Genomic DNA, 115,343 nt, shown 5'->3' with positions numbered 1-115,343 from the left:
ATAGGAGCAAGAAGATTGCATACTGTCTTAGAAAAGATTTTAGAAGATATAAGTTTTGATGCAGATGAACATAATGGTGAAGAGTTTATTATAGACGCTAAATTAGTACATGATAAACTAGACATGGTTGTTGATGATGATGACCTCTCTCGCTACATTTTATAAAATAAAGGTAATCCTATGACAAAAGCTGGTTTCGTATCTCTTATTGGTCGTCCAAATGCTGGAAAAAGCACACTTATGAACTCACTTTTAGGTGAAAATATCGCTATGGTTAGCCAAAAGGCAAATGCAACAAGAAAACGCTCAAACGCTATTGTTATGCATAAAGATACTCAAATCATTTTTGTGGATACCCCTGGACTTCACGAGAGAGAAAAAGTTTTAAATCAATTTATGCTAGATGAAGCACTAAAAGCTATGGGCGATTGTGATTTAATCGTTTATTTGGCTCCTGTTACTGACTCAGTTGAGCATTATGAAAAATTTTTAAAACTAAATAATGATAGAGTGAAACACATAATTGTTATAAGTAAAATTGACCAAGTTTCACAAGAAAAACTTTTTAAAAGAATTGCCTCTTACAATCAGTTTGCACATAATTTCGAAGCTCTTATACCAGTTGCAATTCCTAAAAAAGTTGGACATGAAGATTTGTTAAAAGTAATATCTAAATATCTTCCTGATTCACCTTTTCTTTACGACCCTGAGGATTTAACAAGTGAGCTTGTTCGTGATATTTATGCTGGTTTTGTTAGAGAAGGAATCTTTGAAAATGTAAGTGATGAGATTCCTTATGAATCAGATGTTATCATCGACTCAATCGACGAAGAAAAAGGCATCGACAAGATTTATGCTACAATCATCATTGAAAAAGAGTCCCAAAAAGGGATCATTATAGGTAAAGGTGGAGAATCAATCAAAAGAATTGGTAAATCTGCAAGAGAGAAGATAGAAAGATTAAGTGGGAAAAAAGCCTACTTAAATCTACAGGTCAGCGTAAAAAAAGGCTGGACTAAAGATAAAGCATTTTTAGAGGAGATAGGATACAAATCATGAAGATAATATTCTTTATTTTAATAAGCCTAAGTTTATATGCAAATAATATTTTAACAAACTATAGAATTAATGGTATTAACAGCGTAGAAAAACAGATGGATTTAGAACTAACTAAAAATGAGTACTGGAGTGAATATCTTAAAACTATTGACACTACTTTTGGCTATTTAGAATCAAGTCCAAAAGTCTTAACCTGCAATAAAGACGCCTCTACACTAAATTTATATATAAAAGATACAAATAATACTTACAGTTTTATAAAAACATATAATGCTTTCACAGGAAAAATAAAAGGCGATAAAATAAAAGAAGGCGACCTTATAACTCCAATAGGAATCTATAAAATACTCAAAAAACTCACTCGTGAAAATAAACTTGATTCATTTTATGGACCCTTAGCTTTTGTAACTTCTTATCCAAATACTTATGATACTTTTAGAGGAAAAAATGGACATGGAATCTGGATTCATGGACTTCCAACAGAGCAAACTAGAGATGAATTTACAAAAGGTTGTATAGCCATTGACAATCAAAATATAGAATGCTTAAGCAACAGGATTGATATACAAAATACTATACTAATTATAGATGCAAATAAAATTAAACAAAATATTTCAAAAGAGATTTTAAGTTCTATACTTTCAGAATTATTTGTATGGAGATATGCTTGGTTATATGATGATATAGATGCTTATCTAAGTTTTTATTCTAACAAATTTGTAAGAAATGATGGAATGACAATACAAAGGTTTAAAAAATACAAAACAAGAATCTTTAAAAAACTAGAAAAAAAAACAATTATATTTAACAATATAAATGTAATTCCTTATCCAAATTCTGACGATATTTATCAGATAACTTTCAAGGAATACTATAAATCTGATACTTTTAAGTTCATTGGTGATAAAATTTTAATAGTAAAAGTGGACAAAAACAACAAAAAAATAAAAATAATCACAGAAAAATAAACAATCTAAAGTACTTAAAACATGCTATTTTATAGATAAACAACAACATATTACTAAACTTGTGTGATATCAAAAAATCTTTAAGCTACATTCCGCTAAAATCAAGATAGTTGATAATAAGGAATGACTTTTGCTTTTATATCAACAGTTTATTTCAAATTAGGGTTATGGCAAATGAGTAAAAAAACTGAACATTCTTTTTCAAGTGTTATCTCTGTAAATCCATACAAGGGTTCCTACCTTAGTGGTATCTCTAGTTTTCTTTCAAATACTGAAACTGCTCAGTTTTCAAAAGAACAATATGCAATATCTTACTTAAATACTAAAGACTTTATAAATTCACAAATTTCTATCTCTAAAAATATACCCGAAGAAGATTTACACGATGCGATAAGCAATAAAATATATGATGAATTAGCACTAGACCAAGCTGTAACTTATCAAATACAATTTATAGAAACCTTCAATTCTCTTGATGAAGATAACAGAAATTTTCATGTTTTTATCATAGACCCATTAACTCTTGAAGAAACATTTGTCCCTACCATTGAGAAGATAAAATATATAGATGCTATCATACCTTCTCCTCTACTCCTTAAAACACTATATTCAAAAGAAATAATTGAAACTAGTGGTGTTCACTGTTATATATATTTCCAAGAAAACGATGCCTTTATCACTGTTTACAATGAAAAAGAGTTTCTTTATACTAAATCTATTAACTACTCATTTTTACAGATGCATGAAAGATTTTGTGAACTATATGGCGAAAGAATAGAGTTTGTGGATTTTATAAGTTTTTTAAGCACTCAAAGCTTAAAAGATACAGATAGTGACTATAAAGAATATTTCATAAAACTCTATAAAGAAATTTTTGCCAATATTAACGATATTTTAACTTATGTAAAAAGAGCTTATGAATTAGAAAAAATAGAGCGTGTATTTATTGGTTCACAAATTCAAACACTCACTAAACTAGATGAGATGAGTGAAGTTGAACTTGGAATAAAATCAAGCAACTTCGAATTTGACTATGGCTTTGAAAGTGATGGGATATATATAGACCAACTTCATGCTTTAATGCATGTTTATACAACCCTTCCCTTAGAAGAAAAGTATAGTTGTAATTTTACAACCTACCATCGTCCTCCAAAATTCATTCATAGAGAAAGTGGTAAAATCATATTGCTTATTGCTGCTTCGCTTACTTTAGCCTTTATGTATCCTGTAACTTACTGGGTACTTACTTATGCACAAACACTCCAGTATGATCTTTTAGATGCTGAGTATAAAGAACTTCATGCTCAAAAAACCACAAGACAAGCAACCATTAGAAATAAAAAAGCTGTTAAAACAAAAGTTCAAACACTCTTAGCCCATGAGAAAAAAGAGTACGCAGAAAAAAAATCAACGCTGATAAAAATTCATGATGTAAAAGTAAACTATCCGATGAAAGCTAAACTACTAGCCAACTTAACAAAAGATTTAAATAAGTTCAATATTGGTCTTGATTCTTTATCATATAAAGAAGATGAAAAACTAAAAACATTTACTCTCAACTTAATATCAAAACAAGATAAGTCGATAACAAAGATGCTTGAGTACTTAACTAAAACATATGAAGGTAAATTTGACTTTTCACTCAAACACATAGAGCTTAAAGATAAATCAAAAAAATACTTTAGTGAATTAAAGGTGAATATATTATGAAAATAAATATTGAAGATTACCTACAACGCATAGATGCTTCTTTTAAAGGTAAAAATCAAAAAGATATATATATGACATATATTATGATTTTTGCTCTTATTTTTGCATTTTCATATCTACTTTTTTGGGAAAGTTCACAAAGTGGTTTTGAGAAAAAAAACACACAAATAACTTCTATAAGTTCAAAAATAAATGTAGATAAAATATTTCTTCAACAAAATCCTAAAGTAAAGATAGTTCTACTAGACAGAGATATAAAAAATTTAAATGCAAAACTTGTTCTAAATAAAGCAAATAATGCCTATATTAAAAGTAAAATCGAAACTATCTCATCGTTAATTTATGATGAAAGGGCTTGGGGAGAATATTTACATTCAATCTCAACAAATGCAAAGAAATACAATATTAAAATCATAGATTTCACTAATGAATATGCTAAAAATAATAATTCTTTTGGTCATATATTAGATATTACACTAAACACAACAGGTAATTATAAAAATACTCTTAGATTTATAAACTCTCTTGAACAAAGTGATTTAGTTGTTGATATTCATGCCTTAGATATAAAAGCGAAAAAAACTCTTAGTACAGAGTTATTTATCTCAGTTTGGGGGATTACATACTAATGAAAAAATTCACTTTATTATTAATTACTCTATTTATATCTGCTACATTAAGTTCAAACGAGCTTTCATGGGTTGATACGCAAGTAGAAGCTATAAAACCTCCAAGAAAAGGGATGGAGACTAAAGCTTTAACTGAAATACATAGTCCTTTCATATACTCTAATGGTAAAAAAGCTAAAAGAAGATATACAAAGAAAAAGAGTTCTACTTATAAAAAACCATCTAAAGTATCTACTACTTCAACAAAATCACTTCACACCATGCAAAAACTACCAAAAAATCTAGTTCTTAGTGCTGTTATAAATAAATCAGCCCTCATAAACGGAGAATGGTACAATTTAAATGATTCACTTTATGGCTATAAGCTATCAAGTGTAAAGAGAACAACAATAATCTTATCTAGAGGAGAGAGTAAAGTAACTCTCTCAACACGAGATAAAAAACAAAATTTAAAATTTAAATAAATAGGATAATAGAAATGCAATATTTAAGAAAAATAGTTTACGGGTCACTGATAACACTTCTTTTATCAAGTAGTAGTTATGCGGATTGTTCATATGAACTGTTTACTATAAGCTCTACAAAAAATACAAAAATCATAGATTTTGTAGAACAGCTTAGTGATGAATGTGAATTTAGCATAATTGTAACTGACCCACATGCTGAAAAATTCCTAGAATCAAGACTAAATAAAACTCATCTTAAGAATCTAACAATAGATGAAGTTTTAAATATTATATTAAATGAAAATAACCTTTACTATATACTTGAAAATAATATTTTAAAAATATCTTATTTAAAAACTAAAACATTTGGCATTGACTATATACTATCTCAGAGAAAAGGCACAGGAAGTACAAATGTAACATTAACATCTTCTGGTGTCGGTTCTGCTACAGGGGGAGCAACTGGTGGAACAACTGGTGGGGCTAATGCAGGAGGAGCTGGTGCTTCAAGTGCAGAGTCTGGTATAAAAATAGAAAGCACTGATGAAGTAAAGTTTTGGGAAGATTTAGATAAAGAGCTTCAATCAGTAATAAATAGACCTCACGATGTATACAAAGCAGATGCCCCTATCATAAATAAAAATGCTGGTCTAATAACGATAAGTGCAACTATAAGACAAATGACAAGATTAGAAAAATATCTAAAAAGACTTCAAGAAAAAGTACAACTTCAAGTTTTAATAGATGTGCAACTTCTCTCCGTTACTATGGAAGAAGGAAAGACTACTGGTATTGATTGGCAACAGTTATATGCTTTGCAAAATATAGAGATAAAAGCTGATTATGTAGCAAAGGAAAATGTTCCAACTTGGACAGATGGAAAAATCACTACAGCAGGTTCACAAGCTGTAAATGGTGCAAGTCTTGTAACCATAAAAGCTGGAGGAACTCTAAATCAAGTTATTAAGTTTTTACAAACTCAAGGGGATGTTGTTTCTATATCAAACCCAAAAGTTTTAACTCTAAACAACCAACCTGCACTTATAACAGCAGGAACTGAGTACTTTTACAAAATAAAATCAGAAACAAACCAACAAGGAACAGGTGGTGGAGTAGCTGCTACAACACAAAATGATACTATTCAGTCAGTATTTGCTGGAGTATTACTAGATATTACACCTGAGATATCAGATGACAGAACAATTACACTAAAGATAAATCCTTCAATATCTGAAACAAGAACAGATATATCTCTTGAAAATGCATCTGAAAGAAAAATGCCACCTGACCTTATTCGTCGTCAACTTTCGTCAGTTGTCACAGTTAAAGATGGCAAGAGAATTATTTTAGGTGGTTTAATAAATACTAAAAATGTAAACAAAATGAATAAAGTTCCTCTCTTAGGTGATATTCCAGGGTTAAGTTACTTTTTTAAATATGAAGAAATGACAAAACAAATCCAAGAATTAGTTATTATAATAGAACCTCATATCATAGATAAAGATAACAATGATTTATCTTTAGCAGATTTAGGATATGAAGGGATAACTGATCAAACTGTTATCTTAAATAAAAGTTCAATTTCCCAGCAAGCAGATAATCTTGAAGTAAAAACAGACACTGAAGTTAATGAGAAGAAAGAGGAAGATGAAAGATAGTATCTTCAACAACTCTAAGGATGTTTTCATTGACAATGTAAATGTTCGCGATTATGTTCAGCTTGACAGAGTTTCAACACTCTATCAGTCACTAAAAGACTCTGTAAAAAAGCCTCTTAAAATGATACTTCTTTATGGGAAACCAGGAACTGGTAAAAGTATGTTTTTAACAAAACTACATCATGATTTATCTTCTTCTCAAAAAATTTATTTATATCAAACTCCTATTTTAGATGATAGTGAATTTTTCAAATCACTTGCTCGTGATTTATTTAATGTAAAATATAAGGGAGAATTAAACTTTACTCAATTTATGTTAATAATCAAAAAAAATATCTTAGAAGATGATGAAGTTCCCTTAGTTTTATTAGATGAAGCTCAACTTTACTCTAGCACTCAAATGGAAAAGATAAGACTACTGTCTGATACAAGAACTGTTAAATTTATTATAACACTTCACAAAACAGAAAAAGAAGATTTAATAGCAAAAGAGCATTTTCAAACAAGGATATGGGAAAGTGTAGAGCTTGAAAACGCTTCAAATAATGAACTTAAAATATATATACAAAAAAAGCTCATGAAAGCAAACTGTTTTGATAGTGCCAATATGTTTTCTAAAAAACCAGTAAACTTAATCCATAAAATAACAAAAGGTAATTATAGAGATACTAATAAACTTTTATATACTTTTTTTGATATTTATTCATGGTATTATAACAACAATCCTTCAGCAATAAATACCAATGTTGCATCTACAAAAATAATAGAAATGTCCGCAATTCACACAGGTCTTATAGATGCTTAATATCAATGAACTAGAAAATAGAAGGCGTAAGTATAAGATTAAAACTTATTTACCTTATGGGGTTATCTCTTTAAGTCTTATCGTTATTTCTTCTATTATTTTAATACTTTTTACTTCTGATGAGAATAAAGAGCAAAAAATGATACAAGAACCTAAGCTTAAAAAAGTAGTAATAGAAAAAATTATAGTAAAAAAAGAAGTTTCAAAAATAGTAGAAGAAAAAACTCCAAAAACTAAAATGATTCTTTCCCCATCTCTTAATTTTATGTCAAATATAAAACATAATACTCTTTCTCATTATGAAAATGAAAAACTAACTAGTCTAAATAAACAAAAAAAAGAAAGAAAGAAAGTTGTAAAAAGAAAAAAAAGAAAAGAAAAAGAGTATATTGAAAAAATAAATACTATTTTGATAAAACGACAAAATACTCAAGAAGATATAAAGCATGTTATTAAAAGATTTAAAAAAAATAACAATCCAGCCCTTAGTTTATTTGTAGCTAAAAAATATTATGAATTAGAGCAATATGATAAATCATATAACTATGCTCTTGTAACAAACCAAATCAACGATAACATAGACGCAAGTTGGATAATTTTTTCAAAATCTCTTGTAAAGTTAAATCAAAAAAAAGAAGCTATGAAAATATTAAAAAAATATATCAATTATTCAAAATCACCTCGTGCAAAAATACTTCTCGAAGATATTAAGTCAGGAAAATTCAAATGAAAACATTATTAGTACTATTAATAAGCATAAATTTATATGCGACAATAAAACAAAATATGTTTACTCTCTACCAAAATAAAAAATATGAAAGAGTTTGTGATATAGGTTTTGATAATTTTAAACAAAATAAAAAAGATGAAGAATTTGTATCATTATATGCTTTTTCTTGTCTGAACTCAGACTACCTTGACAGACTAGCTATACCAATAGCACTTTTAAAATTTTCTCCTGAATCTCGTGCTAACTCTGCTTACTTTTCTGTAATATTAATGCAAAAAAAACTTTTATATCATGCTCTTATTGACAATTATGACTTATCATCTTTAGATTTACCTACTACGAATTATGTACTATCAAAAATTTTTGATTTTTATGCAAAACTTGGAAAACACGAACCAAGAGCTTTTTATCTTTTTGAAGATGAAAAAGATAAAAAGCTAACATACAAGTTGTATTTAGAAAAAAATGTAAGAATTAAGAAGATAGTGATTGAAGAGTTTTATGATACAATAACTATAAAACGCCATGTTTACTGGTAAAGCTAGGATAATCTATGGATAGAATAACTACTGATTTACTTGCAAATGGCTCAATTATGCAAGGTCAAGTTAATAGACTTTTAGCAAAAGGTTTAAGTTCTGACCTAATATTAAGAGATATAACACTATCTGGCTTTATGACTATGGACAGACTTGTTCGTTTCATAGTTGAACAAATAAGAAATGGTATCTATGAATTATCTATTATTGAAAACTATGATTATATCGGTGAAAAAGAAGTACTACAAAAACTATCAGCAGGTTTAGATTTATTCTTTTTAGACTTAGATGCTATCGACATGGATTACCAATTAATAAGTAGAATTCCTTTTGCTCAACTAAAAAAATTCACATTTATCCCTATTTCTCAAGATGATATGAGTGTAACAGTCGCTTTTTGTGATCCTCTAAATATTGAGGCAGAAGAAGCTATACAAAGACTCTTCCCTAGAAAAATATTAAAAATTGCTTGCGCAACAAAAAAACAAATCCTCTCTTATTTGTATAAGGTTGAATTACAAAACAGTGTAAAAGATTTAATCAAAAAAATTCGAGATGAGCTAAATTCTATTACTACACTAGAAGAACAGCAAGAAGCTTCATCTATTTTATTGTTAATTGATGTTATTTTAAAAACTTGTATTCGAAGCAGAGCGAGTGATGTTCATATAGAACCAACAGAAAAAAACTGTGTAGTACGAGCTAGAATAGATGGTAAACTTACAGAAGTACAAATATTTGATAAAGACATCTATCCACCTTTAGCATCTAGACTTAAACTTTTAGCTAATCTTGATATTGCTGAAAAAAGGAAACCTCAAGATGGTCGTTTTTCTACTGCTGTTGGAGATAGAGAGTTTGACTTTCGTATATCTACTCTTCCTATTCTTTATGGCGAGTCTATCGTTATGCGTGTACTTGATAAAGAAAAAGCACTTGTTAAACTAGAAGATGCTGGTATGGATACTTTAAGTTACAACAAGCTTTTAAAAGGTTTACAAGAACCATTTGGTATTATCTTAGTTACAGGACCTACTGGTAGTGGTAAAACAACAACTCTTTATGGTGCATTAAATGAACTTAGAAATGTAGAAGATAAAGTTATTACAGTTGAAGACCCTGTTGAGTATAGAATGAATCTTATTCAACAAGTTCAAGTAAATCCAAAAGTTGGTCTTACTTTTGCAGCTGCTCTTCGTTCAATTTTAAGACAAGATCCAGACAAAATTATGATTGGTGAAATTCGGGATCAAGAAACTTTAGAAATAGCTATTAAAGCGGCTCTTACAGGGCATATGGTTATCTCAACTCTTCACACAAATGACTCAATTAGTGCAATTCCTCGTATGGTTGATATGGGAATTGAAAATTATCTCATTAGTGGAGCATTAGTTGCTATTCAAGCACAAAGGCTAGTTAGAAAAATTTGTACCAAATGTAAAGTAATAGAAAAAATTCCATCATCAACACTAGAGGATTTTGAACAATATATTCCAAAAAAAGCAATTTTTTACAAAGGTACAGGATGTAAAGAATGTAACGATACTGGATATATGGGCAGAGAGATGATATGTGAAGTCTTAACTATAACAGAAGCTATGTCATCTCTGATTGCTAAAGGTGCTCCAAAAGATGCTATGCTTGCTCAAGCAGTAGAAGATGGTTTTATTGGAATATTTGAAAATGGTATTCAAAAAGCTCTGGACGGTATAACAAGTTTAGAAGAAGTATTAAGGGTGGCAAAAGTATGAAGTATTATGTTGCAACGATTCTTACAAAAGGTAAAAGAGAAGAAATTCCTCTTTATGCAAAAGATAAAAAAGAAGCAAATGATTATGCAAAGTTAAAATACTCTGGAATAATCATCAAAGTTGTAGAAGGTCAAGAGCCTCTAGAAGCACAACTAAAAAGGTTTCAAGCAAACTTATTTCAAAATATTAAAAAAAGAAAAATCAAACCAGATACACTAATAGCATCTATTAGACAACTTGCCGTTATGACAAATGCTGGTATTTCAATATATGATTCCTTAAGTGAAATAGCCGAATCAACAGATGATCAAGCATTAGAACATGTTTTTGGAAGGCTTGCAGATGACATAAACTCTGGTCATTCATTATCAGCTTCAATGGAAAATTTTCGTTTTGAATTAGGTAACCTTACAATAGCTATGGTTGAGCTTGGAGAAAAAACAGGTAATCTTGATGAGTCATTGTATGCTTTGGCTGATATGCTTGAAGAAATTAGATCTAATTTTATTAAATTTAAAAAAGCTATGGCATACCCAAGAAATGTAATGATTGCGATGGCTATAGCATTTACAATTTTAATATCTTTTGTTGTTCCAAAATTTAAATCAATTTTTGATTCATTGAAGGTTGAACTTCCACTACCTACTCAGATATTACTTACTTTAGAGCATTTATTTAATAATTACGGTCTTTATGTTATTGCTGGGTTATTTTTATCTTTCTCACTTTTTAAATATATGATTAGAAATTACACGCATATAAGATTTGGATGGCATAAGTTTTTACTCAAAGCATACCTTATTAAAAATATTATCAAATTCTCAACTTTAAATCGTTTTACCTTAGTTTTCTCTGAACTTATTCGTGCAGGTATTCCAATAGCTGAGGCATTAGAGACAGCAATTGGAATGATAGACAACTTACCATTAAAACAAAAACTGCTATCTGTTAGAAGAACAGTTGAGAAAGGTGGAACACTCAACAGCGGATTAAAAGATACAAAATTATTTGAAAACATGGTTATACAAATGGTAAGAGCTGGCGAAGATAGTGGTACTCTTGATACTATGATTCAAAAAGTTGCAGAATATTATAAAATGCGTTTTGATGCGATAATAGATGGTCTTTCAGATGCGATAGAGCCTATTATGCTTGTTATAATTGCTGCAATGGTTATTCTTTTAGCATTAGGTATTTTCTTACCAATCTGGGGAATGGGTGCTGCTGTTGGTGGATAAAGCCTAAAACTTCAACTAACAACTTTTACTACTCTTTGTAGTTTTTGCAAAAAGTCTTTCATATCTTCTTCACTTGCTTTAATGCTGTACATCGCTTCTAAGTCAAATACTTTGTCTATTACACAAACATTAAACACTTTACATTCATACTCAACTTTTCTAATATTTGAATATAAAAAGCTAATTTTTACTTCTATCTCTTTTTTATACTCTTTTAGTGTTGCTGTATTTATAACATTATTTACAGCTTCACTATAAGCACGAACAAGTCCTCCTGTTCCCAACTTTGTTCCACCAAAATACCTAACAACAATAACTGCAGAATTTATTAATGAGTTACCTTGTAGCACCATAAGACTTGGCTTACCTGAAGTTCCTTTTGGTTCTCCATCATCCGTGGAGTACTCTATTATTTGCTCAAACTCATTCAAATATCTATACCCAACAACAAAGTGTCTAGCTTTTAGATGCTCTTGTTTTAACTGTTCAAGTGTTATTTTAAAATCATAAAAAGGAGTAAGGTAAGCAATAAACTTAGATTGCTTAATCTCATAAGTATTTGTATATATTTTATCAATAAATTTCATATTACTCTATATTTGTAAAAACCTTTTGAACATCTTCGTCATCTTCAAGTTTTTCTAAAATTTTATCAATCTCAACTTGTTGTTGCTCAGATATAGATATAGGGGCATTTGCCATTCTCTCTAAATTAGCCTTTGTTATCTCTATCTTCATATCTTCAAGAGCTAAATTAAGTGTTCCAAAGCTTGTATAATCTGCTGTCACAAAACATACTCCATCTTCTTCTTCTATCTCTTGTAATCCAGCATCTATCAGTTCTAACTCTAGTTCTTCTATGTCCATTTCATCAGTTAGTTTAAACTCTATTAGTGCTTTTCTATCAAACATAAATTCTAAAGAGCCATTAGTAAGAAGTTCTCCACCTCTTTTTGTAATGATATTTTTAACATTAGCAACTGTTCTAGTATTATTATCAGTCATTGATTCTACAAAAATCAAAACACCATGAGGAGCCTTACATTCATAATTTACTTCAAGCATAGATGCTGTATCTTTTGCAGATGCTCTTTTTATCGCTGCTTCAATATTATCTTTTGGCATATTTTCTGATTTTGCATTTATAATAGCAGTACGAAGCTTTGAATTCATATCTGGGTCACTACTACCCTCTTTTGCCGCCATCGTAATAATCTTTCCTAACTTTGGAAACAACTTTGACATTGCACCCCATCTCTTTAATTTTGATGCTTTTCTGTACTCAAAGGCTCTACCCATAAAATTTTCCTTATTCTTAACATATAATTTCAGTATAATACCATATAGAGATAAGTTACAGACCATAAATAACTTCATTCTCAACAACATTTAAAAGGTTTAGGTTCAAGGCAAACTTTCTTTGGCGATACGAGTATCGTTAAAGTAAGTTTAACGCGGAAGATAAATCTTTTAAATGTTGCCCTTCGGGTGAGAAGAGAAGCTACAATCTACTTCGTTAAAAGCTCTTTAAGCTACTAGTAGCTCATGCGAACTTTCGCCTTGTATCTTATAGCTTCTCTTCTCATTGAGTATGAAGTTATTTATGGTCTGTAACTTAGATTAAGGATTTAAATGCGACTTAGTTTTAGACTAAAACACTATTTTTTTAGTGCTTTTCGTGAATTTTTTGTTCATCATCATGGTTCACTTGAGTTTCGTGCTAAAATATTTGCACTTATTATAGCTTCAAATAATGATTCTACTGTAGAGAGTTATGTAGCCGTAAAAAGTATTGGTTTACAAATATATAAAAATGATGAAGATAGGGTAAATTTACTTATGCTCTCTACAAAAGAGTTAGTAAAAAAGTTAAAGATAATAATGGCTTAGATATCGATACTTTAGTTTCAAGTATTCAAAAAGAGTTAAAAATCATACCAAGATATGCTAAAAAAATAGATGTAGAATCTTTAAAGCCAATCATCGCTTTAACTCATGATAAAGATACTCTGCATTATCAACATAATATTATTGAATTTTTATCCAAAATCAAAGAAGAAACTCTTCAAAATAAAAAAACACAGATTGAAAAAGATGAAGAGAATTTAGACTGTAGGTATTAAAGTGAAAACTTCTCTTTATCAAAAAAACTATCAACTGATATATTTTTAAATGCTGCATTTAGATTAGTGAAAAGTTGAGGGAATTCTTCTTCCATTTTAGCTAACATTTTTTTCATATTAGCACGAGCATGTGGCATCTTTACATCAAAGCGCATAGCAGGACAAGCTTCATCACCAATAGCATTTAGATTATTATCATCTACAAAAGCTTTAAGTTGGCGCTCACGCATCCCGATAAGAGGACGAATAACTATCAAACCATTTTCAGCCTTATATTTTGGAGCAAGACTTCGCATCTGCCCATTATAAATAAAATTCATAAAAAAACTCTCACACGCATCATCCAAGTGATGACCTATAGCTACTTTATTACAGCCTTTATCTTGCGCTGCAGTATATAAATATCCTCTACGCATTCTAGAAAAGAAGCTACAAAATGAAGAGTTTTTTCTTATTTTTTCTTTTGCTAATTCATAAACTTTTGTATCGATTACAATATGCTCAATATCATATTTTTTACAATGTGTACTCAAGTCATCATAATTTTCACCCATGCCATAACTAATAGTCACTGCAATAAAATCAAACTTAAAGGGAGCACGGCGTTGCTGTTCTCTCATAGCATGAATCATAGTAAGTGAATCTTTACCTCCGCTAAGTCCGACTAATATTTTATCGCCCTCTTCTATCAACTCAAACTCAGCATTTGTTTTGCCAAGTTTTGACATTATTTTTTTAGATAATTTAATCGACAAGCTTGTCAACCATTTTCATAATAAACTCTGCTGATATGATAGCACTTGATTCCATAAACTCATCAAAAGAAAAACTTGCATCTGTATCTGCTGTATCGCTTATTGCACGCAAGATAAAAAATGGAACATTTAGAGCATCACAAACAACAGCAACACTCGCACCTTCCATCTCCAACGCATCTGCGTTAAAGTGCTTAACTATATTATCTTTTACTACAGAATCATGTACGAACTGATCTCCAGTAGCTATGACACCTTCTTTAACTGTTTTACCAAGCTCTGAAGCTACTTCTTTTGACAACTCTAGTAGACCTCTATCTGCTTCAACAAATACACAACCACCTGGTACAAATCCCATAGGATGCCCAAAAGCTGTAATATCTAAATCATGTTGTGAAAGTTTAGATGCTACTATCAAATCGCCAATCTTAAGAGCTGAGTTAATTGCACCAGCTACACCAGAAAAAAGTAACTTATCACAATTAAAATGCTGTATCATTGTAGATGCTGTTAAAGTTGAAAATACTTTACCAATTTTTGAATAAGCAACAACAACTTCTACGCCATTATAAGTTGCTTCATAATATTCATTATCTGCATATTTTGTAGTTTTATATGAACCAAGTTTTTCAAGTATTGGTGCTATCTCTTCAGGCATTGCACCCATAATCGCTATCTTCATTTTTTTTCCTTATATTTCAAATGTTTTTATAATTGTTTCATAGTGAGGTAGCTTATGTAATACTTTTGCATTTTTATCTACAATACAACTTCCGCCCCAAAAACCAAGTCCATCTTCAAAACCTACACGATTAACAAAGATCACCTTTGCATCACAATGAAGAGAAGCTGATTTTAGCAAAGCTAACCATTGCTCTTGTATTTCTAAACCATCATCATCAAATCCACGAGCAGGAGAAGCTACAATTGCGATGATATAATCAGGATTTTCGTTAAAAAGTTGTTGATGAACTCCAGCGTGCCATAAATCTTCACAAACTAACATAGATATTTTTCCATGCGCGCTATCAAAACCTTCAAATAAGTTACCAGGACTAAAATAACGAGCTTCTTCAAACATTCCATAGTTTGGCAGATGCACTTTGTTATGCTGAGAAATAAGTTCCCCTTTACAAAAGTATAAAGCGGCATTTCTAAACACTTTATTATCTCTTATTGCTCCACCTATAATTATGTCAATCTCTACACTTAACTTTTTAAGTTCATATAATTCATCAATTTCATAAGCATCTTCAAAAAGTTTATCTTGTAACGAGTATCCATTAAGTGCTAATTCTGGAAATACAATTAAATCACTTTCACTTTTAAACTCGCTTATTATAGAAATAATTTCCAAAAGATTTGAACGGTTAAGCTTTGGAGAAGTCTGAGCTAATGTTACCTTCATTTAACTGCAAACTTCCTCTGTAACTTTTGCTAAAGATGCCATATCTGATATATTTACTGTTTTTAACTCTTTTGCTATTCTACGATTTAAGCCTTTTAAAGTTATACCATTTCCAAATTCTATTGCCATATCAACATCATTACAAATTGCTAAAATTGACTGTTTATATTTTACAGGTTTAACTAACTGATCTTTTAACAATAAAATAGCCTGTGCTTTAGTATTATATTTATTTGTTGTAACATTAGACACTATTGGAGCTTCAAAGCTATCATTTACCATACTTGACATCAACTCAGCCAATGGCTCTTGAGCAGGTGCTAAAAGTTCACAATGAGAAGCTACTGACATATCTAAAAGTATCGCTCTTTTTGCTCCAGCATCTTTAAATATTTGCTCTAAAGATATTAAATCAGACTTCATACCAGCAACAACGAGTTGTCCATCTTGATTATAGTTAGCAGGCCAAACTTTCTTCCCATTATTTTGAGCATCTGAACATACTTTTTCAACAGACTCATCATCAAGTCCCACTAATACCATCATTCCAGCTTCTATTGTTTCACAAGCCGATTGCATAAACTTACCACGATTATGAACTAACTCAATAGCATCTACATAATCAATAGCTCCAGATGCACAAAGAGCAGAAAATTCACCTAGAGAATGACCTAAAAATAGTTCAGCTTTAATATCTGGACACGATTCTTTAAAAAGTTTATATGCTACCATTTGAACAAGTAAAATTGCAGGTTGAGTATATGCTGTTTGACCTAATTTATCATTTTCTTCAAAAATCAATTCTTTAAAATCAACACCAATTCTTTCACCTGCTTTTGCAAACATTTCACGAGCAGTCTGTGAATTTTCATAAAAATCTTTACCCATTCCTACTGCTTGAGAACCTTGTCCTGCGAATATCATTGCTATTTTTTTCATATTTTATCTCCTGTTTATAAATATTTTTTATTATCTGCTATTTTTTTTCTTAATGTATTTCTATTTAAACCCAATTTATCTGATAGTTGAAGTTGTGATTTAAACTTTGCTAAACCAGCTTTAATAAGTGGTGCTTCATAAAGATACAAAAAGTTTCTATAATCACTTTGTGAACCTAATTTATTTATAAGAAAGTTTTCTATTATCTCCATTAGCTCAACATCTTTAATATCACCAAGTAAAGAATGAATCATCACTTGTCTTTTTAACGATTTAGAATTTTGAGATAAATCTGGAGTAAAATTTTTACTATTAAATTTCATACTACTTGAGAAAAGTAAAGAAGCTTCATGGGCAAATTTTTTTACTAACTCATCTACATCTTCACTTCTTTGAGTAAGTGGAGGTATATCAAATTTAACACTAAAAATATCATCAAGATATTCATTTACAAAAGAATTTTTTATCGTTGCTATAACTCTTATTTTATTGGTATTTATTACACTTATAATATTTTTAATATTTGGTGAGTTTTCTAAGTTAAGAATTATAATTTCATTAACACTTTGTAAAGTTGTAAGTATTTCATTATACTCAGATGCTTCAATAACTGGAGCATCTGGAAGAATATACTGTGCTAGAGTTTTTTTCCCAACACCTATTTCTCCAACTATAAGAGCATTTACACTAAGTGTTTTTAAAAGTGTTGCTGTTTTAAATGCTTGCGCAGAAGAGTCACAAGCAGTTATAAAATTAGTTGCATCCACAACCAGTGCCACCACCAGTACCACAACATTCGTCATCTTGCTTATTCTCTTGTGGAACGCCAGTCATAGCTTCTTCGGCAGATGCTTCTCTTACATTATTTACAGTAACTGCAAACATCAATGATTTTCCTGCTAAAGGATGGTTAAAATCAATAATAATATTTTCTTCGCCAATTTCTTTTACGATAACTTGAACCGTACCACCATCTTCACCTTGTCCATAAAGAGTCATACCAACTTCTAAGTCAATTCCAGAAAACTGATCTTTTGGAACTTCTTGTTTAGCTTCTGGTTTTAACTCACCATAAGCATCTTCAGGTTTAACTAAAATATCAGCTTTTTCACCTATATTCATGTCAACTATTCCATTTTCTAAACCTGGAATTATTTGACCTTTTCCAAACATAAACACTAATGGTGCTCCACCTACATTACTATCTACCACTGTTTCACCATCACGAACTTCATATTCTATTGATACTATTTGATTTGCTTCAATTGCCATTTTTATAAGCCTTATATTATTTTTAGAAATTTTATCATAAAGATGCATAATATTACTGAAATATTATGCAACTACTTCATCTTATTAAGTTTATTTTTTGCTGTTGAAGCCTGAGAAGAATCTGGATATTTAGAAATGATACCTTTATAAAAAGATATTGCATTTTTATTATCACCTGTTTTTTGCATCGCTACTGCTGTATGTAACATAAGTAAAGGCATATAAGAAGCTTTAGAGTATGAAGAAGCACTCTTTTTAAAGTATGCAATAGCATCACTATAATTTTTTCTATAGTACTTCATCTCACCGACCATATAATGTGCACGGGCTGGTTTATAATTTTTTTCAATTAAATGAAGATAATACTCCATACTTTTAGTATAGTACTTTTTATCATAAAGTTTTCTTGCTTCTTTTGCTATTTTAGCATTGGACATGCCATCAAATTTAGACTTTGTAGAAGTTGATTTTGTTTTTAGTTCTTTTACCACTAACTCTCTAAATTTATTAAAATCATTTACCAATATATTAAATTTATCTTTAGATACATAGTTTTTGTTTATATCTTTTAATAGGAGAGAGAGCTCATCACTTAGTTCTTGAAGTTTTTGTATATCTTGAGAATTTTTTTGAGATACGACACTCAATCGTTTTTCATACTCATTTACATTTAGTAATTCATCACTATTTTTTTTATCTAGACTCTTTAAATTAAATTTATTTTCCTGAGATTTTTTACTCAAACCTTCAATAATAGTTTGCAATCCATCTATTCTTTCTCTAAGAGAATCAACTCTATTGGCTTGATTATTACTTTTTACAACAACTTTTTTTAGATTTTTTTTATTTTGAAGAATTACTTTTTCACTTGAAGTTAAGCCATAAGGTTTAGAATTATCTAAATCACCTGCACCAAAAGCAGATGGTTCAGCATTAAGAATACTGCATGCAGAAATAGTTGCCAAAAAGGCAACTAAAAAAGATTTATTCATAAATTATGGAAGAAGTTTGAAGTCAACGCGACGATTTTTTGCCCAACAATCTTTTGTTTTATCATTACAAGCAGGATTACTTTCACCATAACTAACCATTGTGATACGACCTGCGTCTACACCCTCAGCAACTAATGCTTTTTTAACGGCAGAAGCTCTTTTAAGTCCTAGTGCAAAGTTGTACTCATCACTACCCCACTCATCACAATTACCTTCTAACTTAACTGTAAAAGCACCAGCAGTACCATTTGCTAAAGTAGCACTATTTGTTACTTTATCTTGCATATCAGCACGAACATTGAATTTATCATAATCAAAATATACTGATAACAATTCTTTTTCTAAATTTGCCATCATCATCTCATTAGAATCTGAGTTTGACATACTATTTTCACCAACTGCTACATCTGTTACAGAAACAGTTTCAGTCTTTACAGAATCAACTTCTTGAGCCTTAACAACTTTTTCTGCTTTTTCATCAACCGCTGGTGTTTTGTCTGAACAACCACTAAAAACTAACATCGCAATAGCAATACTCGATATAACTAAACTTTTCATATTTACTTACCTTCTTTTTAAGTTATATAGATTGTACCAAAATAATAGTAATAAATCAGCATAAAGCAAATTTAAATTATAAATTTAACTCTTTTACCAATCCATCGCTTGCAGTTTTCCATATTTTAATGGAAAAAGATAGTTTTTATTATGATTTAATCTTATAATCCCAATAGAACTTTGATTCTTATAATTTTTTATGAAAAGAATAGCATCTCCATCTTTTGAAAATCTTGGAAATTCATTTACCCCCGTTGCAGTCAATCTTCTAATAAAATCTGTTTTTGTTGAAATGAGGTGTAAATTAAATGTATTTTTTGAAAAAGCATTTGAACTTTCTCTTGATTTATAAACTATATATTCACCGTATGTACTACAAGCCGCATTACTTTTCCCATAATATACCATTTGCTCAACGCTACTATTTCCTATAACTTTAGAAAATACATTTGGATAACCTAACCTTCCAGAAATAAAAACAATTTTTTTATCATTTACAAATTGAGCATTTACATCTATTCCGCCATATCTTGTTATTCTTTTTGTCTTAAAACTTTGAGTGTCGTATAGATAAATATCAGGTTGTCCTTTTGGAGCCATTGTAAGAAGTAATTTTTTTGAATCATTACTTACATCTGAACATATCATCATTCCATCAGATGAAATGATTGCTTTACTTTTTCCTGTTTTTATATCTACATATTTTAGAGTAGGTTTTTTCATATCAAGAGCTGTATAGTAAAATGCAGTTTGTTCCTTGTTTGCCCATTTTGGGAAAATACTAAAACCACCTTTAACCATTGTATGCTGATAAGCAAGTGTATAATCAGCGATTACTATCTCAGTTTTTTTAGGACCAATAACTCTAGAAAAAATAACTCGTCTTTTCATCCATTCAACAGAAGAAGCTTCCATATATTTATTTATATCATAAGCGATAGTATGAGCAATAAAGACATATACATTTTTTCTATTAATTCTATATTTTTTTTGTAAAACTACTTCATTATTTTTAAGAAGCTTTAACTCTACATTTAAGGCACCATCATCATCTTCAGACATTTTATATCTTAAAACAAAATCCATATTCTTATTTTCAACTACTACATCAGTATTATTGTAATGTGTTTGACGATGATACCTATCTACATTAAATAGCGATATAACATTTAAATCTGCTACAAGTGTCTTAAAAAATCGCAATCTAAAGGTATCATCATAGCTAATAGAAGAGTCTTCCACCGCAATCGTTGGAAGTGATTCTACTTTTTTTATAACATCTATTGTTGCATCATTTGCAAAGGACAAAGAAACGATAAATATCCAAGATAATAATATTTTCAAAATTTTTCCTTATTTTCAGGTATTAAATTAATAGTTGCTCTAAAAGATTGATTTTGTATATTAGTAGGAAAAAGTACTACGCGCAATCTTTCTTTTATTTTATCACACTCATCATTTAGGCTACTATTCTCAGAATAAACCAATATTCTAAAATCTATCAATTTACCAAGTGAAGTTAATTCTATTACAGCTTTTACACTGTGTCCTTGTGAATTAGGAGGAGGAATAAAGTTTTGGTAAACTAAGGCTTGAATTTTAGCTAAATATTCGTTAACTTCATCCGCCGTAGATGATTTTTTCAACTCATTGTCTTTAGTGATTTCTATACTCTTTTGGATATTTTTTTCATTAGTAACTTTTATCTTTTTAGATTTTTTACTTATATCAGTTAATCTTTTATTATCCACTTTTTTTTCTACTTTTTTCTTTTTATTTATTTTTTTGGTCCATACATCATTAAAAAGGTCATCAATATTTACATCTTTTGGTTCACTAAGACTTTGTGCCGCTTTGGTTTGAATATCTGGGAGTTCTAACGAGATAGTAATGAAAGTATCTTTTTTTAAAGCAAATATATTTACTTTAGATGTTGATACCATCATAAAAAAAACTATAAAAGAAAAAAAAGAAAATAACGATATAGAGATAAGACCACTAATATAAAAATATGAGTTATTATTAGCCATTTGTAGCTAGAGAAACCTCAGAAAAACCTGCTTGTTTAACCGCAGCTAAGACTGACATCACAACACCATATTCCAACGATTTATCTGCACTTATAAGCACAGTTGCTTTTAAATCTAACTTTTTAGAATAAAGAAAAAAATTATCCATAAATTCATGAAGTGAATAATTGTCTTTATTTATTTTAACATTTAACTCTTTATCTATTGAAATATGAACAGGTGAGATTTTTGATAGTTGTTTGCTCATTGAACCTTGTGGCAGTTTAATATTTTCTTCATATATAATATTTGGAGCAATAACCATTAATATTGCAAGTAAAACTAACATTACATCAACAAGCGGTGTAATGTTTAATTCTGGTTTATCTTCCCAATCATAAATCATAAGTTACGCCTTACGAGCTAATATCGCATCACTTTGCATCTGAAGAGCACCAATAAGTTCAAAAGATTTTCTTTTTAGCATCTGATGATATGTATATGCAAAAATTGCAACAAAAATACCTGCAGCAGTTGCTACAAGAGCATCTGAAACTCCACTAGAGATAATAGACATACTTCCACTACTTTGACCAATATGAGTAAATGTATCTAAGATCGATACAACAGTTCCAAAAAGTCCTATAAAAGGTGTAGTAGACGCAAATATAGAAAGGATAGATAAACCTTTTGTCGCTTCTTTAGTAGCAGCTAACATAGCTAAATCTAAAATTTCTCTTCCTATATTTGTGTTAGTTTTTATAAAATTATTTAAAAAAGAGTCGGCACTAACAGTTGAAGTCCCTAAAAGAAGTGACTCTAAAGAGGCATTTTCTTTTTCAAGCCAACTGTTAATAGAAAAATAACGGTAGAAAAAAACCCAGTTTAAGACTATAAAATATACTGACAAAAGAACCAATACACCCAAAGTAACTGGGTGACTTTTTAAATAAAAGTCAAGAAGACTGTTAATCATATACTATAACAGTCTTTGAGCAGCAGTTTCTATTTTAGCGGAAACAGAAGCTATAGCTGGGTTTGCATCAGCGATGTCGCTGATAAGTTTTTTAGCATCTTCGAGTGCAGTAGCGATGCTACTTTCATTGTCACCACGAATAGCAACAGCACCTTCAACTAAAACAATTATTTTTGCTTCATCAACTTGAACAACACCCCAATTAATTAAAATTGATTCAACTGATTTGTCTTCTTTTTCGATGTCAATCACACCAGCTTCCAACAAAGTTGATAGTGAAGCATGATGTGGTAGTACACCGAACTCTCCTTCTTCGCCAGGAAGAGTTACACTAACAGCTTCACCATTAAAGATTTCGCCATTAGGAGTTAGGATTTCAAGTTTTAACTTATCCATTACAGTCCTTTAATATATTATGAGTTATTTTTGCTTTGCAGCTCTTTCTTTAGCCTCATCGATATTACCAACCATGTAAAATGCATTTTCTGGCATATCATCACAATCTCCATCAAGAATTGCTTTGAAACCTTTAATACTATCTTCAAGAGAAACATATTTACCAGGAGAACCTGTGAATACTTCAGCAACAAAGAATGGTTGTGATAAGAATTTTTCAATTTTACGAGCGCGTTCAACAACATTTTTATCGTCTTCAGAAAGCTCATCCATACCAAGAATTGCAATAATATCTTGAAGGTCTTTATATTTTTGAAGTGTTTGTTGAACACCACGAGCAACATTATAATGTTCTTCACCAATAATTTGTGGATCAAGTAATCTTGAAGTTGAATCCAATGGATCAACTGCAGGATAAATACCTTTTTCCGCAATTTTACGGTTAAGTACTGTGGTTGCATCTAAGTGAGCAAAAACAGAAGCAGGAGCTGGATCTGTTAAATCATCCGCAGGTACATAAACAGCCTGAACTGAAGTAATTGAACCTTTAGAAGTAGATGTAATTCTATCTTGTAAAGCACCCATTTCACGAGCTAGAGTTGGTTGATAACCAACAGCTGAAGGAATACGACCAAGAAGTGCTGACATCTCTGAACCTGATTGTGCAAAACGGAAGATATTATCGATAAACATCAATACATCAAGACCTTTTTCATCTCTAAAGTACTCAGCCATTGTAATACCAGTTAGTGCAATACGGTTACGAGCTCCTGGAGGCTCACTCATTTGACCAAAACAAAGTGCAACTTTATCAAGAACATTAGAGTCTTTCATCTCATGGTAAAGGTCATTTCCTTCACGAGTTCTTTCACCAACACCAGCAAAGATAGAAAGACCATCATGACCCATTGCAACATTATGAATAAGTTCCATAATAATTACTGTTTTACCAACACCCGCACCACCAAATAGTCCAACTTTACCACCCTTAGAATAAGGAGCAAGTAAATCAACAACTTTGATACCTGTTTCAAACATCTCTGTAGTAGTTGACTGCTCAACTAGTGGTGGAGGTGCACGATGGATTGACCATTGTGGTGCATCTGTAATTGCTTCACCACCATCAATAGTTTCTCCGATTACATTAAAGATTCGTCCTAGAACTTTCTCACCAACAGGTACTTTTATAGGTGAACCTGTAGCAGTAGCTTCCATTCCACGAACTAAACCTTCACTCATATCCATTGCAATCGTTCTAACACGACCGTCACCTAAGTGAGCTGCAACTTCTAAAACTAAACGAGTTTCAGTACCTTCTAAATTAATCTTAACTTCAATTGCTTCGTTAATCGTCGGAAGATAACCTTCAAAATCAACATCAACAACCGGTCCAATTACCTGGCTTATTTTACCAATCATATTTTTCTCCATTATTTCATAGACTCCACACCACTTATTATCTCAATAAGTTCTGTAGTAATAGCTGCTTGTCTTGCTTTATTAAACTTAATATTTAACTCTTTAACCATGTCTCGTGCATTATTTGTCGCTGTATCCATTGCTTGCATACGAGAAGCATGTTCAGCAGCAACTGAATCAATAAGTGCATAATATATAGCGTATTCAACATATCTGTTTACTAAAGAATCTAACATATGTTCTTCATCTTGCGCTTCTATTTCAAGCACTGATTTTTTTGCTTGAGCACAATCAAATTGCTCAGTATCTACCGGTAGAATATTACTAACATGTAATTCTTGTGAAATCATATTTTTATATCCATTGTAGATTATATGAAGACCATCGATTTTTCCATCTTTATAGTCTTCAATAGAAATTTTAATAAATTCATCAGCTCTAGCTTTGTCAGGTTTTGAACTCAAATCTATAACTGAGTCAAAAAGTTCAACTTCATTATATTTAAAAAATTCAACACCTTTTTTACCGATTCCGCGTAAGCGTACTTTTACATTTTTGCTTTTGTAATCTTTTATTAGTTTTTTAACAGCTTTAATAGTTTGAATATTAAAACCACCACATAAACCTTTATCAGCAGTAACAAAAATAATGTCAACCATTTTTGGGTTTTCAATCTCTATAAAACAGCGATTGTCAATCCCACCAACTTTATTACATTTTATACGCCCAGCTATTTCGGCAATAACCTGATTCATTTTTCCAGCATAAAGACGAGAGCGTTTAGCAAGCTCTTCTGCACGACGAAGTTTTGCAGTTGATACAAGCTTCATTGCACGAGTAGTCTTTTGAGTATTTGAAACACTCTTTATCTTTCTTTGAATATCTTTCAAGTTTGCCATAAAGTTTTCCTTACGCTACTACAAAAGTAGCTTTGAATTCTTCAAGTGCTTTGATTAACAATGCTCTAGTATCATCATCTAGCTTTAAAGTACTTCTTATATTCTCAAATATTTGAGGATAAGATGCTTCAATAAATGGATACATTTCAGCTTCAAAACGAACAATATTAGAAGGATCAAAATCATCTAAGAAACCTTCATTACCAGCAAAGATAATAGCAACTTGTTTCTCAGCAGAAAGAGGAGAAAAAGGCCCTTGTTTTAAAACTTCAACCATTCTTTGTCCACGCTCTAGTTGCTTACGAGAAGTTTCATCAAGATCAGATGCAAATTGAGCAAATGCTTGAAGTTCACGATACTGAGCAAGGTCAAGTCTTAAAGTACCAGCAACTTGTTTAGTAGCTTTAATCTGAGCTGCACCACCAACACGAGATACTGAAAGACCAACATTAATAGCTGGACGAACACCCGAGTTAAATAGTTCAGTTTCAAGGAAAATTTGACCATCAGTAATTGAGATAACATTAGTTGGAATATATGCCGCAACATCACCAGCTTGAGTTTCAATAATAGGAAGAGCAGTTAAACTACCTGCACCATCTTCATCACAAACTTTTGCAGCTCTTTCAAGTAAACGAGAGTGAATATAAAAAACATCACCAGGATAAGCTTCACGACCTGGAGGACGACGAAGAATAAGAGACATTTCACGATATGCAACTGCATGCTTAGATAAATCATCATAAACGATTAGACCATGTCTAGCATTATCACGGAAATATTCACCCATAGTAACACCAGTATATGGAGCTAAAAATTGAAGTGCAGCAGCTTCAGCAGCTGTTGAAGATACAATAATTGTATATTCCATTGCACCATGTTCTTCTAAGCGACGAATAATTTGGGCAACTGTTGATTCTTTTTGACCTATTGCAACATAAATACAAACAACACCGTTACCTTTTTGATTGATAATAGCATCTATTGCGATTGTTGTTTTACCAGTTTGTCTGTCACCAATGATAAGCTCACGCTGACCACGACCAATTGGAACAAGTGCGTCAATAGCTTTAATACCAGTTGCTAATGGTTCATGAACAGATTTTCTATTCATAATTCCAGGTGCTTTTTCTTCAACGAAACGAGTTTCAGTTGTTTCTATTGGACCTTTACCATCTATTGGCTCACCCAGTGCATTTACAATACGACCTAAAAGTGCATCACCTACAGGGATACGAAGAAGTTTACCAAGTCTTTTAACACTCATACCTTCTTTAAGTTCAAAACCAGGACCTAAGATAACTACACCTACTGCACTTTCTTCAAGGTTCATTACTAAACCTTTAGTTCCTTCTTCAAACTCTACCATCTCTCCAGCCATAACATTGCTAAGTCCATAAACTTGTGCAACGCCATCAGCATAAGAAACAATCTTACCTGTTTCATTAATATCAACACTTAATTCAAAGTTATCGATACGCTCTTTGATTATTGAGCTGATTTCATCAGCTTTAATTTTTGCTACCACTATATTTTCTCCTCTCGTTGAAAGTTAAATTGCTTTTGCAATATGTTCTATGATTTGACTATTAATTCTTGATTTTGAAAAATTAATTTCTATCCCAAGATCTTCTACATTTACCTTGATACCATCAAAATCATCTTTAATAAATTCAAGTGAAATCTTTGAATCAAATTTTTTACTCAAGCCACTACTTAAATCTTTCATAACTTTTGCATCTATATCAGTATCACTATAAACAACACCGCTATAAGTTTTACTTGTATGAGCTGCATCTTTTCTCATTCCTTCCGCTAAAGCTGGAATGATATTAATACGGCTGTTTTCTACAAGTAGTTTAATTAAAGTATTGATACTTTCAGACTTAGCAGGTTTTACTGCCGCTAAAAGAATTTCTAACTTTTGTTCATCACTTACTTCTGCACTATTCATTATTTGAATAAATTTAGTATTTTTAAATGCTTCAGCTAAAGCCTTAAATACAATGGTTATATTTCCCATTGATTTCGTGTCAGTACTTGTTTTTAAAGCTTTTATATATCTTTTTGCAATTAATTCTTCCATACTACGCCACCTTCTTTAAGATAACATTAGCCATTGCTTCTTTATCAAAATCATCATTAGTTTGATTTAAAACTTCTTTTAATACATCTTCAACAACAATTCTAACCATTCTTCTTTGCTCAAATTCCATTAAAGAAATATTTTGCTTACCAATATTTTCTAAATCAAATTCACATTGAACCATTATATTGTCATTAAGAATCTTATTTTCTTTTTTAGAAATAACTATTAATTCTTCTGCAAATTTCTTAGCATCTGAAATTTTAGTTAATGCATCATTTTTAAGTGTTACAGACTCATTTAACTTATCTTGAACTTTTTGCAATTCGTCAGCAATTCCTTGACTTCTTGCAGCAAAAAAACTCTTTGCAGGTTCAGCAACCAAATACCAAACAAGACCAGCAAACAGTAAAAAGTTAACTGTTCTTTGAACTATATCTGTGCCTCCACTTTCTGCCCCACCAGATGCTAATGCATAAGTTGATAATATTGTAATCAATAATAATATTTTACTCACATGACATCCTTTATATTTGACTGAATTTAGCTTTTACAGCTTCTTTGAACAATGGAATTTGTGACATCAAGTCACCCACCAACTGTTCTTTAGACTCAGCAAGTGATTGCTCAAATTCTAAATACTCACTAGCTAATTCAGCACGCTTTGCTTCTAGCTTACTATCTGCCAACTCTTTGGCATCTTCAATAACTTTCTCTCTTAGGGCCGAAGCTTCCAGTTTAGCACTATTAATTATTGATTTGGCTTCTGAATGTAAAGCATTGATTTCATCATCATTGTTTCCTACTTTTTGTAGGTCTTTTTTGATGTCATCATCTCTTTTATTCATAAAACTAAATAATGGATTATAAAGCCAACTGTTCAGAACGGCTATCAGCGAAAGAAACACAACGAATGTAGCTAAAAGTAATATCGGATTTATATCTAACATAGCACCTCCTAAAAGTTGCGTGATTATACAATTAGAAAATTGAAAGAATGGTTAAATTGAAAAAGAATTTTATAATTTAGTCTAATACTTTTATAAACGACTAAGAAAGTCATCAATTTGACTCTCGTTGTCAAATTCAATCGTTATTTTATTTTTGCAAGATTTAGTTTTGTACCCTAGAAAGTCAAATTTCTCTTTTAAATCAGAAAAATCATATGCTGGAATATTAATTTTTTCTATAAAAGGAGATTTTGTTTCTTTCATATTTTTTATAATTGATTCAACTTCTCTTACACTAAGTTTTTGGCCAATAATAGAATTTACTACAAGTTGCTGTTGTTTTTCATCAAGTCCTATTAAAACTTTTGCGTGTCCTGCTGTGATTTTTTTCTCTATTAACGCTTTTTGAGTTTTAAGTGAAAGTTGTAAAAGTCGAATTGTATTTGTGATATGTGTTCTACTTTTATGTATCTTTGTTGCCAACTCTTCTTGAGTTACATCATACATTTTTAAAAGCTCGCTATAAGCCTCTGCAAGTTCTACTGAGTTTAACTCATCTCTTTGAATATTTTCAATTAAAGCGAACTGACGCATTTTTCGTTCATCAGTATTTAACAAAATAGCACGAATTGTCTTTAGTTTTACAAGCTTAGATGCTCGAAGTCTTCTTTCTCCTGCAACCAATACATATCCATCTATATCTTGACTAACTACTATTGGTTGAAGTAAGCCATCATTTTTTATAGACTCACCAAGCTCCAAAAGAGAACTCTCATTAAAATATTTTCTTGGTTGGTATGGATTTGGTCTAATATCTTTAAGAGATAACTCTATTACGCTATCTTTTGATGAACTTTCATTGTCATAAGCTTCATCCATCTCCCCCAAAAGTGCATCTAGTCCACGACCAAGTTTCATTGTTTTCATACAAGCCTCACGATATTATTGTTTGTGCTAAGTTTTGATAAGCGATAGAGCCCATTGATTTAACATCATATAATATAGCCGGTTTTCCAAAAGATGGAGCTTCTGCTAGTTTTACATTTCTTGGAACTACTATATATTTATTTTTTGAATCTTTAAATAGTTTACCTTTAAAGTGTTGAGAAAGGTCAGCAAAAACTTGTTTTGATAAATTGTTTTGAGAACTAAACATAGTTGGTAAAAAACCTTTTATGCTTAATTTTGGGTTTATAGACTTTCTAACTAACTTTACAGTGTTTAAGAGTTGTGCAAGACCTTCAAGCGCAAAAAATTCACATTGGATAGGTATGATAACAGAATTTGAAGCTGAAAGTGCATTTATTGTCATTGGACCAAGTGCTGGAGGAGAATCTATAATAATATAATCATAATCTTTTTTTATATTTGCTATTGCTTTTTTTAAAACTAATTCTCTTCCATCTTTATTATCATTATCATAGTATTCTTTCTCAATTCCTACTAAACCTATATTTGAAGGTGCAAGATGCAAGGTAGGTAAATCTGACTTTAAAATTATATCTTTTAATTTTTTAGTCCCTATAAGAACATGATAAATATTAAATTCATAATCATTTCTATGAAAACCTAAAGATGTTGTCGCATTCGCTTGTGGATCAGCATCTATAAGAAGCACTTTTTTTTCTGCAACAGCAAGTGAAGCCGCTAGATTTACAGCAGTTGTTGTTTTACCAACACCACCTTTTTGATTTGCTATTACTATTACTTCACTCATCTTGTACTATATATCCTTTGCCCATTATGCATTATTGAACCATCCGTTAAAAGTTTTACATCTTCTAAAGATATTCTTAAACTTTTAGTATGCGTATAAAAGTTTTTATTCTTAACAAATTCTAACTTATATTTACTAAAAACTTCCTTCCATGAAAAAGTTTTTTCTATATTTTTAAAGTAATTCTTTAGTAATCGTTCTCTATCAATTTTTATGTCTAACCTAGAAAATCCTTTTGGAGAATTAAGAAGGTTTAGCCCTACCCCACATAACAGCACATTATCTACTATATTTGTAATCATTCCACCTATTTTTTTATCTTTTATATAAAAATCATTAGGCCATTTCAACCAAACTTCTGAATTTAAATAATTAAGTGTATTTTTAAGATATATGCGAAATATATAGACGCTGACTCAAGTTTTAAATCTTTAGGTAAATCTTTTAACTCAATCCCAAAAGATAAGAATAGATTTCCTTCTAAAGAATCCCAATAATTATCTCTGCTTCCTACACCTTGTGTCTGATTATTTGATACAACGGCATATGGAAAACTTACCTTTTTATTTTTTATTAAATTTTTTAGATGTTTTTGAGTAGAGTCAATGGTATCAAGATAAAGTATCTGCAAGATTTAATCTTTTTCCATTAATATATGAAAGTATATCCATCTCTTTTTTAGATGCTGGTTGAACTTTAAAAATACGAATACTTCCCTTTTCGCATCCAACTACAATAGATTTTTTATCAATTAGTAAAATTTTACCTTTTTCATTTACAGAATGAACTTCTAATAGTTCTATATGTTTTAATTTTAAAGCACTTGATAAATAAATTGCTGGCCAAGGAGTAAAGGCTCTATATTTATTATATAAATCACTAGCATTATCAAAACTTATTTCCCCGTCTTTTTTAGTTATTTTTTTACAATGTGTAGCTTTAAGCTCATTTTGTTGTTTTGGAGTATATGATTTATAGTTTTTAAGTACTTCTAGTATTAAGTCAGCTGCACAAATAGTCAGTCTATCAAACAGACTCTCTACCATCTCATCATCATCTATGTCAATTTTTTTTATTTTTAAAATATCACCAGTATCTAAACCGATATCCATAAGCATAGCTGTTACACCTGTTTGCTTATCAGCACTAAGAATACTCTGTTGGATTGGACTTGCACCTCTATATTTTGGCAATATTGAAGCATGAAGATTTATACAAGGGGCATGATCTAATATTTCTTTTGGAAGTATTTGTCCATATGCTGCAACAACAATATAATCACACTCAATATTTAGAAGTTCTTTTACTACTTCCTCATCTCTAAGTCTAATTGGTTGATATACTTTTATCTCATTTTCTTGTGCTAATATTTTGACAACAGGAGCAGTTAGTGTTTTTTTACGACCTACTGGCTTATCAGGTTGAGTATAAACTCCAACTACATTCATTTCATCTGTTTGAATTATTTTTTGCAAAATTTCTTTTGCATAATTTGGAGTACCCATAAAAATAATATTCATGATTTAGTCTTTGTAAAAAGTGTTCCACCTATATGGTTTTTATCAAGTAAATAACTCTTTATATCACTTAAATCAAATCCTGTTGCTAAAAAAGTATCTATATCATTTTGTAAAAGATACGAAGCTGCTTTTAGTTTTGTAACTATTCCACCTGTTGCAAAAGTACCGTGAGGAGTTACATTTTTATCTAAATCTTTTTTATCAATATAATTTACAACTTTAAGTATTTTAGCATCTGAATTTTTTCTCGGGTCTTTATCATAATAAGCATCTATGTCAGATAGTATAATTAAGATATCAGCTTCTATATGTTTAGTTATGTACGCTGATAGTTGATCATTATCTCCAACTTCTAACTCATCAGTCGTAGTTGCATCATTTTCATTTATAATAGGAAGAACACTATTTTTTAAAAGTGTATCAACTGTATTTTTGATTTTACTTATCTCTTGAGCTTTACTAAGATTTGCAGCTGTTAGTAAAACTTGAGAAATAATAATACTATGTTGAGAAAATTTCTCGGCATATGTATGCATTAATATTGGTTGCCCAATAGATGCTAGGGCTTGTTTATTTGTCAAAATACTTCTATCTAGTTGTATTTTTGTATATCCAGCAGCCACAGCACCAGAAGATACTAAAACAACTTCATTATTTTTTCTTAACTTGGCTAAAAAATCAACTAACGCTTGCATTCTTTCTAAAGCGATAGAGTCATTTTCAGCTAAAACTGCACTTCCAACCTTAACAACAATTCGCATTATTATTTTCTATTTGTTTGTACTAAGTTAAATAAAGCATATTTAATTGCTTCAATATTTTTAGAAGTTGCTGAAGATATTGGTGCAACAAGATATGGAAGTTTTTTATCATAACCAAGAGTTTCATCTGCTGAGTCTTGAACAAAATATGGCATCGATGAGTCAAAGTTAAACTCGCAAGAACTATTCGCTTTTAAACCTAGAAGGTCTAAAAAACCACTTACTAGTGAATTTATCTCATCAGGAGGAACGATATCTACTCTTGTTAAAGCTATCGCATAGTTACTATCTCCTAGTTTTTCGCTAAATGAAGATATTTCATCTTTTAAAACTTCTATCTGTTCTTTTAAGTCACGATATGAAGCTAAATCAACCATATACAAAAGAGTCTTAGTTCTCTCAATATGTCGTAAAAATTGGATACCTAAACCTTTACCTTCATGTGCTCCACCAATAATACCTGGAATATCAGCCATTACAAATGACTCAAAATCTCCAATATTTACTTGACCAAGTTTTGGGGTAAGTGTTGTAAACTCATAGTTTGCAATTTCAGGTCTTGCATTTGATACTGTTGAGATAAGAGTAGATTTTCCAACATTTGGAAAACCAACAAGTCCAACATCAGCTATAAGTTTCAGGTCTAACTTAATAGCTCTAGTTTCACCTTTTTCACCAGGTTGAGCATAAGTTGGTCTTTGATTTGTTGGTGATTTAAAGTGAGTATTTCCAAGCCCACCTTTTCCACCCTGTAAAAACTTCTCTTCTTGACCATCTTTAAGCATATCAAAAAGAACTTCACCACTATCAGTATCTATAATTTGTGTTCCAGGAGGGACAATGATTACTTTCTTCTCACCAGACTTTCCTGACATGCGAGAAGCTTCACCTTGTGCTCCACCATTTGCTTTTAAATGCATTCTTCTTTGAAAGTGAGAAAGAGTATGTGTGTTATTATCGCACTTAAACCAAATGTCACCACCTTTTCCACCATCTCCACCATTTGGACCACCATTTAGTACAAATTTTTCTCTACGAAATGCAACACACCCTTGTCCACCTTTACCAGATGAAACTGTTAATTCGACACTATCTGTGAACATTGTCATTCCTTTATATTTTAAAAATTTTTACTAAATTGTGAAAGAGTTTAAAAACTCTGTGAGGAAGAAATATTTGGGCAATGCCCAAATATTGAATAATTATGTAGCAGGTACTACTGAAACTTGTTTGCGTTTTTTATCTTTTCTCTCAAAAGTAACAACGCCTTCAATTAGTGCAAATAAAGTGTGGTCTTTACCCATACCAACATTTCTACCTGGATGAACTTTAGTTCCTCTTTGACGAATGATAATGTTACCAGGGATAACTACTTCACCACCAAACTTCTTAACACCAAGTCTTCTACCAGCTGAGTCACGATTATTCTGTGTACTACCTTGACCTTTCTTATGTGCCATACTATGCTCCTTATTTTAGCTTATGCAGCTATTTTCGTGATGCGAACACGAGTGAAATCTCTTCTGAAACCTCTTTTAACTTTAGAGTCTTTACGACGGCGTTTTTTGAAAATAATAATTTTTCTTTCACGACCTTCATTAATCACTTCTGCAGTAACTACGGCACCATCTACAAATGGAGCTCCGAATTTAAGTTCACCAGCATTAATTGCTAGAACTTCTGTAATTTCGATAGTATCTTTTGGCTCTAATGACATTTTGTCTAATAAAAGAATGTCACCCTCTTGAACTTTATATTGTTTACCACCGTTTTTGATAATTGCGTACATATACAATTCCTTGAATCTTTATAAAAGTTCGCAATTCTACCCAAACAAGCTTTAAGTTTTGTTTAATTAAGTTCTAATTGCATTAAATACATATCTTCACCATCGATAATTTTTATGTCCACACCCTTACAAATAGGGCAACAGTAGTCTAATTTTCCTATTGTTGATTCTTTTTGACAATTATTACATTTTATAACTATATCTTGCATATTAATGATAAACTCTGCTTCTTCACAAATTGTCTTTTCTTTAAATGTATCAAATGCTGTTTGAAGTAAACTTGGTTCTACTCCACTCATAATACCTATTTTAACTACTACTTTTAATACTTTTGTAGAATTATTCTCTCTTGCATTATCTTCACATGAATCCAAAAGTGATTGAACTATACTATACTCGTGCATATGTTATTTCCTTAATTTTATTTCATAAAATAAAGGGAACCCTTTATCTATGATAACGGCATCGGAAGTATACCCTCAAGGGGCACCTAGATTCCGTTACCTACGCTAACGCTAAGTTTTTTTCAGCAGAAAGCCCATCGTACTAGTACGATTTAAATCTATCTGGTGTTTTAATTGGACATGTTTTATGCACAAACTCATGTCTTAGGATATGAAAAGAGCTATCTTTATCCCAAAACTCAGGATGCATTATTTTTAATTCTTCTTCTTTGCATCTATCTATAAAATTTTCATTTTCTTCTAAATAATCTTGTTTGTCATATATATAATCTTCATATTTCTCTTCATCTTCTACTAAAGCACTACAAAAAACTCTTAAACTATCAAAATAATTCTCTTGTGAAAAAACCTCATCAATCATATTTATCTCTTTTGCTTCATCTGCACTTATTGGCAAGCATCTACTTAGAAGTTCTTTTGCTTTAACTTCTCCTACTCTTTTTGGTAAAGAAAACGAATGATACTCACTTCCACTTAAGCCCAAAGTTTTATAGTGAGGGTTTAAAACAGTTTTCTCAGATGCCACTACATAGTCACAAGCCAGAGCTAAAAAAACACCACCTGCCCCTGCATTTTTATGAAGAGATGCTACTGTTATAACTTCATCCCCAAAGATTATAGATTTAACTAAATCATTCATAGCATTTATATTACTCCAGCCATCTTCACCCTGTTTTTGAGAATCTTGCAAAATATTTAGATGGATGCCATTACTAAAAAACTCTTCAGCACCTATAAGCACTATAACTTTTGAACTCTCTTTTAAATACTCAAATGCATACTTAAGTCTTATACACTGTTCTGAGTGCATCGCACCATTATGAAAGTTAAAACATAAGTATGAAACATCGCCATCTTTGTGAGAACCGATTTCATAAAATGTTTTATAACTCATATCAAAGATGAGAGAAAGTCTATGCTCTTTAACGCCTTTAATCTTCTCTTTTAAAACATAAGTAGCTGGAAGTTTAAAACCACCCTCTTTTATAAGATGACTTATCCAAATAGCTCCATCTATTGTTCCTACACAAATTGCACCATCTCTTTTTGCGATAACTTCTTTTGCTTTACCTTTTAAGCGTTCTTCTTTCCAAACACCAAAAAGATAACAACTAACTCCAAAAAACTCATCTTTCACACCAGGATAACTATCACTAAATCTAATTTTTTTTATAATATCTTCACTTGTATCTTTTTCCCAGTTTATAGCTCTATCAACTTGTTTTAAATATTTATGCATAGGAGTTTTTAACTGTGGGATTGGTATAAAACTTTTGTTTTGTAAATTTACAAGAAGTTCTTTTGTTGCTTTTATACTTGCCTCGGCAACTTCATCTCTATATATAGAAGCCTTTGTAGCATCTCGCATAACAAAATTAACTTCGCTGTATATCTCTCCCGCATCAAATTCTTCATTTGCTTTGAGGATTACTACTCCCCACTCTTTTTTCACTTGTAAAAGAGCATGGTCAAGCGAGTTATGTCCTCTATCTCCTCTAATACCTGGATGAAGTATAAACGAAGGAGTATTTATAAATATTTCTTTTGGAATAAATTTTTTTAAAAATGGACAAAAAATAATATCTGGTTTAAATCTTTGGACTGCATCTATCATTACCTCATCACTAATAGCATATTCTATTGAGATGGTGTGATTCATATCTTTAAGAAAACAAAAAACTCTTTGTGTTAAAGAGTTAAAGGCTGAAACAATTAAGAGTATTTTCATTTAACAGATTCTAGGAAGTAACTCACCACTAGGAGTATCTAAAAATCTTGAAGTTCCCCAAGAACTATTTAAAATAACTTTTTGTTTATGTGTATCGGTAACTTTTGCAATAATAGTTGCTCTAGAGCCATTTTCAAATGTTTTAAGTATCTCAACTGCTCTACTAGCATCTTCTTCTTTTATAGCTAAAACAAAAGTACCTTCATTTGCTAAAGCAGTAGCGTCAAACCCAAGCATCTCACAGATGCCATTAACCTCATTACTAATTGGCAATTTTTCTTCTTCAACTTCGATGCAAATATCTGACTGCTTTGCCCATTCATTTAAAACAGCACTAACACCACCTCTTGTAGCATCTCTAAGAGCAGTTATCTGTATGTTAGCATCTATGAGTGCTTTTACTTGTGGGTATAAAGAAGCACAATCACTCTTTAGTGAACTACTCATCTCAATATCTTCACGAGCAACAAAAATGGTAGCACCATGACATCCGATGTCACGATTTACTAAGATTACATCTTCTTTAGTGATATGGTTTGAGCTAATTCCTTTTTTCATTATCTCACCGATTCCAGTAGTGTTTATAAAAATCTTATCAACACTACCTTTTGGAACAACCTTAGTATCTCCACTTACAACAATAGCACCATTTATTTCAAGTTCTTTTTTCATACTGCGAACTATTTTTTCTAAATCTCTTACTGCAAAACCTTCTTCAATTATCACACTACATGTCAGATACTTTGGTTTTGCACCCATCATAGCTAAGTCATTACAAGTTCCACAAACTGCAAGCTTTCCGATATCCGCTCCAGGAAAAAAAAGTGGACTTACCGTAAAACTATCAGTAGAAAAAGCCAACTCTCCATTATGGATAACAGCTGCATCTTCATTTCGTTCAAGTATCTCATTTTTAAATGCTTTATAAAAAACCTTAGTTATAAGTTCATTGTTCTCTTGACCGCCGTTACCTTGTGCTAGTGTAATGTTTTTATTCATATTTTCTTCTTTTAGTCTAGTTTTTCGGATAATCAAACGAAATTAATCTTGCATTTTGTTTACTTATATCTTTCCATTTATTACAGTTAAATTCAATCTCTACTATCCCACATGTTGGAATATTTTCATCTAATCCAACATACTTTTGAGCCATCATATTTAACTCAAAATTATGTCCGCATAAAAATAAAGTTGAGTTTTTATTATCTACTTTTTTTATCATCTTATGAAGAGTACTTAAACTTGCTTCATATATTTTTTTTCTAAACTTAATCTTATTTTTAAATTTTACTTTTTTAGCAATAGCTTTTATAGTTTTTTTTGCTCTTAACGCGTCAGAAGAAAGTATGATGTCAGGCTTTACACCTTTTGTCCTTAATCTATCTCCCATCTTAGAAGCATCTATTTTACCTCTTTTGTTTAAAGGTCTATCAAAATCGACAAAACCAACTTCTTCCCAACTTGACTTTGCATGTCTTATAATATATAGTTTTTTCATTTGTTTTTTACCATTTCAAAATATAATTCTTTTTTTTTTTCAAACTCACTCATTTTGTTCCTTATAATTTTTTATAATCTTTATTAATTTATCTGTATAATCAGTCTTTAGAAAATTTTTACCACCATCATGTCGTAATACATCATGCTTCAAAATACCCAAGTTTATAAATTTTGTTAACACTATTTCTTCAACTTCTGAAAGGTTTGACATATCATAAAAACCATCATCATCTGGACTATCTATTTCCGTTTTTTCAATCGATGATAACACTTTGTAAAACTTTAAATAATCATCACTTGACAAAGAATTTATATTATAAAATAATGATTTTTCATAATAATTTAAATCATTATTATCTTTATATTGTCCAACCAAATGTGCTAAAATATATATCTGAAATTCATCATCTAAATCAATAACTTTATTTATACTTTCTATAAAAAACTTTTTTTCTATTTCATTTAAATTATTAATAAAATCTAAAACAGTTTTAGATTTTTCATTTTCAATATATTTTAAAAATATCTTAATTTTTTTTTCCATAAACGCTGTTTTAAATGTTAAATATGCTTGTCCTATCTTAATTTCATTTTCTAATAATGTAAAAATTCCTTTTGCAATAGGTGTAATAAATTTTTCTATTAACTCATCTCCAGCTTTATCAACAATATCAATGCAATTATCTAGTTTTTTCATTATATCACTTCCCAATATCCACTTCTAGCACTACCGACTCTTTTAATTTTATTTTCTTCTTTTAATTTTTCTAAATCTCTTTTAATAGTCTTCTCATTTACTTCAAATTTTAATGCCAATTCTTTTACTGTTATTTTTGAATTTCCAACTATTAAATTTAATATAGAAACTTCTCTATCTTTAGGGACATTTTCAGGGACATCATTGGGGACATTTTTTATCGCTTTAAAAATCACTTCCAACATAAACTCGATAAAAGGCGTACTTTCTCCCAGTTCACCTGAACCTTCTAAAGCTTTGTAATATCTATCTTGATAGTCTCTCACAATACTTTCAGTGGCAATAGAAGAAAAAATACTTTTGTAGTTATATAAAATTACACTTTGCCAAAGTCTTCCGATGCGACCATTACCATCACCAAAAGGGTGAATAAATTCAAACTCATAGTGAAATACACTACTTTTTATCAGAGGATGATCATCTGAGTTTTTTAGCCACTCAAACAAATCGCTCATCAATTCTGGAACTCTATCATGCGGTGGTGCTACATGACTTACGCCACTTTCACTGCCAACTCCAACATTAACTCTTCTAAAAGTTCCTGCTTTTGTTAAAATGCCATTCATTAGTATTTCGTGTGCTTTAAGTAGGTCATCCAAAGAATCATACTTGTACTCTTCAAATTTCTCATACGCTTTTATAGCTCCATCTACTTCTGCAAGTTCTCGCACAGTACCGAGAACTCTTTTACCATCTAAGATAGCTGTAATTTTTTCTTCACCTAAAAAGTTTCCTTCTATCTCTAAAGTACCAGCAAGTGTTTTTATACGATTTGTTCTTCTCAGATATGGAGTTATTGAAGTCTTTTGAGTGCTCTCTATTTTAGTTAAAGATTCAGTTATCTCACTCACTAGATTTAGCATCTTAGAGGTGATAGTAAAAGGTGGTTGATAACTCATAACTTTATACCTTGCAAATTTCAATGATTTATTATATCAAATTTCCATATTTATAGTAAGCCGAACATGCACCTTCACTACTAACCATACAACTTCCAATAGGAGAAGTTGGTTTACAAGCAGTACCAAATATCGTGCATTCGGGAGGAGATGCCATACCTCTTAGTATATCTCCACAGATGCAAAGCTTATGGTCTTCTATCTCTTCAAGTGGCAACACATCTTTATAAATTACTTCAGCATCATACTCACTAAATTCTGTTTTTAATTTCAATCCGCTCTTAGGTATGTTTCCTAAACCTCGCCATTTAAACAGGTCTGCTTTATCAAAATACTTTTCTATCAGTTTTTGAGCTTTTATATTTCCCTCATGAGTTACAAGTCTTTTATATTCTATTTCAAGCTCGCATCTATCTTCTACGAACTGCTTAACTATCATGCTAATACCTTGCATAACATCAACAGGCTCAAACCCAGTCACAACAACTGGTCTTTTATAATCTCGCGGAAACTCTTCATAGATTTTACTTCCACTTATAACACTTACATGAGATGGTCCTAAAAAGGCATCAATCTTATTATTATAACTATCAACATGAACATCTCTGCTATCGATTAGCTCTTTCATAACCTCAGGAACTGTTACATGATTTATATGAAAGTATATATTTGTTATTTTTTTATTAACTACAGCATTAAGAAGTGCCGCTGTCATTGGAGTAGTAGTTTCAAAACCTATCGCAAAAAATATTACTTTTTTACTTGGGTTATCATTTGCTATTTTTATACAATCTAAGGGAGAGTAAACAAATCTAACATCAGCACCTTTAGCTCTAGCATCTTGAAGACTACCTTTACTTCCTGGTACTTTTATCATATCGCCTAAAGTAACCAAGATAACATCTTCTTGCATACTTAAAACATAAGCATGGTCAATTCTCTCTTTTGGAATAATACAAACAGGGCAACCTGGACCGTGAACAAATTTAATATTTTTAGGTAAGAGTTGAGGAATACCAAACTTCATAATAGTATGAGTATGACCACCACAAACTTCCATAATATTTATAGGTTTTTTTAATTTTTTTGCATCTTCATTTATGATTTTAGCAAAGGCTTTAATGGTATTTCCATCTCTAAAATCATCATAGAGGTTGTTTAATTTTAACTCCATTTAAGCTCCTCTATTTGCACACTCGTCGTCTTCTAGTATTGCCATCTGTCTATCTTCTTCATTCATCGCTTCAATAATTTCTTTATAAAGTTCTAAACTCTCAAGTGCTTCTGTTTCATCAATTTTATTCATTACAAAACCTATATGAAGAAGTACATAATCGCCTATTTTCACATCGCCAACTTCGAGTAAATCTAAACTTGCGGCTCTTTGAACACCCATTGTATCAACTGTTGCAGTATTTGTTTCTTTATCAATTTTAACTACTTTTGAAGGGATTGAAAGACACATTATCTCATCTCCATTTTAAATTTTATCCACTGTGCTACTTTTTTTATACTTTCTTCATCTTTTGTACTAACTTCAAGTATATCAACATTTGGTTTTAACTTTCTTGCATCTGCTTTTTCTTTTTCCATGTCATAATCGAAGTGCGGAAGTAAATCAACCTTGGTAAAAAGCACTAAATCAGCTTTACGAAACATTACAGGATATTTGATAATTTTATCTTCACCTTCAGGAATACTCACTAAAATGATATTTAAATGACTTCCAACATCATAAGATGCTGGACAAACTAAGTTACCAACATTTTCTATAAAACAAACATCCATAGCATCTAAGTCCATATGGTGCAGAGCTTTATGAACCATAAAAGCATCTAAGTGACAAGCTGAACCTGTTTGAATTTGATGAGCCTCTATACCTTTGGCTTTTAATCTATCAGCATCTCTACTTGTTTCTAAATCACCTTCAACAACACCAAATTTAAAATCACATACATCTGCTAGATGCTCTAACAAAGCAGTTTTTCCACTTCCAGGAGAACTCATCAAGTTTATACAAAGTACATTTTTTGAATCAAAATGCTGTCTATTATGCCCTGCTTCATGATCATTTTTATCTAATATTTTTGTAATTATAGATATAGTTTTTGGATCGTTTAACTGTGGGTTATCATGTAGATGCTGATGTGCACCTTGATGTTCTGACGAATTTCCATGAGAGTGTTCGTGTGTGTGAGAATGTCCCACACTATCTGTTATACTACAACCGCAATCTTTACACATAATTTATATTCCTTAATTTCATTTCTATCCGAGTATCATATTGGTTCCGACAACAACTGATACTAAACCTGCTGTTGCAAAAACTCTTTTTAAATTCTTTTTAGAGTTTAACAAATTTTTATTAATATACAATATTACACTACCAAAACCTACAAATATAACCATTACTCCAAGAGCAAAAGCTACAACCATTACTAAATCAACACTTCCTGATTCAAGCATACCAAGAGTTACAAGCATTCCTCTAACTCCACCAACACCCATTAACACACCGATAGTAAATGCTGATGATGTATCACGGTTATCATGTTTATGTTCTTTACCAAACCAAATATGAACATGTTCTTGACCATTATGAATATGTTTTTTCAACTGAATTCTGTCACTATAAACCATAAATAAAAGATAAATTCCCATCATCAATATTACAGATGCCGATATGGTATCTCCATAACCAAGTATTACTTCACTTATATTATAAGTATCTAATATCTTTGCAAAAATAAAAAGTGCTAGTCCATGACCAATAGCAAACATTGTTGTAATAGTCATAGTCTTTTTTTTGCTTTTTCCTATTGAAAAGTCTGCTATTGCAGTTAGGTGATCAGGTCCAAAAGCGTGTAATATTCCATACCAAAAGATGAGTAATAATCCAAAATTTTCCATTAAATTTCCTCTTAAACGAATAAGTATTCATATTTTATATTTTTATAATTAAAAGTAAAGTTAATTATATGCTTTCTTATATAGTTTTAGGACTAAACTATGTTAAAATGTCTTTATGAACTGTATTTACTGCAATAATAAAAAATTATATCACTTAAAATCTGGACAAGTGAAGTGTTCTAGATGCAAAAAGAAGTATTCATTGGAAAAAATAAAAAAAGATTTACTCTTAATAGACGCTTTTTGTGAAGACTTAACAGCCAATGAAACTACAAAAAAAACTAAACTAAATTATATAACTGTAACAAATAGATTTAAGCTTTTTAGAGTGCTAATAGCTAACTTTCTTGAAGATATATATAGAGATAAAAATGTTATAGAATATGATGAATACACTTATTTGCCACAAAGTAAAAAAAGAGTAAAAGAAAATATTTTTGATGCTCATAATTTTATTACTTTTCATTTTGAAAACCAAGTCTTTAATCTACTTATGCCAAGTCTACATGTTTACAAAAAACAGTTTTTAGATGATGCAGCGGAGGAAGCCTACTTTAAAGAGTTTTCAAAATACATGATGTTAAATAAAATCTCAAAAACGCAAAAAAGAGAAAATATCATCACAAAATTTTGGCTTTATTTTGAAGACTCTATACTAAAATACAAAGGCATAGAAAATAAAAACTTTTTTCTTTATTTAAAAGAGATTGAGTTTAAATTTAATTATAAAAAGACTAAACAAAAAGAGATACTTAAAGCTCTTTATTATGCATAGAAAGTACTTATTCTATTGAAATATAAATTTCTATTTCATTTTTCTCTTTATAGTGTTCAAAATCAGTTTTATAAACTCTTTTGTATTGAGAGTTTTCATTTGAAAAATACTTCCAAATTTTACCCCAAGTTTCTATGACTGCTTGTATTCTTGCATTATCATCAGTTTCTTTGAGTGTTTTATGAAACACTAAATATTTACCTTTTTGAATTGTGATTTTGTCTAAATTCTCATTTGAAATCTCATACCCTGCTAGTACATCAAATTCACCATTTGCATCTGACTCAAAGTTATAGTAAATTCCGTAAACTCTTTCACCATCTTTATAATTTACTTCTACTGTACTATAAAATTTTTGCCATATAGCACCTATTTTTGCAGTTTTTGGATCCATTTCATTTGAATTTTTTGTTCTTGTTGAAATACCATATATTAATTTTTCTTCAATCTCTTCTACTCTCATAATTTTCCTTATATGTTTATTTGTTTATTTGTATATTTTTAGTGCTTTTTTATACTTTTTAAGTTTTTTCATTGCCCAATCATAGTGACTTGATGTTGCTGAAATGAGATAAGAGGCTAAGGATGTTGTACCTGTCCATTTATATCTCTTTTTTTCAAACAATTCTTCATCGTTGTATTTATTTATAACTTCTTGAACTTCTAAAAATGATTTTTCAAGCATCTTTAATATTTCATCATATTTGGTTGTTTGATAATTTTTCCAAATTTTTTGATTTAGTGATGCAATAGTTCTAAAAGTATAACCCTTTGCAGGAATATCGGGTTTTTCTCTACTCATTCCAACTTTATGCCAATCTAACATCATCAAGTGCCATTGATGAAGATGTGCTAAGATATCTCTTATATTTTTATCTCTATCTTCAAATGGTATTTTACCGTTTATGATTTCTTCTTCACCAAAAGACTCTATTAATTCAAACATTTTCTTAAAATTACTATTGCTTAGTTCTAAAAGTTCATCTTTATTTTTAGGTCTTGGCATTTTTTATCCTTTAAAGTTTAGTTGAGAAATATTTGAAGTCGTAACTTGTTATGCACCTTTGTCTGACCAAACTGCAAATTCATTACCATTAGGGTCACTAAAATGAAACCTATGACCACCAGGGAACTCAAATATTGGTTTTATTATAGAACCATCAGCATCTATAATTTTTGATTGAGTAGTTTTTAAATCATTACTATAAAAAACGATTAAAGCACTTCCATTTGTTGTTGATGAAGACAGATTAGATTTATAAAATCCTCCATCAAGTCCCTCTTTTGAAAATGCAATATACTCAGAACCATAATCTGCAAATGACCAATCAAATACTTTGGTAAAAAAAGTTTTTGTAGCTTGAAGATCTTTAGCTGGTAATTCAACATAGTTGATTTTTTCATGTACATTCATTTTATTTTCCCTCTTTAAAAGTTTGTTTTCGTTTTTGTGTAAAAGTCCACCATGGTTGTGGTTCTCCACCTTCCATAAAATCTACTACAGACATAAAGACATCTATAACACAATGGTCAACAGGTTCACCTTTTTTTATACAAAGTTCATTGTACAAGTCAAAAGGATTTTTTCCAATTAAATTTTGAGGTTTAGATATACCAATTAATCTTAGGTCTGAACTAATAGCTTTTCCAAGATTTGGTAAGGCTTCTAGTTTTGAAACAGTTTTTCTATTTGGATTTTTCATGTTGTCCTTTTATGTAACGGTCACGCAGGCGAATAACTTGTTGGTACACCTTTAAACTAGTTGGATTTTTAGCTCTTTACCCATTATATGAGCAAAAGCTTGAAGCGTTGATAGTCTAATATCTTGAGCATGATTTTCTATTCTAGAAATTGCAGATTTTTTTGTATGCATTGCTTCCGCTATCTGTTCTTGAGTAAAACCTGTTTCTTTTCTAGCAAGTTTTAACATTTCACCTATTTTAAACTCTTGATATCCATCATCAAAATTTAAAGTAAACTCAGTATCACTTTTTTTTCTTTTTAAAATATATTTTTTTAAATCACTCATGTAATTCTCCTCGTGAAAGATATTCATCTTTTCTTTTTTGAGCTAAAGTAATTTCAAACTTTGGAACTTTTTGGTCTTTACCCTCAAGAGGCACCCCGTCTTTTTGAAGCTATTTGTAAGTACAACAAATATGCCATCATATTCAAAACCTAAAAGTCTAAAATTGTTTTTACCAATTTGAGCTCTTATTTCTATAATTCCATCACAATTACTAAGTCTTTTATAAAATTTAGTAGACACATTGTCCATATCTTCAATTAGACTCAAAACCCATGTAACTTTTTGAGCTTCTTTTGAAGACAATGAATCAAGAAAATCTTCAATAGGACTTTTTCCTGATAATGTTTTATAGAATTTAATTTCTTTCATAAGCTAATGTTAACATAAATGTGAACTTTCATCAAGCTTATCTCTTGTTTCACCTCTCCTGAGGTGTAACTAATTAACCCTTAATTTCATAGGCATTCCATCTTCGGAAAGATGGAACGATAAAAGAACTAAAAAAAGAAATATTAACTGTTAATTGTATATACTATTTAGAATAAAAGGATTGAAATTGAAAAAACTTACGCTTAGTATCTTTACACTTATGTTGTCAATCAACATATATGCTTCTTGCAAAAGAACACCCATATTAGAATATGTTTATGAAACAAAAGAAAACCTAGAAATTCACTATTTATCTAATATCGAGAGGTCTAAACTATCTTTATCTTACGTTCAGAAATTTTTAAATATGAATGCTTTATCTTCAGCTAGGAAAGTTCTTAACGACTCAGATTGCTTCTTATCAAATAATTATAGCATCGCGAAGGTTCTTAAGAAAGACCATAACTATACTGACGATATGATTAAGAACATAGCAAAAAGAAAGGCTGCTGAGAACAATGCTAAAATAGAAGCTGCAAGAAATGCTGAAATAGCAGCTGAAAAAGAAGAATTTGATAAGATAATAGGGAAACTAGCTGAAAAATTTAAAGATATTAAAAAAACACCTGATTCTATGAAGTGCAAAAAGTTTTCCACTAAGTTAAAAGAGAACCCTTCTCATTCTCGTTTTGCAAAAGGATATTTTAAATACTGTAAGTAACTATATAGTGAAAGATATAATCATAGTGGAATGTCCCTATAAACTAGACAATTACTAACCCAGTAAAAACCTACTTTTAGCTTTTCCAAGATTTGGTAAGACTTCTAGTTTTGAAACTGTTTTTCTATTTGGATTTTTCATGTTGTCCTTGCTTATTTTCTTGTTCCACCGCTCCTGAGACTGTGAAATAACTACTATTTCCAGTCTCATTCATATAAACACATCCAATCAAGCAATTTAAAATCAATTTTTCAGTATAATAACACCAAACAAAGCCCTGTATTTAGGCTTTTAAGGCAACTAATGAGTGAACTATATAAACAAGGTTTAAATAGAAATCAGCAATTATTATTTCCACCAAGTATTGATGATTATGTAGATGAAGATAACAATGTAAGAGCAATAGATTCTTATGTAGAATTATTAGACTTAACTAAACTGCAGTTTTCAAATACAAGAAAAAGTGATAGAGCAGATGGACAAAAAGCTTATAGTCCTAAACTACTGTTAAAAATATATATTTATGGTTATCTAAATAAGATAAGAAGTTCAAGAGCATTAGAAAAAGAGTGTAAAAGAAACCTAGAACTAATATGGCTAGCACAAGACTTAAAACCAACATATAGAACTATATCAGAGTTTAGAGCAAGGAATCCAAAAGCACTAAAACAAGTATTTAAAGAGTTTGTAGTTTTATGTAAAAATATAGATTTAATAGGGGATGGATTAAAAGCTGTTGATGGAGCATTTTTAAGAGCGAATGCCTCTAAAAATCAACTAATATTGAAAAAGACACTGGATAAAGATTTAACTAAAATTGAAACTGAAATAGAAGAGTATCTCAAATCACTAGAGTATGCAGATAAAGAGAAACAACCATCAAGTATCATTAATAAACTACCAAAAGATTTAAGAAAACTAAAATATCAACAAGAAGAGTTATCTAAAAACTTAAAACTTTTAGAAGAGATGGGTAAAACTCAATATAATAAAACAGATTCAGATGCTTCTCTTATGAAAAAACCTGCACATAACCTTATGGCATATAATTCACAGATAGTTGTAGATGATTCATTTAAATTCATAGTAGCTACTGATATTTCAACAGTAGGTAGCGATAGAGCACAACTGCATAAGATGGCAAAAGAGACTAAAGAAAATTTAGGAGTAGATAAACTAAAGATAGTAGCTGATACAGGATATTATAGTGCTAAAGAATTTAAAAAATGTAGTGAAGATAATATTAATGCTATTGTTCCTTTAGCAAATATGAGACAAGTTCAAAAAGACAAAGGTAAATTTACAAGAGATGAATTTATTTACAATGATAACAATGATTGCTATATATGTCCTAATAATTATCAACTAAAAAAAAGAATTGCACCACAAATAAAGAATGATAAAGTTAATTTCATTTATACAGGTACAAGTGCAATATGTAAAGCTTGTCCTCTCAAAGATAAATGTATACCTACAAAAGCACCATATAAACAAATATATAGATGGGAACATGAGTATATAACAGAAGCACATAATAAAAAGATGCAAACTGAAGAATCTAAAGTAATAGTCAAAAAAAGAGGTTCAATAGTTGAACATCCATTTGGAACAATTAAAAGAACTTTAGGTTGGGATCATTATCTTGTTCGTGGCAAAGAAAAAGTATCAGGTGAAAATGCACTTATCATGTTTAGCTATAACTTTAAAAGACTTTTAAATTTGATAGGTATAAATCTATTTCAAAAACTGATGATAGCTTTAAAAGATAGAGATATAAGTTCCATAAAAGAAGAAATAGCTCAATATATAGCTAACTCTTTATTATATGTAGTTTGTTTTTTTAGAATTTACTTTATGCTTAAATTTAAAAGTAGAAAAGCTATAATTTTAAGATAAAAAATCATCCCATTGGAGACCGTAAAATAAACTGTTGTTATTTCACAGTCTCTCCTAATGTGTAACTGGTTTAGTTCTTTAATTTTATAGGCATTCCATCTTCGGAAAGATGGAACTAGAAGGCTTCTTTATTATTCATAACTTGATAATAAGCTTGTCCTAAAGCTATTCCACCATCATTTATAGAAGTTTCTTGTTGATAGTAGTATTTTATCTTTTCTTAATACTAAACTTTACCATTGATTCCAGCGTGAGATACCAATTAATATAAAACCGATTATCCATATATAGCTATATATTTTTTCCAAATTTAATATCCAACCTCTAAAGTCTGTTAAATTGAAATTTCTATTATCTGGACTAGCATTAGACTTGATATTAAAAAATCGAATTTGAACTACTGACAAAAATACTATTGCACTGCCAGAAGCCCAAATACGGTTTCCAATCCAAAAGTCATCTAATTTTGAGTAATAAAAACTAAGAATTAAAAGTAAATATAAAATAAATGACATAGAGGAAAAAAAAAGAAAGCTATTTTCACTTGCTATTACTGCATCTTTTGGTATTTTTGGTGTGTATGACATATGATTCCTTCGTATAATACATTAAGCAACTAAATACTATAAAATGAAGGAGTCAATATTTAACCAGTCCCCAAATATTTGCTCCTTCATTTTGTTATGTTTGTAAGTCTTTAAACTTTCAGTACATCTTTTAATTTTATACTCTCATAATAATCCTCAGCTAATGCTGTCATTTTGAAATCAATTTTTATATCAATAATATTATCGACTTCTTCTTTTATCTCACTTAAGCTTACATTGAAAAATTCTTTCCTATGATTAACTGCATTTAATCTTTTATGTGTAAATTTTTCATGTAATTCTCGTTCTAATCTAGGGGCATCATCACTAAAAATCATGGCATGTACATCAAATATAAAAGGTACAGATGCATCACCCAATTCTTTAACCCTATCTAATGGTTCAAGTCGTCTAGTCATACCAATTTTATAAATATTTTTACCGAACGAACCAATGTTTGATATCACATAAACATGTCCTCGTTTTGTTTGTTGTGCCATACTTTTCGCTCGTTCTTCATTAGCTAGTGCTTCTTCTAAATTTAATTCTAAAAATGATATTTTTGCAATAAGTTCATTTTTGGTTACATCATCAACAACATCTAGTTCTTTTCTTGCTTGCTCCAAAGCAAGTCTATACATTTTTTCTTCTTTTTCAGCTTTTGCTAATGCAATTTCATATTCTCTTATAGCTTGATTTTCTTCTCGTATTTGTTCTTTTATAGCTTTTTGTTCCTCTTTTTCATATGCTTGTTTTAATTTAAATTGATATTGTAATGTACATTCATTATATTTTAATTTTACATATTCTTCTGTAAAAGCACAAGATAAAGATAATGCTGACTTTTCTATTTCATTAGCTAGCTTTTCTATCTTTTCTAATGTATTTGCAAAGTTACTAGGCTTTAATAAATTAATTAATAAATCAGTTTCTATATTAAAAGCTTTAAGCATAATCTTTGACTGCCCTTTAATTGCTTTTTTAGCATCTCCTGACTCATCTAAAAAAGCAATTTCTTCAGGTATAGTAATAGCTTGTCCTATTTTAATAAGTTCTTTTTGCTCTTGACGAATTAGAAGTATTTCTTCTTTAAATCGTTGGCTTGTTTCAAAAAGATATATAGGTTCTTCAAAAAATCCAACAGCAATTAAATTATGTACTTGTGAATATAATTGAATGTCTTTTTTAATATCATTTATTTCATTCGTAAGTTCGTTTTTTTTGTTATTAATTTCTAAAATATTATGTTCACATTTTTCTAGTTCATTTTTTAAGATGATAACTGATTCATTTAATGTTTCACTTTCCTTCTCTAATTTAATAAGACTTTGTAATTCTAATTTTTTTTCTTCTAAATCTTTATGATACTGTGAAAGAATTTTTTCTTGTTCTATTTTATCTAATTGATTTTTTTTTTGTAAGTTTTTATATTCATCTTTTAATTTTAATAAATCTTTATTATATTTTATAATCTGCTCTTCGAGTAATAAATTATCTGTTTTGTTACGCGTTAACACTTCATTATATTTTGTAATTTGTTCTTCAAGTGACAACCCATCTGTATTTTTATTTTTGTATTGGATTATCGCATACATAGCTATAATTGTCGATATAATACTAATAACAAATAAAATACCTGTAATAATATTAATTTCCATCTTCCATTCCTATTGTAAAATTTTTCTCATTATTTCTATTCGTATATTTTTTCTTTGTAAAGTTCTATTTTCAAATAATGTTTTATCATTTTCTAAAATATGTTTTATATGTTCTTGTTTAATTTTTTGTTCTTCTTTCCATTCTTTTTCTCTTTCTTTAAATTCTTGCATTTTTTTTCTGTGTTCTTTATTCGCTTTTTTATATTCTTGCTCTGCTATCTTACTTGCTTTTCTACTCTCAGCGAGTTCTGCATTTATTTCACGCATATTTTCTTTATGCTCTCGTCTATCATTAGCAATTTTAGCTTTTTCTTGTCTAACTATTTCTCGTTCTTGAGCTTTTTCTTCTTTTAATATTTTTTTGTTTGCATTATCAATAGTTCTAGCTACTTTCTTTAATAAACTAATACCTGTACCCATTGAAAATCCTAATTTATTTATTTTTGAATATACCGCCAAGGGTCGAGGGACACATCTATCTTCTCCGACATTTTGTTGTTTTCATGCGAAGTGACAAAACAACTATTTATTCAACAAACACTATAACGAAAGTAGACTTAATGTAGAAAAAGAAATCACTTGATATAGTTTTCTAGTTCCACCTTTACTGAGGTGTAACTGGTTTAGTTCTTTATTATTGCATAACTTGATAATAAGCTTGTCCCAAAGCTATTCCACCATCATTTATAGAAGTTTCTTGTTGATAGTAGTATTTTATATTTTCTTTTTTCAGGTCTTTTATTATTAGCTCTAAAAGTGTTTTATTTTGAAAAACACCACCACTTAAGATGACATCTTTTTTCTCTTGTTTTGAGATATCTAAGACAATTTTACATAAGGTATTTATATAGATGCTCACTATTTCTTTATCAAAAACATCAAACTCTATCTCTATAACTCCATCTATGACTTTATACTCAAATACCTTTGTTATCTCAGGTTTATAATTTTGCTCACATATTAGCCCTGCTTCACCTTCATAAGTTTGAAAATGAAGTAGGTTAGAAAAAGAAGCGATAGCATCAAACATTCTACCAACTGAACTACTTTTAGGAGCATTTAGATTTTTACTGTAACTTTGATGAAGAATTTTTACTTCACTCTTTTTAAATGATTTTACAAGTTCTAAGTTTAAACTCAACACTTTATCTAAAGTATATCTATCAAAAAGCATACTCAAAGCGACTCTACGAGGTTCTTTTATAGCCTTTTCTCCACCAAGAAGTTTGATGGATTTAAAAGTGTATTTTCTTTTATCACCTAAAAAAATCTCTCCACCCCAAAGTAAACCATCATCCCCATAACCAGTTCCATCAAAACTAAATCCTAGATAATTTCCATCAAGAGCAAACTCAGCTTTTGTTGCATAGATATGTGCTAAATGATGTTGAACTTCTTTTAACTCTTTATCTTGTTGTTTCGCCCAAGAAGTAGTTTCATAGTTTGGATGTTTATCATAGACTATGATGTCTGGCTCAAAATCATAAAATCTTTTAAAAGTTTCTATCGTTGCTTGGAAAAATTCAAAAGCTTTTAAAGAACCTAAATCTCCGATGTGAGGAGATAAAATAATATTATCATCAATTACAAAAGCTATCGCATTTTTGGCGTTTGCACCAACTGCTAAGATTTTCTTTTTACTCTTAAATGGCAGTTTAATAACCTTTGGTCCAAAACCACGAGATAGTCTTAGCATCTGCACTTTCGCATCTACCACTTGAAGTAAAGAGTCATCAACACCATTTATTATCTCTCTATCAAAATCCAATATAAACTCAACAAAAGACAATTTTTCTTTTATCATATTGGCATCTATGATTATTGGCTCATTTGCCAAATTTGCACTTGTTGCAACTATTGGGTTTTCTAGATGCTCAAAGAGTAAATGATGAAGTGAAGTATAAGGTAAGAAACAAGCTATTCTATCTATATTTGGAGCGATATACTTTGAATATTTGCCACTATTTTTTATATTCTTTTTTAAAATAACGATTGGTGCTTCTTTTGAAGTTAAAAGTTCACTCTCTTTTTCACTCATAGATGCTATTTCTTTAACTTGCTCTTCATCTTTACACATTATGGCAAAAGGTTTAGAAGGTCTATGCTTAAACTCTCTTAACTTTTTTATAACTTCACTATTATTAGCATCACAAATTATATGAAAACCGCCTATTCCTTTTATGGCAACTATTTTTCCACTTTTAATATTATCTGCTGTTTTTTTGATACTCTCATTTAAAGTTGGTCCGCAACTATTACAAGATATTGGCTGTGCGTGGTATCTGCGATTGAGTGGATTTTTATATTCATCTTTACAAGAGTTACACATTGTAAATCTTTTCATAGAAGTGTTTACTCTATCATAAGGAACAGTTTTTATTATGGAGTATCTGGGTCCACAATTTGTACAGTTTGTTGCAAAATAATTTAAGTATTTTTTGGTATTTTTTATATCGTTTAGACACTCTGAACATGTAGCAATATCTGGAGAAATTAGAGCAGTTTTAGAAGTAGCATCTAGAGTATTTGTACTTTGAATAATCTCAAAGGTTGTATAATTTTTCTGTTTTTTTTCTGTTTTTTGAAGTTTATCTATTCTAGCTAAAGGAGGGAGCTCGGAGTGTAAAAGTGTTTCAAATTTAGATATGTTTGCATCTAAGCCTTCTACTTCTAACTCTACACCATTTTGATTATTTTTTACGAAACCCTTAAGAGAGAGTTGTGTAACTAACTTATATATAAACGGACGAAATCCAACACCTTGGACTTGCCCAAATATTTCAAACTTTACTCTTTTAATCTGCAACTAATTCATTTCCACCATATAAGATATTATCACCATCTACCGAGATTTCTTTGTTAAAATAAAGCTCATGATTTATAGACACTTCTTTATCTAATTTACTAAAGAGATGATTGTTTCCAAGAAGTGAACCCGTAACTACTACAACATCTGTACTTAGACTTTCTTTTATATCATCTAATTGTCCTGAAACAAACTCTACAAAACTCTCTATTACTCCATAACAAAGACTAAGTGGGTCTATTCCTGCTAGTCTAAAAGTCATAGCTGTTCTTATAACCATAAGTGGGTCAAGAAAAACTTTTCCCTTTATAGTACTTAGTTTATAATCAATTCTAGGACCTTTTGAACCTAAAAATAATTTTGCATTTTTTTCTAAAGTATTTGCACTTTCATATAAATCTTCATCATCACTCATATCTAAGATAATTGCGATTATTCCCCATAATTTATAAACATTTAAATCTTTATCATCAAAAGTAATTTTAGATATTTTTTCACAATGCTCTGGGTATTTTTCTTTATATGAACTTAGAAGTTTTGAAGCTTTTTCATCACTTGCATCTATCGCCTCAAATATTTGAGCGATTGAACTAAACTCAAACTTAAAAGAAAGATATTCAATCATTCCAAATTTTTTAGAAAAAGCTAAGATATTGTTATGATAATCTTTACTCAAGTTAAGCCCAACAACTGTTTTATCAAAGAGTTTATGTTCTTTTATTACAGAGTTAAAAGCACCAACAAAAGGTACTACTTTCTCTGAAGAAAGATTAAATTTTGGTAGTCCTTTATTTCCACTTAAAATAATAATATTTTTTTCTCCAACTACACACTCAATCGGTTTTAGATTAATTTTTGGCTCAATTAAAAGTAACTCATCTTGGTAATCAATTTTATCTTGAGTCATAAAAACAAAATTAATTCCATTTTTTTGCAATTCTAAAGAGATAAAGTGAAGGATTAAATCATCTGCTAATTTAAATCTTACTAGTTCTTTCTCAACTCCCTCAAAATCAACTTTAAACTTTAGGTTTGTTTTTAACTCTATAAGTGGTTTTTCAATCGCACCTAGAGCAATTATCTCATTTTCTGTTGCACTTGTATAGTTTTGTATTGAGGAAAGGTCGTAACTTAAAATATCAAAAGAAATGTCATTACACTTTTGACTTAATTTACCTAAAAAATATTCACCATAAAAAGTATTTACTTTTACAATATTTCCATCACTAATAGACTTAGCAATTCTTTGAAAGTCTGTTTGATGATTCTTAGCATCTAGATTTACATCATAACCACACACTTCACATTCACAAAATGAGTTATAAAAGTCAGCACTTGACTCATCTAAAACTTTTTTCAGACAACTTGGACAAAAGGATAAAGCAGGTTTTGATTTTTCTTCTAAAACAAACTCTTCTTCGGGAAGAGTATCAACAACATTTACTTCTGTATTATTTAAAAATATTGAATGAGGAAGTTCTAAAGAAAGCTTATTTGCAAACTCTTCTAATTCAACTGAATTCTCAGAACTTACATAAAGTTTTATCGTTTTATCTATTTTAACAAGTTTGCCCTCTAAGTTTGAGTTTTTTAAAACTCTTAAAAGAACTTTTTCATAAACTAAAGATGATGATGAATATTCAAATACAAACTCTAATAACACTCTGTACCTCTCAAATAAGATGTTTTTGCAACTTCTTGAAGATCAACATCTTTATTTTTTATACTTACTTCCATGCCTAACTCTTCCATATATTTAATGATTGAGTCTTCCATCGTTAAACAAGCGTTTAAAACTTCTTTTGTAATTGTAAATGTTGTATCTTCTCCAATAACATAGGGAATCACTCCAACAATTTTTACAGGAGGAAGGTCGCCTAGCATATCAATCATCTGTAAAGTTTGTAGCATCTCTACTTCATGTGCACTACCTTGCCAAGTTATATAATCAGGAACTGCACTAAAATCAAAACTATAAACATCACCTATATTTCCATCTTTTACATTTACACAGTCTATAAGAACAACTCTGTCGTAATCTGTAATGATTGGTATTAAAATTTGAGCAAGTGTACCACCATCAACTAAACTAACACTATGTTCTTCAGATGCAAAACTATATTTTTCATCTAAAAAATTTGTTAAATGAACGCCAATACCTTCATCACCAAACAATACATTACCGATACCTAAAATTAATATTTTCACATTACTCCAATATTACTAAAAAAAAAGTTTCTAATCAATCATTCTAGCAAAAAATGATTGATTAGAAACTTTAATATTTCTTTTGAAAAAAAAGCAAGGAAAACCTTGCTTTAATTTAATCTTTTTTACGCCATTTCAAGCCACTAAATATTGCGTCCATTCCACCCTCTTTACCAAAGACAGCATTATAAACAGCCATATAAACATGACCTAAAACAAATAACATAATACCCCAAGTTAGAATATGGTGAATAGTACGAACTGTTGCAAGTCCACCAATCATAACTTCAATACTTTTCATAGTATCATATAACGCTCCACCAAGACCTTGATGGTATACATGAACATAAAGTATCAACCCTGTAATAATAAGAGCAAATAACATTATATATAAAGTAACATACGCCATAAACTGAATAGGATTATATACCCCTTTTAGTTTTGGATGCTTAGATACTAGTAAATAGTACCCAATTTGCTTACCCCATACTAGAGGATTTAGAACATCCATCAAAGATGATCTTTCTATACTACATTTTTTTGTAAATAAAAACAGATAACTTTTAAATATTACTGCTGATATTAGAACAAATCCAAAAATCACATGCCAAGATCTAATAAGAGCTTGCATGAAATTTGTTGGTTCAGCATTTACTGCTGGTGTTAAAAATGGATCAGCAATATAAAATCCTGTTAGCGTTAGAGCAACAATAGATAATGCTCTTATCCAATGTTGCCATCTATATGGTGACCCGAATTCTTCTTCGCGTACCATTTCAATATTTCCATGAGCTTCATTATTCATCATTTCTCCTTTTATACGCTACATCCGCCATAAAGAGGATCTAATTTATAGACACTCAGCTCGTTACCTTTTGTATCCATAACATGAACAGCACAAGCAATACAAGGGTCATAAGAATGAATAATTCTAATAATCTCTAATGGTTGAGATAAATTTTCAATTTTTAATCCAACTAAATCAGCTTCATAAGGTCCTTTAACACCTTTTGAATCCATAGGACCTGCATTCCAAGTAGATGGAACAACAGCTTGATAATTTTCTACAACACCATTTTTAATTCTTATCCAGTGACTTAACATTCCACGAGGAACATCACCCATACCTCTACCTTTATACTCTTTGTTTTTATCAATAGTATAGGTAGCACAAGTTTCTTGATCAACTTTTAAGTTCTCAATTAGATTGTTAAAAGCTACAAGTGCATTATCTGCAACTAATTTTGCTTGTAACATTCTTGCGGCTGTTCTACCTAGCGTAGTAAACAGTGCTCCAACAGGAAGACCTGTTACTTTTAAGAAGTCGTTAACAAGTTTTTGAATCTTTTTATTACCACTTGCATAACCAACAACTAAACATGCTAGTGGACCAACTTCCATCGGTTTACCATCATATCTAGGTGATTTAATCCAACTATATTTATCTTTTTCATTAATCTGTTTAGACTTAATCATCTTACCATCTGGTCCAACAGTTTCTCCATCTACAAAACCTGTATAGTTTGGATCTGTTTCACCATCATAAGGATGAAGTGGTTTATCATTTTTGTACCATGAGTGAGTTGCTTCTTCAGTAATTAAATCTTCATTTAATTCAAATACTTTAGTTAAATCTCCATTCATAACGATTCCTGTATTGAATAGTTTTTCACCTCTACCAATAACAAAATCTTCGTATGCCATAAAGTTAAGAACACCTATTTGCTTAACAACTGAACCTTCAGTTTTAAACATCTCTCCAGCCATAACGATATCTGGGTAGTAAGCATTATTAATAAAATCAGCAATTTTTTGAAATTTAACCATATATTCACCCATTTTAGCTGGGTTTAATATATCCATAACACAGGTAACTCCACCAACCGCTAAACTTTGTGGATGTGGATTTTTACCACCAAAAATAGCTAATAATTGCGCAGCTACTCTTTGAATTTCTAAAGCGTGTAAATAATGTGAAAGTGCTATTAGATTTTGTTCTGGAGTGAACTTGTAAGTTCCATGTCCCCAATATGCGTTTGCAAATGGCCCAAGTCCTTGAGGATTCTTAGCAAATTTTCCTATTTTTTCTTGAACTCTTATAAGATCATTTTCACCAGTAGCTATTGGGCTTTTTGAATATTTAAACGCCAATTTACTAGCTTTTGCAGGGTCTGCACTAAGTGCTGAAACGATATCAACCCAGTCAACACCATGAAGATGATAAAAGTGAACAACATGATCATGCATAAATAATGCAGCATTCATAAGTGTTCTTACTAGTTCAGCATTTAAAGGAATTGTAATTCCTAATGCATCTTCAATAGCCATTGTACTTTTTAAATAATGAGAATAAGTACATACACCACAAATTCTTTGCATCATTAGTGGTACATTTCTTGGATCTCTTCCTTTTGCTATAACCTCTAAACCTCTCCATAAAGTTGAAGAAACAAAAGCATCTTTTACAATACCATCATCACCAACGATAACTTCAGCTCTTAGATGTCCTTCTATTCTTGTTATTGGATCTACTATTACTCTTTTTGACATATCTATGCTCCTTAATTATTCTTTTGGTGGTTTAACTGCTGATATTGCTGCGTGTGCTGCAATTCCAATAGCTGTAACTGTAAGTAAACCTAAACCAATTTTATCTGCTGTTGCGTCAGAACCAAGTCCACCAAATGCTGTTTGATAAAGTCTGTTCGCAAGTGGTTCTCGTAAATCACCCATAGTATCCCAGAAATCTGGCTCACTACAGCCCATACAGCCGTGTCCAGCTTGAACTGGCCAAGATGTACCTTCATTGAATTTTTGCTTAGAACAGTTGTTAAAAGTATAAGGACCTTTACAGCCTACTTTATATAAACAAAATCCTCTTTTAGCACCTTCATCACCAAATTGCTCTACAAATTCACCTGCATCAAAATGACCGCGTCTTTCACACATATCGTGAATTCTTTCGCCATAAGCCCATTTAGGTCTATTGTAAGCATCTAGTGCAGGAAGAGTTCCATATAGCAAGAAATGCATAAGCGTTCCAACAATATTACTCTCACTTGGTGGACAACCTGGTACATTTATAACAGGTTTATTAATTACATTACTAAGTGAAGTGGCATTTGTAGGATTTGGATAAGCTGCTTGAACTCCACCAAAAGATGAACAAGTTCCAATAGCAAAAATAGCCGCTGCATTTGCAGATACTTCTATTGCTGTGTCTTCTCCTGTTCTACCATGGCCACCAATAGTTAAAAAGTGACTACCATTACCATGAGGAATTCCACCTTCAACCATAAGAACATATCTACCTTTGTATCTTTCGATAGCATGTTCAAGGTTTTGCTCAGCTTGCCAACCTGCTGCTGACATAATAGTTTCTTGATACTCTAAAGATATATGATCAAAAATCAAACTATCAATACTTGGCGATGCTGATCTTAATAAAGACTCAGTACAGCCTGTACACTCTGCCATATGTAACCATACAACAGGAAGTCTGTCCGCAACTTCTGCAGCTTTTGCTACAAGTGGTGTGAAACTAGCAGGAAGTGATAACATCGCTGTAACTGTTCCAGCCCATGCCATAAACTCTCTTCTAGAGAAACCATTTTCTTCCATTAACTCAGGAATTGATTTTTTATCATCAATTCTAGATAACTTAGATAACTCTTCAACTCGAGCTGACAACTTTTTGTATAAACCGTCGTTCACCATAATTCTCTCCTTTTAACTTTGCAATACTCATATATAAATGAATACTCATTCAGAGAAAGTCTATATAAATCTATCTTATACTTAGCTTAATATAATATTACTCCTGTAAAGTAATTTAAAATTGTAACTTTACTTATTTTTAACAACTAAAAAGATATAATCCATCTATTATTCCATCAAAGGACAATTATGAAGATTCGTAAACGCGCACTGACATTTGAAGATGTACTTTTAGTACCACAATATTCTGAAGTATTACCAAAAGAGGTTTGTTTAGAAACTAAACTAACTCGCAACATAAAACTTAAAATCCCTATGGTTTCTGCTGCTATGGATACTGTAACAGAGTACAGAGCAGCGATAGCAATGGCAAGACTTGGTGGTATCGGGATTATTCATAAAAACATGGATATCGAAGCTCAATGCAAACAAGTAACAAAAGTGAAAAAAAGTGAAAGTGGAATCATTATAGACCCTATTTTTGTTCATCCAGATGCCTCACTAGCAGATGCTGAGAAACTTATGAGTGAGTTTAGAATCTCTGGTGTTCCTGTTGTAGATGGTCACAACAAACTTTTAGGAATCCTTACAAATCGTGACATGCGATTTGAAAAAGATATGCGTAAACTGGCATCTGAAGTAATGACAAAAATGCCTCTTATCACAGCATCTAAAGGAATCTCTCTTGATGATGCTGGTGACATCATGCATAAAAATAAAATAGAAAAGCTTCCTATTATAGATAAAGATGGATTTTTAAAAGGTCTTGTAACTATAAAAGATATTAGAAAACGAATCGAATATCCTAACTCAAACAAAGACTCATTTGGAAGACTTGTTGTAGGTGGAGCTATAGGTGTTGGTCAATTTGATAGAGCAAAAGCACTTGTAGATGCGGGGTGTGATGTTTTAGTTCTTGACTCTGCACATGGTCATTCTAAGGGGATTCTTGATACTGTTAGAAAAATCAAAGATACTATGGAAGTTGATGTAATTGCTGGAAATATAGCAACAAAAGAGGCCGTTCTTGCACTTATAGAAGCTGGGGCAGATGCTGTAAAAGTTGGTATCGGACCTGGTTCAATCTGTACTACTAGAATTGTTGCTGGTGTTGGTGTTCCTCAAATCTCTGCTATTGATGAGTGTGCAAAGGCAGCTAGACCTCATGGTGTGCCTGTTATAGCAGATGGAGGGATTAAATACTCTGGAGATATTTCAAAAGCTTTAGCTGTTGGTGCTTCATCTATAATGGCTGGTTCACTTTTAGCTGGAACTGAAGAATCACCAGGCGAAACCATCATGTTTCAAGGTCGTCAATACAAGTCATACCGTGGTATGGGAAGCATTGGGGCTATGCAAAAAGGTTCTAACGACAGATATTTTCAAGAAGGAACTGCTGCTGATAAGCTAGTTCCTGAAGGTATAGAAGGTCGTGTTCCTTTTCGTGGTTCTATCTCTGGGATAGTTCATCAAATGATGGGAGGGCTTCGTGCATCTATGGGATACTGCGGAAGCAAAAATATAGAAATTTTCTGGGATAAAGCAGAATTTGTAGAAATAACAAGTGCTGGACTAAAAGAAAGCCATGTTCACGATGTAATCATAACTCAAGAAGCACCTAACTATCATGTATAATCTAGTTCCCTCTCCCCTGAGACTGTGAAATAACTACTATTTCCAGTCTCATTCATATAAACACATCCAATCAAGCAATTTAAAATCAATTTTTCAGTATAATAACACCAAACAAAGCCCTGTATTTAGGCTTTTAAGGCAACTAATGAGTGAACTATATAAACAAGGTTTAAATAGAAATCAGCAATTATTATTTCCACCAAGTATTGATGATTATGTAGATGAAGATAACAATGTAAGAGCAATAGATTCTTATGTAGAATTATTAGACTTAACTAAACTGCAGTTTTCAAATACAAGAAAAAGTGATAGAGCAGATGGACAAAAAGCTTATAGTCCTAAACTACTGTTAAAAATATATATTTATGGTTATCTAAATAAGATAAGAAGTTCAAGAGCATTAGAAAAAGAGTGTAAAAGAAACCTAGAACTAATATGGCTAGCACAAGACTTAAAACCAACATATAGAACTATATCAGAGTTTAGAGCAAGGAATCCAAAAGCACTAAAACAAGTATTTAAAGAGTTTGTAGTTTTATGTAAAAATATAGATTTAATAGGGGATGGATTAAAAGCTGTTGATGGAGCATTTTTAAGAGCGAATGCCTCTAAAAATCAACTAATATTGAAAAAGACACTGGATAAAGATTTAACTAAAATTGAAACTGAAATAGAAGAGTATCTCAAATCACTAGAGTATGCAGATAAAGAGAAACAACCATCAAGTATCATTAATAAACTACCAAAAGATTTAAGAAAACTAAAATATCAACAAGAAGAGTTATCTAAAAACTTAAAACTTTTAGAAGAGATGGGTAAAACTCAATATAATAAAACAGATTCAGATGCTTCTCTTATGAAAAAACCTGCACATAACCTTATGGCATATAATTCACAGATAGTTGTAGATGATTCATTTAAATTCATAGTAGCTACTGATATTTCAACAGTAGGTAGCGATAGAGCACAACTGCATAAGATGGCGAAAGAGACCAAAGAAAATCTAGGAGTAGATAAACTAAAGATAGTAGCTGATACAGGATATTATAGTGCTAAAGAATTTAAAAAATGTAGTGAAGATAATATTAATGCTATTGTTCCTTTAGCAAATATGAGACAAGTTCAAAAAGACAAAGGTAAATTTACAAGAGATGAATTTATTTACAATGATAACAATGATTGCTATATATGTCCTAATAATTATCAACTAAAAAAAAGAATTGCACCACAAATAAAGAATGATAAAGTTAATTTCATTTATACAGGTACAAGTGCAATATGTAAAGCTTGTCCTCTCAAAGATAAATGTATACCTACAAAAGCACCATATAAACAAATATATAGATGGGAACATGAGTATATAACAGAAGCACATAATAAAAAGATGCAAACTGAAGAATCTAAAGTAATAGTCAAAAAAAGAGGTTCAATAGTTGAACATCCATTTGGAACAATTAAAAGAACTTTAGGTTGGGATCATTATCTTGTTCGTGGCAAAGAAAAAGTATCAGGTGAAAATGCACTTATCATGTTTAGCTATAACTTTAAAAGACTTTTAAATTTGATAGGTATAAATCTATTTCAAAAACTGATGATAGCTTTAAAAGATAGAGATATAAGTTCCATAAAAGAAGAAATAGCTCAATATATAGCTAACTCTTTATTATATGTAGTTTGTTTTTTTAGAATTTACTTTATGCTTAAATTTAAAAGTAGAAAAGCTGTAATTTTAAGATAAAAAATCATCCCATTGGAGACCGTAAAATAAACTGTTGTTATTTCACAGTCTCTACTGAGGTGTAACTATAATATTTAAATTTTCAATATATCTTCACTACTAATAGCTAAGATTCTTCTTTCCATACGATTAATTTCATTAAGAAGATTTTTTGAAATAAATTCTAATTTTGAAAAATATTCTTTTGCAAGTTTTGTAGATTCATCTGTTATTTTCTTCTTTTGTCCAAACAGTTTACTAAAAAAACCTTGAGAATCTTGAGAAAAATATATTTTATAAATATTTAGATACATACTATGTAAAGCGTTATGCAAATTTTCAACTTTTCTCATAGACTCTACTGGGTTATTTTTTAATGCACTTAAATTTTGAGCTTCTCCGTAAAACCAACATCCAAACTTACATGCTCTAGCATCTACTGGAATAAAATTTTCCTCTGTTTCAAAACCTTTTATTAATAATTTTGCCCTTTGCAACCATTGTATATGAGCTGCTTTTGCATTTCGTAGTTCTTTTAAAATTTCTTCTTTTACCATAAGTAAAGACCTCCCTTATAATAAATGCTTGTTTATACTATTTTAACTTTATTTAACTTATTTCTTGTTTTAATAAAAATTATTACTACTATACTTAAAGCTTGTTCTTGATAAAATACAACTAATATATTTCAAGCTCACAAGGAAGTAGATTTGCCATCATTACAAAAAGTTAGATACGCAGGTTTTTGGATTAGATTTATTGCATCTTTTTTAGATACTTTATTTTTAGCCTTGCCTATTGGGATTGTTATCTATTTTCTTAGTGATGGAAATTGGTTTGATTTCGCACAATATCAACAAAACATACAAATGGCAATGAGTGGAAATGTAAATGCACTCAATGCTCAACCTCAGATGTCTATGAAGTGGGAACTTCTTTTTGAAGTGTGCGTTTTACTAATTACTATGATTTTTTGGAAACGATGGAGAGGAGCAACTCCTGGCAAAAAATTTGTTCATATCAAAATAGTAGATGCTAAAACTCTAACAGATATAGATAACAAACAAGCTATTACTCGCTCATTTGGATACATTATCTCTACTTTATCTCTTCTTATTGGTTTTTTTATGGTTGCTTTTAGAAGTGACAAAAGAGGCTTACATGATTTATTAGCTAATACCGCTGTCATTTATGATGAATAAATAAGCACCAAAATTTAAACTTTTTTTCCCTTTATAATTTTTTTAATCTAACTTTAGATACTATTTACAAATAATTATTATTACTAACTATTTTATAAAAGGAGAATTATGCAACCTAAATATTTACCAACAAAAGAGGGACTTTATGACCCAGAATTTGAACATGACGCTTGTGGCGTTGGTTTTGTAGCGCATCTAAAAGGAAAAGCATCTCATGATATTGTAAGCAAAGGTCTTACGCTTTTAGCAAACCTTGAGCATCGTGGAGCTGTTGGTGCTGAGAAAAATTCTGGAGATGGTGCGGGTATTTTAACTCAGATGCCAGATAAGTTTTTACGCAGAGTTTTAAAAGAAAAAAATATTGACTTACCTGAATTTGGTCATTATGCTGTTGGTGTAGTATTTTTACCAAAAGACCCTGAAGCTTATGCAGAGTGTAAAGCAATCGTTGAAGATTGTATAGAAGACCTTGGTCAAGAATTTTTAGGATGGAGGAGAGTTCCAACTGTTAATGAATCTTTAGGCGAAACTGTTAAAGTAATTGAGCCTTACATACATCAAGTCATCATAAAAAGAAACCCTGAGTTAGAAGATGCTGATGCTTTTGAACGCAAACTTTTTGTCATTAGAAAATACACACAGTCAAAGATAACAACTTCTAATGTTCGTGGTACTGAGTATTTTTATATGCCTTCAATGTCTTACAAAACCATTTCTTACAAGGGACAACTCATAACAGAGCAACTTCCTTTATATTTCCCAGACTTAAACGAACCAGATTATGAATCAGCGATAGCACTAGTTCATAGCCGTTTTTCAACAAACACTTTTCCATCTTGGCCTCTTGCTCAGCCATTTAGATATATAGCTCACAATGGAGAGATAAATACTCTTCGTGGAAATATAAACTGGATGAGAGCAAGACAGTCAATGCTAAAATCAAAACTTTTTACTGATGATGAACTTGATAAAATTTACCCTTACCTTATAAATGAAGCAAAAGGTTCAGACTCTTCTGTTTTAGATAATGTTATAGAACTCTTAACTCTCGCTGGTCGTCCACTTGCTCATGTTATGATGATGATGATTCCTGAAGCATGGAGAGATCAAGAGATGGATGAATCTCGTCGTGCTTTTTATGAATACCATGCTACTTTTATGGAGCCTTGGGATGGACCTGCATCTGTTGCTTTTACAGATGGGAAAATCATAGGTGCTACACTAGACAGAAATGGTCTTCGTCCTTCAAGATACTTCCTTACAAAAGATGATATTTTAGTAATGGCTTCTGAACAAGGTGCTTTGGAATTTCCTTCTGAAGATATTGTTTTAAAAGGAAGACTACAACCAGGTAAAATGTTTTTAGCAGACTTAGAGAAAGGTCGTATCATTAGCGATGATGAAATAAAAGCAGAAATAACAACTGCACACAACTATGCAAAGTGGATTGAAAAACAAAAAATAAATCTTGATGATTTAACATTAAACAAAGATGTAAAACAACCAAATCATAAAACGATACTTGTTCGTCAAAAATGTTTTGGTTACACGCAAGAAGATTTAAAAATTCTTTTAGCCCCAATGGCAAATACAGCTTATGAAGCTACTGGTTCTATGGGTAATGATGCTTCACTTTCAGTTTTATCAAATGCTTCTACAAATCTTTACAACTATTTTCATCAGTTATTTGCTCAGGTTACAAACCCCCCTATTGACCCGATTAGAGAAGAGTCTGTTATGTCACTTATCTCATACATAGGACCACAAGGAAATCTTTTTCAAGAAGTTGATGAAGATAGAAAATTTATAAAATTAAAATCTCCAATTTTAACAAATGAACAGTTTGAAAAATTAAGTGGAATAAATGAGTTTAACTTTAGTGCAAAAACTATAAGTATTCTTTTTGATTCAACAAAAAGTGATTCTTTAAAAAGAGCCTTAAATAGTGTTTTAGAACAAGCTAGTGATGCTGTAAAAGCTGGGCATGAAGTTATTATACTCTCAACAAGAGGTACAAACAAAACTAAAGCAGCTATACCTTCTCTTTTAGCGGTAAGTGCTGTTCATCATGCGCTTGTAGATGCAGGTCTTAGAACAAACTGTGGACTTGTTATAGAAACAGGTGAAGCAAGAGAAATACATCACTTTGCTACACTTGTTGGTTATGGTGCAAATGCTATTAATCCTTACTTGGCTTTTGAAACTATCGAAGATATGCGAAAAAGAAAAATGATTGACAAAGGTATCACTCCAAAAATGGCAGAAGCAAACTATATAACTGCTATTGGAAAGGGCATCTACAAGATTATGTCTAAGATGGGAATTTCAACTATTCGTTCATACACAGGTGCGCAAATATTTGAAGCAGTTGGTCTTTCACAAAACTTAGTAGATAACTACTTCAAAGGAACTCCAACAAGACTGGATGGTATAGATATAGACACCATAGAAGAAGAAACACTACTTTGTCATAAAATCGCTTATCCAAAAGAGATTATAGAATCAAATGACTTACCTTATGGTGGGCATTACGCTTACCGTCAAAGAGGAGAAAATCACCTTTTTACTCCCCAAACTATTTTTCTACTTCAAGACTCTACAAAAAACAACAACTATGAAACATATAAAAAATATGCAAAACTTATAAATGACCCTCAAGAAGGTTACATTAGTCTTCGCTCTCTTCTTGACTTTAAACGCTTAAAACCTATTGATATAGATGAAGTAGAATCAGTTGAGTCTATCATCACTCGTTTTGCAACTGGTGCTATGAGTTATGGCTCTATTTCTGAAGAAGCACATACAACTTTAGCTATTGCCATGAACTCTATTGGAGCAAAAAGTAATACAGGAGAAGGTGGAGAAGACGCTTCTAGATTTGGAACTAATAAAAACTCTAAAATAAAACAAATCGCATCTGGGCGTTTTGGAGTAACTTCTAATTATCTTGTTAATGCTGAAGAACTTCAAATCAAACTTGCTCAAGGTGCAAAACCTGGAGAAGGTGGACAACTTCCAGGACATAAAGTTGATGAAATCATAGGTAAAATACGACACTCAACTCCAGGAGTTGGTCTTATTTCCCCACCTCCACATCATGATATTTACTCTATTGAAGATTTAAAACAGTTAATCCATGACCTTAAAAATGCAAATAAACATGCAAGAGTCAATACTAAACTAGTTTCTGAAGTTGGTGTTGGAACTATTGCCGCTGGTGTTGCTAAAGCTCACTCAGATGTTGTTTTGATTTCTGGTTTTGATGGAGGAACAGGTGCCTCACCTCAAACTTCTATAAAACACGCTGGGCTTCCTTGGGAGTTAGGACTTGCTGAAACACATCAGACACTTGTTAAAAATGGTCTTCGCTCAAGAATAGTTCTGCAAACTGATGGACAACTTCGTACTGGTAGAGATATTGCCATAGCAACTCTACTTGGTGCAGAAGAATGGGGAGTAGCAACTGCCGCACTTATAGTTGAAGGCTGTATAATGATGAGAAAATGTCATTTAAATACTTGTCCTGTTGGCATCGCAACTCAAGATAAAGAACTTCGTGCAAAATACACAGGTAAACCTGAACATATCGTAAATTATATAAAATTTATAGCAAGAGAATTGCGTGAAGTCATGGCACAACTTGGGTTTAAAACTATAAATGAAATGGTAGGAAGAACAGATAAACTAAAGGCAAAAGAAGGTGTTACTCACTGGAAAGCAAAACATCTACAACTTGACAAGCTTTTACATCGTGTTCATGTCAGAAGTGACGATACCCCTTACTGTACTAAAAAACAAGAACATGGTTTAGAAAATGCACTTGACAATAAACTAATAGATTTAGCTCAAAATGCTATAAAAAATAAAATACCTATAAAAGAGAATATAAAACTAAGAAATATCCATAGAACTGTTGGCACAATGCTCTCAGCAGAAGTAACTCGTAAATATGGAGAAGCTGGTTTAAGTGATGATACTGTCTACTTTAAAGCAACAGGAAGCGGTGGACAAAGTTTTGGTGCTTTTGTAACTAAAGGGATTACCTTTGAAATAGAAGGTGATGCAAATGATTACTACGGAAAAGGATTGTGTGGTGGTAAACTTATTTTATATCCACCATTAAACGCTATTTATGAAGCAAATGAAAATGTTATTTTAGGAAATGTTGCCTTTTATGGTGCTACAAGTGGAGAGTCATACATATATGGTCTAGCAGGTGAGCGTTTTTGTGTTCGTAACTCTGGAGCAAATGTTGTGGTTGGAGCCATTGGTGACCATGGTTGTGAGTATATGACTGGTGGTAGAGTTGTTATACTTGGTGAAATTGGAAAGAATTTTGCTGCTGGAATGAGCGGTGGTATAGCCTATATATATGATAAGAACAAAACTGCTAAAGGTCGTATAAATAAAGGAAGTGTTGATTTAGACAGTGTAGACAATGATACTGATGAAAAAGAATTAAAAGATATGATAGAGAACTATATAACTTATACAAATTCTAAAGAGGCAAAAGAGATTTTAGCAAACTGGGAAGAGGCAAAAAATGCCTTTATAAAAGTTATGCCAGTTGATTATAAACGAGTTTTAAAAGAACAAGCTCAAAAAATGAGGGAGGTGTAAGATGGGAAAAGTTACAGGATTTAAAGAGTATAAGCGTCAAAATTTTTCTATTGCACCAGTAGAGGAACGCATAAAGCATAACAATGAATTTGTAATTCCTGCGAGTAAAAATGCAATGGAGATTCAAGGTGCTAGATGCATGGACTGTGGTGTTCCTTTTTGTCATAGTAATTATGGTTGTCCAGTCGGTAATAATATACCTCAATTTAATGATCACATATATAAAAACAAATGGGAAAATGCATTTCGTACACTGATGAGTACAAATAATTTTCCAGAATTTACGGGAAGAGTATGCCCTGCTCCATGTGAAACTGCTTGTGTTCTTGGTTTAAATGATGACGCAGTTACAATAAAGGGCATCGAGTATTCAATAATTGAGATGGCTTACAAAAAAGGCTGGATGAAACCACAAGTACCAAAAATCAGAAGTGGCAAAAAAGTTGCAGTTGTTGGTTCTGGTCCAGCTGGTCTTAGTGTTGCAAGTCAGCTTAACAAAGCGGGACATGAAGTTACTATATATGAAAGAGATAAACGCATCGGCGGTTTAGTTCGTTATGGTATTCCAAACTATAAACTTGACAAGAAAAAAGTAGTTCAACGCAGAATTGATATGATGGTTGAAGAAGGCATAAAATTTGTTACAAATGCTCATATTGGTATAGATATACCACTGAAAAAACTTCAAGATGAATATGACTCTGTTGTACTATGTGGTGGAGCGTCTTTACCAAGAGACTTACCAATAGACAATAGAGATGCTAAAGGTATTCATTTTGCAATGGAATTTTTAGCACAGTGTAACTCACGCATAGAGGGTGAAAATATTCTTAAAGAAAAAGAGATTTTAGCCACTGATAAACATATTATAGTTATTGGTGGAGGAGATACAGGAAGTGACTGTGTTGGGAACTCTATAAGACAAGGAGCAGCATCTATCACTCAAATAGAGCTAATGCCAAAAGCTCCATTAGAGAGAACAGATGCTATGCCATGGCCAACATATCCAAGAGTGTTTAAACTATCAACTTCTCAACAAGAGGGTTGTGAGATGGACTTTAACATACTTTCAAAATCATTCATCAAAGATGCTAATGGAAATGTTAAAGGTCTAAACTGTGTAAAAATTGAGTGGGGGAATAAAGGATTTAGTGAAATTAAAGGAACTGAATTTACTTTAAAAGCTGACTTAATTTTCTTAGCAATGGGCTTTATGGGACCTGAGCAAACAGGGATGATAGAAGAGTTAAATCTTGATACAGATGCAAGAAGCAACATCCAAACAAACAACTACAAAACTTCTGTTAAAGGAGTGTTTAGTGCTGGAGATATGAGAAGAGGTCAATCACTTGTAGTCTGGGCAATTTATGAAGGTAGAGAGTGTGCCATAGCAGTTGATGAGTTTTTATCAAACAAAAAAACTATGCTAAATGCTAGGAGTAAATCTTTATACGAAAAATAATTTCTAAAATAAACTTAGGTTACATCTCAAGAAATGTAACCTAAAAATCTAATGGACTAATGGCTTTAGTCTTATTCATTTCACCCATATCAATACCAAGTAACTCTTTATACAATGAATATAGTGTTTAAATCTAATCTTATCTCAAACTAAGTCTAATAATTTTCTTTTAACTTCCATATTACAACCTTTGCCTTAAGTATCATCATGAATGTTATGTAGATTTATGAACAAGTAACAATCATCTTAGTTTTAAGCATAATAGGTAAAATATTCATTATAATGCAAAAGTATGACAAATAGTCATATTTTATAGAAACTTTATTAATTAACAATCATTAACCATGATAGTTAATTATTTATTTTAAGCTTACTCTATATATAATGTTGTTGAATAAAGGAAAACAATGAACTTTAAAAGAGTGATTTTACTAATTAGCACCATGTTAAGTCTATCCCTTGCTCAAGACAATGATTTAGCAAATATTTTTGATAAAAGTAAATTAAACGGGACAATAGTTATATCTGCATTAAATGATGATGTAAAATATATATACAATAATCAAAGAGCTGTTAAAGGGTATATCCCTGCCTCAACATTTAAAATAATAAATACACTCATTGCATTAGAAGAAGAAGTTATAAAAGATGAAAATGAGATTATAAAATGGGATGGGGAAATTCGTTCATACAGCTCTTGGAATAAAGACCAAACTTTACAAAGTGCTATTTCAGTTTCATGTATATGGTGCTATCAAAAATTTGCAAAAGAGATAGGTAATGATAAGTATTTAACTTATCTTAAAAATATAAACTATGGTAATCACAAAACAGGTTCCAAGGTAACAACATTTTGGTTGGATGGTGATATAGAAATATCAGCCATAGAACAAATAGATTTTTTAAAAAAATTATATAAAAATGAACTACCCTTTAAACAACGATATATTGATATCACCAAAAAAATATTAACAGTTAAAAAAACAGAAAATTACATTATTAAAGCAAAAACTGGATTTTCTGGAAAAATTGGTTGGTATGTCGGCTATGTAGAAACAAAGAATGGAGTTTGGTTTTTTGCATTAAATGCAGATGTAACGAAAGATACACTTAAATATAGAAAACAAATTGTAATAGAATCTTTAAAAATTAAAAATATCATATAACAAGTACTAGGAGATAAATAAGTAGCCTAGCGGCGACTTATTTCTCAAGACAGTCGTTATATCCAAATCACCACATTATATGGAGGAAATGGACTCCTTGATGCTTATAAAAAAGCCTTAATGAAAAACTATAAAACTGAATTTATTTTAACTTCATACTCTGAACATTCATGTGGAGATAAAAGTTCTACAAAAGGAATAGCTTACATAGAGATTCAGAATAAAGATGTACTTTCTTGTTTTGGTGTAGGAGCTAATAACGATATACCTATTGCTTCTATCAAAGCTTTATTCTCAGCACTTAATCGTGCCTTTAAATAGTGGTTATCGCCACTATTTAAACAACTAAATCAATCTCTTGAAGTGTTCCAACTTTACCATCTTCTTTTAAGTAAATTGAACTCTCTTTGAGTTGTCCTTGAAGTTCATTATTTGCTCTAAAGTCAAAAGATGTAAGTACACTTCCTAAATATAATGCTCCAATATTTTTATCACTAAGGCTAAATAAATTTTCCTTTCCATTTTCATCTTTTGTCCAAATAAGTAATTGTTCAAACACATCATCATTTTCATCAATCCAACCATTATTATCAGAATCATAAGCACGTAGTTCATTAAAACCATTACCACTTTTAGGTCCAAATAGTTCACTACCATCGTTGATTTTCCCATCTTTATTTTTATCAAGTGCTAAAAATCCACTGCCACTTCCAACGAAAGAAAACTCATCACTTTTACCATCAAGGTCTAAATCAAATTCATGTTTAATATTTGAGATAGTAACATTCCCAGAATCAAAGTTCAATACTAAAGGATCAGTAAGTAGGGCATCGCCTGCTACAATCCTAAGTCTTTCATGCGACTCTGAACTACTTTTCATGCTAAAAGCCATGCTGAAATCTATCTCTCTACCATCCTCTGTTTGTACATTACCAGAAGCTGAAAAGTTTAAATGCTCTTCTCTTATTTCTTTTTTTTCATAACTATAATCAATCCCCCAGCCTACTCTTTGAGAAGTATTTGTTAGAGGAGAAATGTTTATCTTTATTCCCATTAAAGCTTCAAGTGCTAGGACTAGCATTTGAAGCTTTAGATCTATTGATATTTCTTCCATACTGTTAAATTCATCACTTAACTCTAGTCTATCAAACGAAAAAGGCTGTCTTGGATCACGCTCACCTTTAGACCACTCAACTAAACTTTCTTTTTCTAAAACTTCATGCTTTTTATAATGTGTGCTTGAAAATACTACATCTGATTGTGCTATTTTCATAATAAACCCCTCTAAAATATTTATATAGAGTTAAATCGGTATTTATTTGTTTCTTTAAAACAAGAAACAACGAGGAACCAAATTCCAAATAAAAAAATATTATTAATAGTAGTTTCATAAAAGATATTCATGCCATTATGTTTAAAAATGCTTTACATGTAGCATCATAAAAAGATGTACTTTTCAAGTTTATAGATGAGAGTATTTAGAATAGTATGGCTTTAATAAATAGTTGTCCGCTCACTGCATGACCATTATAACCTAACTTACTTGATTTTTTTATCTTTACAAAAAAATGTTTATAATGTATAATATTGTAAAGATAAAGGAATCGTCATGAAACGAGCAGTAAATCTACGATTAGAAGAAAGTGTTATTGTTACACTTAATCAATTATCAGAAGAACTTCATACAACAAAAACAGAAATTATAGAAAAGGCCATAAGCTTTTTTTCGCAACAAAATCATTTAAAGCATAACCAGTTATTGCAGTTTGCAGGTAAACTAAAAGGTAATGAAGCTGACATTATGTTACAAAACATTATAAATGATAAAAATTCTAAAGACTTTAAGTTAGACCTTTAATGAAAAAATATTTAATTGATAGTGACATATTAATTTACTTTTTAAAAGGGAAAAAAGAAGTTGTTGAAAGACTCTCACAAATTCCAATAGATAATTTGTATATTTCAAGAATAAATTATACTGAATTAATTTATGGTGCGTACAACTCTTCTAAAATAACTAAAAATTTAAAAATAATTGAGCCTTTTTTGGATAGTTTCAAAGTATTAGAATTCACTAAAATATCAAGTCTACTTTTTGCAAAAGAGAAAGCACGATTAAAAAAAAATGGTAATATAATTGCTGATATGGACTTAATAATTGCGAGTATTGCTATTGAAAATGATTGCACTTTAATTAGCAATAATATTAAGCACTTTGAAAGAGTACAAAACCTAGAACTTGAACCAAAATTATAACAAGTTCGAGGAACAAATAGTATATCACTTGTTGATTGGGATAAAGTTTTTCAAAAAATATCTAAAAGATTGAATTTATAGATGAAATACTTATTTCATCCAGATGCTGAGCTTGAATTAAATGCTTCAGTTGACTACTATAAGGAATAAAATGAAAATCATATTAATAATCTCCATAATGTTTTTTTGTAATTTGTTTGCAGAAAATAACTATTCTACAAAGTCAAATTGGCTTCTTGAAACAAAAACAAATGAACAAAAATTTAAAAAAATACAAAAACAATTTAGAGGATTTGACTTAGCGATGGTTGAAGTTGGTTATAGATTTAATAGTTTTTACTTTGCCATCAAAGACAAAAATTATGATTTGGCTCACTATCAGTTGGATAAAATCAAAAAAACAATTGAGAATGGAATACAACGAAGACCAAAGCGTAAAAATAATAGCGAAGTCATGTTTTTAAATACACAATATAGAGCCATGTACAAAGCACTATCAACAAAAAATTTGCAACAAATAGAAAAAGAATATATAAATACTAAACAGTTATGTAATGCATGTCATATAGCAGAAAAAGTTCCATTTATACATGTAATAGACCCAATCTATAGATGGCAACCTATTCAATAAATAGACAATAAGTTTACTAGACTAATAGTACAAGTAATACATTAAGTATTATGTGATAAAATCACTAAAATATTTTATAACATTGGAGAAATAATGGATTTACAAACAAAAGCACTTCACGCTGGATATGAAAAAGACTCTCAAGGAACTATGGCAGTTCCTATTTATATGACAACTGCTTATGAGTTTCGTGATGTTGAGCACGCTGCAAACTTATTTGCACTTAAAGAACTAGGTAACATTTACACTCGTTTAAATAATCCTACAACAGATGTTTTTGAAAAAAGATTTGCTGAGTTAGAGGTGGAGAGGCTTCTATTGCCACTGCTAGTGGTATGAGTGCTATTTTTTATGCTATTGCTAACTCTGCTGAGGCTGGTGATAACATAGTATGTGCTAGACAACTTTATGGTGGAAGTCTTACACTTAATTCTCATACTCTTAAACGCTTTGGAATTGAATCAAGATTTTTTGATGTTCAAAACCCAAGTGAGATAGAAGCACTCATAGACGACAAAACAAAAGTTATCTTTTTTGAGTCTTTAACAAACCCTAGTATTGATGTTGCAGACATTGAGGCGATTACTACCATCGCTAACAAACATGGCATACTTACAGTAGTTGATAATACTGTTGCGACTCCTGTTTTATGCCGTCCTTTTGAGTTTGGAGCAGATATATCAGTTCACAGTACTTCTAAATATACAACAGGTCAAGGTCTTGCGATTGGTGGTATTTTAGTTGAGAGAAAAGGTCTTTTAGAAAAACTAAAAGCAAACCCAAGATACCCTCAGTTTAATGAGCCTGACCAATCTTACCATGGTTTAGTTTATGTTGATGTACCTCTTCCTGCTTTTACTTTAAGAACCAGACTTTCACTTCTTAGAGATATTGGTGCAGTGCCATCTCCATTTAACTCTTGGTTATTTATTCAAGGAACAGAGACACTATCTCTTCGCATGAAAGAGCATTCGGCAAATGCTTTAGCTTTAGCAGAATTTTTAGAAGCACATCAAAAAGTAAATAAAGTAAATTACCCTGGACTAAAAAGTAACTCAAACTATGTCAATGCTCAAAAATACTTTGACAATGGAGCTTGTAGTGGACTTTTAAGTTTTGAAGTTGACTCTTTAGAAGTAGCTACTAAAATCGTAGACGCTACTGAACTTTACTCTTTAGTTGTAAATATTGGTGATTCAAAATCAATCATAACGCACCCTGCATCTACAACTCATCAACAGTTAAATGAAGAAGAATTAAAAGCTTGTGGTGTTCCTTCTGGACTTATTAGAATTTCGGCTGGATTAGAATCAATAAAAGATTTAATCGCAGATATTAAACAAGCTTTAGAAGCATAAAAAGTAGTATTAAGTCATTTTCGCTAAAATGTTACTATTATTTTACGGAGAACTACAAACTTGCCTTTAAACTTACAAATACATACAGAGCACTTTACAAACCCTCTCTATTTAGAGAGTGGTCGTATTTTAGAACCTTATGACATTGTTTATGAAACATATGGCGAACTAAATGATGACAAGAGTAATGTAGTTGTAGTTTGTCATGCACTTACAGGTTCTCATCATGCAGCTGGCATCTATGAAGATGAAACTAAAGCTGGTTGGTGGGATGGTTTTATCGGTTCTGGAAAAGCAATAGATACAGATAAATACTTTGTAGTTTGCTCAAATGTTATTGGTAGTTGTTTTGGTTCAACAGGTCCTATGAGTATGCAACACCCTCATCACGAACACTACCGTTATAAGTTTCCTGTTGTAACCATAAAAGATATGGTAAAAGCCCAACGCATACTTTTTGACAGACTTGATATTCACAGAGTTCACGCGGTTGTTGGTGGCTCAATGGGTGGGATGCAAGCTCTCGCTTTTGCAGTTCTATATCCAAATTTCGCAAACAAAATCATCGCCTTGGCAGCAACTCACGCAACACAACCTTGGGCGATTGCATTTAACAAAGTAGCTCAAGAATCTATCTTAAAAGACCCTGATTTTAAGCAAGGCTACTATGACCCTGAGGTTATAAAAGAGCAAGGTTTATCAGGTATGGCTGTTGGTCGTATGGCAGGTCATATTAGTTTTTTATCACCTGAGTCTATGGCAACAAAGTTTGGTCGTGAATACAAAAGGACAGATGGACTTTATGAACTTTTTGGAAAGTTTCAAGTTGAATCTTATTTAGAGTACAATGGTTACAATTTTACAAAATGGTTTGACCCTTTAGCATATCTATATATCACTAAAGCTATCAATATCTTTGATTTAGCAAGAGGTTTTGACTCACTTGAAGAGGCTCTTAAAAAAGTAACTTCAAGTATGCATTTGATTAGCTTTAGAGATGATTTACTTTTTAAAAATATAGAGATGAAAAAAATCGCTGATACACTAAAAGAGATTGGAAATGACAACTATGACTATATTGACATAGATAGCGGTTATGGACATGATGCTTTTTTGGTGGAGTTAGAAAAATTTGAAAAATATGTAAAGGATGCATTAGATGGCTAAAACAGGAAATTTTGAAACAAAACTCACAAGTGCAAAAAAAATATTAGAAGCCTTAATGAAACCAGAAATAACTTTGCAAAACAGTGTTAAAGAGTATGAAAAAGGTATTAAAGAATTAAATGATGCTCAGAAAATACTAGAAGATGCTGTCATAAAAATCAACGAAATTAAGAGTAACTAATGCGTTGTGCGGTACTGCAACTTAGTGCTCAAGGTATGAGCAGTACGAAACTTTACAACTACATAAGAATCGCTCATACAAAAAATGTAAAAGTTCTTCTTCTTGGTGAGTACATATTAAACCCTTTTTTCAAAGAGTTGCAAAATATGTCAATTGCGATGATAAAAGAACAAGCCGAGCACCAGATAAAAATACTAAAAGAATTAGCTTCTACTTACAAGATGGTAATAGTCGCACCTCTTGTAATTGTAAAAAGAAAAAAAGTTTATAAAACAGTAGCTAAATTTGCTCCAGCATCTACTGCATATTATCAACAACAGCTTCTTATAAATTACTCACATTGGAATGAGGAAAAGTTCTTTTCAAACAGTATAGATGCTATTAAATCCCCACTAATTTTTAAAGTTGATGGTTTTAAGTTTGCGATTATTAGCGGGTTTGAGCTTCATTTTGATGAAATATTTGCACAAATATCATCTAAAAATGTAGATGCTGTTTTACTACCAAGTGTATCTACTTTTGACTCTTTTGAGAGATGGAAAACACTTGTACTTTCTCGTGCTTTTACAAACAACTGCTACATTCTCAGAGCAAACCGAATAGGTGAATATACCCAAGAAGAATTTTCATGGAAATTTTATGGAGACTCCATACTAGCATCTCCTAATGGAGAGTTATTATCTCATCTTGGAAACAAGGAAGAACTAATGTTAGTAGAGATGTCTCACAGTGAAGTAGTTCAAACAAGACGGACATGGGGATTCAAAGATATAATAAAAAGGAGAGAATCATGAAAAAAATATTTAAAATTTCACTTATCTTAGTTGTAATACTAGCTACTTATTATGTATATCATGTGCATTTTGACTACCGTTTTGAAGTAATAAGCAAAGATAAGGTTTATAAATCAGGTCTTATAAAACCTGAAAAACTTGAAGACTATCTTGTAAAATATAATATTAAAACTGTTATAGACTTAATGGATCCGGGTGTTCAAGATGCACTTAATCCAGCAAAACAAAAAAATATAGATGAAGAAGATAATGCTATTAATCAAATAAATAAAAAGAACAATCTAAACATAAAACATGTAAATATACCATCAGGACAAGTACCAAATAAAAAGACTCTTACTAAGTTTTTTGAAGTTCTTGATAACAAAAATAACTATCCAATTTTAATACACTGCTACCATGGAACAGGAAGAGCACAAATATATAGTGCCCTTTATAGAGTAGAGTATGAAAATTGGAACACTGAAGATGCAAGACAAAAGACAAGATTTATGGTTGAGGGTTTTGGATATAGAAGTAGCTTCTCAAAAGGTAAAGTAAAAGGTGATTTTCTTATAGAATACAAACCTAGAGAAGAAGGCATATTTAGTACTATTAACACTCTCCAAAAATAGTGCGTTTAATATTTTTGTGCTATAATTTTTTTTAATAAAGGTTTAATCATGATGAAATATTTCCATCGCCAAGTTCAACTTTGGGGCGAAGAAACACAACAAAGTTTACAAACAAAAAAAATAGCCGTTATTGGCTCAGGTGGACTTGGAAGTTCTTTAGCATTTGCACTTGGAGCTAGTGGTATTGGTGAAATTCATATGGTTGATTTTGATGAAGTTTCTTTGCACAATATCCATAGACAAATAGCTTTTAAAGTTGGTGATGAAGGCAAAAATAAAGCTAAAATAAATGCCGAACTTATAGAAGCTAGATGTCCTTATGTAAAAGCTATTGCTCATGAATGTAACTTTGAAGAGTGGAGCAAAAAGAACATAGAAGTTGATTTAATCATAGATGCTACTGACAATCTTCCAACTCGCGGAGATATAAATACCTATGCAAAAAGCATAAATATGCCTTGGTTATATGGAAGTGTTGAGGCTTTTCATGGGCAAGTTTGTTTCATAGATGAGTCTTCTTTTACAGACGCTTTTAAAATCATCAAAAAAACTCCAGCAGGAATCGCAGCACCAATAGTTATGCATATAGCATCTCTACAAGCAAACTTGGCACTTCGATTTTTAGCTGGACTAAGTGTTAAAAAAGATATGCTTTATTACCTCTTTTTTAACGAAGACGGAGAGTTAATAACTCAAAAATTTGGACTTCCTAAAGCTTAGAAATATACTCTCCAAGGGCTTTGATTTGTCCATCATCTAACTTAGATGCTTGACCTTTCATGATGCTCTTCATAGCTCCACCATAAGTTCCATCTTTATATCCATTTAATGAATCAGTAACTTGGACTACACTCCAACCTTGAATCAGCTTTGACTTACCAAGAGCTGGTTTATCTCCATTTGCACCATGACAAGCTGAACAACTTTTATATAATGCCCCAGCATCTATAGATGCCACTACTTCTTTTACCTCAGATTCAGGAGCAGGCTTCATTATTTTTTGAACTAAAACAGCTTGTGGAGTTACAGCAGTTTTTACTTCAGCGATTTTAACTTCAGCAACTTTTTGTACTTCTGCAACTTTAACTTCAGCGACTTTTTGTACTTCAACCTTTTTTACTTCTTTTTTCGCATCTTCACTACAGCCAACTAGCAAAAGTGCTAAGACTACACAAACTGTTATTTTCATATTTAAATCCTTGTATTTTCAACACAGTATATCGTTAAAGTGCTTCTAATGCTTTTAAAGATATAATAACGCGATTATAATAAGGCTTAAACACTATGATATTCCAACCATATCCATTTGAAAAATTAAACGATTTATTAAAAAATATAAAAATAAATAATAACTATGATGCTTCTATTTTAACTATAGGTGAACCGCAATTTGAAACTCCTAAATTTATTCAAAAAGCTCTTAGCGAAAACTCCGATTTACTTAAAAAATATCCAAAAACTTCTGGTGAAACATCACTCAGAACTGCTCAAATAGATTTTTTTCAAAAAAAGGTTTGGTGTTGATTTAAAAGATGAACAAATTATTCCTACTTTTGGAACTCGTGAAGTGCTTTTTAACTTTCCTCAATTTTTACTATTTGACAAAGAAAATTCAACTATCGCTTTTCCAAATCCTTTTTATCAGATTTATGAAGGTGCAGCGATTGCTACAAAATCAAAAACAATTTATCTAAATCTAGATGCTAGTAATAATTTTAAACCAATAATCAAAGAAGATGAGTTAAAACAATGTGATTTAGTCATCTTAAACTTTCCAAATAACCCAACAACATCTACACTTAGTCTTGATGAACTTGGGGAATGGGTTTACTTAAGTTTAAAACATAACTTTGTTTTACTAAACGATGAGTGTTATAGCGAACTGTATACTGGTGAAAAAATCCACTCTTTACTTGAAGCATCGTTGCATGTTGGAAATACAAACTTTAAAAATATTTTAGTCATAAACTCTATCTCAAAACGCTCATCTGCACCAGGTCTTCGTTCAGGCTTTATAGCAGGAGATGAAAACATATTAAAAGAGTATATGAAGTACAGAACTTATATCGGTTGTGCTTCTCCTCTTCCTCTTCAAAGTGCAGCGGCAGTTGCTTGGAGTGATGAAGAACATGTGAAACTATCAAGAGAAATTTATAAAAAGAACTTTGAAATTGCAAAAGAAATACTAAAAATAGAAATTCCAAAAGCAACTTTTTATATCTGGTTAAAAGTTGATAAATCCATAGAATTTACAAAAAAACTTTACCAAAATTACAATGTAAAAGTTCTTCCTGGTGAATTTTTAGCAAGAACAGATGCTAATGGTAAAAATCCAGGAAAAGGTTTTATAAGAATCGCTTTAGTTGAGAATGAAGATAAAACAAGAAATGCTCTAAAAAGAATCAAGGAATGTTTAGATGCCAATTAATACAGACCAATTAAAAAGTAAAATCCTAGAAGCACAAACAAATTCTGATATAGCTTCTCTTTATATTCTTGAAGAAAAAGCATCTGAAATGTTTGATGAAGATACACTTGGTGCTTTTTATACAAATATTTTAGATATGGCACTAGAAAGATTAACAGATGCCCTAGAGGCTCCAAGAAAAATGGATCTAAATGAAGTTCAAGATTTTGCAACGCTAAGAGCTTTATATGAGTATGCGATGGAGTATTATCACGCAAACAACATCAAAGATGCATCTGCTCTTTTTGAAGTTCTTAGTGGTTTATCAAATGATGAAAAATTCTCTTCTGCTTTAAAGTTCCACTGGATAGCGTCTAAAGAAAATCTATCTTTAGACGATTTTATGGATAAGCTTGCAGATATGGATGCAACTCAAAACGCAGGTACATTTTACATAAGTGCTTTTACAAAAGAGGCACAAAAATTGCTTGATAAGTCCCAAATAAAGGGAGAGCAAGTATGAGAATTCATTTTATTGGAATCGGTGGGATTGGTATTTCAGGACTAGCACAATATATGCACTTTAAAGGTCATAATATTAGTGGTTCAGATATTTCAGATACTGTAATTACAAAAAAACTTCGTGATTTAGGTATCGAAGTTACAGTTCCTCATAGCGGGGATGCTATAAACTCTCAAGATTTAGTTATTCACTCAGCTATCATTCGTCCTGACAATCCAGAAATAGTAGCAGCAAAAGCTAAAGGCATAAAAGTTTTAGCTCGTCGCGAGGCATTGCTTCAAATCTTAGACACGGCTAAGGTTTACTCTGTTGCAGGTGCTCACGGTAAAAGCACTACAACAGCTATACTAACCGCTATCATGGACGGCTCAGCTATTATCGGTGCAGAGTCTAAAGCATTTGGCTCAAATGTAAGATATGACGAACTAAGTGATGTGTTGCTATTTGAAGCTGATGAAAGTGATGGAAGTTTTATCAACTCAAATCCTCATTGTGCAATAGTTATCAATGCTGAACCTGAGCATATGGAATATTATGATTATAATTATGAGCGTTTTTATGATTCATACAAAACATTTATAAAATCAGCTCCTTATCGTGTTTTAAATGCAGAAGACCCATTTTTAGCAACCCTAATAGATGATGTTGAAGCAAATTGGCTTTACCCTAGCAAAGATATCACAAATATTGATTTTGTTTTAGTAGATGATGAGCCACATACAAAATTTACCCTAAGAGATTTAGGCTCATTTAAAGTGTGGGGCTTTGGAAAACATATAGCCCTAGATGCGGCTTTAGCAATACTTGCAGCAAAAGAGTCTATGGATATAGAAGTTATAAGAGAAAAACTTTTAACTTTCAAAGGTATTAAAAAACGCTTTGACATAGTTGGAGCAGAAGATGGAAGCGTAATCATTGATGATTATGGACATCACCCAACAGAGATAAAAGCAACTTTTGAGTCTGTAAAAGAGTATGCAAATCTTAAAGGTTTTGATAAGATTACAGCTATTTGGCAACCACATAAATACTCAAGAACTATTGATAATCTTGATGCATTTATCAAATGTTTTGAAGGTGTACAAGAACTTATTATCTTACCTGTTTGGTCTGCTGGAGAAGCAACTAGAGAGATTGACTTTAAAGAAAAATTTAAACAATACAACTTAACAATGGCAGATACTATAAAAAGAGCAAACAATACAATTACAATCATAAAAGACAAAGAAAATTTAAAAACTCTTGACAAAGGTCTTATCATAGGCTTTGGTGCGGGAGATATAACTTATCAAATAAGAGGAACAGGTTAGTATGGCTTATATTGCAGGACTAGTAATAGTAGGGTTTTTCTTTTTAGCCCTACACTATTTTACAGAACTTACAAAAAAACAAAAAATGCTTATTACTATTGTTATTTTAGCAGTTGTTCTAAGTGCTATCTCATTTAACACATATAGCAATTCTCAAAGAGATAAAATGTTAACCGTTGTAATGAAATTTAATCAAAACAAAACCGTAAAATGTAATGGCATCGATGTAGATAACAAAAACTACACTATAAGCATCGGAACATACACTTTCATTGGGAAAGAAAACACTCAAAACTATGGACAGATGATTAGCGCTTCTAGTTGTGAGTAGTTAATTGTCTAAACTAGACTTACTGATAACCCAACTTGACTTAAATGAGCATATAGAACAATTTAAAAGCTTTTTCTCGCGTGATAGTAGCCTTTTTATTGAAGGTGACCAAGAACTTCATTTTCGTTTTATAAAAGCACTTGATAAGGTAGAGTTTAAAGCACCTCCAAAAGTAGCAGATTTTACAAATATTAAAGGGCATCTAAAAAAGCGTGGTGTTTTAAGATTTGAGCAAATATTTGAGATTATTAAAATTGTAAGATATTTTCGTTACTTTAAAAAACGTGAACTAGATGGAATCATCGGAGAGTGGATGAGTAAGTTTGTAGTTGATGCAAAGTTCACAGAAGTGGAAAAATACTTTACAGCAGATGGAAGATTTGAAGAAAATCTTGATGAAACACTTTTTGGATTAAGCAAAAGGATTCAAGAACATAAAAACAACATGAGTGGCTCACTTAAAAGAATGATGTCAAGTCCAAAACTAAGTTCTTACTTAGTAGATACTCAGGTTCACTTAATAAATAATGAAGAGTGTCTTTTAGTGCGTGGAGGGTTCAACCATGTGTTAAAAGGTGCTTTACTTGGAAGAAGTACCGCGGGATTTTTTTATGTTTCACCTGATTCTATCTTAAAGGCAAAAGAACAAATACGCTTTATACAACAAGAAAGAGAAGCGATTTTCTACACTTATGCTAAAGAGTTTTCTACAAAATTAGGTGAATTACAAGCATTTATAAGCTTTATAGATAAAGAGTTTACTAAATTTGACAACTATCAGGCAAGAGTTCTTTTTGCAAGAAGTAAAAACCTTCAACTTATAAAGTCAAAAAAAGATTCTAAAATAGTTTTACACAACTTTATACACCCTGCCCTTCACAAACCAAAACCAGTTATAGTTGACTTTAGTAAAAATATTCTTATGGTTACTGGAGTAAATGCTGGTGGTAAGACTATGCTTTTAAAGTCTATCTTAGCGGCTTCATTTATGGCTAAATATATTATCCCTATGGGTATAAATGAAAATAAATCTCACATCGGCTCATTTAAAAATATCCTTGCAATCATAGACGACCCACAAAATGTTAAAAATGACATCTCTACTTTTGCTGGTAGGATGCAAGAGTTTTCTCGCATCTTTGAGTTTAAATCTGCCCTAGTTGGCATAGATGAAATAGAACTCGGAACAGATAGTGACGAGGCAGCGGCACTATTTAAAGTTATACTTGATGACCTAATAAAAAGAGGTCAAAAGGTTGTAGTCACAACACATCACAAGCGTCTTGCCGCTCTTATGGCAGATAGAGATGATGTAGAACTTATGGCAGCTCTTTATGATGAAGAGTTAAGAGTTCCTACCTATGAGTTTATGCAAGGCATCATCGGTAAAAGTTATGCCTTTGAAACTGCAAGTAGATATGGCATCTCAAACACTCTTGTAAAAGAAGCAAAAAGTGTATATGGTGACAATAGTGAAAAGTTGAATCTTCTTATAGAAAGAGGCTCACAGTTAGAAAGAGAGTTAAAACAAAAGCATAAAAAAGTGGATGATAAACTTGAAAGCATAAGACTTAAAGAGTTAGACCTAAAACAACTAAAAGAAAGTATATTTTTAGAATTAAATGAGCAAAAAAGTACTTTAAAAAACAATTATGCCGTTGCGATAAACGAAGCAAAAATCGCTGCAAAAGCTGGAGATACCAAAGCTATACATCGTGCAATGGACAAAGCAAATAAAAAACTGCCCCAAGAGGACAAAGCAAAAGAGATAAGAGAAATCAACTTTAGAGTAGGTCAAGAAGTAAAATATCACTCTAAAAAAGGCGTCATTATCTCAATGAGAGATAAAAAAGATGCAACTATTGAAATAGAAGGAATGAGAGTTAGAGTTAAAACTCAACACTTAAAACCAACAAAAATCATAAAACAAAAACCAACTACAAACATCAAACTAAATGTAGAAAAAAAAGCTGGTTTAAAATGTGACCTTCATGGACTCAGAGCAGATGAAGCAACAGAAGTTTTAGATAAGTTTCTCTCAGATGCGCTTATATCTGGTTGGGACGAGGTTATAGTTTACCATGGCATAGGAACTGGAAAACTATCTTATGCAGTTAAAAACTTTTTGATTGCTCACCCTAGAGTTAAAAAATTTGATGATGCACCACAACACCTTGGCGGATTTGGAGCTAAAATAATCACTCTTTAAACTACATATTTTAATATATATTGTGTTAATATTACACTATCACATTTTAAAGAGAACGGATGAAAATACTTATAACCTTACTACTATTATTTACTCTAGCAAATGCCGCAAAAAATCGACAAATTTGCTTTAGAAGTTGGCTACTTAAGAGATTATAACGCTGCTTTAAAAATAGCAAAAAAAACAGAATAAGCTCATCATGCTTGTAGTAGTTGGCGATTACTGCCCTTGGTGTAAAAAGTTTGAAAGAAAAGCATTAAAATCTTCTCTCATAAGAAAAAAAGTTAAAAAAGATTTTATTGCTGTTGTTGTTGACAACAAAAGAGATAAGGATAAATTTCCAAAAGAGTTTCACACTAAACTACTTCCAACAGTTTACTTCATAAACCCAAAAACTGAAGAAAAGGTTTTAAGAGTCTTAGGCTATGCAAAAAAAGATACTTTCGCACAGATGATGAATGAAGCAAAAAAAACATATACTTATAAATATAAAAAGAATAAGCTGTGAAATTTTTAGCAACACTTCTTTTTACATTTAGTACACTTTTTAGCGCAACTTACTTTTCACTTGATGATGTCAACTCTTTGCATCTACACATGTCTAATAAAGTAGAGTTTATGGATGAAAAACAAAAAGATACTCTAAAAAAAGATATAATTAGTAAGCTAAAAAAAGCTGGTTTTAAATTTGGAGAAGTTGATTCTGCTGCTTTTATTATTAAAATAAAATCTATTGAAATAGAAGATGGCGAAGTTGTACATATTAGTATCGCTCTTGGAGAAGATGTTTTGGCATCTAGAAAAGATGAGATAGATATCTTTGCTTTTACTTACTATACAGATGATTTAATAGAAGCAGATGAACCTTATGAAGAAACTCTAGATGCTATTAACAGTTTAATTTCAAAATTTATAAATGCTCATAAAGATGATAATGAGTAATAATTAAGGATAATAAACATGAAAATATTTATTTCATTACTTTTAATCTCAACCTTGGCTCTATCTGCTCAAATAGATGAGTTTGCATCTAAAGTTAAATATTCTAGAGATTACAACAGCTCTTTAAAAATAGCAAAAAAACAAAATAAATTAATAATGTTAGTTGTAGTCAGCGACTTTTGTCCTTGGTGTAAAAAGTTTGAGAGGAAAGCTTTAAGTTCTAATTTGATTAAAAATAAAGTAAAAAACAATCTTATTCCAATCATAATCAACAAAAACAAAGACAAAGGGAAGTACCCAGCAAAGTTTTACTCAAAACAGGTTCCAACTATCATATTTATAAATCCAAAAACAAATAAAAGAATTTATGAGGCTTTAGGTTATATGAAAAAAGATGATTTTATCCAAGAGATAGACACAGCTTTAAAAGCTTTTAACAAAGTACAGAAATAATGTTTAAGTTACTTTTTATCTCACTTATCACTTATAGTTCGCTCTTTAGTGCATCTTTTTTCACTCTCGATAATCTTGGTTCTTTAAAAATATATACCTCTTTAAAAGTAGATTATCTAAGTGTTAAACAAAAAGATGAAATAAAAAAGCTTCTTCATGCTAAACTTCAAAAAGCAGGCTTTAGCTTTGATAACACTGACCCAACTACTTTTATGCTTAAAATAGAAGCTATTGAAGTTGATGAATCACAAGTAATTTATGTCCAGATAGCTTTAGGAGAAGATGTGCAAACGCTTCGTAAAGGAAACATAAAAAGTTTTGCTTTTACCTATGTAGCAAATGATTTTATAGATTCGGAGGAACCTTATGTAGATACACTCGAATCTATAAACTTCTTGCTCTCAGAGTTCATAGAAGCTTATAAAGATGACAATGAATAAAAAAGTTGCCATCATAGGTGGTGGAGCATCTGGACTTCTTTGTGCAATCTTTTGTGCGAAAAACTCTTGTGATGTTTCTATCTATGAGCAAAATACCAAATGTGGCAAAAAGATTTTAGTTTCTGGAAATGGTCGCTGTAACATCACAAATAAAAACTTAAACACAAAAGATTATTTTGGAGAAAATCCTTCCTTTACCTTAGATGCTCTAAAGAGTTTTGGTTTTAAAGAATTTAGTGATTTTGCCTCTAGTATCGGTCTTTTACTTGAGGAAAAAGATGATGGTAGATGCTATCCTCTAAGTAACGAATCAAAAAGTGTTCTATCCCTTCTTCTTAAGTCAGCAACTAATCTTGGTGTTAAAATATTTACAGATAAAAAAGTAACCGATATCCAAAAAATATGTAAAGAGTATGACTCTGTTGTCATAGCTACTGGTTCACAAGCAGCCGAGCATCTAGGTGGTAATGATGATGGTTATAAGTTTGCAAAAGAGTTTGGACACAACATTGTTGATACCTATCCATCTTTAGTTCAACTGCATCTAAACTCAGCTATCGCTCACAAAATGAGTGGTGTTAAAACATTTGGCGAAGTTACTTTACTTATAAATAACAAAAAAGATATTTCAACTTCTGGAGATATTTTAATTTACCTCTTATGGTGTTTCTGGTTTTGCAATTTTAGATATTTCTCAAAGAGTAAGTGTAGCTTTGATGGAGTATAATAAGGTTGATATAAGCATAAATCTTCTTCCATCTTTTAATGCTCAAAAATTATCTTCTCACATATTAAAATTAAGTCAAAAGATGCCAAACTTTTTTGTTGTAGATATCTTAGTTGGTTTAGTTCCTCTTAAAATTGCTAAAGGCATACTTCAAAGTTTAAACATCAACATAGATGCCAAAGCAAAACATATCACTACTAAAGAGAGTAAAAAACTGGTAAATGAGATGCTAAACTGGCGTTTTGAAGTAAATGATACTCACGGTTTTCGTCATGCAGAAGTAAGTGGAGGGGGAGTTGATACAAACGAGATCAACCCTAAAACTATGGAATCTTTAAAAAAGAAAAATCTTTACTTTTGTGGAGAAGTTCTTGATGTTCTTGGAAAAAGAGGTGGTTATAACTTTGCCTTTGCTTGGGCTAGTGCTTATGTTTGCGCTAAAGATATAAGTCTAAAACAAAGAAGTAAATGATGAAGATGGAACAATGGTTAAGTTTAAACTATGAAAAGTGAACTAAAACTTTTATACGCAGAAGATGAAAAAATTATAAGAGAAAATTTTGTTGAAATTTTTAAAAGATATTTTAATAATATAGAAGTAGCTGCAAATGGAAAGATTGCCCTCGAACTTTATAAAAAAGGCAAATACGATATAGCTATACTTGATGTTTCCATGCCTCATATGAGTGGTTTAAATGTAGCTTCTACTATCAGACAAACAGATAATAAGCTCGAAATCATTATGCTTTCAGCCTTTGCTGACACAGAGAAACTTTTAAAAGCAATAAACTTACACCTATTTTCATATCTTGCTAAACCTGTAAAAATAGATGAGTTAGATGCAACACTTAAAAAAGTCATAGCAAAATTATCTAAAAATACTAAACTTATATTTAATGATTTTTATTCTTGGAATATAAAAGAAGAAGTCTTATACTATTTACTAGATGAAGTAAAACTATCTAAAAAAGAACACTATTTAGTTAAATTTTTAGTTAAAAATCCATATAAACATCATAGCTCTTGTGAAATCATGGAGGCAATCATGGATAAACCCACTAAATATGATACGAACTGCAATAATGTAACCCAACTCATTTCAAGATTTAAGAAAAAAATGTTAAAATCATACAACAAAGAGTACTTCTTCATAGATAATGTCTATGGATTAGGCTACAAAATAATTTCTTAGGATTCTTTCATGTCAATTCCCTTTATCATATTTTTAGTAATTGCAATAAATGTATTTTTTATGTACAACTCACTTGTTTCAAAGAAAAATCAAGTTCAAAATATCTTTGCAGGTTTAGATGCTGTACTTAAAAAACGCTATGACCTTATCCCAAATTTAGTTGCAACAGTAAGTAAATACATGGAGCATGAAAAATCACTTTTAAGTGAAGTCACAAAACTTCGAGCAGATGCAAATAAGCCAAATGTAAGTGATGAGCAGAAAATAGCATTAGATGCTAAAGTAAGTAGTGCTTTAGGCTCTATCATGGTCGCGGTTGAAAACTATCCTGAGTTAAAAGCAAATGAAAATGTTATGCACTTACAAGGTACTTTAAATGAGATAGAAGAGCAAATCTCAGCTGCTAGAAGAGCTTACAATCAAGCGGTTACTGATTATAACAACAAAATAGAGATGATTCCTTCAAACTTTATAGCTATGGCTATCGGATACAAAAGAAAAGAAGTTTTTAATATCCCAGATGCTCAAAGAGAAAACATTAATGTAAAAGAGCTTTTCAACTAATATATGAAAACAGCAAGTGAACTAACTGATTTTTACTATGAAACTCTATACCCAACACTCCAAGAGTTAGAAAAAGATAGAAAAAACTTAAGATATAGAATTGTTATCGTCGGTGTTGTTTTTTCGCTTATTTGTCTTGTTTTAATTTTTTTATTATCTTCTTTTATACAGCAAAGTCCTGATATTCTTATATTTATTGGTGTTGGTTATATGGGTATTGGCGGTTTTATATATAAGTTTCTCATAAAAGATTATACAAGTGAGTTTAAACAAAAAGTTATAAAACCTCTTATTGGTGCTATTGACTCCAGTTTGTCATATCAAGTAGCATCCATGTTCCACAAAGAATTTTTGAGCGTTCAGATCTGTTTTCACAGCCTGATAGAATAAGTGGAAATGATTATGTAAGAGGTAATATAGATGCAACTAAGATAGAATTTTCCGATATTCATGCAGAAAAAAGACATAAAAATTCAAAAGGACATGAGAGTTGGAGTACTATTTTTCAAGGGCTTTTTATAGTTGCTGAGTTTAACAAACATTTTCATGCTAAAACTATTATACTTCCAGACACAGCACAAAACACCTTTGGAGATTTGATAGGAAACTGGCTTCAATCAAACAATTTTTCAAGAGATGAACTTGTAAAAATGGATGATAATAACTTTGAAAAAGAGTTTGTAGTTTACTCAGACGACCAAATAGAAGCAAGATATATACTTTCGCATTCACTTATGAAAAAACTACTTGATTTTAAACATAAATCAAAATATCCACTATATATATCGTTTGTAGGCACTCATATTCATTTAGCTATTTACTACGATAAAGACCTTTTTGAGCCAACTGTATTTCGTTCACTTTTAAACTATAAAATAGCAATGGAGTATGTAAAAACTCTTCACCTAGCCATAGGCATAGTAGATGAGCTAAAACTAAATCAAAAACTTTGGAGTAAAAGATGATAATACAAAGTGTAAAAGACTTACTAACACCAAAAATGCTTAAATACTCAATAGTACCATTTGTACTTACTTTAGTAGTTATGTATGTTCTATTTTTTATCATTGCTGGGATTGGCGTTGATCAACTAGGAGAAATGTCTATTCACTCAAGTCAAACAACGATGCAAAACGGAATTCCTCATACTGAGAGTTTTGATACTATGATTCAAGGAACTGCAATCATTCAGTTTTTGATGAGTTATGCCATTACTTCATGGATAGCAACCTTTCTCATCTATGCGCTTGGTAGTTTTGCTGTTCTTTATATGTCTATTTTTATAGCCGTTATTGTTATAGGGTTTTTAACACCTTTTGTTTTAAAAGAACTTCAATCAAGACATTATAGAGATATTGAAATGATGGGATATTCAAATATTTTTGAGGCTATATTTTTAGTATTTAAATGGGCAGTTATCATGTTACTTCTTTTTATACTTTTGGTGCCTTTTTATTTTATACCACTTGTTAATCTTGTAGCTTTTAATCTACCACTATACTACTTCTTTCATAAAATGATAACCTATGATATAGCCTCAAATATCTGCACAAAAGAAGAAGATAAACAAATAAAATACTTTCGTGGAAGTAGCATAAAATTTAAAACATTAATTTTATATCTTCTGTCACTGATTCCATTTGTTATATTTTTTGGTGCAATATTTTATGTGATATATTTAGGTCATACATATTTTATTGAAGTTAGAAAAATTCGTCATAATGAACACTAAAAACCTTTCCGCAGGTATATTATCTGCAATTTTAGTTTTAGTAATCGCTTTTATGGCATCACAAGCATACTTTTTTTCTATAAAGTATGACAAAGAGATGGCTTCTCACGCTCAAAACTATAAAATAGAAAATAAAATAGACCACTATATACAAAAAACAAATAATGTAATACAAGATTACTTTTTTGAATATATAAGTGGCGAAACCAAAGAGCAAAAACCACAAGAGTTATCAAAAATAAATAAAGAAAAAACACAACTCTATACAACACTTTATTTTATAGCTTTAGGAGTATTACTACTTACATACTTTTTTTCTTCAAAAGAAATTTTTATAGTATCAATTCTAAGTGCTGCTCTTATTTCTTGGTTTGTTGGTATATTTGCACCAATTATGACAGTTGAAATTTTTAAAGATTTACCAATTTTTGGATTCACTATATTTAAGTACGAGTCAAAAGGGATTTGGAGTACAGTTGAGAAACTATGGATTTTACAAAACTATTTTTTAGCTGTTGTAATTACACTATTTAGTATCGCTATACCTATTATTAAAACTATATCACTTTACTTTAGTGTTCTTATGAAGATAAATATTAAATATATAGATTTTATTACAAAATGGTCAATGGCAGATGTATTTATTGTCTCTTTACTGCTTACAAATCTATCTCTTAGTGTCGATGAATTTACAAATGCAGAAGTTCAAATAGCTATTTACTTTTTTTGTACCTATGTTGTACTTTCTATATTATCGTCATATATAATAATAAAAGAGAGGGAGAAGTAAAACTCACTCTTCTTCCTTGTCTAACTCTTTTAAAACTAAGGCTCTATAAGCTTCATCTTTTGGAACAAGCCCCGCTTCATATAAAAACTGAGATGGCATAAAGTTTATCTTCTTTATTTTGTCATACTTAGCAAAACTAAGATATAAAATATCTTTTGCACGAGTTACAGACACATAAAAAAGTCGCCTTTCTTCATCTAAAGAGCCACCTCTTTGCATAAGTTTTCTGTTTGGAAATCTTCCATCCATCAAGTCAATCACATAAACTTCTTTATACTCTAAGCCCTTAGATGCATGAACACTTAAAAGATTTACACCCTCTCCTTGAGTTAAATCTGAAGAGCCTAAAATCATAGCGTTTAAAAATCTTTCATGTTGTGAGTATGGTTTTGACAACTCTTCTAAAAGCATCATTTTTCTACTTATGCGACTTAGTGACTCTGTCTTTTGCTTCTCATCTATGGAGCCATCTTTTAACTGCGCTCGTTTGTTTGATAAAATCTCAAATATATACTTAAACATCGCAGATGCTGCAATTTTTTTCACTATGGTTCTTGGTTGCTTTATACCTTTTAAGTCTTTATATAAAAGATAAAAATCATGTAAAAAACTTGCACTATCTTTTGTTAGTTTTGGATGTTTTAAGATTGGATTTTTCATAAACTTAGGAGTAAACTCTAATCTTGCAAATTTTCCAACAGCACCAAGCTCTAAAAATTCATCAAAAAGTCCAAGTTGATGATTTAGTTTTCTTTTCTCAAATGGATTTTTAATAGACTCATCAGGAGCAAATAGACCATAGAATATACTACCATGTCCTAATGTTTTAAGTGCTATAAACAACTCTTTTGCCATAGCACTACCGATACCCTTTGCAAACTCAAAAAGATGAATAAATGCCATCATATCTGACTCATTTACTAAAAGAGTGTAAAAATCTAAAACTGCTTTAACCTCTTTTGAGTCAAAAAAACTTGTCCCGCCTTTTCTTTTGCATGGAATGTTTAACTCTCTTAAACCAACTTCAACACCATCTGCTGAGGAATTATTTCTAAAGATAACTGCTATATCTTCATGTGGAGTTTGAGTATCTCGTATCTTTGCCGCAAGTGCATGGTACTGGTCAAAAAGCTCATCAAAAGCCAAAAGAGTTGGAGCTTTTGCAACTTCTGTTCTTGTTACTTCTAACTCTTTTGGATAGATGCGTTCGTTATATTCTATTACTTTTGTTGCAAGAGAAAGTATAGGTAAACTTGAACGATAGTTTTTTGTAAGAGTATGCACTACTGCCTCTGGATATTTGGTAGCAAAAGAGCCAATTATAGAAATATCTGCACCATTAAAAGCATAGATGCTCTGGTCATAATCTCCAACACAAAAGAGTGATGGTGGATTCATAGCATCTATTAGTGTTCCTTGAAGAGCATTTGTATCTTGATACTCATCTACCAAAACTTCTTTATACCCCAAGTCATTATTTTGACAAATTTTTCTAAAATTTATAAGTAAATCATTGAAATTTAAAAAACCATATTCACTCTTTAAAGCTTCAAACTCATCTATAACATCTGCATATATCAAAGCAAAAAGTTCATGTTCAGGGTAAGTTTCTATCATCCAATCTTCAAAATGCAAACTTAGTTCTGTATTTTGATAAAAAGAGTAAATATCATAAAGGTAATTTCCTCCATAAGGAGCTATTTCCGCACCGATATGCTCAAAAGAACGCTTTTCAAAAACACTTCTAAAAAGTGTTTTTAGCTCTCTTTGTTGTTTTAAAATTACTTTTTATTTTGTTTTTTTAACCATCTGTAACTAACTGCATGAAAAGTTCCTGCATCTATCTTAGATGCTACATCTTTTCCAAAAAGTTCTGCCACACGAGATACCATCTCTGCAGCAGCTTTATTTGTAAAAGTAAGAAGTAAAATCTCTTGGGGTTTAATATTTGAGTTTAAAAGATGAGCAATTCGTCCAACAATAGTAGAAGTTTTTCCCGTTCCAGCAGATGCGATTATCAAGTTTTGAGATGATTGTGAAGTTGCTGCTTTGAACTGTTGTTCATTTAGACGAGATAATGGCAAGTAGTATTCTCCTACATAATTTAAGAGTGTGATTATAGCGGTATAGATTTAGAAGTGCCTTTAAAGTGTTATTCAACTAAATTAGAGGATAATTGCAGAACAATTTATATATATGAGAATTACATGAATAATAATGAAACTTTAAAAATTATCTCTAACGAAACAAAAAACTCTATTGATCAACTTAAGATTGTAACGCCTAGCATCTACGCATCTATATTTTCTAAGTTTGCACTTGAGCATAAAGTTGATTTAGATGATGAAAGTAAGTTTGCAAAAGAATTAATGATTATGGAGTGTTCAAACTTAACAAACATGCAAACACAAGCTTCAAAAAATGCTCGTAAATTAAGTGAAAATGCTGACAAAGCCATCAACGCCATAAAAGAAAAAGATGAAGAAATACTAAATGAAGTTCTAAAAGAAGCAAAATCACTTAGGAGGGAAGTTGAAAAACTAAAAGAATCTATTTACAAAGATGAACTGACACATACTTACAACAGAAAGTGGCTTCACGACAACCTCTTAAAAGAAGATTCATCTTCTTTTAAAGAAGCTGGAACTATTGCTATGATTGATTTAAATTATTTTAAAATCATAAATGACACTTATGGACATGTTGTAGGCGATAAAGTTCTTATATATATAGCCAACCAACTCAAAAAAACAAGATATACTGTTATAAGGTTTGGTGGTGATGAATTTATAATAATATATCCAAAAAACATATCTGATTCTAAGGCAACTTCCAATCTAAATAGAATAAGAGAAGATATTATTTCTAAAAAACTAAAATCACATAACTCATCTTTTCATGTAAGCTTTTCACTTGGAGTAACGGAGTTTAAAGTTGATGATGATATAAATGAAATAATCGCAAAAGCAGATAAAGAGATGTATGAAGATAAAAAACAAATCAAAAAAAGAGTTACTGGCATCTAAGTAACTTTTCACTACATTTTAGATATAATCGCGAAATTTTAAATAGACAATTTTAAGGCGATTATATGTCAAGCAACAGCTACGAACCTAGCAAAATAGAGAATAAGTTTTACCAAATATGTGAAGATAGAAACTATTTTGAGATAGATGGTAATAAGGCCATTCAAGAAGATGGAAAAAATTTCTCAATAATGATGCCACCTCCAAATGTTACCGGTCGTTTACACATAGGTCATGCTCTTACATTCACACTACAAGATATTATAACTCGCTTTAAACGAATGGACGGATACAAAACTCTTTGGCAACCTGGAACTGATCACGCAGGAATAGCTACTCAAAATGTTGTAGAAAAACAACTTTTAGCAGAGGGTACAACAAAAGAAGAACTTGGTCGTGAGAAATTTTTAGAACGCGCTTGGGCTTGGAAAGAAGAGTCAGCTGGAATCATGACAGACCAACTTCGTAAAATGGGAGTTACTCCTGCTTGGGAGAGAGAACGATTTACTATGGATGAAGGCTTGCAAAAGTCTGTAAAAGAAGCCTTTGTAAAACTTTACGATGAAGGTCTTATAATTCGCGGAAATTACATGGTAAACTGGTGTACTCATGATGGAGCTTTAAGTGACATTGAAGTAGAGCATGAAGATACTAATGGAAAGTTTTACCATATCAAGTACCCTTTTGCAAATGGAAGTGGACATGTTGAAGTTGCAACTACACGACCAGAAACATACTTTGGTGATACTGCTGTAATGGTTCATCCTAAGGATGAGCGTTACAAAAGCCTTATTGGTAAAAAAATTAAATTACCTCTATTAGACAGAGAAGTAGTTATTATCGCTGATGAGCATGTTGATATGGATTTTGGTACTGGTGTTGTTAAAGTTACTCCTGCACATGATCAAAATGACTACGAAGTTGGAAAACGACATAACTTAGAGTTCATTACAGTTTTTGATGAAAAGGGTATTTTAAATGATTATGCTGCTGAATTTAAAGGTTTAGATAGATTAAAAGCTCGCCAAATCATAGTTGATAGACTTGAAGAAGAAGGCTTTATAGTTAAGATAGAAGACCATAAACATCAAGTTGGGCACTGTTACAGATGTAAAAGTGTTGTTGAGCCTTATATCTCTAAACAATGGTTTTTGAAAAAAGAATTAGCTGATAAATCTATAGTAAAAACAAATGCAGGTGAAGCTACATTTTTTCCTCCTCACTGGATAAACTCTTACAACTCTTGGATGGGTGAACTTCGTGACTGGTGTATTTCTCGTCAGCTTTGGTGGGGACATCAGATTCCTGTTTTTTACTGCGATAATTGTGAGCATGAATTTGCATCTTTAGATGAAAATCCATCATCTTGCCCTAAATGTGCAAGTGAAAATATAACTCAAGACCCTGATGTACTTGACACTTGGTTTTCTTCTGCTTTATGGCCATTTTCTACTCTTGGTTGGGGTCAAGATGAACAAAAAGATATGAAAGATTTTTATCCTAACACTCTTTTAATCACAGGTTTTGATATTCTTTTCTTCTGGGTAGCTAGAATGATGATGATGGGTGAACACTTTAATGCTCAACTTCCATTTAACCATATTTATCTACACGCTCTTGTTCGAGATGAAAAAGGTGACAAGATGAGTAAGTCAAAGGGTAATGTTATTGACCCTCTTGATATGGTAAACAAATACTCTGCTGATATTTTACGCTTTACTCTTGCTATCTCTGCTGCTCAAGGTCGTGATATTCGTATGAGTACAGAAAAATTAGAGCAAAATCGTAACTTTACAAACAAGCTTTATAATGCATCTAAATATTTACAAATGAATGAAAAGACTTTTCCAGACTTAAAAAGCTTTTGCCTTAAAACTGACCTTGGAAAGTATATGGCATCTAGACTAAACTTTGCAACAAAAGAAGTTCGCGCTTATTTAGAAGAGTACAAATTTAACGATGCAGCTTTAGTTATGTATCGCTTTTTATGGAATGAATTTTGTGATTGGGGCATTGAACTTAGTAAAGCAGATAAAGCATCTATCATAGAACTTGGAGCAATCTTTAAAGAAGCTATGAAACTACTTCATCCGTTCATGCCATTTATTACCGAGTATCTTTACCATGAATTATCTGGAACAACTCTAGAAAATAGTGATTCTATTATGATTATGTCTTATCCAACAAAAACAAAAAAACGAAAAGAAGAAAAGACTTTTGAAATTATCATGGATGCTATTGTTTCGATTAGAAGAGCAAAAGTGCTTGTTGATTTAGCAAACCAAAAGATAGCCAAAGCATTTGTTAAAATTGACAATATTTCAGATAAAGAAAAAGAAATGATGCTTCCTTTTATCACAAGACTTGCAAAAGTTGAAGTTTTAGAATTTTCGCAGACTAAAGTAGAAAACTCGGTAAGTGACATCGCTAATTTGTGTGAAACTTTTATACCAACCGATTCAATTGACTTGAGTTCAATCATCGCTAAGTTAACTAAACAAGACGAGAAGTTGCAAAAAGAGATTGGCAAACTAAACGGTATGCTAAATAATGAAAAATTTGTAGCAAATGCTCCTCAAGATGTTTTAGAAAAAAACAGAACTCTGCTATCAGATGCACAATCAAAACAAAAAAAAGTTTTAGAGCAGTTAAGCTCACTAAAGGGTTAAGTAGTTGTTTGATTTAAAAAAATACTCTAACGGTAATATTAAAAATGATATTTTATCTGGTTTAGTTGTTGCTGTTGCTCTTGTTCCTGAAGCTATTGCTTTTAGTTTCATCGCTGGAGTTAGTCCTATTGTTGGACTTTATACTGCTTTCATATTAGGACTTATTACCTCTCTTATTGGTGGTAAAGCGGGAATGGTTTCGGGAGCCACAGGAGCAGTCGCCATTGTTTTTGTAGGACTTGGACTTGAAACAACAGCACTTATGCAAGCTCAAGGCTTAAGTAAAGATGCCATTGCTATGGGTGTTTTAAATCATATTCTTCTTGCCACTGTTGTTGCAGGGCTTATTCAAATTGGCATCGGGGCTTTAAAACTTGGTAAGTTTATTCGCCTCGTTCCAACTCCCGCAATTCATGGTTTTGTTAATGGTCTTGCTATAGTTATTGCAACTGCTCAGTTTAAGTTTTTTGAAGGGCAAGGGTATATGATGTATATTTTAGTTCTCATAACAATGTTTATTATGTATATACTTCCAAGATACACAAAAGTTGTTCCTGCTGGTCTAGTTGCTATAATCTTTGTAACCTTAGGAGTTTACCTTACAAATGCCGATACTTTACTTCTTAGTGGTTTAGATGACATGAGTAAATATGCTGGTCAACTTCCAACTTTTGGTGTTCCTTATTATCTTTTTAGTCTAGATGCTATTATTTTAGTTCTGCCTTTCGCTGTTATAGTTGCACTTGTTGGTATCATAGAATCTCTTCTTACATTATCTGTTTTAGATGAGTTAAGCAATACTCGTGGGTCTGCTAACAAAGAGTGTATAGCTCAAGGAACTGGTAATATTACTTGTGGTTTCTTTGGTGGTATGGCTGGTTGTGCTATGATTGGACAAAGTATCATCAACTACACTTCTGGTGGTATTGGTAGGCTTTCATCTTTTGTTGCTGCCGTAGGTTTAATCATCTTAGTTGTTTCTATGAGTAGCGTGTTAAACACTATCCCTGTTGCTGTTTTAATTGGTATCATGTTTATGGTAAGTATAGGTACTTTTGAATGGTCTAGTTTTTCTCGCATAAGTCGTATGCCAAAAACAGATGCTTTTGTAATGGTAACAGTAACTCTTATAACTGTTGTTGAAGACTTAGCAGTTGCTGTGATTGCAGGTGTGATTATCTCTGCTCTTGCTTTTGCTTGGAAACATGCAAAAATATTCTCACGCGTTCACACAGAAGAAGATGGAACTCGAGTTTATGAGCTTGATGGTCCACTATTTTTTGGTAGTGCTACAACATTTGCAGACAACTTTGATATACCAAATGACCCTCAAAAAGTTGTGATAGACTTTAAAGATGCTAGAGTGATGGATGCTTCTGGTGTTGAAGCCGTAGATGCCATTACTAAAAAATATGAAGATGCTGGGAAAAATTTACTTCTTAGACATTTGTCTGCTGATTGTAAAGTTATACTGAAAAAAGCTGGTCCTCATTGTTCTTACGAAGAAGATGACCCAACTTATAAAGTAGCATACAACTATTAAAAATTTAAGATTTTAAAGATATAATAAATACAATGAAAAATTCGTCTTTTAACTTTAAAATTTTTGTTTTATTTCTCATTCCTCTCATTTCACTCTTATATCTTTTATCATCATCTATTAGCATAAGATATAATAATTTAGATAATAGCACTCTTTATAAAATATCAGCCAATGCAACAAATATATTTGCAAATCTTCTTAACAACCTTCAAATAGAGAGAGGTCTAAGTTCTGCTTACTTAGGTACTCTACATGATAAAAATAGACTTTTAGAGCAATATAAACAAACTGACAAATCTTTAGAGAAATTTATTAGATTTGTAAACTTAAAATCAAAAGATAAAAAACTTTTAGAAAATGCTATTGGTGATAAAAAAAAACCAATAGTTACTAATATTATTAAATATATTAGTGAGCTTGAAAATATAAGAAAAATACTCTTAAATAGATCTATAAGTTTTGATAAACAACTAAACTACTACAACAAAATAAATGCAAAAATAATTCAAGCTATAGAAATACTTACGATGGTAATAAACAAACATAGTAATGACAACAATGCTTTATATGAAATTCAACTCTTAAAAGAAAATGCAGGGATAGAAAGAGCAATTATTTACAATCAACTACTCTCTAATAGTTACAATTATATCTCAAAAATAATATATCTTCAAAAACGACAACAGTATGAAGAAGAAGAGTTTATGTTAAATGCTTCCATGAATTCAATAGTTCTCTATAACTCGTTACTAAAAGAGAAAAATAAAAAAACCATTACAATTTTAAGAGAATCTTTTTTAAATAAATCATTAAAAATAGATAAAGCAAGTAGCTGGTTTAATATATCAACTCTTAGAATAAATATACTTGAAGATATCTCAACAAAGATAGTAGATAGATATATTTCAAATGCTGATAAACAACATTCTAATGAATTATTTACTTTTTATACTACTATTTTACTGTGGGTATTGTCTTTAACATCACTTATTATTTTAGCTTTAATACTGATGAAAAAGATAAAAAAAGAGTCAGAAAATGTAGCAGAGTTAAAGATTTCAGCACATACATTCAACTCTCATCAGGCTATTGCAATCACTGATGAAAATGGAATTATACTTAAAATAAATGATGCATTTTCTAAGATAACAGGTTATTCTCCTAATGAAATAATCGGAAAAAATACAAGTATTTTAAAATCTATGAAACATAAATCAGAATTTTATAACAATATGTGGATAGAACTTAAAAATGATGGTAATTGGCATGGAGATATATATAATAAAAAGAAAAATGGTGAGATATATTTAGAAAGATTATCTATAACAGCTATAAAAAATGATGATGATATCACAACTCACTATCTTGCACAATTTATAAATATTACAGATATAAAAGAAGCACAAGAAGAAGCACAACATCAAGCCGACCATGATTTTTTAACAGGACTTATAAATAGAAAATTTTTAATGCAAAGATTAAATGAAGAGTTTGTTAAAGCCATAAGACACGACTTTTTACATGCCTTTTTATTTATAGACTTAGATGGATTTAAAGCTATTAATGATACTTATGGGCATGATATAGGAGATAAACTACTTATAGAAGTATCAAAAAGACTAAAATCAGTTTTAAGAGAAGAAGATATAGTTTCAAGAATGAGCGGTGATGAATTTGCCATAGTGGTACTAAATATTGATAAAGCAGAAGAAGAAGCAGCAAAAAATGTTAAAGAGATCTGTAAAAAAGTAATCAAACAACTAAATAAGATATTTATCCTAGATGAACAAAAGATAAATATCAGCGCAAGTATTGGCGTAAAACTTTTTCCTGATGGGAAGAGAGGTGTTCCACAAATAGTAGCAAATGCAGATACCGCGATGTACCAAGCAAAAGATCAAGGGAAAAATCAATTTGTCTTTTTTAACAAAACTATTGAGTTTGAACTAAAACGCTTACAACTCCTTGAAGAAGAACTACTCTTTGCATATAACAACCATGAATTTAAGTTTTACTTTCAAGCAAAAGTAGATACAAAAACTAGTGAAATAACTGGTGCGGAAGCACTAATAAGATGGTTGCATCCTAAGCGAGGTCTTTTATATCCTGACTCATTTTTAAAAGTTTTGATAGATATAAATATGCTTCATGATATTAGCATGTTGGCATTATCAAGTGCTTGTAATTTTATAAAAAGAAATACTAAAACTTTTGATGGAGTAATCTCTATAAATATTAGTTCAAATGAACTCTTTAACCCACTTTTTGAACAAGATATTGTTTCAATAGTTGAAAGTTTTGGAGTAAGTCCAACTAAAATAGAGTTTGAAATAACAGAAGATGAACTTATCAAAAATTTTAGCGTTGCTATTATTAAAATAAAATCACTTAGAGAACTAGGATTTAAATTTGCTATCGATGATTTTGGTATAGGGTATTCATCTATCTCCTATCTAAAACAACTACCAGTAAACTCTCTTAAAATAGATAAAAGCTTTTTAGGTAATTTAGATAATAACTCAAATAAAGAAGTTGTTAAGATGCTTATCAATATGGCTAAAACTTTCAATATGCATAGTGTTGTAGAGGGTGTAGAAGATGAAGAACAACTCTCTTTCATACAAGATAGTGGAGCACAGCAGTACCAAGGATATCATTTTTCTAAAGCGATTGATGAAGATAGCTTTCAATCATTAGTAGAAAAAACTACAGCAACTCTAAACTAGGTTCTCCAAAATAGTAACCTTGTGAATACTCAATTCCTAAATCTTTAATCATACTCTGAACACTTGTACTATGCACAAATTCTGCTATTATTTTTATCTTACTTTTTTTACAAATAAGGACTATTGCTTCTACTATTAACTGACTATTTTCATCTTCAACTATATTTTTCACAAAAGCACCATCTATTTTTAAATAGTCTGGTCTAATATTTAAGAGTCTTGAAAAGTTAGAATTCTGAGCACCAAAATCATCTATAGAAATTTTGAAGCAATTTTCTCTTAAAGAATTTAACTGCATCAAGATATCTGATGAATTTAAACTTACTATATCTTCAAGTAATTCTAAAACAACTCTAGATGGGTCAATTTGATACTTATTTACATTTTTTAATAAAAGTGGTTCTAGATAACCTTGCGATAAATCATCACCTGTTATGTTTATAGAAAATTCTAAGCTATTGTTAGAAAACTTTTTAAAACTCTGAGCTATTATATACTTTGTTATAAAAGACAAACTACCAGTTACTTTTGCGGCTTCCAAAAATAAATGTGGTGAAATAATTTCATCATCATCTTTAAGCCTTGCTAAACACTCATATTTCTCAATTTTTCCTGATTCATTATTAAAAATAGGCTGATAATATGCAATTATCTCTTCATTTGCAACAGCTTCTTTTATCTTATGAATCCAATATATATTTTGTTGTCTTTTTTGTACAAACTCTGATGATTGGTCAAAAATTTTAAAGGCGTTTCTTTGTGATTCTCTTATATCTTTTAATGCAATTTCTGATTGAGTTATATTTAAGTTACCCTCTGTCATAGATATACCGATGGTTAAAGAGAGCTTGAATTCAATATCATCATTTATAATTATATCACTATGAGAAAAAATGAAAGTATTGAATTTGCTATATGTTCAATATCTTCTTTACTAAAAGAACTTTCATCTATTAAAACAAATTTATCTGAATTAAATCTATATAAAGTTGAAGTTTTTGGTTTTACCATGTTTATAAAACTTGCAACTTGAAGTAAAGCTTCATCACCAGTTTCATAACCATAAGCATCGTTAATATTTGAAAAATTATCTATATTTAATAAAAAATAATTTACTTTTTCACAAGTTTGAAGTCTTTGAAGTAAAGCATTATAATCGAAAGCTTTGGTTAGCTTGTCATAAGTCTGATTTACTTGTTCATTCATCGCTTTATAGATACAAAACTATCTGGTCTTATTGATTTATATTTTGGCATACTTTGACCAATACTCGCATTGACATAAGTAGGGTCTGCTACAACAAACTTTCTCTGCCCTTCTCTAACGCTATCTCCACTCATTGGAACATAAAGAGCAGTTGCCATATGGTCTTTGTATTTTACTCCAATAACACCCACTCCAAATAACTCTTTAACAAGATATGAAAAAAGAACCGCTCTATCTTCACAATCTGACTTATCAAAGTAAAGTGTTTCTGCAGCAAACATCACTTTTTCTCTTCCAAACTGTGCATTATCTCTTTCATATTTAAAAGATTTTTGAACAAAATGAAGGACAAAGTTCATAGCATCTCCAGCTTTTTTTCCATCTACATATTTTTTTAAATCTTTTACTATGGAAGTGTAAGTTCTACTATCAAGAGGAGCATTAAAGTATGTTTCATAATCTGCTTGTGGATAAGTAGCCATGAAGTTTATAAGATTTTGATTAAACTCAAAAGACACTTTATATTTTTTTCCTAACTCTACAAAACTAAGCGTTTTATTTTCATATCTGACTTAAAATTTGGTAGCGTTTTCAGTGCTAAATCAAGTGGTTTATTTGCCCCAGGATAATTTTGTTTATATGAGTAAAGCTTACCAACATTTCCTTTTGAATAGTTAGATACTACATAAAACTTTTTATTTGAAAAACTATAATTTGGAGTAGAATAAATAGTTTTTTTTAGAATAATGAAGTAAAACTATATGTCTTTGTGCTAATCCTACTTTAACTGCGTAACCAAGCTTATTAAATATAAACCAACTTAAAAGATTTGAGTTATCTTTTGCATGATGAACTTCTGATGAGATTTTTAAAATTAAAAGATAAACACCCCAATCATTAAGATTCATATTTTTAGATACTTTTTTTATATCGTTTATTAAATTATCATAATCACTAGATGCCGCACTATCAAAAAAGTTTGATATTCCTTTTTGGTTTTGAGGGTAAAACTTCGCTTTTTTTATACCAGTTGGAATATCAAAGCCCAAATACGAACCATAAAAATCAAAACTAATATCTTTAGAAACTACAATAGGTTGTACAACTTCTTTTTTGATTTCTTTTTTAGTCTCTTGTTTTTTTATAACAATAACAATTTCTTTTTTTGGTATTTTTTTCTTTGGTGCTTTATATATTATAAATTTTTGTGCAGGTTTTGGTTCTACAAACTTTACTTTTTCAACTTTAATACTAACTTTTGGACCAACGCTTTTTATTGGTTTTGATGGTGCCTTTGCTATGGTTTTTGGTTTTGGTTTTTCATATAAAGGCGTACCTTTAAAAACATTATAAGCCTTCCATTGCTCTTTTAAGTAGCTATTAAAAGCATTGTCTTTTTCATCTTTATACTTTGAAAATGATTTTACTTGTGAATTTTTAAACTCTGAAAAACTTTGCGCAGAAAAAAGTGATGTACTTAAAAAAAGTACAAGACTAAAATGGCCAAACAGCCTGAATAACTTTGGTTCCCCATCCTTGTTTTGTCGCACGGTCAAGATCTCCTTGTGTTTTATAAAGAATCTTAGCATCGCTCATTTGAGCAGAACTAATTTTATTATATTGGTCTATATCGTATGGACGAATAACACCACTTATTTGTATAGTTTGTTTTTGTTCATCAACTAAAATTTCTCTTTTTCCAGAGATAAAATAGTTTCCATTTTGTAAAACTTTTACTATTCTAGCTGAAACAGTAGTTGTAAAAGTTGCATCTTTTGTTGCACTTCCTTGACCTGAATAAGTATTAGAAGATTTTCCAGTATAGCCTATATTTGATAAGCCAGTAAGATTACTTGCATAGGCACTCATTGCTGGGTTTCCACCAGCTGATGCAAAAACTCCACCACCTAAAGCACTCTCATCGGATTCAGCAAGGGCTTTTGTTCCAGTACTTGAGCTTTGAGCTGTTTCAGAAATAACAACTCTTACTATATCATTTACATGCATTGCTTTGTGGTCTGAGAAAAGTGGATTATCTCCTTGACCAAATATGCTTCCTGTAGATATATAATCTTTTTTATCTTCACGAGACGGCATCTGCTCAACATAAGCGGGTGGTTCAAAGTCTATCTCTGGTTCTGTTAAATTAGCAGTACAACCTGTTAAAAATAGTATAACATAAAATGGCATGGAAAATATTAAAATTGTTTTTAGCATCTAATCTCTTTGTAAGTAGTATATCTTTAGTTATAATTCTAGCAAAAATAGTTCCAAGGAAGGGAAATGACATTAAGAGAAATAATCAACCAAGATATCAAAGATGCAATGAAAGCAAAAGAAACAAAAAAAAGAGATGCTCTTCGTCTTTTAACAAGTGCCTTTAAGCAAATAGAAGTTGATGAAAGAAGAGTTTTAAGTGATGATGATATTATAAAAATCATTCAAACACAAGTAAAAAGAAGAAATGATGCTGCTTCTCAGTTTAAAGATGCCTCTCGTGATGATTTAGTAAAAATAGAACTAGATGAAATTGCAATATATACTCCTTATCTACCGGCTCAACTTGATGATGAAGAATTAGCATCTAGCATAGCAAAAATAATCTCGATACTTGGAGCTTCTACTATGAAAGATATGGGTAAAGTAATGGGTAAAGCGTCTAAAGAGTTAGCTGGTAAAGCAGATGGAAAAAGAATAAGTGAGTGTGTTAAAGATTTATTAAAATAATAAACTTCGAATAAATTTGAAGTTCCAAGATTAGCAAAATTTTAGTTTTCTTAGAGCTTCTTCTTCGTTGTTGGTTCTCATTAAAGACTCGCCAACAAGGAAAGCATCTACACCTGCTTTACTTAAATCTTCTAACTGACCGTGTTCATAGATGCCACTCTCAGCAACAATTATTTTTCCATTTGGAATCAAAGGTATCAAGTCATAACATAGATTCATATTCATTTCAAAAGTTTTTAAATTTCTATGATTAATCCCTATGATATCACTACCAGCATAAATAGCTTTTATTAAATCTGGTTTATCATGTACTTCTACTAAAGCTTCCATACCTAGATGCCTAGTATAGGCTAAGAGTTCTTTTAACTCTTTTCTTGAAAGTGCCGTAGCTATTAAAAGGATAAAGTCTGCTCCATGAACCATTGCTTCTAAAATCTGATACTTTGAAACTATAAAATCTTTTCTTAAAAGTGGGATGCCTACATAGCGTCTAATTCCACCAAGATAATCTAATGAACCTTGAAAAAAGTGAGGCTCTGTAAGTACAGAGATAGCACTCGCTCCACCTCTCTCATAAGCCTGAGCTATCTCAAGTGGGTCAAAGTCTTCACGAATCACACCCTTTGATGGAGAAGCTTTTTTAACCTCTGCTATTATTCTATATGGGTCTTGCTCTGTCGCTTTTAAATAAGGGAATACATCTCTTGGAACTCTTGCATTAAATGCAAGTGAACGACCTAACCAATCAAGTGAAAATTCTTTTTCTCTTTTTATTAAATCTTCTTTGGTTTTTTCTATAATATCATCTAAAATCATCTTTTCTTTTTACCCTTAGTTTTTTTATTTTTACATTTTTTGATTGCTTTAAAGTGCGCTAATACTTCTGGGTCGTCACCACCTTCTAACTTTATAACTTTTTTTATTACTCTAAGTGCTTTTTTACATTTGCCAAGTTTGTAATAACCCCAAGCTAATGAATCAAGATAAAATGCACTTTGAGGTTCTATGTTCAGAGCTTCGCGCACATAAATCATACCTTTTTTTATATCTATGGAATGGTCTATTAAAAGATATCCCAAATAGTTTAAATAAAGTGCATTTTTATCAATTTTAACTACTTTAGATAATTTTTTTATAACTGATCTTTGCATTTTTTTATTGTTTTTATTTTTAGCATTTTCATATTCAAAAATCGCACTTTGTCCAAGATAGTTTATATCACCTTTTTCTTCATAGAGTTTTTCAGCTAACAGATACGCTTTTTCATAATTTTTGGAATTTATATAAAGTTGAAGCAACAAGTCATCATCACTGCCACTATCTTTTAAAAAAATTAGAAGTTTTAAATGCTCTTTTTTATAAAGATAGATTTGTACAATTTTATTAGCTATTTCACTACTTTTATGCAAACTATACTTTCTCAAGTAAATAGATAAAAGTCCATCAATATTGTTTTCATTTGAGTAAAAACCCAAGAGTCTATCACATACTTTTTTTGAACAACCATGTAGTCTTAAATGTGTTTCTAGTTGTGCAATGGCGTCTTTTTTTCTTTGTAAATTAACATATAGAATGATTGACATTCTATCTAAAATATTTTCATTATACTCTTTTGAGTATGCACTTTCTAAATACTTCAATGCTGTATCAAACTTTTTTTGTTTTACATATATATCACTAACCATGATATAATCAGTTGGTTTTTTTGATATATCTACCAACTTAATAGCTAAAACTCGAGCATCTTCAAATTTCTCTTCTCCTAGAAGTGCAATTATTTTAAGTCTGATTAAAATAAAATCATCTAGTTTAGATTCTATAACTTCGTCAACTTTTTTTACAACTTTTTTATACTCTGTATTTGCTATATCATTTTGAAGTGATTTATAAAGATACTCTCTTTTTTCAGATTTTTCCCAAAGTGTATTAAAAATAATAGATGCATTACCATAATCTTTTAACTGTTCTGCTCTTAGGGCAAAAAGTATATAAGCATCTTCTTCTACAAAAGCCTTTTCATTTGGTTTAACAGGTGAATGAGAACCAGCACAAGCACCTAAGATAAGTGCTAATAGTGTTGTTATAATTATTTTAAAAAACATCATCACCCTTCATTTTAACTCCTGAACATTCTTTTTTCAACTCATCTAACCTTGTTTTATAATAATCCCAAAAAGGAAAAGTCCTACATTGAGATGGTCGTTCATCATAGATGCTACAAGCTTTGATATCTCTATTATAAAATACACATTCATACGAGTCATCATACTTTATCTCTTTTATAGAGTACTTATAGCCTTTTTTATATAGATAATCTTTAACAAAATCTTCTTCTTTAAAATTCAAAAGTTTACTAATATTTTGTATCTCTGCTTTCGTAACATAGATATATCCACTCTCTCCAGTGCAACACCTACCTTCACAATCACTACAAGCACTTACATCAAAACTATAATCAAAGCCTTTCTTTTGCATCACAGCTGACATTTTATACTCTGCGTAGATGCTTTTTTAAAAATTTCTTCTACCTCTTTTGTATAGTTTTTATCTTTCATTGTGATTAGAGGTGATAAAACATTCATAAGTGATTTTGAACTATTTCTTGCATGTATAAGCACTAAAGAGGCCTTTTTATCTAATCTTGAATGAACAAATCTAACATCAACAACTCTTAATTTTACTTTATCTAATTCAGCACACACAAGAAAAAACTGTGAAGCCTCATAGCAAAATATAAAATGACCTTGAGGTTTTAAAAGTCTTGTTATTTTTTTAAAAAATTTATCTATTGGTAAGTTAACATTATACCTTGCATTAAACAATATATTGTTTTTACTTTGTTTACTTCCTTGGTTATAAAAAGGGGGATTGGAAATTATAAAGTCATATTTTTGCTTCTCATCATACTCTAAAATATCTGTTTTTTTTATCTTATACTTTATCTTATTTACTCTTGCATTTATAGTTGCTAATGAAACAAATATATCTTGTTTTTCAACTGCTTCAAGATTTACTTTTTCGTTATCTCGTGCTACTAAAAGTCCTACTATTCCACACCCTGCTCCAACATCTAAAATTTTTCCACGAGGGTTAAAAGAGTTTATAAAGTCATATAAAAAAAGTGAGTCACTGTTGTAACAATAACCATTGTGTGGTTGATAAAGTAGCATAAAGACCTTTTAGATATAATTTTGTAATTATACCAAATAATTAAGGACTTACTATTATGATTATTATTCCTGCACGATTAGCATCTACTAGGTTTCCTCAAAAAGTTTTAGCAGATATTGGTGGTTTACCGATGGTAGTTAGAACAGCAAAAGCAGTTGAGCATCTAGACAGGGTTGTTATAGCAGCTGATGATGAAAAAGTAATAGCAGTCTGTAAGGAGTATGGCATTGAAGCGATGCTAACATCAACAACACATAAAAGCGGAACAGATAGAATCCATGAATGTGCTACTATACTAAATCTTGATGATGATGAGATAATCATAAATGTTCAAGCAGATGAACCATTTATTGAGCCTGAGGTTGTTGAGATGCTAATAAGTAAACTTAAAAATTTGCAAAAAATAGATGAGCCGTTTATCATGGGAAGTTGTTACAACTCTATAAATGCAGACTCAGCAAAAGACCCAAATCTTGTTAAAGTCGTACTAGATAGCGATAACAATGCCATATATTTCTCTCGCTCACTCATTCCATATAACAGAAGTGGAAGAGCAAACTACTTTGGACACATTGGCATCTATGGGTTTTCTAAAAAAAGTTTAAAAGAATTTTGTAATCTAAGTGACGCTCCTATCGAAGATATAGAAGGGTTAGAACAACTAAGAGCTATTTATCATCAAAAAAAGATAACCATGTTAAAAGTCGCTAGTACAGGTTTTGGGATTGATACTAAAGAAGATTTGCGCAGAGCTATAGAAATTTTTCTTTAATTATGCTCTTAGCTTTATAAAAATAGTATAGTCCCCAAATTGCTCACTTAATGCAAATTCATGTTTTTGACAAAAATTGGACTTCATGATGCCTATCATATACTCAGCTTCTTTTTTTGCTTCATCTTTTGTGTCAAATTCTAAGTTTTCACTAAATCCACTTTTTAAAAAACATCTACATGAATTTTGAACTTTTACTTTGTACATTAAAAACTCCTAAAAATCAAAGATATCATCTAAATCTTCTACATTACTAACACTTTCATCAAGTTTTAGCATTGAACCTATAGTCTCGCAATTTACTACAATAGTGTCATTCATAAAATCGATGCTTGGCGCACCTGTGTGAAAAGACATCTGAATCCATCTTAACATATCATTACTAAATGCAGCACACATTCTTCCTAGAATTTCAGAATTTTCTATAAATTTTAACTCATTGTTTGACATATCATAAGACAATTCTTTTAGCGCTTTTGAAATAACAAATACTTCACTATATGAAGACAAGATAGACCCGAGTTTTTCTAAATATGAGTATATTTCTTGAACTTCTTCTGATGTCACATTTCCACTACCAACTATCAACATTAAAGAGTTTAGCTTAGCCGCATACTCTTCTAAATCAACCAAATCTTCACTATCAAGATAATCAAAAACTTCTAATGCTAGTGATTTATACTCAACACTAGATGCTATCTCTTCATCTTTTTCTTCAAGCACAACTGATTGTACATTTGAAGCTTGATTGCTAACTTCTTCTTCATCTTTTATATATACTTTTTCTAACTCAAAAGATATTTTTGATGTTTCTATTTTATATTCACACAAAACGCCATTTTTTATAACAATAAGCTCAATAATTTTTTTAGGAAGTTTATCAATATCTGTTAATGTAAAATATTGTTTTTCTTCTGATTCTTCTATAACAACATTAGCATCTATAGATAATTTTATCTGTGCTTCTGCTATAGAAAAGATAGCACGAACAACATCACTTAGATTATTATTCTTTTTAGTGATATTTAAAAGAAAAAATTCCCAAAATTCAGATATAGAATCTTCAGAATTAATCATAAAATTTGTATATCTTGAAAAAACTTCTGTTGTAAAAAGGTTTACATTATTTGTGTTATTTTTTTTATGTGCTCTTGCTTCAATAAGTGTTACATAATTTTGAATTCTACTTCTAAATACATCTGCATTTACAGGTTTAATTATATAATCTTCTGCACCATTATTTAAAATATCTTTCTTTCTCTCACTATCATCAACTGCTGAAACAGCGATAATCATAATTTTATTGTTTTGCTCTCTTATAAGTTTTGTAGCTTGGATTCCGTCCATATTTGGCATCAGAATATCCATAAGAACTATATCGAAATTATCTTTTTCACATTTGTTAACAGCTTCTTGTCCATCCTTAGCTTCTTGTATTTCAAACTTTGTACCTGTATCTTCTTCATAATCTTCAAGAAGTAGTCTAAGTATTATTCTATTGTTTGCATTATCATCTACTATTAAAACATTCATTATCCAATCCTTTTCATAAGTTCTTCTACACAACGGTTATAATCTTTCATCCCCTTAGACCTTTTTTCATCCAAGATGATTGGAGAACCTGATTCAAACTGTTTTGCAAGTTTTATATCTACTCCTATGGGAGATAATAGTTTCTCCTCGCCAAAAGATGTTTTAACCTTGGCTAATGATTCTTTATGCTCATTTATGTGAGGATTGTACATAACAGGGAGTATAGATATATCTGCTATTTCACGAGAAAAAGTTGAAGCACTTTGATATACAGCACGAAGCATCTGACCAACTGCAACTACACCTAAATGATGAGGGACGAATGGTATAACAACAGCATCTGCGACTTCAAGAGAGTTCTTTAACAAAGCATCAAAGGTTGGTGGGGTATCTATAACGCAGTAGTCAAAAAAATCTGCAATATTCTCTCTTTTAAAACGACTTTTCAAAACACCTCTTAGATCAGAGTACTCATAAACATCAAAGAAGGACAGTGCCGGAGATAGCGTTAAGTTATCATGCACAGTTGGTATAAAACTCTCACTCAGAGTATGTCCTGTAAATATTGAGTGAACTCCAAGCGTTTCACTTGGCTCACAACCAACACCTATACAAGCATGCCCTTGAGTATCAAAATCTAGTAATAAGACAGAACCATGTTTTGCTAAACCACTTGCAATATTTACTGCTGTTGTTGTTTTTGCAGAACCACCTTTTCTATTGCTAATAACAATGGTTTTCACTAGTAACAAATCCTTCTAGAACTTTTTGAAAAAGTTTTTTAGTCTTACCAAACTCATAAGAAATCGGATAGTTTTTTTTATATGCCATTATGATTTGTAAAACAGCTAGATGAACATCTTCACATTCGCTAAACTCAAGTTTTACTTCCTCTGGTGCTTTTTCTTGTAAAAAGTCCCTAAAAGAAATAACCTCATCTTCATATATTACAGATGCAAATATTGCACGATTTTTTTCATATGTTATTGCCATTTTTTTACTCCTTAGATTGGTATATTAATAGTTTTAATTACATTTATCAAAACATCATCTAAATTAAGAACACCTAAAAGTTCTAAAAAATCACTATTATTATCTTCATCATTATTCATAACTTCATTATCTTCTATATGGGCAATATCTTCTATCTTATCTACTTTAACTGCAAAAATATTATTATTACTTTCATAAATGACAAGCTTTTGTAAAGAGTTTGCTACCTTATCAACTTTTGCTATAAATGAGTCTATCTCATTCATAGTTTGGTAAAATATATCATAAATACTTTTGTTAAACTCTTCTATCGCTTTTTCTTTATCATCTTGTAAAGTTTTTAAAATATTTGCACCAGTAATATAAAGATTTTTGTGATTTTCGTATAAACGCTTAAAGGTTTTTCCAATCTCATCATCATAAGAGTTAAAAGCATTTAACCATTTCCCAAGTTCACACTTATTTGGGTCTAATTCTCTCGTAAATTTAGAACCATTTTTTATAGAGATTTCCAACTCATCTACCCATGCTTGATGAGCTTTTTTAAGTTTGTCAAATAGTTGGACAAGTTCTTCATCATAAGTTAATAGTCCGATTATCTTACGAAAGCTAACAACTTTTATAACCTTACCTTCATAAGACATCATTCCATCTATAAACTTATGGGCATTTGGTATCTCACTCATATCAAACACTTGAATAATTCTTTGTATATTTTCAATATCAAGAGCATAACGACTACTCCCAACACTAAAAACTATTAAATCTTTCATTATAAAGCCCTTTTTATGCTACTGCAACATCTTTTTTTAGTTTTTGCGAAATTCCTAAAAGTCCTATTGGATCCATTGCCATTATGATTTGTCCATTTCCAAGAAGTGCAGTTCCACTAAAGAGTGGATGACCTTCCATGATTCCTACTAAAGGCTTTTGAACTACATCTAATTGACCTAAAAAATTATTTACTACTACTGCTAAAAAGTTATCTTTAATATTTAAAACTACGATTGAAAGAGGTTTATCTTTCATCTCTTCTTCATTTAACATTGATTTTATAAATAGTAAGGGAATCACTTCCCCACGAATATAAACAAACGGCTCATTATGAAGGTACTCTATCTCAGAGCGTTCAAGTTTAACCGTTTCATTTACGCTATCCATTGGAAGGCCATAATGAATATCATTCATTTGGATATGAAGCAGAGATGTTACGGCTAAAGACATCGGGATAGATAAGGTTATCACTGTTCCTTGATTTGCTTTTGTTTTTATGTTTATACTTCCACCAAAACCCTCTATGGATTTTCTAACAACATCCATTCCAACACCGCGCCCACTAAACTCAGTAATCTCTTCTGCTGTTGAGAGTCCTGGTAAAAGAACTAACTCAGCCATCTCATTTTCATCAAGATTATCTATCTGTTCAGGTGTCATCAGTCCTTTTTCTAAAACTTTACTAGCAACTCGCTCTACATTTATACCTGCGCCATCATCTATAATTTCTATGATTATTCTATCTGATTGAGTATAGGCTTTTAGAGTAACATTACCCATAGCGCTCTTACCTTTTTGCTCACGCACATCTGGCATCTCTACACCATGGTCTAGTGAATTTCTCATAATATGAATCATTGGGTCTGCCAACATCTCTATCATGTTTTTATCTAGTTTAGTTTCGCCACCTTGCATCTCTAGTTTAACTTTTTTTCCAAGCTTTTTACTAATATCGCGAACAAGTTTTGGATATCTATCAAAAACATACGAAATAGGTAACATTCTCATTCCCATTATAAGGTCTTGTAGTTGTTCGGTAAGACGGTTGATAAAAATATATTTATCCATAATCTCTCGTTTAATAACCTCATGACTTAAACCTGCAACATTATCAGCTAAATATGGAAGAGAATTTTTAGCAACTAAGAGCTCCCCTGCAACATTCATAAGACTATCAATAGACTCTTGTTCTATCTTAACCGTTTTGCCAATAACTGTTTTTTGAACTTTTTGCTCAGTTTTAGCTTCAACTTTTAGTACAACTTTTTTCTCAATTTTTTCTTCTACTTGTGGTTCAAGCTTTTCTCAACTTTTTGTTCTACTTTTTTCTCTACGCTTACTTCTGGAGTTGATGTGACAATACCTAATTGAGATTCCAAGAAAGACTTTATCTCATCTTTTGTGCTTAAGTCATCTGGCATCTGAGGTGTGAATTTTTTAATCTTTGACATCATCGATAAAACTCTTTTTAAGTCATCATCACTTTGTATATACTCTAATGCTTGGAGCTGTTGAGTTTTGATGTTTGTAAGTGCTAGTTCTATATGCTCATTTATTTCTATATTAGCATCTGTACTTTGTATTATTTCTTCTTCTACTTCTTCCGTTTCTTTTTCTTCAACACTAACTTCTTGTACTACTACTTCTTCTTCATTATTATTCTCTATATTATAAACTTCACCTTTATAAAGATTCTGGAAAAAGTCATTTAATTTTTTAACATCACCTTCCTCTATAAAAGAGCTTATATCTATAAATCGTTGAAGTTGTGCATACTGAAGTGTATCAGCACCAACTAACTCCATAGAACGCTGAACAGCTTCTACAATTTCATCTAGTTCTAAGTCATTAGCAACATCACTTAACTCCTTTAAAGAGTCTATTTTATGTCCTTTTTCTCCAGCATCTATACTTAGTAAAGTTTGAATATCTAAAGGTAAAAACTGAAGTTCATCTATAAAGTTGAAAAGTGATTCTTCTATTTCAGCATAGTTAGACTTTATAAAAGCCGTTAGCTGAACTCTTAAAAGTAAACCATCTGCATCTTCAGTACCACTAAGAACAGATTTCGCATTGTTATCAGATATGCATGAGTGAACACCTAAAACTTTATCTCCTATGAGAGAAAGAGTATATATGGGATCATTACCATAAACCATACATGATTCATCTATATCAAATAAAACTGCATAAAAGTTTTCATTTTCACAAAATTCTTCACTTAAAGGTGGATTTTTAAAAGCTAATTTTTGGCAAGATTCATTTTTCAACATATAAAGTGGCATATTAACTACTGAAGAAGTATCTTCTAAAAGCAAAAATTCTGCCTTCCAAACACTCTCTACTTCTTCATCTTTACCCATTTGCTCACTTAAACTAGTTACTATAGTATTTAAAATCTCTGTATCTGCTTCAACTATACCTTCGCTTTCTTCTGCTGCTTCTACTAGGTTTAAAACTTCATCAAATGCATCATAAAGTGCCGCTGTCATAGACTCAACAAACTCTAGTCTTCCATCTCTAAGCATATCTAGTAAATCTTCTGCATGATGCGTTATATCTCTGATACTATCAAAACCTACAATCCCACTACCACCTTTTAAAGTGTGTGCCGCGCGAAAAACGGAGTTTAAAAGTTCTGGGTCATCACCA

At 30.9% G+C, this 115,343-nt stretch carries 127 protein-coding genes and 3 pseudogenes (2 of these 130 running past the window's edge); 55 read left to right on the top strand and 75 right to left on the bottom strand.

Translation table 11 applies throughout. The annotated features are described in order from the left end of the window. The 12 genes from hslU to MOV50_RS11040 all read left to right on the top strand — a co-directional run. Window positions 1–165: the end of an HslU--HslV peptidase ATPase subunit gene (gene hslU, locus MOV50_RS11095; protein WP_321777971.1), read on the top strand. It extends 1,164 nt beyond the left edge of the window; 165 of the gene's 1,329 nt are visible here — the last part of the coding sequence; the start codon falls outside the window, past its left edge; it ends in the stop codon at window positions 163–165. Window positions 166–180: 15 nt separating this feature from the next. Further along, on the top strand, window positions 181–1,059 hold the full coding sequence (gene era, locus MOV50_RS11090) for a GTPase Era (RefSeq protein ID WP_321777970.1): 879 nt from the start codon (window positions 181–183) through the stop codon (window positions 1,057–1,059). Next, window positions 1,056–2,027, top strand: a complete 972-nt coding sequence (locus MOV50_RS11085; RefSeq protein ID WP_321777969.1) for a L,D-transpeptidase family protein — start codon at window positions 1,056–1,058, stop codon at window positions 2,025–2,027. Before era ends, MOV50_RS11085 begins: the two co-directional genes overlap by 4 nt. A 174-nt stretch (window positions 2,028–2,201) precedes the next feature. Then, window positions 2,202–3,737: a hypothetical protein gene (locus MOV50_RS11080; protein WP_321777968.1), complete on the top strand. Its 1,536-nt coding sequence runs from the start codon at window positions 2,202–2,204 to the stop codon at window positions 3,735–3,737. Next, window positions 3,734–4,366, top strand: coding sequence for a hypothetical protein (locus MOV50_RS11075; protein ID WP_321777967.1), 633 nt, complete (start codon window positions 3,734–3,736; stop codon window positions 4,364–4,366). The genes MOV50_RS11080 and MOV50_RS11075 overlap by 4 nt, the downstream gene beginning before the upstream one ends. Beyond that, window positions 4,366–4,830: a hypothetical protein gene (locus MOV50_RS11070; RefSeq protein ID WP_321777966.1), complete on the top strand. Its 465-nt coding sequence runs from the start codon at window positions 4,366–4,368 to the stop codon at window positions 4,828–4,830. Before MOV50_RS11075 ends, MOV50_RS11070 begins: the two co-directional genes overlap by 1 nt. A gap of 14 nt (window positions 4,831–4,844) precedes the next feature. Further along, entirely contained in the window at window positions 4,845–6,470 is a 1,626-nt protein-coding gene (gene mshL / locus MOV50_RS11065) for a pilus (MSHA type) biogenesis protein MshL (RefSeq protein ID WP_321777965.1), read from the top strand. Then, on the top strand, window positions 6,460–7,275 hold the full coding sequence (locus MOV50_RS11060; protein ID WP_321777964.1) for an ATP-binding protein: 816 nt from the start codon (window positions 6,460–6,462) through the stop codon (window positions 7,273–7,275). The genes mshL and MOV50_RS11060 overlap by 11 nt, the downstream gene beginning before the upstream one ends. Further along, window positions 7,268–8,005 (top strand): hypothetical protein, encoded by a 738-nt coding sequence (locus MOV50_RS11055; RefSeq protein ID WP_321777963.1) that lies wholly within the window; start codon window positions 7,268–7,270, stop codon window positions 8,003–8,005. The genes MOV50_RS11060 and MOV50_RS11055 overlap by 8 nt, the downstream gene beginning before the upstream one ends. Next, window positions 8,002–8,544 (top strand): hypothetical protein, encoded by a 543-nt coding sequence (locus MOV50_RS11050; protein WP_321777962.1) that lies wholly within the window; start codon window positions 8,002–8,004, stop codon window positions 8,542–8,544. The genes MOV50_RS11055 and MOV50_RS11050 overlap by 4 nt, the downstream gene beginning before the upstream one ends. A 14-nt stretch (window positions 8,545–8,558) precedes the next feature. After that, window positions 8,559–10,295: a GspE/PulE family protein gene (locus MOV50_RS11045; RefSeq protein WP_321777961.1), complete on the top strand. Its 1,737-nt coding sequence runs from the start codon at window positions 8,559–8,561 to the stop codon at window positions 10,293–10,295. Next, complete coding sequence (locus MOV50_RS11040) at window positions 10,292–11,533, top strand: type II secretion system F family protein (RefSeq protein ID WP_321777960.1); 1,242 nt, start codon at window positions 10,292–10,294, stop codon at window positions 11,531–11,533. The genes MOV50_RS11045 and MOV50_RS11040 overlap by 4 nt, the downstream gene beginning before the upstream one ends. 11 nt (window positions 11,534–11,544) lie before the next feature. Here the strand turns inward: MOV50_RS11040 and MOV50_RS11035 are convergent, their stop codons facing one another. Both MOV50_RS11035 and MOV50_RS11030 read right to left on the bottom strand, forming a co-directional pair. Then, window positions 11,545–12,120 (bottom strand): YigZ family protein, encoded by a 576-nt coding sequence (locus tag MOV50_RS11035; protein ID WP_321777959.1) that lies wholly within the window; start codon window positions 12,118–12,120, stop codon window positions 11,545–11,547. Window position 12,121: 1 nt separating this feature from the next. Next, entirely contained in the window at window positions 12,122–12,832 is a 711-nt protein-coding gene (locus MOV50_RS11030; protein WP_321777958.1) for a YebC/PmpR family DNA-binding transcriptional regulator, read from the bottom strand. A 333-nt stretch (window positions 12,833–13,165) separates the two neighbouring features. Between MOV50_RS11030 and MOV50_RS11025 the strand changes: the two genes are divergently transcribed. Then, a complete protein-coding gene (locus MOV50_RS11025) occupies window positions 13,166–13,423 on the top strand; it encodes a hypothetical protein (RefSeq protein WP_321777957.1) in 258 nt (85 codons plus the stop codon). 229 nt (window positions 13,424–13,652) lie between these two features. On the opposite strand, the gene MOV50_RS11020 is transcribed toward MOV50_RS11025, so the two are convergent. The 38 genes from MOV50_RS11020 to MOV50_RS10835 all read right to left on the bottom strand — a co-directional run bounded on the left by MOV50_RS11020 (window position 13,653) and on the right by MOV50_RS10835 (window position 42,361). Next, complete coding sequence (locus MOV50_RS11020) at window positions 13,653–14,384, bottom strand: tRNA 2-thiocytidine biosynthesis TtcA family protein (RefSeq protein WP_321777956.1); 732 nt, start codon at window positions 14,382–14,384, stop codon at window positions 13,653–13,655. Window positions 14,385–14,400: 16 nt separating this feature from the next. Next, window positions 14,401–15,093 (bottom strand): 5'-methylthioadenosine/adenosylhomocysteine nucleosidase, encoded by a 693-nt coding sequence (locus MOV50_RS11015; protein WP_321777955.1) that lies wholly within the window; start codon window positions 15,091–15,093, stop codon window positions 14,401–14,403. 9 nt (window positions 15,094–15,102) lie between these two features. Beyond that, a complete protein-coding gene (locus MOV50_RS11010) occupies window positions 15,103–15,819 on the bottom strand; it encodes a nitrilase-related carbon-nitrogen hydrolase (protein ID WP_321777954.1) in 717 nt (238 codons plus the stop codon). Continuing rightward, window positions 15,820–16,758, bottom strand: coding sequence for an ACP S-malonyltransferase (gene fabD / locus MOV50_RS11005; protein WP_321777953.1), 939 nt, complete (start codon window positions 16,756–16,758; stop codon window positions 15,820–15,822). Between the two features lie 14 nt (window positions 16,759–16,772). Further along, entirely contained in the window at window positions 16,773–17,537 is a 765-nt protein-coding gene (locus MOV50_RS11000; protein WP_321777952.1) for a Fis family transcriptional regulator, read from the bottom strand. Then, window positions 17,512–18,030 (bottom strand): peptidylprolyl isomerase, encoded by a 519-nt coding sequence (locus MOV50_RS10995; protein ID WP_321777951.1) that lies wholly within the window; start codon window positions 18,028–18,030, stop codon window positions 17,512–17,514. Before MOV50_RS10995 ends, MOV50_RS11000 begins: the two co-directional genes overlap by 26 nt. 71 nt (window positions 18,031–18,101) lie before the next feature. Then, window positions 18,102–19,022, bottom strand: coding sequence for a tetratricopeptide repeat protein (locus MOV50_RS10990; protein WP_321777950.1), 921 nt, complete (start codon window positions 19,020–19,022; stop codon window positions 18,102–18,104). A 3-nt stretch (window positions 19,023–19,025) separates the two neighbouring features. Then, window positions 19,026–19,580: an OmpA family protein gene (locus tag MOV50_RS10985; protein WP_321777949.1), complete on the bottom strand. Its 555-nt coding sequence runs from the start codon at window positions 19,578–19,580 to the stop codon at window positions 19,026–19,028. A 93-nt stretch (window positions 19,581–19,673) separates the two neighbouring features. Then, on the bottom strand, window positions 19,674–20,924 hold the full coding sequence (gene tolB / locus MOV50_RS10980) for a Tol-Pal system protein TolB (RefSeq protein ID WP_321777948.1): 1,251 nt from the start codon (window positions 20,922–20,924) through the stop codon (window positions 19,674–19,676). Beyond that, window positions 20,921–21,610 carry a cell envelope integrity protein TolA gene (locus MOV50_RS10975; protein ID WP_321777947.1) on the bottom strand — a complete coding sequence of 230 codons (690 nt, stop codon included), beginning with the start codon at window positions 21,608–21,610 and terminating at the stop codon, window positions 20,921–20,923. Before MOV50_RS10975 ends, tolB begins: the two co-directional genes overlap by 4 nt. Next, window positions 21,603–21,995, bottom strand: a complete 393-nt coding sequence (locus tag MOV50_RS10970; RefSeq protein WP_321777946.1) for a biopolymer transporter ExbD — start codon at window positions 21,993–21,995, stop codon at window positions 21,603–21,605. Before MOV50_RS10970 ends, MOV50_RS10975 begins: the two co-directional genes overlap by 8 nt. 3 nt (window positions 21,996–21,998) lie before the next feature. Next, window positions 21,999–22,565 (bottom strand): MotA/TolQ/ExbB proton channel family protein, encoded by a 567-nt coding sequence (locus MOV50_RS10965; protein ID WP_415846370.1) that lies wholly within the window; start codon window positions 22,563–22,565, stop codon window positions 21,999–22,001. Between the two features lie 3 nt (window positions 22,566–22,568). Continuing rightward, window positions 22,569–22,961 carry an ATP synthase F1 subunit epsilon gene (gene atpC, locus MOV50_RS10960; RefSeq protein ID WP_321777944.1) on the bottom strand — a complete coding sequence of 131 codons (393 nt, stop codon included), beginning with the start codon at window positions 22,959–22,961 and terminating at the stop codon, window positions 22,569–22,571. 24 nt (window positions 22,962–22,985) lie between these two features. Beyond that, the gene (atpD, locus tag MOV50_RS10955; RefSeq protein WP_321777943.1) at window positions 22,986–24,380 is read right to left on the bottom strand and encodes a F0F1 ATP synthase subunit beta; all 1,395 of its coding nucleotides are present in this window, start codon (window positions 24,378–24,380) and stop codon (window positions 22,986–22,988) included. 11 nt (window positions 24,381–24,391) lie between these two features. Then, window positions 24,392–25,279 carry an ATP synthase F1 subunit gamma gene (gene atpG / locus MOV50_RS10950; protein WP_321777942.1) on the bottom strand — a complete coding sequence of 296 codons (888 nt, stop codon included), beginning with the start codon at window positions 25,277–25,279 and terminating at the stop codon, window positions 24,392–24,394. A gap of 10 nt (window positions 25,280–25,289) precedes the next feature. Further along, window positions 25,290–26,807: a F0F1 ATP synthase subunit alpha gene (atpA, locus tag MOV50_RS10945; RefSeq protein WP_321777941.1), complete on the bottom strand. Its 1,518-nt coding sequence runs from the start codon at window positions 26,805–26,807 to the stop codon at window positions 25,290–25,292. Window positions 26,808–26,831: 24 nt separating this feature from the next. Next, window positions 26,832–27,365, bottom strand: a complete 534-nt coding sequence (locus tag MOV50_RS10940; RefSeq protein ID WP_321777940.1) for a F0F1 ATP synthase subunit delta — start codon at window positions 27,363–27,365, stop codon at window positions 26,832–26,834. A gap of 1 nt (window position 27,366) precedes the next feature. Next, window positions 27,367–27,882 (bottom strand): F0F1 ATP synthase subunit B, encoded by a 516-nt coding sequence (locus MOV50_RS10935; protein WP_321777939.1) that lies wholly within the window; start codon window positions 27,880–27,882, stop codon window positions 27,367–27,369. Window positions 27,883–27,892: 10 nt separating this feature from the next. Then, on the bottom strand, window positions 27,893–28,315 hold the full coding sequence (locus tag MOV50_RS10930; RefSeq protein ID WP_321777938.1) for a FoF1 ATP synthase subunit B': 423 nt from the start codon (window positions 28,313–28,315) through the stop codon (window positions 27,893–27,895). A 90-nt stretch (window positions 28,316–28,405) separates the two neighbouring features. Beyond that, the gene (locus tag MOV50_RS10925) at window positions 28,406–29,242 is read right to left on the bottom strand and encodes a ParB/RepB/Spo0J family partition protein (RefSeq protein WP_321777937.1); all 837 of its coding nucleotides are present in this window, start codon (window positions 29,240–29,242) and stop codon (window positions 28,406–28,408) included. Window positions 29,243–29,249: 7 nt separating this feature from the next. Continuing rightward, window positions 29,250–30,032, bottom strand: coding sequence for an AAA family ATPase (locus tag MOV50_RS10920; protein WP_321777936.1), 783 nt, complete (start codon window positions 30,030–30,032; stop codon window positions 29,250–29,252). Continuing rightward, entirely contained in the window at window positions 30,029–30,427 is a 399-nt protein-coding gene (locus MOV50_RS10915; RefSeq protein ID WP_321779667.1) for a hypothetical protein, read from the bottom strand. The genes MOV50_RS10920 and MOV50_RS10915 overlap by 4 nt, the downstream gene beginning before the upstream one ends. After that, window positions 30,397–30,663 (bottom strand): hypothetical protein, encoded by a 267-nt coding sequence (locus tag MOV50_RS10910; protein WP_321777935.1) that lies wholly within the window; start codon window positions 30,661–30,663, stop codon window positions 30,397–30,399. The genes MOV50_RS10915 and MOV50_RS10910 overlap by 31 nt, the downstream gene beginning before the upstream one ends. Beyond that, complete coding sequence (gene fmt, locus MOV50_RS10905) at window positions 30,644–31,552, bottom strand: methionyl-tRNA formyltransferase (protein WP_321777934.1); 909 nt, start codon at window positions 31,550–31,552, stop codon at window positions 30,644–30,646. The genes MOV50_RS10910 and fmt overlap by 20 nt, the downstream gene beginning before the upstream one ends. Continuing rightward, on the bottom strand, window positions 31,549–32,316 hold the full coding sequence (gene proB, locus MOV50_RS10900) for a glutamate 5-kinase (protein ID WP_321779666.1): 768 nt from the start codon (window positions 32,314–32,316) through the stop codon (window positions 31,549–31,551). The genes fmt and proB overlap by 4 nt, the downstream gene beginning before the upstream one ends. Next, window positions 32,316–33,416, bottom strand: a complete 1,101-nt coding sequence (gene obgE, locus MOV50_RS10895) for a GTPase ObgE (protein ID WP_321777933.1) — start codon at window positions 33,414–33,416, stop codon at window positions 32,316–32,318. The genes proB and obgE overlap by 1 nt, the downstream gene beginning before the upstream one ends. Before the next feature lie 99 nt (window positions 33,417–33,515). Next, the gene (gene rpmA, locus MOV50_RS10890) at window positions 33,516–33,773 is read right to left on the bottom strand and encodes a 50S ribosomal protein L27 (RefSeq protein WP_321777932.1); all 258 of its coding nucleotides are present in this window, start codon (window positions 33,771–33,773) and stop codon (window positions 33,516–33,518) included. Between the two features lie 20 nt (window positions 33,774–33,793). Then, window positions 33,794–34,102 (bottom strand): 50S ribosomal protein L21, encoded by a 309-nt coding sequence (gene rplU / locus MOV50_RS10885; protein ID WP_321777931.1) that lies wholly within the window; start codon window positions 34,100–34,102, stop codon window positions 33,794–33,796. 62 nt (window positions 34,103–34,164) lie between these two features. Then, entirely contained in the window at window positions 34,165–34,506 is a 342-nt protein-coding gene (gene hypA / locus MOV50_RS10880; protein WP_321777930.1) for a hydrogenase maturation nickel metallochaperone HypA, read from the bottom strand. A gap of 142 nt (window positions 34,507–34,648) precedes the next feature. Further along, window positions 34,649–36,295, bottom strand: coding sequence for a hydrogenase maturation protein (locus tag MOV50_RS10875; RefSeq protein ID WP_321777929.1), 1,647 nt, complete (start codon window positions 36,293–36,295; stop codon window positions 34,649–34,651). Then, complete coding sequence (gene hypE, locus MOV50_RS10870) at window positions 36,296–37,294, bottom strand: hydrogenase expression/formation protein HypE (protein ID WP_321777928.1); 999 nt, start codon at window positions 37,292–37,294, stop codon at window positions 36,296–36,298. It abuts the gene before it with no gap. Window positions 37,295–37,310: 16 nt separating this feature from the next. Beyond that, the gene (locus tag MOV50_RS10865) at window positions 37,311–37,793 is read right to left on the bottom strand and encodes a SixA phosphatase family protein (protein WP_321777927.1); all 483 of its coding nucleotides are present in this window, start codon (window positions 37,791–37,793) and stop codon (window positions 37,311–37,313) included. A gap of 45 nt (window positions 37,794–37,838) precedes the next feature. Continuing rightward, window positions 37,839–38,492 carry a hypothetical protein gene (locus tag MOV50_RS10860; protein ID WP_321777926.1) on the bottom strand — a complete coding sequence of 218 codons (654 nt, stop codon included), beginning with the start codon at window positions 38,490–38,492 and terminating at the stop codon, window positions 37,839–37,841. Further along, window positions 38,492–39,451 (bottom strand): Fic family protein, encoded by a 960-nt coding sequence (locus MOV50_RS10855; RefSeq protein ID WP_321777925.1) that lies wholly within the window; start codon window positions 39,449–39,451, stop codon window positions 38,492–38,494. Before MOV50_RS10855 ends, MOV50_RS10860 begins: the two co-directional genes overlap by 1 nt. 31 nt (window positions 39,452–39,482) lie before the next feature. Next, window positions 39,483–40,625 (bottom strand): hydrogenase formation protein HypD, encoded by a 1,143-nt coding sequence (gene hypD, locus MOV50_RS10850; RefSeq protein WP_321777924.1) that lies wholly within the window; start codon window positions 40,623–40,625, stop codon window positions 39,483–39,485. Next, entirely contained in the window at window positions 40,626–40,916 is a 291-nt protein-coding gene (locus tag MOV50_RS10845) for a HypC/HybG/HupF family hydrogenase formation chaperone (RefSeq protein ID WP_321777923.1), read from the bottom strand. It abuts the gene before it with no gap. Next, window positions 40,916–41,695, bottom strand: a complete 780-nt coding sequence (gene hypB / locus MOV50_RS10840; RefSeq protein WP_321777922.1) for a hydrogenase nickel incorporation protein HypB — start codon at window positions 41,693–41,695, stop codon at window positions 40,916–40,918. The genes MOV50_RS10845 and hypB overlap by 1 nt, the downstream gene beginning before the upstream one ends. A 24-nt stretch (window positions 41,696–41,719) precedes the next feature. Further along, window positions 41,720–42,361 carry a hypothetical protein gene (locus MOV50_RS10835; RefSeq protein ID WP_321777921.1) on the bottom strand — a complete coding sequence of 214 codons (642 nt, stop codon included), beginning with the start codon at window positions 42,359–42,361 and terminating at the stop codon, window positions 41,720–41,722. Window positions 42,362–42,563: 202 nt separating this feature from the next. On the opposite strand from MOV50_RS10835, the gene MOV50_RS10830 reads away from it, so the two are divergent. Further along, window positions 42,564–43,136, top strand: coding sequence for a transposase (locus MOV50_RS10830; RefSeq protein WP_321777920.1), 573 nt, complete (start codon window positions 42,564–42,566; stop codon window positions 43,134–43,136). A 7-nt stretch (window positions 43,137–43,143) separates the two neighbouring features. Here MOV50_RS10830 and MOV50_RS10825 read toward each other — a convergent pair whose 3' ends face one another. The 6 genes from MOV50_RS10825 to MOV50_RS10800 are packed head-to-tail and all read right to left on the bottom strand — an operon-like array spanning window position 43,144 to window position 45,535. Continuing rightward, window positions 43,144–43,599 carry a GyrI-like domain-containing protein gene (locus tag MOV50_RS10825; protein ID WP_321777919.1) on the bottom strand — a complete coding sequence of 152 codons (456 nt, stop codon included), beginning with the start codon at window positions 43,597–43,599 and terminating at the stop codon, window positions 43,144–43,146. A 24-nt stretch (window positions 43,600–43,623) separates the two neighbouring features. Beyond that, window positions 43,624–44,142, bottom strand: a complete 519-nt coding sequence (locus MOV50_RS10820; protein WP_321777918.1) for a ClbS/DfsB family four-helix bundle protein — start codon at window positions 44,140–44,142, stop codon at window positions 43,624–43,626. 48 nt (window positions 44,143–44,190) lie between these two features. Continuing rightward, window positions 44,191–44,550, bottom strand: a complete 360-nt coding sequence (locus tag MOV50_RS10815; RefSeq protein WP_321777917.1) for a VOC family protein — start codon at window positions 44,548–44,550, stop codon at window positions 44,191–44,193. 1 nt (window position 44,551) lies between these two features. Continuing rightward, window positions 44,552–44,839 carry a helix-hairpin-helix domain-containing protein gene (locus tag MOV50_RS10810; RefSeq protein WP_321777916.1) on the bottom strand — a complete coding sequence of 96 codons (288 nt, stop codon included), beginning with the start codon at window positions 44,837–44,839 and terminating at the stop codon, window positions 44,552–44,554. 51 nt (window positions 44,840–44,890) lie between these two features. Next, on the bottom strand, window positions 44,891–45,166 hold the full coding sequence (locus MOV50_RS10805) for a helix-turn-helix transcriptional regulator (RefSeq protein ID WP_321777915.1): 276 nt from the start codon (window positions 45,164–45,166) through the stop codon (window positions 44,891–44,893). A 42-nt stretch (window positions 45,167–45,208) separates the two neighbouring features. Beyond that, a complete protein-coding gene (locus MOV50_RS10800) occupies window positions 45,209–45,535 on the bottom strand; it encodes a type II toxin-antitoxin system RelE/ParE family toxin (protein ID WP_321777914.1) in 327 nt (108 codons plus the stop codon). 187 nt (window positions 45,536–45,722) lie between these two features. On the opposite strand from MOV50_RS10800, the gene MOV50_RS10795 reads away from it, so the two are divergent. After that, on the top strand, window positions 45,723–46,256 hold the full coding sequence (locus tag MOV50_RS10795; protein ID WP_321777913.1) for a hypothetical protein: 534 nt from the start codon (window positions 45,723–45,725) through the stop codon (window positions 46,254–46,256). A gap of 303 nt (window positions 46,257–46,559) precedes the next feature. Continuing rightward, window positions 46,560–48,152 (top strand): IS1182 family transposase, encoded by a 1,593-nt coding sequence (locus tag MOV50_RS10790; RefSeq protein WP_321777247.1) that lies wholly within the window; start codon window positions 46,560–46,562, stop codon window positions 48,150–48,152. Window positions 48,153–48,385: 233 nt separating this feature from the next. On the opposite strand, the gene MOV50_RS10785 is transcribed toward MOV50_RS10790, so the two are convergent. From MOV50_RS10785 to MOV50_RS10745, 9 genes are all read right to left on the bottom strand, one after another. Then, window positions 48,386–48,739, bottom strand: a complete 354-nt coding sequence (locus MOV50_RS10785; protein ID WP_321777912.1) for a hypothetical protein — start codon at window positions 48,737–48,739, stop codon at window positions 48,386–48,388. 110 nt (window positions 48,740–48,849) lie between these two features. Then, window positions 48,850–50,397: a DUF4041 domain-containing protein gene (locus MOV50_RS10780; RefSeq protein WP_321777911.1), complete on the bottom strand. Its 1,548-nt coding sequence runs from the start codon at window positions 50,395–50,397 to the stop codon at window positions 48,850–48,852. 9 nt (window positions 50,398–50,406) lie between these two features. Next, window positions 50,407–50,817: a hypothetical protein gene (locus MOV50_RS10775; RefSeq protein WP_321777910.1), complete on the bottom strand. Its 411-nt coding sequence runs from the start codon at window positions 50,815–50,817 to the stop codon at window positions 50,407–50,409. A gap of 214 nt (window positions 50,818–51,031) precedes the next feature. After that, window positions 51,032–53,203 carry a carbamoyltransferase HypF gene (gene hypF, locus MOV50_RS10770; RefSeq protein ID WP_321777909.1) on the bottom strand — a complete coding sequence of 724 codons (2,172 nt, stop codon included), beginning with the start codon at window positions 53,201–53,203 and terminating at the stop codon, window positions 51,032–51,034. Next, window positions 53,193–54,866, bottom strand: coding sequence for a hydrogenase (locus tag MOV50_RS10765; protein WP_321777908.1), 1,674 nt, complete (start codon window positions 54,864–54,866; stop codon window positions 53,193–53,195). The genes hypF and MOV50_RS10765 overlap by 11 nt, the downstream gene beginning before the upstream one ends. Continuing rightward, a complete protein-coding gene (locus tag MOV50_RS10760; protein WP_321777907.1) occupies window positions 54,857–55,411 on the bottom strand; it encodes a HyaD/HybD family hydrogenase maturation endopeptidase in 555 nt (184 codons plus the stop codon). The genes MOV50_RS10765 and MOV50_RS10760 overlap by 10 nt, the downstream gene beginning before the upstream one ends. A 115-nt stretch (window positions 55,412–55,526) precedes the next feature. Continuing rightward, window positions 55,527–56,216 carry a Ni/Fe-hydrogenase, b-type cytochrome subunit gene (gene cybH / locus MOV50_RS10755; RefSeq protein WP_321777906.1) on the bottom strand — a complete coding sequence of 230 codons (690 nt, stop codon included), beginning with the start codon at window positions 56,214–56,216 and terminating at the stop codon, window positions 55,527–55,529. Window positions 56,217–56,227: 11 nt separating this feature from the next. Continuing rightward, window positions 56,228–57,961 (bottom strand): nickel-dependent hydrogenase large subunit, encoded by a 1,734-nt coding sequence (locus MOV50_RS10750; protein ID WP_321777905.1) that lies wholly within the window; start codon window positions 57,959–57,961, stop codon window positions 56,228–56,230. A 15-nt stretch (window positions 57,962–57,976) separates the two neighbouring features. Beyond that, a complete protein-coding gene (locus tag MOV50_RS10745; protein ID WP_321777904.1) occupies window positions 57,977–59,128 on the bottom strand; it encodes a hydrogenase small subunit in 1,152 nt (383 codons plus the stop codon). 189 nt (window positions 59,129–59,317) lie between these two features. Here MOV50_RS10745 and guaB point away from each other — a divergent pair, with 189 nt between their 5' ends. Continuing rightward, window positions 59,318–60,763, top strand: a complete 1,446-nt coding sequence (gene guaB / locus MOV50_RS10740) for an IMP dehydrogenase (RefSeq protein WP_321777903.1) — start codon at window positions 59,318–59,320, stop codon at window positions 60,761–60,763. A 145-nt stretch (window positions 60,764–60,908) separates the two neighbouring features. Further along, window positions 60,909–62,501, top strand: coding sequence for an IS1182 family transposase (locus tag MOV50_RS10735; RefSeq protein ID WP_321777902.1), 1,593 nt, complete (start codon window positions 60,909–60,911; stop codon window positions 62,499–62,501). Between the two features lie 74 nt (window positions 62,502–62,575). On the opposite strand, the gene MOV50_RS10730 is transcribed toward MOV50_RS10735, so the two are convergent. Continuing rightward, window positions 62,576–63,037: a CZB domain-containing protein gene (locus MOV50_RS10730; protein WP_321777901.1), complete on the bottom strand. Its 462-nt coding sequence runs from the start codon at window positions 63,035–63,037 to the stop codon at window positions 62,576–62,578. A gap of 153 nt (window positions 63,038–63,190) precedes the next feature. Here MOV50_RS10730 and MOV50_RS10725 point away from each other — a divergent pair, with 153 nt between their 5' ends. From MOV50_RS10725 to MOV50_RS10705, 5 genes are all read left to right on the top strand, one after another. Continuing rightward, on the top strand, window positions 63,191–63,682 hold the full coding sequence (locus MOV50_RS10725; RefSeq protein WP_321777900.1) for an RDD family protein: 492 nt from the start codon (window positions 63,191–63,193) through the stop codon (window positions 63,680–63,682). A gap of 108 nt (window positions 63,683–63,790) precedes the next feature. Next, the gene (gltB, locus tag MOV50_RS10720) at window positions 63,791–68,302 is read left to right on the top strand and encodes a glutamate synthase large subunit (RefSeq protein WP_321777899.1); all 4,512 of its coding nucleotides are present in this window, start codon (window positions 63,791–63,793) and stop codon (window positions 68,300–68,302) included. 1 nt (window position 68,303) lies between these two features. Then, a complete protein-coding gene (locus MOV50_RS10715) occupies window positions 68,304–69,764 on the top strand; it encodes a glutamate synthase subunit beta (RefSeq protein ID WP_321777898.1) in 1,461 nt (486 codons plus the stop codon). Between the two features lie 407 nt (window positions 69,765–70,171). After that, window positions 70,172–70,930 (top strand): class D beta-lactamase, encoded by a 759-nt coding sequence (blaOXA, locus tag MOV50_RS10710; RefSeq protein WP_321777897.1) that lies wholly within the window; start codon window positions 70,172–70,174, stop codon window positions 70,928–70,930. Window positions 70,931–70,969: 39 nt separating this feature from the next. Next, a complete protein-coding gene (locus tag MOV50_RS10705; RefSeq protein WP_321779665.1) occupies window positions 70,970–71,251 on the top strand; it encodes an alpha-isopropylmalate synthase regulatory domain-containing protein in 282 nt (93 codons plus the stop codon). A 16-nt stretch (window positions 71,252–71,267) separates the two neighbouring features. Here MOV50_RS10705 and MOV50_RS10700 read toward each other — a convergent pair whose 3' ends face one another. Then, a complete protein-coding gene (locus MOV50_RS10700; RefSeq protein WP_321777896.1) occupies window positions 71,268–72,203 on the bottom strand; it encodes a hypothetical protein in 936 nt (311 codons plus the stop codon). Between the two features lie 336 nt (window positions 72,204–72,539). Between MOV50_RS10700 and MOV50_RS10695 the strand changes: the two genes are divergently transcribed. The 9 genes and pseudogenes from MOV50_RS10695 (at window position 72,540) to MOV50_RS10655 (ending at window position 78,651) form a co-directional block, all read left to right on the top strand. Then, entirely contained in the window at window positions 72,540–72,788 is a 249-nt protein-coding gene (locus MOV50_RS10695) for a hypothetical protein (protein ID WP_321777895.1), read from the top strand. Further along, entirely contained in the window at window positions 72,788–73,186 is a 399-nt protein-coding gene (locus MOV50_RS10690; protein ID WP_321777894.1) for a PIN domain-containing protein, read from the top strand. Before MOV50_RS10695 ends, MOV50_RS10690 begins: the two co-directional genes overlap by 1 nt. A gap of 151 nt (window positions 73,187–73,337) precedes the next feature. Continuing rightward, the gene (locus tag MOV50_RS10685) at window positions 73,338–73,817 is read left to right on the top strand and encodes a hypothetical protein (RefSeq protein ID WP_321777893.1); all 480 of its coding nucleotides are present in this window, start codon (window positions 73,338–73,340) and stop codon (window positions 73,815–73,817) included. A gap of 93 nt (window positions 73,818–73,910) precedes the next feature. Further along, window positions 73,911–75,175, top strand: a pseudogene (locus MOV50_RS10680) (O-acetylhomoserine aminocarboxypropyltransferase/cysteine synthase family protein). 60 nt (window positions 75,176–75,235) lie between these two features. Beyond that, window positions 75,236–76,342, top strand: a complete 1,107-nt coding sequence (gene metX, locus MOV50_RS10675; RefSeq protein ID WP_321777892.1) for a homoserine O-acetyltransferase MetX — start codon at window positions 75,236–75,238, stop codon at window positions 76,340–76,342. Further along, window positions 76,335–76,523 carry an exodeoxyribonuclease VII small subunit gene (gene xseB / locus MOV50_RS10670; protein ID WP_321777891.1) on the top strand — a complete coding sequence of 63 codons (189 nt, stop codon included), beginning with the start codon at window positions 76,335–76,337 and terminating at the stop codon, window positions 76,521–76,523. The genes metX and xseB overlap by 8 nt, the downstream gene beginning before the upstream one ends. Continuing rightward, on the top strand, window positions 76,523–77,317 hold the full coding sequence (locus MOV50_RS10665) for a carbon-nitrogen hydrolase family protein (protein WP_321777890.1): 795 nt from the start codon (window positions 76,523–76,525) through the stop codon (window positions 77,315–77,317). The genes xseB and MOV50_RS10665 overlap by 1 nt, the downstream gene beginning before the upstream one ends. Further along, on the top strand, window positions 77,314–77,931 hold the full coding sequence (locus MOV50_RS10660; RefSeq protein WP_321777889.1) for a dual specificity protein phosphatase family protein: 618 nt from the start codon (window positions 77,314–77,316) through the stop codon (window positions 77,929–77,931). The genes MOV50_RS10665 and MOV50_RS10660 overlap by 4 nt, the downstream gene beginning before the upstream one ends. A 48-nt stretch (window positions 77,932–77,979) precedes the next feature. After that, entirely contained in the window at window positions 77,980–78,651 is a 672-nt protein-coding gene (locus MOV50_RS10655) for a ThiF family adenylyltransferase (RefSeq protein WP_321777888.1), read from the top strand. Here the strand turns inward: MOV50_RS10655 and MOV50_RS10650 are convergent. Continuing rightward, the gene (locus MOV50_RS10650; protein WP_321777887.1) at window positions 78,641–79,120 is read right to left on the bottom strand and encodes a c-type cytochrome; all 480 of its coding nucleotides are present in this window, start codon (window positions 79,118–79,120) and stop codon (window positions 78,641–78,643) included. The two genes, MOV50_RS10655 and MOV50_RS10650, sit on opposite strands and share 11 nt — an antisense overlap. Before the next feature lie 95 nt (window positions 79,121–79,215). Between MOV50_RS10650 and MOV50_RS10645 the strand changes: the two are divergent. The 17 genes and pseudogenes from MOV50_RS10645 to MOV50_RS10565 all read left to right on the top strand — a co-directional run bounded on the left by MOV50_RS10645 (window position 79,216) and on the right by MOV50_RS10565 (window position 91,551). Continuing rightward, a pseudogene (locus MOV50_RS10645) lies at window positions 79,216–80,359 on the top strand (succinyldiaminopimelate transaminase). Continuing rightward, complete coding sequence (locus tag MOV50_RS10640) at window positions 80,349–80,861, top strand: hypothetical protein (protein ID WP_321777886.1); 513 nt, start codon at window positions 80,349–80,351, stop codon at window positions 80,859–80,861. The pseudogene MOV50_RS10645 and the gene MOV50_RS10640 overlap by 11 nt, the downstream one beginning before the upstream one ends. Continuing rightward, window positions 80,858–82,171, top strand: a complete 1,314-nt coding sequence (gene murC, locus MOV50_RS10635; protein ID WP_321777885.1) for a UDP-N-acetylmuramate--L-alanine ligase — start codon at window positions 80,858–80,860, stop codon at window positions 82,169–82,171. Before MOV50_RS10640 ends, murC begins: the two co-directional genes overlap by 4 nt. 1 nt (window position 82,172) lies before the next feature. Then, window positions 82,173–82,502, top strand: coding sequence for a hypothetical protein (locus tag MOV50_RS10630; RefSeq protein ID WP_321777884.1), 330 nt, complete (start codon window positions 82,173–82,175; stop codon window positions 82,500–82,502). A gap of 4 nt (window positions 82,503–82,506) precedes the next feature. Beyond that, complete coding sequence (locus MOV50_RS10625; RefSeq protein WP_321777883.1) at window positions 82,507–84,711, top strand: endonuclease MutS2; 2,205 nt, start codon at window positions 82,507–82,509, stop codon at window positions 84,709–84,711. Window positions 84,712–84,910: 199 nt separating this feature from the next. Further along, on the top strand, window positions 84,911–85,219 hold the full coding sequence (locus MOV50_RS10620) for a thioredoxin family protein (protein ID WP_321777882.1): 309 nt from the start codon (window positions 84,911–84,913) through the stop codon (window positions 85,217–85,219). Next, complete coding sequence (locus tag MOV50_RS10615) at window positions 85,216–85,653, top strand: hypothetical protein (RefSeq protein WP_321777881.1); 438 nt, start codon at window positions 85,216–85,218, stop codon at window positions 85,651–85,653. The genes MOV50_RS10620 and MOV50_RS10615 overlap by 4 nt, the downstream gene beginning before the upstream one ends. Window positions 85,654–85,671: 18 nt before the next feature. Next, window positions 85,672–86,106, top strand: coding sequence for a thioredoxin family protein (locus tag MOV50_RS10610; RefSeq protein ID WP_321777880.1), 435 nt, complete (start codon window positions 85,672–85,674; stop codon window positions 86,104–86,106). After that, window positions 86,106–86,546, top strand: coding sequence for a hypothetical protein (locus MOV50_RS10605; RefSeq protein ID WP_321777879.1), 441 nt, complete (start codon window positions 86,106–86,108; stop codon window positions 86,544–86,546). The genes MOV50_RS10610 and MOV50_RS10605 overlap by 1 nt, the downstream gene beginning before the upstream one ends. Beyond that, window positions 86,539–87,273 carry an aminoacetone oxidase family FAD-binding enzyme gene (locus tag MOV50_RS10600; RefSeq protein ID WP_321777878.1) on the top strand — a complete coding sequence of 245 codons (735 nt, stop codon included), beginning with the start codon at window positions 86,539–86,541 and terminating at the stop codon, window positions 87,271–87,273. Before MOV50_RS10605 ends, MOV50_RS10600 begins: the two co-directional genes overlap by 8 nt. Next, entirely contained in the window at window positions 87,227–87,745 is a 519-nt protein-coding gene (locus MOV50_RS10595; protein ID WP_321779664.1) for an NAD(P)/FAD-dependent oxidoreductase, read from the top strand. The genes MOV50_RS10600 and MOV50_RS10595 overlap by 47 nt, the downstream gene beginning before the upstream one ends. A gap of 30 nt (window positions 87,746–87,775) precedes the next feature. After that, window positions 87,776–88,465: a response regulator transcription factor gene (locus MOV50_RS10590; protein ID WP_321777877.1), complete on the top strand. Its 690-nt coding sequence runs from the start codon at window positions 87,776–87,778 to the stop codon at window positions 88,463–88,465. Window positions 88,466–88,474: 9 nt separating this feature from the next. Continuing rightward, on the top strand, window positions 88,475–89,029 hold the full coding sequence (locus MOV50_RS10585; RefSeq protein ID WP_321777876.1) for a LemA family protein: 555 nt from the start codon (window positions 88,475–88,477) through the stop codon (window positions 89,027–89,029). Between the two features lie 3 nt (window positions 89,030–89,032). Further along, the gene (locus MOV50_RS10580; protein WP_321777875.1) at window positions 89,033–89,419 is read left to right on the top strand and encodes a hypothetical protein; all 387 of its coding nucleotides are present in this window, start codon (window positions 89,033–89,035) and stop codon (window positions 89,417–89,419) included. Beyond that, window positions 89,347–89,994 carry a DUF3137 domain-containing protein gene (locus tag MOV50_RS10575; protein ID WP_321779663.1) on the top strand — a complete coding sequence of 216 codons (648 nt, stop codon included), beginning with the start codon at window positions 89,347–89,349 and terminating at the stop codon, window positions 89,992–89,994. Before MOV50_RS10580 ends, MOV50_RS10575 begins: the two co-directional genes overlap by 73 nt. Continuing rightward, window positions 89,991–90,761 carry an EI24 domain-containing protein gene (locus tag MOV50_RS10570; protein WP_321777874.1) on the top strand — a complete coding sequence of 257 codons (771 nt, stop codon included), beginning with the start codon at window positions 89,991–89,993 and terminating at the stop codon, window positions 90,759–90,761. Before MOV50_RS10575 ends, MOV50_RS10570 begins: the two co-directional genes overlap by 4 nt. Further along, a complete protein-coding gene (locus tag MOV50_RS10565; RefSeq protein WP_321777873.1) occupies window positions 90,751–91,551 on the top strand; it encodes a paraquat-inducible protein A in 801 nt (266 codons plus the stop codon). The genes MOV50_RS10570 and MOV50_RS10565 overlap by 11 nt, the downstream gene beginning before the upstream one ends. A gap of 3 nt (window positions 91,552–91,554) precedes the next feature. Here MOV50_RS10565 and MOV50_RS10560 read toward each other — a convergent pair. Beyond that, window positions 91,555–93,635, bottom strand: a pseudogene (locus tag MOV50_RS10560) (ATP-dependent helicase). Window positions 93,636–93,758: 123 nt separating this feature from the next. Between MOV50_RS10560 and MOV50_RS10555 the strand changes: the two are divergent. From MOV50_RS10555 to MOV50_RS10540, 4 genes are all read left to right on the top strand, one after another. Further along, window positions 93,759–94,577 (top strand): GGDEF domain-containing protein, encoded by an 819-nt coding sequence (locus MOV50_RS10555; protein WP_321777872.1) that lies wholly within the window; start codon window positions 93,759–93,761, stop codon window positions 94,575–94,577. A gap of 65 nt (window positions 94,578–94,642) precedes the next feature. Continuing rightward, window positions 94,643–97,246 (top strand): valine--tRNA ligase, encoded by a 2,604-nt coding sequence (locus tag MOV50_RS10550; protein ID WP_321777871.1) that lies wholly within the window; start codon window positions 94,643–94,645, stop codon window positions 97,244–97,246. 4 nt (window positions 97,247–97,250) lie between these two features. Next, a complete protein-coding gene (locus MOV50_RS10545; protein ID WP_321777870.1) occupies window positions 97,251–98,789 on the top strand; it encodes a SulP family inorganic anion transporter in 1,539 nt (512 codons plus the stop codon). Window positions 98,790–98,821: 32 nt separating this feature from the next. After that, on the top strand, window positions 98,822–101,515 hold the full coding sequence (locus tag MOV50_RS10540) for an EAL domain-containing protein (protein ID WP_321777869.1): 2,694 nt from the start codon (window positions 98,822–98,824) through the stop codon (window positions 101,513–101,515). On the opposite strand, the gene MOV50_RS10535 is transcribed toward MOV50_RS10540, so the two are convergent. The 5 genes from MOV50_RS10535 to flgH all read right to left on the bottom strand — a co-directional run bounded on the left by MOV50_RS10535 (window position 101,496) and on the right by flgH (window position 104,938). Next, complete coding sequence (locus tag MOV50_RS10535; protein ID WP_321777868.1) at window positions 101,496–102,338, bottom strand: EAL domain-containing protein; 843 nt, start codon at window positions 102,336–102,338, stop codon at window positions 101,496–101,498. The two genes, MOV50_RS10540 and MOV50_RS10535, sit on opposite strands and share 20 nt — an antisense overlap. Window positions 102,339–102,388: 50 nt before the next feature. Then, the gene (locus MOV50_RS10530; protein WP_321777867.1) at window positions 102,389–102,721 is read right to left on the bottom strand and encodes a diguanylate cyclase domain-containing protein; all 333 of its coding nucleotides are present in this window, start codon (window positions 102,719–102,721) and stop codon (window positions 102,389–102,391) included. Then, window positions 102,718–103,239 carry a hypothetical protein gene (locus MOV50_RS10525; RefSeq protein ID WP_321777866.1) on the bottom strand — a complete coding sequence of 174 codons (522 nt, stop codon included), beginning with the start codon at window positions 103,237–103,239 and terminating at the stop codon, window positions 102,718–102,720. Before MOV50_RS10525 ends, MOV50_RS10530 begins: the two co-directional genes overlap by 4 nt. 189 nt (window positions 103,240–103,428) lie before the next feature. Beyond that, on the bottom strand, window positions 103,429–104,271 hold the full coding sequence (locus MOV50_RS10520) for a hypothetical protein (protein ID WP_321777865.1): 843 nt from the start codon (window positions 104,269–104,271) through the stop codon (window positions 103,429–103,431). After that, window positions 104,216–104,938 (bottom strand): flagellar basal body L-ring protein FlgH, encoded by a 723-nt coding sequence (gene flgH, locus MOV50_RS10515; RefSeq protein ID WP_321777864.1) that lies wholly within the window; start codon window positions 104,936–104,938, stop codon window positions 104,216–104,218. The genes MOV50_RS10520 and flgH overlap by 56 nt, the downstream gene beginning before the upstream one ends. Window positions 104,939–105,004: 66 nt before the next feature. On the opposite strand from flgH, the gene MOV50_RS10510 reads away from it, so the two are divergent. Further along, a complete protein-coding gene (locus MOV50_RS10510) occupies window positions 105,005–105,448 on the top strand; it encodes a GatB/YqeY domain-containing protein (RefSeq protein ID WP_321777863.1) in 444 nt (147 codons plus the stop codon). Window positions 105,449–105,478: 30 nt separating this feature from the next. Here MOV50_RS10510 and trpC read toward each other — a convergent pair whose 3' ends face one another. Genes trpC through MOV50_RS10490 form a run of 4 tightly spaced genes read right to left on the bottom strand, consistent with a single transcriptional unit; the run spans window position 105,479 to window position 108,618 of the window. Next, the gene (gene trpC, locus MOV50_RS10505) at window positions 105,479–106,264 is read right to left on the bottom strand and encodes an indole-3-glycerol phosphate synthase TrpC (protein ID WP_321777862.1); all 786 of its coding nucleotides are present in this window, start codon (window positions 106,262–106,264) and stop codon (window positions 105,479–105,481) included. Further along, a complete protein-coding gene (locus MOV50_RS10500) occupies window positions 106,261–107,550 on the bottom strand; it encodes a hypothetical protein (RefSeq protein WP_321777861.1) in 1,290 nt (429 codons plus the stop codon). Before MOV50_RS10500 ends, trpC begins: the two co-directional genes overlap by 4 nt. Further along, window positions 107,540–107,923 (bottom strand): YkgJ family cysteine cluster protein, encoded by a 384-nt coding sequence (locus MOV50_RS10495; protein ID WP_321777860.1) that lies wholly within the window; start codon window positions 107,921–107,923, stop codon window positions 107,540–107,542. Before MOV50_RS10495 ends, MOV50_RS10500 begins: the two co-directional genes overlap by 11 nt. Next, the gene (locus MOV50_RS10490) at window positions 107,923–108,618 is read right to left on the bottom strand and encodes a tRNA1(Val) (adenine(37)-N6)-methyltransferase (RefSeq protein WP_321777859.1); all 696 of its coding nucleotides are present in this window, start codon (window positions 108,616–108,618) and stop codon (window positions 107,923–107,925) included. Before MOV50_RS10490 ends, MOV50_RS10495 begins: the two co-directional genes overlap by 1 nt. Window positions 108,619–108,674: 56 nt before the next feature. Here MOV50_RS10490 and kdsB point away from each other — a divergent pair, with 56 nt between their 5' ends. Further along, window positions 108,675–109,391, top strand: a complete 717-nt coding sequence (gene kdsB / locus MOV50_RS10485; RefSeq protein ID WP_321777858.1) for a 3-deoxy-manno-octulosonate cytidylyltransferase — start codon at window positions 108,675–108,677, stop codon at window positions 109,389–109,391. Here the strand turns inward: kdsB and MOV50_RS10480 are convergent, their stop codons facing one another. The 7 genes from MOV50_RS10480 to MOV50_RS10450 all read right to left on the bottom strand — a co-directional run. Further along, complete coding sequence (locus tag MOV50_RS10480) at window positions 109,392–109,598, bottom strand: hypothetical protein (protein WP_321777857.1); 207 nt, start codon at window positions 109,596–109,598, stop codon at window positions 109,392–109,394. A gap of 9 nt (window positions 109,599–109,607) precedes the next feature. Beyond that, complete coding sequence (locus MOV50_RS10475; RefSeq protein WP_321777856.1) at window positions 109,608–110,924, bottom strand: response regulator; 1,317 nt, start codon at window positions 110,922–110,924, stop codon at window positions 109,608–109,610. After that, the gene (locus tag MOV50_RS10470) at window positions 110,924–111,667 is read right to left on the bottom strand and encodes a ParA family protein (RefSeq protein ID WP_321777855.1); all 744 of its coding nucleotides are present in this window, start codon (window positions 111,665–111,667) and stop codon (window positions 110,924–110,926) included. Before MOV50_RS10470 ends, MOV50_RS10475 begins: the two co-directional genes overlap by 1 nt. Further along, complete coding sequence (locus tag MOV50_RS10465) at window positions 111,648–111,917, bottom strand: hypothetical protein (protein WP_321777854.1); 270 nt, start codon at window positions 111,915–111,917, stop codon at window positions 111,648–111,650. Before MOV50_RS10465 ends, MOV50_RS10470 begins: the two co-directional genes overlap by 20 nt. 11 nt (window positions 111,918–111,928) lie before the next feature. Beyond that, window positions 111,929–112,690, bottom strand: coding sequence for a chemotaxis protein CheW (locus tag MOV50_RS10460; protein ID WP_321777853.1), 762 nt, complete (start codon window positions 112,688–112,690; stop codon window positions 111,929–111,931). A 13-nt stretch (window positions 112,691–112,703) separates the two neighbouring features. Continuing rightward, entirely contained in the window at window positions 112,704–113,885 is a 1,182-nt protein-coding gene (locus tag MOV50_RS10455) for a chemotaxis protein CheA (RefSeq protein WP_415846384.1), read from the bottom strand. 89 nt (window positions 113,886–113,974) lie between these two features. Then, window positions 113,975–115,343, bottom strand: the 3' portion of a protein-coding gene (locus MOV50_RS10450) for an Hpt domain-containing protein (RefSeq protein ID WP_321777851.1). It continues 80 nt past the right edge of the window; only the last 1,369 of its 1,449 coding nucleotides appear in the window; its start codon lies off the right edge, out of view; its stop codon occupies window positions 113,975–113,977.

Source organism: Sulfurimonas sp., assembly GCF_029027585.1.
Taxonomy (GTDB): Bacteria; Campylobacterota; Campylobacteria; order Campylobacterales; family Sulfurimonadaceae; genus Sulfurimonas.
The sequence above is the reverse complement of the archived record's forward strand: the minus strand, read 5'-3'. Positions and strand labels throughout refer to the sequence as shown.

What these genes read in the sequence shown, in the direction of transcription:
- MOV50_RS10570 (WP_321777874.1), top strand. Translation starts at nt 89,991, where the DNA reads ATGATAATACAAAGTGTAAAAGACTTACTAACACCAAAAATGCTTAAA.
- obgE (WP_321777933.1), bottom strand. Translation starts at nt 33,416, where the DNA reads ATGTTCACAGATAGTGTCGAATTAACAGTTTCATCTGGTAAAGGTGGA.
- MOV50_RS10660 (WP_321777889.1), top strand. Translation starts at nt 77,314, where the DNA reads ATGAAAAAAATATTTAAAATTTCACTTATCTTAGTTGTAATACTAGCT.
- MOV50_RS10540 (WP_321777869.1), top strand. Translation starts at nt 98,822, where the DNA reads ATGAAAAATTCGTCTTTTAACTTTAAAATTTTTGTTTTATTTCTCATT.
- hypB (WP_321777922.1), bottom strand. Translation starts at nt 41,695, where the DNA reads ATGTGTAAAGATTGCGGTTGTAGTATAACAGATAGTGTGGGACATTCT.
- MOV50_RS10845 (WP_321777923.1), bottom strand. Translation starts at nt 40,916, where the DNA reads ATGTGTCTTTCAATCCCTTCAAAAGTAGTTAAAATTGATAAAGAAACA.
- MOV50_RS11035 (WP_321777959.1), bottom strand. Translation starts at nt 12,120, where the DNA reads ATGAAATTTATTGATAAAATATATACAAATACTTATGAGATTAAGCAA.
- mshL (WP_321777965.1), top strand. Translation starts at nt 4,845, where the DNA reads ATGCAATATTTAAGAAAAATAGTTTACGGGTCACTGATAACACTTCTT.
- MOV50_RS10585 (WP_321777876.1), top strand. Translation starts at nt 88,475, where the DNA reads ATGTCAATTCCCTTTATCATATTTTTAGTAATTGCAATAAATGTATTT.
- MOV50_RS10480 (WP_321777857.1), bottom strand. Translation starts at nt 109,598, where the DNA reads ATGTACAAAGTAAAAGTTCAAAATTCATGTAGATGTTTTTTAAAAAGT.
- atpC (WP_321777944.1), bottom strand. Translation starts at nt 22,961, where the DNA reads ATGGATAAGTTAAAACTTGAAATCCTAACTCCTAATGGCGAAATCTTT.
- MOV50_RS10805 (WP_321777915.1), bottom strand. Translation starts at nt 45,166, where the DNA reads ATGAGTGATTTAAAAAAATATATTTTAAAAAGAAAAAAAAGTGATACT.
- MOV50_RS10975 (WP_321777947.1), bottom strand. Translation starts at nt 21,610, where the DNA reads ATGGCTAATAATAACTCATATTTTTATATTAGTGGTCTTATCTCTATA.
- gltB (WP_321777899.1), top strand. Translation starts at nt 63,791, where the DNA reads ATGCAACCTAAATATTTACCAACAAAAGAGGGACTTTATGACCCAGAA.
- MOV50_RS10495 (WP_321777860.1), bottom strand. Translation starts at nt 107,923, where the DNA reads ATGCAAAAGAAAGGCTTTGATTATAGTTTTGATGTAAGTGCTTGTAGT.
- MOV50_RS10995 (WP_321777951.1), bottom strand. Translation starts at nt 18,030, where the DNA reads ATGGCAATTGAAGCAAATCAAATAGTATCAATAGAATATGAAGTTCGT.
- MOV50_RS10500 (WP_321777861.1), bottom strand. Translation starts at nt 107,550, where the DNA reads ATGTTTTTTAAAATAATTATAACAACACTATTAGCACTTATCTTAGGT.
- xseB (WP_321777891.1), top strand. Translation starts at nt 76,335, where the DNA reads ATGGCTAAAACAGGAAATTTTGAAACAAAACTCACAAGTGCAAAAAAA.
- MOV50_RS10530 (WP_321777867.1), bottom strand. Translation starts at nt 102,721, where the DNA reads ATGAATGAACAAGTAAATCAGACTTATGACAAGCTAACCAAAGCTTTC.
- MOV50_RS10715 (WP_321777898.1), top strand. Translation starts at nt 68,304, where the DNA reads ATGGGAAAAGTTACAGGATTTAAAGAGTATAAGCGTCAAAATTTTTCT.
- MOV50_RS10775 (WP_321777910.1), bottom strand. Translation starts at nt 50,817, where the DNA reads ATGGGTACAGGTATTAGTTTATTAAAGAAAGTAGCTAGAACTATTGAT.
- MOV50_RS10650 (WP_321777887.1), bottom strand. Translation starts at nt 79,120, where the DNA reads ATGAAAATAACAGTTTGTGTAGTCTTAGCACTTTTGCTAGTTGGCTGT.
- MOV50_RS10780 (WP_321777911.1), bottom strand. Translation starts at nt 50,397, where the DNA reads ATGGAAATTAATATTATTACAGGTATTTTATTTGTTATTAGTATTATA.
- MOV50_RS10800 (WP_321777914.1), bottom strand. Translation starts at nt 45,535, where the DNA reads ATGAAAGAAATTAAATTCTATAAAACATTATCAGGAAAAAGTCCTATT.
- MOV50_RS10465 (WP_321777854.1), bottom strand. Translation starts at nt 111,917, where the DNA reads ATGGCAATAACATATGAAAAAAATCGTGCAATATTTGCATCTGTAATA.
- blaOXA (WP_321777897.1), top strand. Translation starts at nt 70,172, where the DNA reads ATGAACTTTAAAAGAGTGATTTTACTAATTAGCACCATGTTAAGTCTA.
- MOV50_RS10735 (WP_321777902.1), top strand. Translation starts at nt 60,909, where the DNA reads ATGAGTGAACTATATAAACAAGGTTTAAATAGAAATCAGCAATTATTA.
- MOV50_RS11025 (WP_321777957.1), top strand. Translation starts at nt 13,166, where the DNA reads ATGCGACTTAGTTTTAGACTAAAACACTATTTTTTTAGTGCTTTTCGT.
- guaB (WP_321777903.1), top strand. Translation starts at nt 59,318, where the DNA reads ATGAAGATTCGTAAACGCGCACTGACATTTGAAGATGTACTTTTAGTA.
- MOV50_RS10610 (WP_321777880.1), top strand. Translation starts at nt 85,672, where the DNA reads ATGAAAATATTTATTTCATTACTTTTAATCTCAACCTTGGCTCTATCT.
- cybH (WP_321777906.1), bottom strand. Translation starts at nt 56,216, where the DNA reads ATGAATAATGAAGCTCATGGAAATATTGAAATGGTACGCGAAGAAGAA.
- fabD (WP_321777953.1), bottom strand. Translation starts at nt 16,758, where the DNA reads ATGAAAAAAATAGCAATGATATTCGCAGGACAAGGTTCTCAAGCAGTA.
- MOV50_RS10535 (WP_321777868.1), bottom strand. Translation starts at nt 102,338, where the DNA reads ATGACAGAGGGTAACTTAAATATAACTCAATCAGAAATTGCATTAAAA.
- rplU (WP_321777931.1), bottom strand. Translation starts at nt 34,102, where the DNA reads ATGTACGCAATTATCAAAAACGGTGGTAAACAATATAAAGTTCAAGAG.
- MOV50_RS11070 (WP_321777966.1), top strand. Translation starts at nt 4,366, where the DNA reads ATGAAAAAATTCACTTTATTATTAATTACTCTATTTATATCTGCTACA.
- MOV50_RS10925 (WP_321777937.1), bottom strand. Translation starts at nt 29,242, where the DNA reads ATGAAAACAATGAAACTTGGTCGTGGACTAGATGCACTTTTGGGGGAG.
- MOV50_RS10630 (WP_321777884.1), top strand. Translation starts at nt 82,173, where the DNA reads ATGGCTTATATTGCAGGACTAGTAATAGTAGGGTTTTTCTTTTTAGCC.
- MOV50_RS10690 (WP_321777894.1), top strand. Translation starts at nt 72,788, where the DNA reads ATGAAAAAATATTTAATTGATAGTGACATATTAATTTACTTTTTAAAA.
- MOV50_RS11010 (WP_321777954.1), bottom strand. Translation starts at nt 15,819, where the DNA reads ATGAAGGTAACATTAGCTCAGACTTCTCCAAAGCTTAACCGTTCAAAT.
- atpG (WP_321777942.1), bottom strand. Translation starts at nt 25,279, where the DNA reads ATGGCAAACTTGAAAGATATTCAAAGAAAGATAAAGAGTGTTTCAAAT.
- MOV50_RS10920 (WP_321777936.1), bottom strand. Translation starts at nt 30,032, where the DNA reads ATGAGTGAAGTAATAGTAATAGCAAATCAAAAAGGTGGTGTTGGTAAA.
- MOV50_RS11075 (WP_321777967.1), top strand. Translation starts at nt 3,734, where the DNA reads ATGAAAATAAATATTGAAGATTACCTACAACGCATAGATGCTTCTTTT.
- MOV50_RS11085 (WP_321777969.1), top strand. Translation starts at nt 1,056, where the DNA reads ATGAAGATAATATTCTTTATTTTAATAAGCCTAAGTTTATATGCAAAT.
- MOV50_RS10965 (WP_415846370.1), bottom strand. Translation starts at nt 22,565, where the DNA reads ATGATTAACAGTCTTCTTGACTTTTATTTAAAAAGTCACCCAGTTACT.
- MOV50_RS10930 (WP_321777938.1), bottom strand. Translation starts at nt 28,315, where the DNA reads ATGTTAGATATAAATCCGATATTACTTTTAGCTACATTCGTTGTGTTT.
- MOV50_RS10865 (WP_321777927.1), bottom strand. Translation starts at nt 37,793, where the DNA reads ATGAAAAAACTATATATTATAAGACATGCAAAGTCAAGTTGGGAAGAA.
- MOV50_RS10745 (WP_321777904.1), bottom strand. Translation starts at nt 59,128, where the DNA reads ATGGTGAACGACGGTTTATACAAAAAGTTGTCAGCTCGAGTTGAAGAG.
- MOV50_RS10605 (WP_321777879.1), top strand. Translation starts at nt 86,106, where the DNA reads ATGTTTAAGTTACTTTTTATCTCACTTATCACTTATAGTTCGCTCTTT.
- MOV50_RS10985 (WP_321777949.1), bottom strand. Translation starts at nt 19,580, where the DNA reads ATGAAAAGTTTAGTTATATCGAGTATTGCTATTGCGATGTTAGTTTTT.
- MOV50_RS10700 (WP_321777896.1), bottom strand. Translation starts at nt 72,203, where the DNA reads ATGAAAATAGCACAATCAGATGTAGTATTTTCAAGCACACATTATAAA.
- MOV50_RS10785 (WP_321777912.1), bottom strand. Translation starts at nt 48,739, where the DNA reads ATGTCATACACACCAAAAATACCAAAAGATGCAGTAATAGCAAGTGAA.
- MOV50_RS11080 (WP_321777968.1), top strand. Translation starts at nt 2,202, where the DNA reads ATGAGTAAAAAAACTGAACATTCTTTTTCAAGTGTTATCTCTGTAAAT.
- MOV50_RS10555 (WP_321777872.1), top strand. Translation starts at nt 93,759, where the DNA reads ATGAATAATAATGAAACTTTAAAAATTATCTCTAACGAAACAAAAAAC.
- kdsB (WP_321777858.1), top strand. Translation starts at nt 108,675, where the DNA reads ATGATTATTATTCCTGCACGATTAGCATCTACTAGGTTTCCTCAAAAA.
- MOV50_RS10990 (WP_321777950.1), bottom strand. Translation starts at nt 19,022, where the DNA reads ATGAATAAATCTTTTTTAGTTGCCTTTTTGGCAACTATTTCTGCATGC.
- MOV50_RS10550 (WP_321777871.1), top strand. Translation starts at nt 94,643, where the DNA reads ATGTCAAGCAACAGCTACGAACCTAGCAAAATAGAGAATAAGTTTTAC.
- murC (WP_321777885.1), top strand. Translation starts at nt 80,858, where the DNA reads ATGAGAATTCATTTTATTGGAATCGGTGGGATTGGTATTTCAGGACTA.
- MOV50_RS10685 (WP_321777893.1), top strand. Translation starts at nt 73,338, where the DNA reads ATGAAAATCATATTAATAATCTCCATAATGTTTTTTTGTAATTTGTTT.
- MOV50_RS10790 (WP_321777247.1), top strand. Translation starts at nt 46,560, where the DNA reads ATGAGTGAACTATATAAACAAGGTTTAAATAGAAATCAGCAATTATTA.
- MOV50_RS11055 (WP_321777963.1), top strand. Translation starts at nt 7,268, where the DNA reads ATGCTTAATATCAATGAACTAGAAAATAGAAGGCGTAAGTATAAGATT.
- MOV50_RS10810 (WP_321777916.1), bottom strand. Translation starts at nt 44,839, where the DNA reads ATGAAAAATCCAAATAGAAAAACTGTTTCAAAACTAGAAGCCTTACCA.
- rpmA (WP_321777932.1), bottom strand. Translation starts at nt 33,773, where the DNA reads ATGGCACATAAGAAAGGTCAAGGTAGTACACAGAATAATCGTGACTCA.
- MOV50_RS11030 (WP_321777958.1), bottom strand. Translation starts at nt 12,832, where the DNA reads ATGGGTAGAGCCTTTGAGTACAGAAAAGCATCAAAATTAAAGAGATGG.
- MOV50_RS10475 (WP_321777856.1), bottom strand. Translation starts at nt 110,924, where the DNA reads ATGAATGTTTTAATAGTAGATGATAATGCAAACAATAGAATAATACTT.
- MOV50_RS10655 (WP_321777888.1), top strand. Translation starts at nt 77,980, where the DNA reads ATGATGAAATATTTCCATCGCCAAGTTCAACTTTGGGGCGAAGAAACA.
- MOV50_RS10565 (WP_321777873.1), top strand. Translation starts at nt 90,751, where the DNA reads ATGAACACTAAAAACCTTTCCGCAGGTATATTATCTGCAATTTTAGTT.
- MOV50_RS10860 (WP_321777926.1), bottom strand. Translation starts at nt 38,492, where the DNA reads ATGAAAAAACTAGATAATTGCATTGATATTGTTGATAAAGCTGGAGAT.
- MOV50_RS11050 (WP_321777962.1), top strand. Translation starts at nt 8,002, where the DNA reads ATGAAAACATTATTAGTACTATTAATAAGCATAAATTTATATGCGACA.
- flgH (WP_321777864.1), bottom strand. Translation starts at nt 104,938, where the DNA reads ATGCTAAAAACAATTTTAATATTTTCCATGCCATTTTATGTTATACTA.
- MOV50_RS10600 (WP_321777878.1), top strand. Translation starts at nt 86,539, where the DNA reads ATGAATAAAAAAGTTGCCATCATAGGTGGTGGAGCATCTGGACTTCTT.
- MOV50_RS10970 (WP_321777946.1), bottom strand. Translation starts at nt 21,995, where the DNA reads ATGATTTATGATTGGGAAGATAAACCAGAATTAAACATTACACCGCTT.
- MOV50_RS10590 (WP_321777877.1), top strand. Translation starts at nt 87,776, where the DNA reads ATGAAAAGTGAACTAAAACTTTTATACGCAGAAGATGAAAAAATTATA.
- MOV50_RS10460 (WP_321777853.1), bottom strand. Translation starts at nt 112,690, where the DNA reads ATGAAAGATTTAATAGTTTTTAGTGTTGGGAGTAGTCGTTATGCTCTT.
- MOV50_RS11060 (WP_321777964.1), top strand. Translation starts at nt 6,460, where the DNA reads ATGAAAGATAGTATCTTCAACAACTCTAAGGATGTTTTCATTGACAAT.
- MOV50_RS10490 (WP_321777859.1), bottom strand. Translation starts at nt 108,618, where the DNA reads ATGCTACTTTATCAACCACACAATGGTTATTGTTACAACAGTGACTCA.
- MOV50_RS11045 (WP_321777961.1), top strand. Translation starts at nt 8,559, where the DNA reads ATGGATAGAATAACTACTGATTTACTTGCAAATGGCTCAATTATGCAA.
- fmt (WP_321777934.1), bottom strand. Translation starts at nt 31,552, where the DNA reads ATGAATATTATTTTTATGGGTACTCCAAATTATGCAAAAGAAATTTTG.
- MOV50_RS10855 (WP_321777925.1), bottom strand. Translation starts at nt 39,451, where the DNA reads ATGAGTTATCAACCACCTTTTACTATCACCTCTAAGATGCTAAATCTA.
- MOV50_RS10825 (WP_321777919.1), bottom strand. Translation starts at nt 43,599, where the DNA reads ATGAGAGTAGAAGAGATTGAAGAAAAATTAATATATGGTATTTCAACA.
- MOV50_RS11040 (WP_321777960.1), top strand. Translation starts at nt 10,292, where the DNA reads ATGAAGTATTATGTTGCAACGATTCTTACAAAAGGTAAAAGAGAAGAA.
- era (WP_321777970.1), top strand. Translation starts at nt 181, where the DNA reads ATGACAAAAGCTGGTTTCGTATCTCTTATTGGTCGTCCAAATGCTGGA.
- MOV50_RS10750 (WP_321777905.1), bottom strand. Translation starts at nt 57,961, where the DNA reads ATGTCAAAAAGAGTAATAGTAGATCCAATAACAAGAATAGAAGGACAT.
- MOV50_RS10695 (WP_321777895.1), top strand. Translation starts at nt 72,540, where the DNA reads ATGAAACGAGCAGTAAATCTACGATTAGAAGAAAGTGTTATTGTTACA.
- MOV50_RS10940 (WP_321777940.1), bottom strand. Translation starts at nt 27,365, where the DNA reads ATGGAAGAATTAATTGCAAAAAGATATATAAAAGCTTTAAAAACAAGT.
- MOV50_RS10665 (WP_321777890.1), top strand. Translation starts at nt 76,523, where the DNA reads ATGCGTTGTGCGGTACTGCAACTTAGTGCTCAAGGTATGAGCAGTACG.
- MOV50_RS10730 (WP_321777901.1), bottom strand. Translation starts at nt 63,037, where the DNA reads ATGGTAAAAGAAGAAATTTTAAAAGAACTACGAAATGCAAAAGCAGCT.
- MOV50_RS10620 (WP_321777882.1), top strand. Translation starts at nt 84,911, where the DNA reads ATGCTTGTAGTAGTTGGCGATTACTGCCCTTGGTGTAAAAAGTTTGAA.
- MOV50_RS10875 (WP_321777929.1), bottom strand. Translation starts at nt 36,295, where the DNA reads ATGAAAATACTCTTAATTGTTTCAGCCTTTAACTCTTTAACACAAAGA.
- MOV50_RS10815 (WP_321777917.1), bottom strand. Translation starts at nt 44,550, where the DNA reads ATGAATGTACATGAAAAAATCAACTATGTTGAATTACCAGCTAAAGAT.
- MOV50_RS10580 (WP_321777875.1), top strand. Translation starts at nt 89,033, where the DNA reads ATGAAAACAGCAAGTGAACTAACTGATTTTTACTATGAAACTCTATAC.
- MOV50_RS10510 (WP_321777863.1), top strand. Translation starts at nt 105,005, where the DNA reads ATGACATTAAGAGAAATAATCAACCAAGATATCAAAGATGCAATGAAA.
- MOV50_RS10820 (WP_321777918.1), bottom strand. Translation starts at nt 44,142, where the DNA reads ATGCCAAGACCTAAAAATAAAGATGAACTTTTAGAACTAAGCAATAGT.
- trpC (WP_321777862.1), bottom strand. Translation starts at nt 106,264, where the DNA reads ATGATTTTAGATGATATTATAGAAAAAACCAAAGAAGATTTAATAAAA.
- MOV50_RS11015 (WP_321777955.1), bottom strand. Translation starts at nt 15,093, where the DNA reads ATGAAGATAGCGATTATGGGTGCAATGCCTGAAGAGATAGCACCAATA.
- MOV50_RS10835 (WP_321777921.1), bottom strand. Translation starts at nt 42,361, where the DNA reads ATGGAAAATTTTGGATTATTACTCATCTTTTGGTATGGAATATTACAC.
- hypD (WP_321777924.1), bottom strand. Translation starts at nt 40,625, where the DNA reads ATGGAGTTAAAATTAAACAACCTCTATGATGATTTTAGAGATGGAAAT.
- hypE (WP_321777928.1), bottom strand. Translation starts at nt 37,294, where the DNA reads ATGAATAAAAACATTACACTAGCACAAGGTAACGGCGGTCAAGAGAAC.
- MOV50_RS10640 (WP_321777886.1), top strand. Translation starts at nt 80,349, where the DNA reads ATGCCAATTAATACAGACCAATTAAAAAGTAAAATCCTAGAAGCACAA.
- atpD (WP_321777943.1), bottom strand. Translation starts at nt 24,380, where the DNA reads ATGATTGGTAAAATAAGCCAGGTAATTGGACCGGTTGTTGATGTTGAT.
- MOV50_RS11020 (WP_321777956.1), bottom strand. Translation starts at nt 14,384, where the DNA reads ATGTCAAAACTTGGCAAAACAAATGCTGAGTTTGAGTTGATAGAAGAG.
- hypA (WP_321777930.1), bottom strand. Translation starts at nt 34,506, where the DNA reads ATGCACGAGTATAGTATAGTTCAATCACTTTTGGATTCATGTGAAGAT.